Consider the following 115,343-nt stretch of genomic DNA (forward strand, 5'->3'; position numbering starts at 1 on the left):
ATACCCTGTCTCTTTCTTGTGTCTTTTTTAAATGCGCTAAAATCAATTTCCAGTCCACTTAAAAACATTAAAAAGATAAAACCTAATGTTGAAAGAATGTTTAACATTTCATCTTTGTGGACAAGTCCTAAAAATGAGTTTCCTATAATAATTCCCATTAATATTTCAGCTACGACAACAGGTAAAAAAGTGACGTTTAATCGATTAACAATAATCGGTGTAAGAAATGCTGCGACGACGACTATGACCAAAGAAAAAAATCCCATTTCATCCCCCTATGTTAGATATGACATAAATGTTGTTGCAAGGCCAAAATAAATTAACATACTTACAATATCATTGATAGTTGTAATAAACGGTCCGCTTGCGACAGCAGGATCGATATGAATTTTATTCATTAAGATTGGAATCATTGAGCCTACTAACGTACCTACTGTCATGGCAATAGTTAAACTTGCACCTACAATCAGTGCCAAGAAGGGTTGACGATAAATAATGACAATAATTAAGAATAAAATCACTGCACACACAAAACCAGTGATTAACCCACTGCCTGCTTCTTTTAAAGCTATTTTAAGTTTACTTTTTTCTTTAATATCACCATTAGAAATATTACGAACAGACACTGCTAATGATTGCGTTCCTGAATTTCCTGACATCCCACTTATAATAGGGATAAATGCTGCTAATAATGCAACTTGCGACAATGTATCTTCAAAACCACCCAGAATCGTTGCTGTTATCATACCTAAAAATGTTAAAATAATCAGCCACGGTAATCTCTTCAATGCTTTCTTAAATACTGATTGATCAGTAGATTTAGTATCAGAAACCCCTGCTAAACGTGAATAATCTTCATCTGCTTCTTCATTTACGACATCTAAAATATCATCTATTGTGATAATCCCTACTAAATGATGTTGATAGTCGATAACAGGCATGGCAATAAAGTCATAATCTTTCATTTTTTGAGCAACACGTTCTTGATCCTCTTCTACATTTACACTTACAACACGTTGAATCATTACTTCTTCAACATGAGCTTCAATATTTGCTACAATTAAATCTTTCAAAGATAGAACACCTACGAGTTGACCGGCAGTATCAACGACATAAATCACATATATCGTTTCTGCGTCAGGTGCTTGATTTTTAACTAGCATGAGTGCCTCTTTTACAGATGTGCCAATATCCAATGAAATATATTCAGTAGTCATGATACCACCGGCAGTATCTTCTTCATAATGTAATAACTTTTTGATTTTATCTGTGACTCTGTTATCCATCAAAGCTAATAAACTGGCAACTTTTGAGTTAGATAATTCATTTAGAATATCAACTGCGTTATCTGTAGACATATTTTCTAATACTTCACTTGCATAATGTGCATGCATTGAATCAAATAATATTTCATATTCTTTCCCCTCAATATCTAATTGATTAAAAAATCTACTCACTTCTTGAGGCGATAAAAATTCGAATATTCTTTGTCTATTCTGATTCGTTGTATTTTCAAAATATTCACTTTGTTCATATTGATGTAAAGTTAGAAATTCTTTTCTGAATTGATCTATATCATTGCGGTTTAAACTGTCATCTAGTAGTTTTTGATTGTATACTTTATTATGTTGTATGTCAGTTGTTTCTGTATTTAATGACATCAAGTGTACCTCCTAATTTTAATTTACACTTTGATATATTTTTTCTAAGTTTTTATAGTCTAAAATAATCTCGATTTCTTTATTATATATTGGATGTATAAATTTTACTTTATAACACTGTAAAGATTGTGTTTGAATCCGAGGATGAAAACCATCATATAAGTCATCCCCAATAAGTGGATGACCAATGTGCTTAAAATGAACTCTAATTTGGTGTGTTCGTCCAGTATGTAATTTAACTTCACATAAACTTGCACTGTGATGACTACTCAACGTTTTATATTCAGTTTTTGCATATTTACCAGATGGCGTAATACACCGAGTAATAATACTATCTTTGTTTCTACCAATAGGTGCCTCTATCATAGATTGTTCTTTAGTTTTACCGTAACACACACATATATATCGCTTATCTATTTCAAATGTCGACATAAGGTGATGAATATGACCATGTTTAGTAAAGATAACGATGCCCGTCGTATTACGATCTAATCTTGTAACAATATGAGGTACTATATATTGTACTTTATTCGTAGAATGATTTAAATAATACATCACGCGCTCAATTAAACTATCATGAGGATGTTCTCTTGAAGGTGCACAATTTAAATGGACCGGTTTTGAAACGATAATTAAATATGTATCTTCATATAATATTTCAATATGTTTGTTTGAAGGACGAAGATATGTACTTGGAACTTCTTCCGGCAGTTTAACAATAAGATGATCATCTTTTTTCAACATATATCTAACTGTCACAGGTTGCCTATTAATAATTAAAGCGCCATCACGTTTAATGGCGCTAATTGTTTTCTTTGAATAATTATGACGTTGTAAAAATGTCTTAAGCATTTCTTCGCTATGAATATGGTATACAAATTTCATCAATCATCTTCACTTTCAATAAACGAATCATGAACTCTTTTCCAAAAAGGAAATGGTCTAAATCTAGCAAAACGTACTTTTTCATTTGCGACTCTAAATTGAATGTCGCTCACATTTTTATGTTTTAGACTGACATGATCAATTGTTGTTCTAATTGTATTATGATTTACAGGTGTAATCAAACATGTATGATGCTTTGGTAATACTAAGGGTGAACCGACCGTTCTAAATACTCTATTATTAATAGATGCAATTTCAGCAATTTGTATGGCTTCAAGAGAAGGATGAATCAGTGCACCACCTAGTGCTTTATTATAAGCCGTCGACCCAGAAGGCGTGGAAATACATAGACCATCTCCTCTAAATCGTTCAAAATGTTTACCTCTAATTGCGACATCTGCTACTAATGTTGATCCATTTTCAGTTTTCATAGTTGCTTCATTGAGTGCTAGATAGCGTGTTTCATTTTTAGTGTTATTATATTTAACAATAATTTCAAGTAATGGATATTCAATCACTTGAAATTCAGAATGATGAATTTCATCAATCAATTTTTCAACTTCATGAGGTAACCAGTCTGCGTAAAAACCTAAATGACCAGTATGTACTCCAACAAATGCTACATTTGATAACATATGACTATACTGATGAAAAGCTTGCAAAAGTGTTCCATCTCCACCAACAGATATCACTATTTCTGGATTTTCTGTATCCTCTATCATATGAAAAGAATTCATTTGATTCATCATTTTATGTTTAAGCGTGTTTGATTTAGAGTCACCTTTAGATAAAATCGTATAACGCATGTATTGACACCTCATCAGTCATGTTTTTTTGCACGTTTTTGAGTATAATATTTTTGAGCTTCTTGTATTTCCTCTTTAATTTCAGACATCTCTTCATCTAATAAGTAAGCCGCTTCAGCTGCTCTTTCTAGACGATGTTGTATCTCAGCAGGATAATCTCCATCATATTTGTATCTTAATGTATGTTCGATTGTAGCCCAAAAATTCATTGCTAATGTGCGAATTTGAATTTCAGCTAATATCATTTTTTGACCACTTAATGTTTCAATTGGATACTCGATAATTACATGATATGAACGATAACCACTTTGTTTTGTATTGTTAATATAATCTCTTTCTTCGACAACTTTAAAATCTTGACGTTGTCTAAGCATATTAACAACTACATCAATATCATCAACGAATTGACACATCATCCTTAAACCAGCTATGTCGTACATTTCTTCACGTAATCGATCAAAAGGAATTCCCCTTTTATTCGCTTTATCAATGATACTTGTAATAGGCTTTACACGACCAGTTACAAATTCAATGGGTGAGGCGTTTTCTCCAACTTCATATTGCTTACGTAAGCCTTTTAATTTCACCTTTAATTCATCGACAGCTTGTTTATATGGTGTTAAAAATTGCTCCCATTGATTCATATGGTTCCACTCCGTTTCACTTTAGTTCGAAAGTTTCTTCAACTGCTGAAACAAACTCCTTACCATAGTTATTATTTCCTTCAACATTTTCTAGGATATAACTTAACTCATCTTGAAAATGTTCTAATTCTAATTCATCGTTAATAATTACTTTTTTATCTCTATTATTATGTAACATTGACCACGTCTCTTGTACAAAAATCAAATATGAATACGACGAGCCATCATCTAATAAATAAGCAAAACTAAAATTATCACTATCTACAAGCATTTGTCCTACTTCATCTAATCCATCAGTTGGATCTTCTGAGTAGCAATAAATGCTATCATCTTTGATTTTAATTTCATTTACATATATACGCATGCTTGTTCCTCCTTATTATTCCTTATTAGTTTAACATAATTTAACTTTCAAACACACATTTGAGTACCATAGTTCAAGTATGCTCTAAACGATTAAATATTTAGCTCTATATATTTTATTTTTAGTATTGTTATTACTTTAATTTTTTACAAATGTCCGTCATAATGAACTACAATAATATACTAAAGATTGTCTAATGAGGTGTAATTATGAGTACTAATAATGAAATTGAATTTAAGCAATTAATTGATTTCAATACATATAACGCGATTAAAGCTTCTTATTTTAAACAACTCACACCATTCACTCAAATCAATTATTATATTGAAACACCTAGTTTTAAACTACGTGATCATCGTTCTGCTTTAAGAATACGTGTTAAACAAAACATATTTGAAATCACACTAAAAGTACCAGCTAAAGTTGGCTTGATAGAATATAATCATCTAATCGATATGAATCCTCATATTGGACAAACAATTGTCAAATCAACATTACCTAATGATATTCAAAACATTCTTACTGAATTTGATATTGGAGAAAACGAATTAAGTGTTTTAGGTGCATTGACAACTGAAAGACTAGAAGTTGAATTTCAAAATGAACTATTAGTATTAGATAAAAGTCAATACTTTGATAAAACAGACTATGAATTAGAATTTGAAGTCAATGATTATGAAATAGGCTTTGAAAAATTTCAAAATTTATTAAAACAATTTAACTTAGTTCACGAGCCACCTAAAAATAAAGTTCAACGATTTTTTGAATATCAAGCTCAATTATAATAGATATGAAATAAACTTGTGAAAAGTCAAATTACTTTTAAATGTAAAAATTCATGTTATATTAGAAATATATTAATAGAAATGGGTGATACTATGACTACAACACCTTATGATGTAATAGGAGAAAAAGCTTTGTATGAAATGATTGATTATTTCTACTTTCTAGTAGAGAATGATCAAAGAATCAACCATTTATTTCCTGGAGATTTTAAAGAAACAAGTAGAAAGCAAAAGCAATTCTTAACACAATTTCTAGGAGGTCCTGATTTATACACTCAAGAACATGGTCACCCAATGTTAAAAAAGAGACATATGGCATTTAGAATTACTACTTATGAAAGAGATGCATGGTTAGAAAATATGTATAAAGCAATCAATAAAGCTCAATTTCCAGCAGGAGTTGGCGAATACTTGTATGAAAGATTGTGTTTAACTGCTAACCATATGGTGAATTCCTAAATATAATTGAAGGTGAGTTAAACATGGCTGAAGAACTTAAAATTGTAGATAATGCGAGTCGTGAAAGCACTAATCTGTCACCTGTAAATAAAATAGAAATTTATTCATTCTTTGATCCCTTTAATAAAGATTGTTTTAAATTATCCGCAATTATTTCTAAATTAAGAATTGAGTATAATCAATATATTCGAATCAGACATATTTTGAACCCTTCATTAAAGGTTTTGACTAAATGTCAAGCTCAAAGTACTTCAGATTTTGATAATATTGCTTTAGCATATAAAGCTGCTGAATTACAAGGTAGATTAAGAGCGGAACGTTTTATTCATTTAATGCAGAACGAAATTATACCAAAAAACGATATTATCACTGAAGAAATGATTTGTAATTGTATTAAAAATGCTGGTTTAGATTATGATGTTTTCAAAGAAGACTTACAAAAAAATAAACTTACCGAAAGTTTAAAAATAGATTTGCATATTGCAAGAGAAATGGAAATTGAACAAGCGCCTTCACTTGTATTTTTTAGTGAAGATGTGCATGAAGAAGGTTTGAAAGTCGAAGGTCTTTATCCTTACCATATTTATACTTATATTATTAATGAATTAATGGGATGCCCTATCGAAAAAGAATTACCTCCAAATCTCGAAACTTATATTCAATCCAAACAATTAGTAACGATGGAAGAACTGCTTACTATTTATGAGTGGCCGGAAAAGTTACTCGTAAAAGAATTAAAAAAATTAGCTTTACAACAAAAAGTTGAAAAACTAAATTATCCTGACGGCGAATTTTGGCAATCTAAAATGCCTAAGAAATAACAAAGAGCGATCACTTATATGAAGTGTATCGCTCTTTTTATATTAAATTGATTTAATAATTAAGCATAAAAAAACGCCGTGTCTGATTACACGACGCTAAACAAAGGGGATGGGAGAAATTTTTCACTTCAAACAAAGGGGTATGTTTGTTATGTGATTAATTTCATGTATATAATATAACACGCTCAAAACGCCGTTTCAATATTAAACTACATTTCCATCCAAAATGTCACAAATTAGACACATTGAAAACGAATACACTTTTTTTAGTGCTTCATTAATTTTTCAAATGCTTCTAATTTTTGTTCAAAAACTTCACACGCTTGCTCTATAGGTTCTGGTGTAGTCATATCTACACCTGCATTCTTAAGAATCTCAATTGGGTAATTAGAACTACCTTTTTTCAAGAATTCATTTATATATCTTTCAACAGCAGGTTGTCCTTCTGTTAAAATTTGATGACTTAAACTTTGAGCTGCACTGTATCCAGTTGCATATTGGTACACATAATAATTCATATAGAAGTGTGGAATACGAGACCACTCTTTACTAATATGATCATCTGTTTCTACCACATCACCAAAGTATTGTCTATTTAATTTAGCGTACTCTTCATTCATACGAGTTGATGTTAATGGCTCTCCCGCTTCCTCAATTTGATGAATTTTATGTTCAAATTCAGCAAACATAGTTTGACGGAATAATGTTGCTCTGAAACGCTCAAGTTCTTGGTTTAGTAATAATAGACGTCGATCATCATCTAAATGTTTATCCATGTAATCACTTAGTAGAGCTTCATTACATGTTGAAGCAACTTCAGCTACAAAGATAGAATAATCACTAGAGTTTGATGGTTGATTTTTACGACTAAAGTAACTATGTGCAGAATGTCCAAATTCATGCACAAGTGTATATAAATCAGAGATTGTATCAGACCAATTTAATAAAATAAATGGATTAGTTAAATGTGCGCCTGAAGAATAACCACCTGAGCGTTTTCCTTTATTCTCATAAACATCTACCCAACGATGATTTAAACCTTCTTTAACTACATCTAAATATTCTTTTCCCATTGGTTCTAGCGCTTTTAGCATCCATTCTTTAGCTTCGTCATATGGCATTTCAAATTTAACATCTTTAACTAATGGAGTATAAATGTCATACATTTTCAAATCATCAATACCTAAAAGTTCTTTTCTCAATTGAGTGTATTTATGCAACAATGGAAGATATTTATGAACTGTTGCAACTAAATTATCATATACTTCTTCAGGAATATGGTTATTACTTAAAGCGCGTTCACGTGCCGTTTTATAGTTATGCGCACGAGCATTGAAAATATTTTTCTTAACTTCACCAGCTAAAGTTGAGCCTAATGTATTGTTATATGCACCATACGCTTCATATAAGTTGTTATAAGCTGACTGACGTAATTCACGATCATCTGATTCTAAATATTTAATAAATGTACCTTGTGTTAAAGGATGTTTTTTTCCATCTTTATCTACTGCATCTTTAAATTCTAAATCAGCATTACTAAACATGCCATAGACATTTTCTGGAGTTGATAATGCATCTTGCGCTTGGGTTAATAATTTTTCTTTATCAGCATCTAAAATATGTGGACGTTTTTCATTAATTAATTTCAAGTCAAATGCATAACGTTTTAAATCATCGTTACTCTTAATAAAAGATTCTAATTTCTCTTCATCAATTTGCAAAATCTCTGGAACTAAGAAACTCCATGCTGAGCTAATTTTTATGATGAGTTGATGCGCACGAGATTCAAAACCAGTATATTTATCGTTAGATGTATCTTGGTCTTGTTTTAAATGTGCATAAACATACACCTTTTCTAATTGTGTTCCAATCTCATCTTCTAAAGCTAAAGCATTATATAAAGTTTTAGCACTATCTCCTAGATGTCCTTTAAATTGTTCTTCTTTACCTAGGTAACTTTCTACCTCTTTTAATGCTTTTTCAAAAGCTTCATCGCTTTCAAAAATAGTTGTTAAATCCCAAGTTTCATTTGGATATTTTCGTTCTTGCTCTTCTCTAGTAAGTTGTTGACTCATACATGTACCTCCTAAATGAATTAATGTTATAATTTTCTCATTCTTTTATTTATTTTGCACGTTTAAACTCCCACTTACTTGTTGAATATAATCATCTATTAACTTTAAAGTAATTTCTTCTTTATTAATATCCTGTAGATAAAATTGTCTGAATTTCAAATACGACATTAAATAATGCTTGGGAAGGTTATGTTTTAACAACAACTTAAGCTTGAGTTGCCATTGTACTGGATGATTTTCAATAAAAATTTGATACGAAAAAATATAACCTGTATCTCTACATACCTCATCGTCAGTTATTTGTAATTGATACATAGCACTTAAAGACGGTTCTAGCACCGAACGTTTTTTTCTACAATTAAAAATATAACGACTGATATGTCTATTTGACAATTTATAACAATATGACTCATTCTTTTTTTCATTGAATGATAATAATTCAGAAATTTGAATAATTCGTCTATGCGCAATAAATTTTCGGCCACCAATATGTTGTATATTGACATACTTTACTATCAGTTGTTTTTCATGCTCCCAACTATATAACGTTCTATCAATCGGATTAATGAAATAAGCTTGAAACGTGTTCAAGTATAAATAACCCTTACGATATTGTAATTGTTCTATAAGCCAAATAACTGCAACTCCAATTTGTTCAAATCCTCTTGATCGAGATTTAATCTCTTTTATACTTATTCTTGAAAATTGAACTTCTATAGCTACTTTAGCATCCACAAGAATATCAGGATACTGCATAATTTTAGAAAAATAAGGTTCTATTTCAACATTAAAGTGATATTGTTTTAAACGTTGAGCAATAAAAAATTTAACGTAGTAATGTTTTTCTGTTTCATTTTTCATGCATCTTTTTTTAATTTGAGAGACATGGGCAAAATGCGGAATCTTTTTTAACCCTTTTTTTAAAAGAAGTTTTTCTTTGCAATATGGACATCGGTATTCTTCAGTAATGATGGCTTGATGAGCATATACGGTTTCATTATTACGATTAATCGCTACTAACATGCATTCACCTCATACTATTAAACGTTTAAGATGATCCATTTACTTTTAAAAAAGAGAGTAGAAAAGAAATTTATTTTAAATTTCTTCTCTACTCTCGATTAATCGTTATATATTATTCTACTGAATCAGTAAAATAACGACGTACTTGTGAAGTAACATTATGACTCATAATAATTTTAGCGTAATCATTTAAATACACTTCTGTTTTATCACTAGGATAAGCGAATTCAAGTAATTGACTGTAGCTATCATTAATTGTCTCTTGGCTAACAGTACTATCGAAGTGAATTGCATAGTAGTAATGTGAATCACTCATATACAATAAATCTTCAAACTCATCTGTAGATAGATTATGATGATAAGCGTAATGAATGACTTCTTCTAAGTCTTCGAATTTCACAATAATTGTTCTTAAACTAGAACGTTGTTGTGATGGTTTACGTTTAGATTTATGTGCTTGTTTTTGTTGTGCACGTTGTTCAAATAAATCTTCAATACTTTCTTCTTGTTCTAATGTGTTAGCTAGCAATTCATTCACTTGTTCCTCAAATTGCTCATTTGCATGATCATCTGACATGTTCATTGCTTCTTCATTTTTAGATTTAGAGATTGTGACTTCCACACCTTTTTCAAATGCATGTACTTGAATCCAAAGAGGTCCTTCAACCACAAAATCTTCTTCTTCATTAATCTCGTCCATCATTGACCAAAAGAATTCTTCACCACGCTTACGATTTGTCCATAAATCTTCACGACTAAATCCTCTTGCTTCAATATCACCATAAGTGATAAATAATTTCACAGTTGTGTCGTCAACGCGTTCTATTCTCATATCATCTCACTCCTTACAGTCGATGAATAGTAACCATATTGTATTAGAACGTAAGTTAAATTACAATTTATTTGTTTGATTAAATTTCACTATTTTAAATAGGACACTATATCATATTATATTCCCTTTTTTTATTATAAAAAACAGCACTATAGCTAAGCCAGTGCTGTTAAATAATAGGTTTTTAAATTTTAAATATTAGTCGACTAAACGTTGCGCTTCTTGTAATTGGAAAGTACGAACCTTTCTAGGTAAGAAACGTCTGATTTCATCTTCGTTATATCCAACTTGCAAGCGTTTTTCGTCTAAAATAATTGGACGACGTAATAGTCCAGGATTATCTTGAATAATCGTATATAAATCTTGTAGTGGTAAAGAATCAATATCTACGTTTAATTTTTGATAAGTTTTAGAACGAGTTGAAATAATTTCATCTGTTCCATCTTCAGTCATTTTTAAAATTTGTTTAATTTCATCAATTGTTAAATGTTCAGAAAAAATGTTACGCTCCGTATACGGAATATCATGTTCTTGTAACCATGCTTTCGCTTTACGGCAAGATGTGCAACTTGGTGATGTAAATAATGTTACCATACATCTCACTCTCCTATTGAATAAATATTATTCATTATATTAATAATTATACTAATTTGTCTTAAGCTTATATTATAAGTATAATATGTTAACATTAAAATTAAATGAGAAAATCCTAATTTTTCTGAGAAATTTCAAATTTTCTAAAAATTCCTATACAAAATCTAATCTCTCATATATGCCTCTATTATAACATAACTTACAATTTAAAAAAATACTGTTATAATCTAGTTAAAATGAATTATTTTTAAAGAAAGTAGGCATCTATATGGAGACATTATTTTCAGGAATACAGCCAAGTGGGATACCTACATTAGGTAACTATATTGGTGCATTAAAACAATTTGCAGAAGTACAAAACGATTACAACTGTTACTTTTGTATTGTAGACCAACATGCGATTACCGTCCCACAAGATAAAATCAAATTACGTAAACAAATTCGTCAGTTAGCAGCAATTTATTTAGCTTCAGGTATTGATCCAGATAAATCAACATTATTTATTCAATCAGAAGTTCCAGCACATGTTCAAGCCGGTTGGATGTTAACGACTATTTCAAGTGTTGGTGAGCTTGAACGTATGACGCAATATAAAGATAAAGCACAAAAACGTACAGATGGTATTCCAGCTGGTTTATTAACTTATCCACCTTTAATGGCAGCTGATATTGTTATTTATAATACAAATATTGTGCCCGTAGGTGAAGACCAAAAACAACATATGGAACTTACTAGAAATTTAGTAGAACGTTTTAATAGTCGTTATAACGATATATTAGTTAAACCAGAAATTCGCATGCCAAAAGTTGGTGGACGTGTAATGAGTTTACAGGACCCAACAAAGAAAATGAGTAAAAGTGATGATAATCAAAAAAACTTTATCTCATTACTAGACGAACCAAATGTTGCAGCGAAAAAAATTAAAAGTGCTGTAACTGATTCAGATGGTATTATCAAATTTGATAAAGACAATAAACCAGGAATTTCTAATTTATTGACTATTTATTCAAGTTTAACTGATAAATCAATTAAAGATCTTGAAACACAGTATGAGAATGAAGGATATGGAAAGTTCAAAACGGATTTATCAGAAGTTGTTAAAGACTTTTTAGTACATTTCCAAGAAAAATATAGCGAATTTTATAATTCAGATAAATTAGATGACATCTTAGATCAGGGACGTGACAAAGCTCAAAAAGCTTCTTTTAAAACATTGAAAAAAATGGAACGTGCAATGGGCTTAGGACGTAAGAGATAAATCATTATAAAAAAGACCACGAGTATAAGTAAATTACTCGTGGTCTTATTTTAGTTATCTTTCTTTTTTCCTGTTTCACGATCAATTGATTTATCGATATATACATGTTTAAGTGAATAATCTCCACCTATTTGATGATATTCTATACCTTTTACTTGTGGATTTCTTAATGTAGCTGTTCCTTTTTGATAAATTGGAGCTACGGGTGCATCGTTTAAAAATAGCTCTTCAGCTTGTCTCATCGTCGCAAAACGTTCTTTAGGTTTTTGCAATAATTCTCCATTCGCTTTTTCTAATAAATTATCGTACTCTTTACTTCCCCATCCAATATTATTTTGAGCATTGCCAGTAGTCATTGTATCTAAAAATGTAGTTGGATCTGGATAGTCAGGACCCCAACCTGATAATGACATTGAATAATTCATTGATAATTCTGCTTCTACTCTTTGTTTGAATGGTAATTGTTTAATTTTAACTGTTACACCTGGTAAATTAGATTCAATTTGAGATTTAATAAATTCTGCAGAAATTTTTGAATCTGGTGTATCTTCAGTATTTAAAGTAAAAGTGAATTTATCTTTTCCTAAAGCTTTTTTCGCCTTATTCAGATGTTGTTTGGCTTCTTTAGGATTAAATTTTAAAGGTGATTTAACAGTACTTGCATAATCTTTTCCTTCAGGTGTTTTAACAGTATCTCGTGCAGTGAAACCATCAAAAGGTTTAGCACCTGTTCCTAGAACTTCATTAACATAATCTTTTTTATTTACAGATTGTGCGATTGCTAAACGCATATCTTTATTTTTGAACTCTGGTTGCTGTTTTTCATTCATTTTCAAGAAGAAAGTAGATGCTATTAAACGTTTGAATAGACCTGGATTATCTTTATATTTATCGACTTGTTCAGACGTGATACCTGCACTATCTACCGAATTAGTATCATATAGTGATGCCCCAGCTTGAGTATCTTTCAAAATTTTATAATTTACTCTATCTAATTTAACAGACTTTTTATCCCAATAGTTATCATTTTTGGTCAGCACAATTTTATCTTCTACTGCCCATTTACTCACTTTAAACGGACCATTATATACTACTTTTTCAGCAGTTGTTCCATATTTATCACCGTATTTTTTAACTGCTTTTTCATTTTGTGGCATAAATGTACCAAATGCTAGCATTTGTTTAAAATATGGAATAGGTTTAGTAAGATCAATTTTTAATGTGTAATCATCTAAGGCTTTAATACCTAAATCCTTTGGTTTTTTTCCATGTTTACCTAAATTAATATCTTCTGCATTTTTAATATCATACATTATGTATGCATATTCTGAAGCCGTTTTTGGATCTACAGCTTTTCTCCAAGCAAATACAAAATCATGTGCCGTAACTGGATCTCCATTTGACCATTTTGCATTTTTACGTAATTTAATCGTTAATGTTTTTCCATTATTAGATTCTTTTGGATCACCTTTAGCTATTCCTGGAATTGCTTCATCTTTTCCATTTAATGTATATAATCCTTCGAAAACTTGATTATAAATTGTAAAAGAAACGGTATCAGTTGCCAAAACGGTATCCAGAGTATTCATATCTGATGACGTTGCTACTCGATAAGTCTGACCGCTATCATCATATAATCCGCCACTTTTCCCACATGCACTAAGTAGCAAAGTTGTCACGATTAATCCTAAAATCACTTTAAAATTTATCTTTTTCATCTTAATGTTGTCCTCCCTTCCTCAGACTTAATTATGTTGAAGATGAGTTTGATCTTGTTCTTTTAAACGTACTGCTTCTTCATCTGTTACAAAAACGTAATGATTAGGTCTAATTTCTTGCAGTCTACGTTCTGCATTTTTAGATTCATCTTCTTCATACACAATTCGTTTTCTTGTTCTTTCACTATCAGGATCAGGTTGAGGGATAGCAGATAACAGTGATTTAGTATAATCATGTAAAGGATGATAATAAATTTCGTCAGACGTTCCTAATTCTACAATTTTTCCAAAATGCATTACTGCTATACGATCAGAAATATATTTAACCATTGATAAATCATGGGCAATAAATAGGAAAGTAATACCTCGTTCTTTTTGCAATTTCAGCATTAAATTCACTACTTGAGCTTGAATAGACACATCCAATGCAGAAATAGGCTCATCTGCAATAATAAACTCAGGCTCTACAGCTAACGCACGAGCAATTCCTATACGTTGACGTTGTCCACCAGAGAACTCGTGAGGATAACGATTCGCATGTTCCTTACTTAAACCTACTGTTTCTAGCAAATCATATACACGACGTTTACGATCTTTTTTATTACTTGCTAACTTATGAATATCAATACCTTCTGCTACAATATCCATGACCTTTAGACGTGGGTTTAAAGATGCATATGGATCTTGAAAAATCATTTGAATTTTCTTATTGAAATTTAATAACTCTTTTCTTTTAGTAATCTTCTGGATGTCCTGTCCTTCGTAAAGAATTTCACCATCTGTAATATCATTTAGTTTAATAATTGCTTTTCCAGTTGTAGATTTCCCACATCCAGATTCTCCTACTAATCCCAATGTTTCTCCCTTATAAATATTAAATGAAATATTTTCTATTGCTCTAACTTCATTACGTTTGCCTTCATTAAAATACTGCTTCAAATTTTTTATTTCTAATAATACTTTTTTACTCTTCTCCATTGAACGACACCCTTTCTACTCGACGTGGTTTGTCGTAATTATTAGGCATTTGACGTTGTCTCTTTTTCACCATTTCCAGTGGTTCAACTTTTGGGGCGCGTTCGTCTAACAACCATGATTTCACATAATGAGTAGGCGATACTTTAAACCATGGTGGTGCTTCCTTAAAGTCAATGTCTAGTGCATATTGACTACGTCTTGCAAATGCATCACCTTTTGGTGGATGTAATAAATCAGGCGGGGTACCTGGAATTGCAATTAACTCTGTCTCGTTACTTGTCGTTAAATCAGGCATTGAAGATAATAATCCCCATGTATATGGATGTTTTGGATCATAGAAGATTTCATCGACATGTCCAGTCTCAATCATTTGCCCACCATACATAACAGCCACTCTATCAGCCACATTTGCTACTACCCCTAAGTCATGTGTAATAAAAATAATAGATGTTTCAATTTTTTGTTGTAATTCTTTCATTAAATCTAAAATCTGTGCTTGCATTGTTACATCAAGTGCTGTCGTTGGTTCATCTGCAATTAAAATTTTAGGTTCGCATGCCAAGGCAGTTGCAATAACAATTCTTTGACGTTGTCCCCCAGAAAATTGATGGGGATATGCTTTAAATCTTTTTTCTGCATTAGGCAGTCCTACTAAATTTAAAATTTCAAGTGCACGTTTCTTTGCTTCAGATTTACTATAATGACGATGTTTTATTAAAGGTTCCATGACTTGCTTACCAATTTGCATCGTAGGATTTAATGACGTCATAGGGTCTTGAAATATCATAGAAATATCTTTACCACGAAGTTTGTTTAATTCTTTTTCAGATTTAATTGCTAAATCTTCCCCTAAAAAATTAATTGTTCCTTTTTTAATTCTCCCTGTATCACCCTGGAACAATTTTGTAATTGCTTTTGTTGTTACAGATTTGCCAGAACCTGATTCTCCGACAATCGCTAATGTTTCCCCTTTATTTAAAAAGAAATCTACTCCTCTAACCGCTTGCACTTCCCCGGCAGTAATATCAAAGGAAACATGCAAGTTGTTCACTTCTAACACTCTTTCTGACATAGATTTTGCCTCCTTTGTTATTTACGCATTTTTGGATCAAATGCATCGCGTAATCCGTCACTAAATAAGTAAAAGAATAAGATTAATAAACTTAATACTGTAGCTGGAATAAATAATTCATGTGGGTGTATTAACAACATTGCTCGTCCATCATTTACGAGTGAACCAAGTGATGTTTTCGGTGCAGGTACCCCTATACCAATAAAGCTTAAAAATGCTTCGAAGAAAATTGCACTTGGTACAGTAAACATAGATGTTACTACAATGGCACCTAGTGTATTTGGTAAAATATGTTTAAAAATTAATTTAAATTTTGAAGCTCCCAATGTTCTTGAAGCCATTACAAATTCTTGACTTTTTAGTTTTAAAAATTCACCACGCACTACTCTACTCATACCTAACCATCCGGTGATAGACATAGCTAAAATAATCGTCCAAATAGATGGTTCAAATATCAATACAAATAAAATAACAATAATAAGATTAGGAATAGATGCTATAATTTCTAAAATACGTTGCATCACATTGTCAACACGTCCCCCAAAAAATCCTGAAATAGCGCCATAAACGACCCCTATAAAGATATCTAGTGCAGCAGCTACAATGCCAATAAATAATGAAATTTGAGCACCTTTCCATGTTCTAGTCCAAAGATCACGACCTAATTGATCTGTACCAAACCAAAAGTTTTCTTTCACGCCCGCTTCTTTATAAGCGCTCTTACCATCTGCTCCTGTTCCATCAAAAGGTAAAAAGTGTACTTGATCTAGTACTGGAATTTTAGCAGGTAAATTTCGTCTAGTAACATCTTGTTCGGCATAATCATGTTTACTAAATGCTGGTCCTACAAATGCAAGAATGACAATTAAAATGAGTCCAATCAAACCGACAATAGCTAGTTTATTTCTTTTCAACTGTGTCCAAGCATCTTGCCAGAAGTTTTTACTTTCACGTTGTATTTCTGGTTCTTTATTTAAATCGAGTTCCCTAATAACAAAATCCGTCCCAACCGCTCCCTCAGAGGTATGTGACATCGCTGCATTTGAATGATCATCAAATGGTTTATTAAAATTTTCAGGCATTATTTTTTACCTCCTTGTACACGGATTCTTGGATCAATTACACCATAAAGAATATCTACGATAAAAATTGAAACGATAAATAATGTACTAAATAAAATTGTAGTAGCCATAATAACTGAGAAATCATTTGTTGTAATCGATCTAACAAATTGGTCCCCTAAACCGGGTACACCAAAGATATTTTCAATAGTCAGAGTCCCTGTTAAAATACCGGCTAACATTGGAACAATAATTGTAATAATAGGAATTAATGCATTTCTTAATGCATGCCCAAAAAGGACTCTTATCGGCGAGTTACCTTTAGCTCTTGCTAATAATATGTAATCAGAACTTAGTACCTCTATCATTTCAGCTCGAATGTAACGAGCTACTGTGGCCATTACACTTGCTGATAATGCTAAGGAAGGCAACACTGCAGTTGAAAATCCTTCCCATCCTGCCACTGGAAACCATCTTAAACGTACTGCAAAAACGTATTGTAATAGTACTGCTAAGACGAATGAAGGTACTGATACTGCTATAACTGAAATAACAGTAGTTGTATAGTCTACCCAAGTGTTTTGTTTCGTAGCAGCTGCTACGCCTAAAATTAAACCTAAAATCACTCCAATAATCATTGCAGTAATACCCATTTCCATAGAAGGAATCAATCTAGGTCTAATTAATGACCAAACTGGTTGATTATGATATTGGAACGAATAGCCAAAATCCCCAGTTACTACATTTTTTAAATAATGAAGATATTGCACTGCTACTGGATCGTTTAATCCATATTTTTCGTTTAAAATTGCTTTTTGCTCAGCGCTTAATTTAACATCATTAAATGGTGATCCAGGCATCATTTTCATTAAGAAAAATGTAATTGTGATGATAATAAATAACGATAAAACCATATATCCCAAACGTTTTAATATATATCGCGTCATCATATAGTCCCCCTTTACTAAATATTCAAAATTAACATTCCCTTCAAAATTTTCAGAAATATTTATACACATTATATATACTTTTTACATAAAATTGCAATATAATTTTACATTTTCTTAATATAAGTGTAATTTTTATATATATTATTTAAAAGAATATATATTTTAGATTTTATTTATAGTAAGTTTACAGTAAATTAGACTATATAGATAAGAAGGTTGGAGGTATACATGAACAATATTAAAACTTGGTTTATATGGCTCTTTTTGCCACTTATATGTACTTTTTTACTTTGGATGTTCGTAACTCAACATTCCTTTGTCTCATTTGTTGATATCTTATTTTATATATCACTTGTATTATTTATATTGTTATTTTTAATTCTCCTTGTACAAGAAGGTATATTTGATGCTACAAGTTTTGGTTTTAGACGCATGCGTTATCAACTCGCTTCTCGCTCTAAGAAAAAAACTTTAGAGAACGATGACTTTTTCAATCCAAAACAAGTAAAAAAAGAGCATTATACCATTTCAACATGGTTACTACCTGCTCTAATACTATGTGCATTTTACTTCATTTTGACTATTCTTATTTCAATTTTTCTATAAACGTAAAAAAACCATGCATATTATTGCATGGTTTTCTACTCTTAACTTAATTTTTAATCTTTAAACTTTTTAAATACTAATACTGCGTTATGTCCACCGAAACCTAGACTATTACTCATTGCATATTCAATTTCTAAATCTTGTGCTTCATTAGGAACAATATCTAAGTCACATTCTGGATCTGGTGAATCTGCATGAATCGTCGGTGCAACTTTAGAGTCACGAATAGATAATGCAGAGAAAATTGCTTCAATTCCCCCAGTAGCACCTAATAAATGTCCTGTCATCGATTTAGTTGAACTAATTTTTAAGTTTTTAGCTGCATCTCCAAATGTATTTTTAATCGCTTTAATTTCATACAAGTCACCTACTGGCGTACTTGTACCATGTGCATTTAAGTATTGAATATCTTTAGCTTCAATACCTGCATCATCTAAAGCCGCTTGCATTGCACGAGAACCACCTTCGCCTTCAGGTGCTGGTGCAGTAATGTGATAAGCATCTCCAGTTGAACCATATCCTACAATTTCAGCGTAAATTTGTGCGCCACGTGTTTGTGCTGATTCTAATGATTCAATGACTAAGATACCAGCGCCTTCACCCATGATAAATCCATCACGTTCTTCTTGGAAAGGACGACAAGCTGTTTCTTTATCATCGTTTGTTGATAATGCACGACTTGCACTGAATCCTGCAAGTGCCATATGCGTAATAGGTGCTTCAGTACCCCCAGTAATCATAGCATCAGCAGCACCTCTTTGAATGATTTTAAATGCTTCACCGATAGAATTTGTACCTGTGGCGCAAGCAGTAACAGTTGAACCATTAGGTCCTTTTGCACCTAAATCAATTGAAACTTGGCCAGTAGCCATGTCAGGAATAAGCATTGGAACAAAGAAAGGACTAACTCTTCTTGGTCCCTTATTCTTCAGTATTGTATGTGCAACTTCAAATGTTTCCATTCCACCAATACCTGAACCAATCCATACACCGATACGATTAGCATTATCGTCATTGATAGTTAAATTAGCATCTTCTACAGCTTGTCTTGCCGCTACTACTGCATATTGTGTAAAACGATCCATGCGACGCGCATCTTTTTTCGAAATATGATCTTCAATATTAAAGTCTTTTAATTCACCTGCTAAGTGAACGTTATATTCTTCAGTATCAACGCGTGTAATTGTATCAATTCCATTGACACCTTTTAAGGCATTTTCCCAATTTGTTTGGGCATCGTTTCCAATAGGTGATAATGCACCCATGCCTGTAATTACCACTCTTTTGTTTTCAGTCATACATTAAATCCTCCTATTTACCCCATTTGATTACCATAGCGCCCCATGTTAGGCCGCCACCGAAACCTACGAGTACTAAAGTGTCATCATCTTTAATTCTTCCATTTTCTAACTCTTGTTGAATACTTAAAGGAATCGAAGCAGCTGACGTGTTTCCAAAACGGTTAACTGAAACACTCATTTTTTCTCTTTCAATACCCAATCTTTCACGTGCTGATTCCATAATTCTGATATTTGCTTGATGTGGTATAAACATATCAATATTATCAGATTCTAAACCAGCTTTTTCAACTACACGTGTAGACGCTTCGCCCATAATTCTTACAGCGAATTTAAAAACTTCGCGTCCATTCATTACTAGTTTACCAGTCTCTTTATTTAAATATAAGTATTTTCCACCTGACCCATCTGAGCCCATTTCATAGCTAATAATACCTCGTCCTTCTGAGACTTCACCAATTACTACTGCACCTGCACCGTCTCCAAATAATACAGCGGTTGAACGATCAGTTAAGTCAGTGATTTTGGATAATTTATCCGCACCCACTACTAGAATATTTTTATAGTCTCCAGATTGAACATATTGTTTTGCAGTAATCATTGAATACATGAAACCTGAGCATGCAGCAAGTTGATCCATAGTAGGCACTTTACCAGTACCTAATTTTTCTTGTAGTATATTAGCTACAGATGGAAATGGCATATCTCCAGTTGCTGTAGCTACAATAATCATATCTATATCATTCGGTTTAATACCAGCATCTTCAATTGCTTTCTTACTTGCTTCATATGCTAAGTCTGACGTATCTTGATCGTCACGAGACCAACGTCTTTCTTTAATACCAGTCATTTTTGAAATCCATTCATCAGACGTATCTAAAAAACCTTCAAAATAGGCGTTATCGACTACTCTTTCAGGCGCATAAGCACCAAAACCTTTTATACCTACGTTCATGAACGTACACCTTCTCACTTCATTTTTTAATACCAGGTATTAATTTAACATACTTTTTAAATCTAACTCAAGTAGTTAAACTTTCTTAAACGATTTTGTTAAACAGTCACGAGTCAATAACTCATATAAAAATTGGTACAAATTTTTATACATTCTCTACTAATACTATACAAATAATTCACTTTACTTTAAAATGATAATATATATAAATTGGAGGTCATATATATGAAATACCTCGTAACTTTTATTTGGGCGTTAATCTTAACACAAATGGTTAACTTTGTACTTAATAGTTTAAATGGTGGCGGTAGTTTAGATGTGATTAAACCAATTATTATTGCAATCATCATTACCATTGCTATTGCCATTTTAAGTGCTATGATTAAACCTAATGATTTCGCTCGTAAAGGGAATAGAGACGTCTAAATGGTATTGCATTACGTGTTTGGAGTAATATAATGCTCTTAACAAGTTTAATAATAAGAAAAGGCATTGGAAAGCTTTGCTTTCCAATGCCTTTTTATATACTATTCAGCTAAAGGTTTTTGTACATCAAATGTTAATTCTTGACTATCGTTAAGATCAACATTTACTTTTGTACCTTCTGGCATATTTTCTTTAATCATCATACGAGCGAGTGGTGTTTCAATTTGACGTTGTACAAAACGTTTAAGTGGTCTAGCACCAAATTGTGGTTCGTATGCTTCTTCACCTAACCATTTTTTAGCTTCGTCTGATACTTCAATTGAAATACGTTGATCCATTAATCGAATATTTAATTGAGTTAAAATTTTATCTACAATCATACTCATATCATTTATAGATAATGGTTTAAATAATACAATATCATCCATACGGTTTAAGATTTCTGGTTTAAAGAATGCATGTAAACTATCCATAACTGCTTTTTCAGTGCTTTCAGTAATTTCACCAGAATCTTTAACATTTTCTAATAATATTTGTGAACCGATATTACTTGTCATGATAATAATTGTATTTTTGAAATCTACGCTACGACCTTTAGAATCAGTTAAACGCCCTTCATCTAAAATTTGAAGTAACACGTTGAATACATCACTATGCGCTTTTTCAACTTCGTCGAGTAGAATAACTGAATATGGGTTACGTCTTACCGCTTCAGTTAATTGACCACCTTCATCATGGCCTACATAACCAGGAGGCGCACCAATTAATCTAGAAACAGAATGTTTTTCCATATATTCACTCATGTCAATACGAATCATATGTTTTTCAGAATCGAATAGTGATGAAGCGAGTGATTTAGCTAATTCTGTTTTACCTACACCAGTTGGACCTAAGAATAAGAAACTACCTATTGGACGATTAGGATCTTTTATACCTGCACGTGCTCTCACTACAGCATCTGACACAAGATCTACCGCTTTATCTTGCCCTACGACACGTTCATGTAAGATATCACTTAAGTTTAATAATTTTTCTCTTTCTGTTTCGACTAATTTAGAAACTGGAATACCTGTCCATTGGCTTACAATATCTCCAATTTCCTCATCAGAAACAACTTCGCGAATCATGCGTTCATTATCGCCTTGTTCATCATGGAAAGCTTCTTCGTATTCTTTTAATTCTTTTTCTAATTGTGGAATCGTACCATATTGTAATTCTGCCGCTTTTTCATAATTACTTTCTGTTTGCGCATCTTCTAAAGCTTGACGACTACGATCTAATTCAGCACGTTTTTCTTGAACTTTCGCGATTTTTTCTTTTTCTTGTTCTACACGAGATTGTAATGACGTTTGTTTTTCTTTTTCATTTGAAAGTTCTTCTTGTAATTCTTCTAATCGATGTTTACTTGCATTATCTGATTCATTTTTCAATGCACTTTCTTCAATTTCTAATTGCATAACACGGCGATTAACTTGGTCTAATTCAGTTGGATTTGATCCCATTTCTGTTCGGATAGTGGCACATGCTTGGTCGACTAAATCAATTGCTTTATCTGGTAAGAATCGATCAGTAATATAACGATCTGATAATTCTGCTGCTGCTACTAAAGCACGGTCTTGAATACGCACACCATGATAAACTTCATAGCGTTCTTTTAAACCACGTAAGATTGAAATTGTATCTTCTACGTCAGGTTCACTTACACCTACTTTTTGGAATCGACGTTCTAAGGCTGAATCTTTTTCAATATATTCTCGATATTCATTCAATGTTGTAGCACCAATACAATGCAATTCACCACGAGCTAACATTGGTTTTAACATATTACCAGCATCCATTGCACCATCTGTTTTACCAGCACCAACTAACATGTGAATTTCATCAATAAATAGGATAATACGTCCATCTGATTCTTTCACTTCTTTAAGTACTGCTTTAAGACGTTCTTCAAATTCACCTCTAAATTTTGCACCTGCAACTAATGCACTTAAATCTAATTCGAAAATAGTTTTATCTAGCAATGATTCTGGCACATCTTTACGCACAATACGTTGTGCTAATCCTTCTACAATTGCAGTTTTACCTACACCAGGCTCTCCAATTAATACTGGGTTATTTTTAGTTTTACGGCTTAAAATTCGAATGGTATTACGAATTTCTTCATCTCTACCAATAACTGGATCCATTTTGCCTTGGCGAACTTCTTCTACTAAATCTCTACCATATTTCTCTAAAGCTTCATAATTTACTTCTGGATTTTGTGAAGTCACATGATTTCCCCCTCTAACTTTAGTAATAATTTCTTTGACTACTTCTTCTTTATTTCCTACAAATTGTTGTGTTGTTTCATCAATATCCATAGCAGCACGTAAAATATGTTCCATTGAGATATAATCATCTTCATATTCTTTCATATATGACTCAGCTTTATTTAATAATTCGTTTGCTTTTGAGCCAATATATTGTCCATATTGCACATTATCTCCTTGTACTGATGGATAGTGTTTCAATTTTTCACTATACGCTTGATTTAATTGATCAGTGTCTATATTTGCACGTTCTAAAATACTTTTAAACAAGCTTTCGTCTTCTTCTAAAGTTCCTTTTAGTATTGCTTCAATTTCAATATTTTGTAATTCATTTTCTTTACTTAATTCAATTGCTTTTTGCAAAGCTTCTTGTACTTTATAAGTCATTTGATTGATATCCAAATTTATTCACCCCTACTTTTTGTATAAGAGTATGGTCAAATACTTCTTTGTTTGGCTTTGACTTTGACTTTCTTTGACCTTAATTACATTATAGACCTTCTTTGCTAATTAATCAACACTTTTACTCATCTTTTTAACAATTCAATAAATCCTATCATATCAAGCAATTTATTTACGTTTCACTCATTATTTATCATATCACCTTACTATTTAAACATTGTTACCTTAATTTTTTCATAAATATTAAAAAAGGATTAACTTTGTGAGCATCCTCAACTAGTTAATCCTTTTTAATTATTTATTTTTTAGTCATATTTTTTAGTATTTCGTCCGACAATGCTTGTACCCCACTATGTTCTAAGTGCACACCATCAGATGCAAAATATTCAGTATGACCGGCAGAACGTTTATACCAGTCTACTAAAACAACATTTTTATGTCGTTTAGCTGCGTCTGAAAGTTGTTTATTTACATTATCTTGCCAGCTTCTCGGTACCCTTGTATTAACTAAATATATTTTGGCTTTACCAAATTTACTAATAAGTTGGTCAAGCTCATCTTGAGTAAAATCTCCATTTGTACCAAGTTCTAATACAACTTGATTTGATGGTTTATTATAATTAGTATAATTATTTGCAACTATCAAAGCTTCTTGTAAATGGCGACCTACTTTACCATCTATAGTTGCTTTAGGAACTTGAGATTTAAATTCTTCACCAATATCTACCATAACTGAATCGCCAATAAGTAATGGGCTGATATTGGTGTAAACTTTATCTTTATTCTCACTCTTACTTGTTTGTCCATTTAACTTAATATTTTCACCGGGCATCATTTTAACTAAATATTTATCAGCAGTACTTGTATTAAAACTGTTTGCTTTATTTGCAATTTCATCTTTTCCAAATCGATCAAATGCACCCATAAATATTAATAGCAATGGAATCACAGCTATGATAGTAACTATTGTTCTTATAAATTTAGGTCTACGTAATCGGTCAAAAGAAAATGCGCTTAACCCTTCACGTCTAAATGGTGTTTCAATATAACGATAAGATAATTCCGCAAACACCACAGTTAATAGTATATCTAAGATATATACATATATTGGTAATTGACCATCAACAAAATGTATATGTAGAAAACTAATGACGGCGAAATGCCATAAGTATAAACTATATGAACGTTTTCCGATATACACTAACAAAGGATGTCCTAGAAATTTAGCAATCATTGTAGATGGGTGAACGACACTTGCAATAACAAATAATGTCACTAAAGATATCAAATAAAACCCACCATTGTATATCCAATCACTATCGTCGTTAACAGTAAAGAATAAAATAATTAAGATAAGTAGGCTACCTATACCAATTCCATCTATTGCACGACGTAATCGTTGTGGTGGATTAGCTTTTAATTTAAATGGTGGCCAAACAAACGCCAATATGACGCCTAATAATAATGTTTGTAAACGAGTATCTGTACCAAAATAAACACGCGAATATCCCACATTTGGTTGTGATATAATGACCATTTCTAATAAAGAGGCCAATGATACTATCCAAAATATAAGTGTCACATTACGATATTTTTTAATCGTAAGTAATAATATCACTAAAATGAATGGGAAAAATAAATAAAATTGTTCTTCGATAGCAAGAGACCATAAATGTTTAAGAGGCATGAATGAAAATTGTTCAAAATAGTTAACGTCTTTAGCGATATACCACCAATTTGAAACATAAAATAGCGCTGCAATAATATCATGTTTAACTCTAATAATTTGTTGAGGTTCAAATAATAAGGTTGCAATACCTACTGTTATTAATAAAGCTATCACCGCTGGCAGTAGACGTTTTATGCGTCTAATCCAAAATTGTTTAAGATTAATAATTCCTTTTTCTTCATACTCTCTCAAAAGTAAACTTGTAATTAAATATCCTGAAATAACGAAGAAAGTATCTACACCAATAAAACCTCCAGTTAGCCACTTTCTATTCAAATGATATATAACGATGCCTAATACGGCAATTGCTCTTAGACCATCTAAACCAGGCATATAGCGCATTTTTGTTTTATCATGCACGCCCTTTTCTAAATTTTGTTTCATTGTTCACATTCTTTCCCTATTAAATAATAAATTTTCAATAAATTCATTAGATATAAAAGCACTAAAATCAGAATAACAATAAAGTTAATTATAGAAGTTTATATGTATGATTGGTCATTCTATAGTCTATGAATTTAATACACTGTATAATATGATTCTGTGTTTTATACTAAGTTGACTGAAAACTTGATATACAATTAAATAAAATATAAATTCATTTTCATTGATTAATTCTTAATTGTTGAAAATTATACTTTTCCTAAGATATAAGTCTTATGTATTGTAGTATAACCTAGAAGTAAATTCAATTTATATTACAATTGTGTCATTTCTTTTTTACTCATTTAAAAATAAAATTGTCACATTCTTATATATTAAAAAAGAGAGTAGAAGAAAAATTCATCCCCTACTCTCTATTAAATATTGTATCTAGCGCTTCATAATAAATAGCTTCATACATTAATGCTATCGAGCTCGCTTAAATTTATCCAACGCCTAATGCGATTTTTGCATATCTAGACATCATATCTTTATTCCATGGCGGATTCCAAACAATATTAACTTCTGTATCTTGAATCTCTGGAATTTCGGCTAATACTGTCTTAATTTGATCGATGATTTGTGGTCCAAGTGGACAGCCCATAGATGTAAGTGTCATTTCTACAGTACATAATCCTTCATCATCAACGTTTACTTTATATACTAAACCTAAATTAACAATGTCTATACCTAATTCAGGGTCAATTACCATTTCCAAAGCGCCAAGGATACTATCTTTTAATGCTTCTTCCATTAGTATCACCTCTCCATAATTATCTTTACACTAATATATCAAATATCCGACAAAACGCCAATAAAATGCTATGATACAAATAAACTAATATTTATGAACCGTAATGCAAGGAGATATTTATGAAACCTTATTTAATTTGTTTAGATTTAGATGGAACATTATTAAATGATAATAAAGAAATTAGTGATTATACAAAAAAAGTTTTAACTTCTTTACAAAAACAAGGTCATTACTTAATGATTGCAACTGGACGTCCTTATCGTGCAAGCCAAATATATTATCATGAACTTAATATGAATACACCTATTGTTAATTTTAATGGTGCCTACGTTCATCATCCAAAAGCAGATGACTTTGAAACCAAACATGAGGTATTAGATGTAGATATCGCTAGAAGTATTATAGAGGCACTTCAAAAAGCTAATGTTACAAATATTATTGCTGAAGTTAGAGACAGTGTCTTTATCAATAATCATGATCCTCGATTATTTGAAGGTTTTTCAATGGGTAATCCTAAAATTCAAACAGGCAATTTATTAGAAAAACTTGATGAATCTCCAACTTCCATATTAGTGGAAGCTGAAGAAGTGAATATCACACGTATTAAACAAATGTTAACTCGTTTTTATGCTGAAAATATTGAACATCGTCGTTGGGGTGCACCCTTTCCTGTTATTGAAATCGTAAAACGAGGTATTAGTAAAGCTCGTGGCATTGACTATGTTAAATCATATTTAAATATAGATTCTTCTAATATTATTGCATTTGGAGATGAAGATAATGATTTAGAAATGATTAAATATGCTCAATACGGAATTGCTATGGACAATGGTTTAGATGATTTAAAACATATCGCTAATCATATCACTTATTCTAATAACGAAGATGGAATTGGGCGTTACCTAAATGAATTTTTCAAGCTAGAAATACCTTATCAATAATAAAAATGAGAGTACTTAAAGTAAGATTCTAAAGATTATAATTGTATCTTACTTGTTTACTTCTTAGTTATGGAGGATATGTATGACTAAAATTATTATAGTTGGTGCTGTTGCTGGGGGCGCAACATGTGCAAGTCAAATTCGTCGCTTAGATAAAGAAAGTGACATTATCATTTTTGAAAAAGATCGAGATATGAGTTTTGCTAATTGTGGTTTACCTTACTATATTGGACATCTCGTTTCTGATCGTCATCAAATATTGCCTATTACACCAGACGTTTTTAAAGAGAAGAAAAATATTGTAGTTAAAACACATCATGAAGTAATTGGAGTCAACGATCAACAACATGTTGTACGTGTATTGAATCATCAAACAGGCGAAACATTCGATGAAACTTATGACAAATTAATTTTAAGTCCTGGTGCTAGTGCGAATACTCTTGGATTTACCAATGACTTTACTTTCACTCTAAGAAATGCAGAAGATATGGACCAAATTGATCAATATATTACTCGTCATAAAGCTAAACGAGCATTAGTTGTCGGTGCTGGTTACATTTCATTAGAAGTATTAGAAAATCTTTATCAACGTGGTCTTGATGTGACATGGATTCATCGTTCAGATAAAGTCAATAAATTAATGGACCAAGATATGAATGCAGCCATTTTTAGCGAAATTGATCAAAGAAACATTTCATATAGATTAAATGAAGAAATTGAATCAATTCAAGCGCATACTGTTTATTTTAAATCTGGTATACGTGAAGATTTCGATATTATTATTGAAGGGATAGGAACTCATCCTAATTCATCATTTTTACGTTCATCAAATATTCATATAGATAAAAAAGGATTTATTCCTGTTGATGATTGCTTTAAAACAAATATACCTGATATTTATGCTCTAGGTGATGTCATCACCTCACACTATCGCCATGTAAATATGAATGCTCAAGTACCTTTAGCTTGGGGCGCTCATCGTGCAGCAAATATTATAGCAGAACAACTCTCAGGTAATAAAAATATTACATTTAAAGGTTTTCTTGGTTCAAATATTGTAAAATTTTTTGACTACACTTTTGCGAGCGTAGGAATAAAACCTGAAGAATTAAGTCTATTTAATTATGAGATGGTTGAGATTAAGTCTGGTGCACACGCAGAATATTACCCAGGTAATACACCCCTACACTTACGTGTCTATTTTAATAAAGACAATAGACGATTATTACGCGCCGCAGCAGTTGGAAAACAAGGCGCCGATAAACGCATTGATATTTTATCAATGGCTATGATGAATCAACTTACAGTAGATGAATTGGTTGAATTTGAAGTTGCCTATGCGCCTCCTTATAGTCATCCTAAAGATTTAATCAATATGATTGGTTACAAAGCACGCAATATATAAAAAGAATCGTTTGAGTAGACACTCAAACGATTCTTTTTACTTAACTTAAACCGAACATTTTAGATAATGGGCCCCATGGTAAGATAATTCCAAGAGCCATAGTAATAATAATTAAAATAATTGTTGCCCAAAATAAGCCATGACTAGGTGCATGTTTTTTTCTTTTAGCTAATGATACTTCCATTAAAGCAACAACACCTAAGCCACATAACATTTTTAAAGTAAGAAGCATGTGGTTGCCACCCTCACCATGACTCGCTGCCATAAACTCTTCAATTAATTCCCAGAATCCTGAGAATAATGTAAGGAGCATAAAGACTCTAAGCCCCATATGTAATGATTTAAAAGTTGGTGTTGGTCCTTGTGATTTTGAAATGTGTAAAAATGCAATAATGTATAACACAATGGTTAAAACCCAACTCACAATATGCATATGTAACAAGACTTGATTACCTCCAATATTTATAATCACTTTCTTTCAATTATCATAACACATTTTCACTTTTTAAGTATTAAAATTAAAAAAGAAGAGAAGCCTTAGCTTCTCTCGCTTTAAACATAACTAGCATTATTGTTTGGCAATATAAGTTGTCAAAGTACCAATGTTATCAATAGTGACTTTAACTTCATCACCTGATTGTAAGAATTTTGGTGGTTGTAATCCAGCTCCTACACCCGCTGGGGTACCGGTTGCAATGATATCGCCTGGATGTAAAGCAACATATTTAGAAATTTCTTGAATTAAGTCATCAATTTTATTAATCATTTGACTAGTATTTCCATCTTGGCGAATTTCATTATTTACTTTAGTGACAATATTAACATTTTCTGGAGTAGGTAATTCATCTTTAGTAACAATATATGGTCCCATTGGGCAACCACCTGTTAAACTTTTAGATAAGAATGCTTGATCTTGTGCATTTTGAGCAGTGCGGTCTGTAATATCGTTAATAATGGTATAGCCATAAACATAATCTAGTGCTAAGCCTTTAGGAATCTTTTCGCCATGTTTACCGATAACAATACCTAATTCACCTTCGTAATCTAACTGATCTGTAATATCTTTATGATTTGGAATTGTTGCGTTATCACCAGTTAAAGAAGAAGCTGCTTTAGTGAACACATATAAACGTTGCACTTCATGATTTAACTCAGAAGCATGATCTTTATAGTTACGGCCAAAAGCAATAACATTGTTCGGTGGTGTTACAGGAGGTAAAAATTCAATATCATTAAATGAGAATTTATACTGATCTGCTTTTCCACTATTTTCAACAGCTACTACTGCTTTACGTACTTGTTCTTGGAAATCGAGTGTTTGATTTTGTTGTAAACCTTCAAGTAACGTTTGTGGATGGAAGTCTCCTTCACCAAATTCAGCAAAAATTTGTTTTAAATCCCATACAGCGTCTTCACGCTTTACTTTAACGCCATATGATTCAGCGTTATTGTATTTGAATGATAAAAATTTCATTCATTATCAACTCCTCATCTATATCTTATTTCATATTATAACTTTAATTATTAATAAATAACAAATATATATGTCTGAAATTTTAGAAATTTGACGTATCTTTTCTAAAATAAAATAAGATTGATATTATAAACCATCTTCAATGCTCATTTCACCGAATTGGAAGAAATATAAATAGCCGTGCACTCTTTTATTTAGTATTGTTTCTAAGGTGTTTTTGTAATATTTCATTTGAATTTTATACTTATCACGTAATTGTATTCCAATTTCTTGATCCGTCATCCCTCTTCTTCGATTAAAAGCGTCTGTTTTGTAATCTACAAAATAATATTGGTTATCTTTAATAAAAATCAAATCAATCATACCTTGGATAATGGAGACATCTTCATCTAAATCTGGTATTTCATCTACACGTGCTTGGTTAACTACAAATGGTAACTCTCTGTATACTTCATCAGCTTGTGCAATTTTCATATATAAGTCACTACGAATAAATTCCATAATTCTTTCAAATTGGATATCTTTTTTAGCGTCTTCTTCAATAATGTGTTGATCAATTAACATATGAATATAGTCATCTAACTCTGTTTCAGTTAATCGTTGTTCTCTAAATGGAAGATGCTGCATAACGGTATGCATCAATGTACCAATTTCATTAGCTTTACGTTTTCTTTCTTGTCTTAAGAATTTAGGACGTTCATAAGTATAAGCACCAATGCGATATTGTCTTACTCTATCGTAACTTGTTCCATCTTCTTTAGTTTCTAATTGACGTTTTAATTCAGATACAGATTGTTTTGATGGCTTTTGAGTATTTTTTATAAATGGATACTTAAACGTTAATTGATGAATCATTTGTTGTTCGTTTTCTTTATTATTCGGAGCCTCTTCTTCAATATCATTGATAGTTCGATGTAATGTCTCATTTGAATCGCTTATTAAAGATAATTCATCGAAATGAATAATTTTCAAATCTACATATGGTTTCAAACTGTCATCTAATTGATTGATAGATGTCTCAAATTGATAATCAGATGTGATAGATTGAGATAAGTGTTTCGCTAAAATACTATATACCAGATTAAAAGGTCGTTCTACTGATAATCTTTTATGAAGTGCAATGAGTTGATTTGAAATAGGCAAACGTTCATACTTTCTTAACTTTTCTTCTTTATCTACCGTTCCGATTAGAATGAGCTGTTCTTTTGCACGAGTTAATGCCACATACATTAAACGCATCTCTTCAGAAATCAATTCTTTTTCTGTTAATGATTTAACAACTACAGATGAAAGTGATGGATAAGAAATATTGTCTGTTAAATCATAGTACTCCATTCCTAAACCATATTTTTGATTTAATACTAAAGGTTTCCGAATATCTTCTTTATTAAAATTCTTAGAAAGACCAGAATAAATAACATATGGAAACTCTAAACCTTTACTACTATGAATTGTCATCATTCGAACTACATTATCATTAGGTCCTATCACATTTTCTTCACCAAAATCTTTTTTACGCTCTATCAATTCATCGATAAATCTTATAAATTGATAAAGTCCTCTAAACGTAGAATTTTCAAATTCTATTGCTTTATTAAACAATCCAAAAAGATTAGCGCGTCTGCCTTTACCACCAATCAGTCCACTAAAATATTGAATGACATAATGATCATTATAGAACTTATCAATTAACTGATACACAGGATGTGTTTGCCCATAATCTTGATATAAATGTATATCTTCAATAAAACGACGTAATTTATTAACTAATTGTGCGTTAGCTTGATCATATTTTATATAGTGTAAAATTGATTGATAAAAGTAATCATCGTTTGAACTGACTACTCGAATTTCAGCAAGTTCATCTTCAGTAAATTGATAAATAACAGAGCGCATTAACCCAACTAGATAAATATCTTGCAATGGGTTATCAATCGTTCTAAGAAACGATAGTACTAGTCGTACTTCCGTTTGTTCAAAATAACCTTCCTTACTATTAACATGGAACGGAATATTATTATCTTTAAATACTTTTTGCAAACGTCTAGCATTACTCATTCCACGTTCTAAAATAACAATATCTTTATAAGTTGCTTTACGATAGGCATTGTTTTTCGCATCATAAACGAGTTTATTGTCAAGGATATGCTTTACTTGTTCAACTACATAATATGCTTCTTGTTCTTGTCTATCTAAGTCTGTGTCCTCATTTTCAGATTTAATAAGCGCATGTAATTCGAGTGGCATTGCTTTTTCTGGATAATAATGAGCTCCGAAATATAAACGTGCATCGGCATCATAATTAATTTCTCCAACCGCTTCATCCATCATATGATCAAAAAGATAATTAGTCGTTGAAAGTACTTCCTTTCTTGAGCGGAAGTTATTAGATAAGTCAATTCGAAGTCCTGTTTGTTGCCCTTCTTTAGTGAATCGATGATATTTACTCATAAACAATGTAGGATCCGCTTGCCTAAACTTATAAATAGATTGCTTTACATCTCCCACCATAAATAAGTTGCCATCTAATTCATCACCACGTTTGATAGTAGATATAATTGCCTCTTGTACCTGATTGGTATCTTGATATTCATCAATAAGTATTTCTTCAAATTGATGACGATACTCTTTAGCGATAGTAGAAGGCGTCCCGTTTTCATCTGTTAATATTTGTAAGGCAAAATGTTCATAATCTGCAAAATCTAGTACATTTCTACTACGTTTTTTCTTAGCAAAATCATTAATGATATCTTTAATGATTTGAACTAAATATTTTATCCGAGGCGCTAACTGTTTCATATCGTCTTTAAGTTCATCTACTGAACGCATTAAATATTTATTTTTTACATTTTGAATGGTTTCATTATATTCTTTATAGAAAGATTTAATATCTTCAAGTGTCTCTAAATCTTCATTTTCTTTTTTTATTTTTGATGACATTTGTGGAAACTTTTCAGGTGTATGATTAAGAAGTGCATCTCTATTCAAAACACCATCTTCTAATATTCTTTGGCATATCATTTTCTCTCTTTGGACAACTTCTAAATGTTTTTCAACAGCATTACAATGGGATAAAAGATTTTCTGCTTCAAGAAGTGAGTCAAATGCTGCTTTCATATATATTTCTGCTAGTATTTTTAATTCTTTAAGGTAGTCTTGTTGCTTCTCATCATTCTCGTAAGGATCGACTAATGAATCTAACCATTTAAATGGTGAAGGATTAGCTATACTAAAATAATAAAATCGTTTTAAAATTTCTCTAAATCTATCGTCATTTCTATCATTTGATAGTTGTTCGACTAAAGTCAAAAATTCAATATCAGGATCTTCATAATGATGTTCTAGTACTTCATCAATTGATTGCTCTAATAAAAGTACATTTTCAACTTCACTAATCGTTCTAAAATTAGGGTCTAGTTGGATAACATCATAATGTTGTTGAATCACTTTTAAACAAAAACTATGCAGTGTAGAAATTTGAGCTTGATGTATTTTTATACGTTGACTTTTTAAGTGTTCATTCTTAGGATCCTCTAATGAAGCTTGTTGAATACGTTGTTCTACACGATGTTTCATCTCTCTAGCACTTAAGTTCGTAAATGTTACTACAAGTAATTTATCAACATCTACTTCGTCTCTTAAGATTTTTTGAATAATACGTTCAACTAGAACAGCTGTTTTTCCCGAGCCAGCAGCTGCTGCAACTAGTATATCTTGCCCTTTAGCATATATACTGTTCCACTGTGCATCCGTCCATTGTGCATCTTTAGGTTTTACTGGAATATTATTCATTGTCCTCACCGCTTTCTAATTCGACCTCTTGAATTGCTTGAATTGGATTAATCGATTCATCTACATGGCGATAATGTTTACTATCAATAAGACTATCTACGTGACATACTGACTGGAAACTACAAAATTCACATGGTAATTTGTCTTCAAATTTAAGTGGAGCTACTTCTGTGTGACCATCCATAATATTTGAAGCAGTCTCAATAAAATTATTTTTATTGTGTTGAATAAATTTATGAATCGTTGTTTCATCAGCAACTTGGCTTCCCCGTGCACTAATACCTCCATCTTTTTTTAATGTCACGGGTACAATATCTGATTTAGATATCTCGTTAAGTCTTATATCCATAGCATCTATAACTTCAGCATCACTATTGATTAATCCATTTAATTTATATTCTTTTAGAATAGCTTGATTAATATTTTCCTTATTCAATGCCTCTTCAGTTAAATCGCCCCATTTTTCAAATTTCAAACGTTCATCATGAATGTGGAAATATAACAATCCACCTGGTTTAACCTCTGAACTTAAACCAAGCCGCTCTGAATTTTGTAATACGATATCCATATACGTCATCATTTGCATCTGTTTACCATAATAAACTTTTTTCAAATTTAAATTGGCGCTATGATTAGATGATTTATAATCTATAATATTTACAAAACTTGTATTATTTTTTGTATAAGCATCGATACGATCAATTTGTCCACGAATATGAATCGGTATCCCTTGTGTCGTCATTAAGGGATGTGCAATCAACTCTTCTTCCGTTCTTGGTTTCTTTCTAAAAGCAGTTTCAAAACGTTTTGGTCTAAATTTTGTATTCTCATTTTGATAACGAAGTGCCTTTAACGTACTTTCAACAATGACACCTATACGTTTAGATACATAACGATAATATGCATTGGAATCCATTAAATTAAATTGCACTTGTGGTAAGACATGTTGTAGAGCTTCTTCAGTAAGTGCATGGATTTTCTGATTATCCAATTGACTAAATTCTCCATTTACTTTATCCGAAATATATTTTAAAGCATTATGAAAAATATTACCTAAATCAAAACTTTCAAGTTGATATTTGGTACGTTCATTTAGACGAAGGCCGTAAGTAGCATAATGTTGGAATGGGCAATCATTATAACCTTCAAATCGTGAAACACTAGCATTAATAGACGTTCCATATAATGCTTCTGACAATTGTGGTGTGAGTTGAATGGTTTCATTATCATATGTTAAAGCTGTTGATAAATAGTTTATACTGTCATTTAATTCTTCATTTTCACTTATAACTTTATAAGCATCAAGCCACGTATCTGCTACCGCTTCTTCTTCCAACCACGATTTCAATGCTTCAAATAAATGAATTTTAGTTTGATGTGGATGTTCCATTAATGTAAGAGGATAAGCATGATGAAGATAATGAATATTTTTGATATCCAAATTACTGAACAGTGCTTGAATCTGATTTAAAAATGGACTTTTCTCTTTTTCATCTCCTTGCATTCCCATAAGACTATATGAAAAAGTCATTTGTTCACATGCACGTGTCATAGCAATGTAGCATACAAATGCTTCATCCATTTGTAAGATATCAGAGGTTGGACTTAATTCAACACTTCCCCGTTCCTCTAACAAACGTTTTTCTTCATCAGTGATTAAGCTTGAAGATGACAAGGGCTGTGGCATCACTCCATCATTCATCCCAACCATATAAACGTGTTTTTTATTATCAACTTTTGCTAAATCCATAGTCCCTATGCTAACTTGATCCAATGTTTGAGGAATCATTACAAATTCAAGTTGCTCAAGTCCAATGTCAAATACTTCTAAGAATCGATTTAAACTCATTTCTTCTTCTTCAAATACTGTGACTAAATCATCTAATATTTGTATTAATCCATTCCATAATTGGTCAATTTCTTCTGCTTTCTCATGGTCTCCTTTTAAGTCTAGTTCATCACGGTGGGCCATTAAATATTTAGGCAAATCAAAAGCTTCCATTGTTTCATAAAATGCAGTTGCATAATCTCTAACATTTTTAGAGTGAAGCATGGCTTTCTCAAAACGAAGTATTTTATTTACAACATCATCCTTTAAGCGTACGACGTCTTCAAATGCTTCTTTTTCTTCTTCAGTTAATTGATGCGCTTTACGTCCCATTTTTGTAAAATTATCGATATTAAACAATTTATCATCTAACCATTTTTTACCGTAAATACCTCGTTCAATGACAAAGTTTTCTAATAGATCAATTAAGTAACTACTATTTTTAAATTGATTAGATAAAATATTGGTTTTAAATAGTCTCATCATTGGACTAAGTCCCATATTACTTTGGATAACTTCTAATAAAGAACGTATCATTTCCATTATAGGATGATGTGTCATCGATTTTTTAGTATCAATATTATAAGGAATATCATATTGTGGCAAAATAGATTCAAATAGATAGGCATATGTTTCATCTCTATATAAAATTGCAATATCTTGATATCTAAAGTGTTTATCACGTGTATCTTTAATAATACGTCGTGCTATTTCATTAACTTCTTCTCTCATATTCGATGACTCAAGTAAATCAATATAACCATGGGATTGAGTTGGATTAACTTGAAGTGCGTCAAATTGTTGTTCTAATTGTAATAAATCCTTATTTTTGAAACGATATGGTGTTGTAAAATAATGTTCATTTAAAGATATATGTAATTCATTTGCAATTTCTTTTAAGTGAATAAGTACGTCAGAAGGTTTTCTAAACATACTAAAGTGATCTTCATTACCATCTGTAGTTAATAATATAGTAACTTGTTTAGCATTTTGTACTAATGCTTTAATAATTTGATATTCAAGCGTTGAAAAGTTATAAAATCCATCTATATAAATATCAGCATGCTTAATCCACTCAGATTTGTGCATTATTTCAATAAAATAATTAAGACTGTCTTCAGCGGTAATAAATTCTCCATTTAATCGTTCTTCAAAATAATGATAAATAAGCGAAATATCTTCTAGTTTATGTCGGGTTCTTGTTTGTAATTCATTATCTTCTAAAAATAAGTCAAGTTGATGAGGTGTTACAGAATATTTCTTAAAATCTTGGATTTGTTCACTTAATTTTTCACTAAAACCATAATAATCTGCTTGAGATTGATATAATTTCATTTCTGATTTGTGTTGTTGAACGATATTGAATATCATCATTTCAATAGCTGCTTTAGTTAAACGTGTTTCAGTTAATCCTCCGAGTTCTTGAAAGATTCTATAGCTCAAACGCTCAAAATGTAAAACTTCCGTTCTTAAACTCCCATTTAACTCTCGATCATTTACGAAAGATTGCTCCAATTGAAACGTACTTTGGGTAGGTGCAATTAAAATGATAGGATCTCCAAGAGGATTTTCTTTCATTTGTTGTTTAATATTTTTAATCATATGATACGATTTACCGGTACCAGCTCTTCCAAGATATGTATTTAATTCCATTATCTACACGCTCCTTTAAACTCATTTTACCACGGAACATACGTTCTTAAAAAGTAAAGTAGATAAAATAAAAGTAGAATGCGAATTCACCTGAATTGACATTCTACTTTTATTTTAAATTGATATCCTACTTATCTGGATTAAAATTAAATTTAAAATTATTTAATGGCCAAAATCTAAATGATACTTTACCGACGATTTGTTGTTTATCTATTAATCCAAACGCTCTACTATCTTTACTAACTTCACGGTTATCTCCTAATACTAAGTATTTATTTTTAGGAATAACGTTAGAGTTAGGATGAGCATTAAGAAGATCCTTAGTTTCAAAAGATCCTGTAATGTACTCTCCTTGTTTATGTTTTTCATTATAGTCTAAGTAAGGCTCATTTACCTTTTTCTCATTAATATATAGCTGATCTTTTTTATATGTCACACTATCTCCTGGTACGCCTATTACTCTTTTAACATAGTCATCAGATTGATTAGCATGGAAGACAATAACATTTCCTTTTTTTATGTTTCCTACCTTATAACCTAAAATGTTAACCATCACATGTTGCCCATCTTTTAATGTTGGATCCATTGAGTCACCTTTTATTGTATAGGATTTGGCAACAAAAGTGACTACAAGCCATACGAGCAATAAACCTACAGCTATCGCAACAATCCATTCTATTATTTCTTTTTTCAAATATAACACCTCATCTATTTATTAAACTCATAGTTGAATGATCTAAAAGGATAATATCTTAGACATACATTTCCTATAACATCACTTTTTTTAATTAATCCATATCTTCTCGAATCAGTTAATGTATTACTATGATCATTCAACACTAAAAATGAGTCAGGTGGAATAATATCCCCATCAGTATTTTCTAAATCTCGTAATGCGAAATCATTAATATCTCTATTTTTAGCATAATATTTATTCACTTGTCTATCATCTTTATATAATTTACCATGCCTTATTTCTATCGATTCGCCTGCTTTCCCAATAATACGGCTAAAATGAATTTGATTATGATGCCGATACATAATAATATCCCCTTCATTTAATAAATTAAATGTCACTTTCAATTTATTAATCATTATATAATCATTTTTATTTAGAGTGGGGGCCATTTCATTAGTATGAACAATTGCGCTTCTTAGTAAAAAAATTTGAATAAACATCACGAAAATAATTGCTAAAATAATGGATATACTTGTACTTATAATTCGACGCAAAATGTCACTCCTCATGTGTTCCCATAAAATGTTTTTCAACTCTTTTTCCAATAAACCATATGACTATAGTAACAATAATTAAAATAATTGCTCTTATAGGATGAGTTAAAAATGTAGTCACTTCTCTACCCATCACCGCTAAAAATGATATGGAAATAAGCTTTGAAAATAATAAAATAATAAAATAATTCTTCATTTTAATATGAGAAAAACTAGCTACAAAGTTCACTACTGTATTAGGTGTAAATGGAAAACACATTAATATAAAAATAGGAACAAGTCCTTGTTTATCTATAAAATGTGTGAGTTTTTTCACACCTTTTTTTGCTTTAACTCTTTGCATAAAAGATGTATCAACGAATTTCCTACAAAAATAAAATACAGTAAATGTTCCAGCGACGATCCCTAACCAACTAATAATAGTTCCTGTAATAAAACCATAAATATGAACATTTAAGATGACATAGAGAGTTAAAGGAAAAACAGGAATTATAGCTCTTAAATAGAGAATAATAAAACCTGCAAAGTATCCTAATTGTTGTAACACATTAAACCAATGTTCAATTTGATGAAACACTATATCATCAAATCCTTTCTTGAAATTTCATCATTCTCTATTGAGTATAAAATTATTTTACACTCTTTTCTTAAAAAAACTATTAATTCACTAAGAAATCAGTCACAAGTACTAGATAACAGATTTAACATTAGTCATATTAATCTTTTAAAAAAGAATGAGACTGAATTCACAACGAATTCAATCCTTTTCTCTTGACCCCATCTTACGTTAAACAAAAACTTCTTTTTATGAAAGTCTATATGCTAAAAAAGATTGATATAAGTATATATTCAATTGAGTCATTGACTGCCAATATATTAAAAATGCCTAAGACAGCTCATCGTGTCCTAGGCTTTAAATGATTATTTTATTTAAATTTATGTTGATATTATAAACGTTCTTCTAATTCTTTTTTCTTATCCTCATAACCTGGTTTACCAAGTAAAGCAAACATATTTTGTTTATAAGCTTCTACGCCAGGTTGGTTAAATGGATTAACACCTAATTGATAGCCACTCATCGCACAAGCTAATTCAAAGAAGTAAACGACATAACCGAATGTTTCTTCATCTAAACGTGGGATATTCACAACGATATTAGGAACGCCACCATCAGTATGAGCTAATAATGTACCTTCAAATGCTTTTGTATTAACTTCATCGATTGTTTTTCCAGCTAAATAATTTAAGCCATCTAAATCGTCATCATCTTTTTCAATTGTAATATCATGTTTAGGTTGATTTACTTTTACAACAGTTTCAAATAAGAAACGGCGTCCTTCTTGAACATACTGACCTAATGAATGTAAATCAGTAGTATAGTTTGCGCTTGAAGGATAAATACCTTTAAAGTCTTTACCTTCAGATTCACCGTATAACTGTTTCCACCATTCATTAAAGTACTGCATAGATGGTTCGTAGTTAATTAACATCTCAGTTGTATAACCTTTATTATAAAGAACATTTCGAATTGTTGCATATTGATATGCAATATTCTCTTCTAAATTTTCAGATGATAGTTCTTTACGAGCTTTATTTGCTCCATTCATAATTGCTTCAATATCAATACCTGCAGTTGCAATTGGTAATAATCCTACCGCAGTTAATACTGAATAACGACCACCTACATCATCAGGTACAACAAATGTTTCATAACTTTCATTATCTGCTAATTGTTTCAATGCACCTTTTGCTTTATCAGTTGTAGCAAAGATACGTTTTTTTGCTTCATCTTTACCATATTTTTCTTCAACTAATTGTTTAAACAATCTAAATGCTACAGCAGGCTCAGTCGTTGTTCCTGATTTAGAAATCACATTTACTGAAAAGTCTTTATCAGACAAGTAATTCACTAATTCTTGTGTATAACTTGAAGATAAGTGATTTCCTACAAATACAATTTCAGGATATTCTGTATTGTTACGGAAAGATGAAGTAAGCATTTCAATTGCAGCACGTGCACCTAAATATGAACCGCCAATTCCGATAACTACCAATACATCTGAATTCGATTGAATATGTTTCGCTGCTTTTTGAATTCTAGAAAACTCTTCTTTATCATAATCTTCAGGTAAATTTACCCAACCTAAAAAGTCGCTTCCAGCACCCGTACCTTCATGAATCGTTTTATGAATTGTTTTTACAATATCTTTTTGTTGATCAAGTTCATGTTGACCAAAAAATTCTAACGTTTTGCCATAATCTAATTGAATATGAGTCATTTATAGATCCTCCAATGTTTATGAATTAGTTTCATTTTACTAACTTTAAATTATCTATTCAATGAACAAGTTCAATTATTCAAAAAATAGTCTGTTTTTTTTTTAGAATCATTGAATTACTTTACTTTGTAATGAATACACAATTGAAATAGCAATCAACTCTTTAGTTGTAGTAATATTCAATGAATATAGAAATAACAATAGATGATTAATACTATTCCAATTATCTTTATTTTGCATAAATATGTAAAAAAATGGTTTTATTTTCAAAAACAATCTGTTAGTATAGAATTATATTAATTTTCAGAAAAATTTTGAGGTGACAATATGAAAGATAAAATTGTTTTAGCTTATTCAGGTGGATTAGATACTAGTGTAGCTGTTAAATGGCTTATAGATAAAGGGTACGACGTAGTAGCAGTATGTTTAGATGTTGGCGAAGGTAAAGATTTAGATGTTGTTTATTCTAAAGCATTAGACATGGGCGCCGTCGAATGTCATATTATTGATGCAACTAAGGAATTTAGTGAAGATTATGTAAGTTATGCAATAAAAGGAAATTTAATGTATGAAAACAGTTATCCTTTAGTATCTGCGCTTTCAAGACCGTTAATAGCGAAGAAATTAGTAGAAATTGCTGAACAAACAAAGTCAATCGGTATTGCACATGGTTGTACTGGTAAAGGTAATGATCAAGTACGTTTTGAAGTAGCAATTAAAGCACTTAACCCTAATTTGAAAACATTTGCTCCTGTTAGAGAGTGGGGCTGGAGTCGTGAAGAAGAAATCGACTATGCAATCAAACATGGTATTCCTGTAAGTATTAATCATGATTCACCTTATTCAATCGATCAAAATTTATGGGGTCGTGCAAATGAATGTGGTATTTTAGAAGATCCCTATGCTGCTCCACCGAAAGATGCATATGATTTAACTGCTGAATTAGAGGATACACCAGATACACCAGATGAAATTATCTTATCATTTAAAAATGGTGTTCCTGTTCAACTTAACCATAAAGACTATGATTTAGATCAGCTAATTCTAACATTAAATGATTTAGCTGGTAAACATGGTATCGGACGTATCGATCACGTAGAGAATCGTTTAGTTGGTATAAAATCACGTGAAGTATATGAAACGCCAGGTGCTGAAGTTATATTAAAAGCTCATAAAGCTTTAGAAACATTAACATTAACTAAAGATGTGGCGCATTTTAAACCAGTCATTGAAAAACAATTTGCTGAACAAACATATAATGGTTTATGGTTCTCACCTTTAACAGACAGTCTAAAGCAATTCATCGATAGCACTCAACACTATGTTGAAGGAGATGTTAGAGTTAAATTATTTAAAGGTAATGCTATTGTTAATGGTAGAAAATCGCCTTATACACTTTATGATGAAAAGTTAGCAACTTATACTAAAGAAGATGCTTTTGATCAATCAGCTGCAGTCGGCTTTATTGATATTTATGGACTACCAACACAAGTAAATGCTTATTTACATGGAGGTTATAGTAATGAGTAATAAAGCATGGGGAGGTCGTTTTCAACAACAACCTGAAGAGTGGGTAGATGCGTTTAATGCTTCTATTGACTTTGACCAAACGCTTTTAGATGAGGATATTCAAGGTAGTATTGCACATGCAACAATGCTTGCACACCAAAACATTATTTCTGAAGAAGAAAAAAATGCCATCGTAAAAGGTTTGAAAGATATACAGACAGATTTTCATAACCATAATATTGAATTTAAACATGCTTTAGAAGATATACATTTAAATATCGAACACGAACTGATACAACGCATTGGAGATCCAGGTGGCAAGTTACACACAGGTCGTAGCAGAAATGATCAAGTAGCAACAGACTTACATCTCTATGTAAAAAAACAGGTCATTGAGATTCAAGCACTTATTCGTTCATTCCAAGAGTCTATTTTAACTCTAGCAAAATCTCACGTAGAAACGATTATGCCAGGTTATACGCACTTACAACGTGCTCAACCTATTTCTTTCGCTCATCACATCATGACATATTTTTGGATGTTGGAAAGAGACTATACACGTTTTGCAGATAGTTTAAAACGTATTGATATATCTCCTCTTGGCGCTGCAGCATTGAGTGGCACTACACATCCTATCGATAGACATGAAACTCAAGAATTACTTGGTTTTGAATATATTTATGAAAATAGTCTTGATGCAGTGAGTGATCGTGATTACATTATTGAAACATTGCATAATATATCATTAACAATGACTCACCTATCACGTTTTGCAGAAGAAATTATTTTTTGGTCTACGGATGAAGCGAAATTTATTACACTATCTGATGCATTTTCTACTGGTTCATCTATTATGCCTCAAAAGAAAAATCCAGATATGGCTGAACTCATTCGTGGTAAAGTTGGACGTACGACAGGACATTTAATGAGTATGCTTGTCACATTGAAAGGCTTGCCTCTTGCATATAATAAAGACTTACAAGAGGATAAAGAAGGTTTATTTGATTCTGTTCGTACAATTAAAGGTTCTTTACGTATTTTTGAGGGCATGCTTAATACGTTAACGGTTAATACAAATCGTTTAAATGAAACAGTGCATCAAGATTTCTCTAACGCAACAGAACTTGCAGATTATTTAGTAGATAAAAATGTACCGTTTAGAACAGCACATGAAATTGTAGGAAAAATTGTCTTTGAATGTATTCAACAAGGCATCTATTTATTAGATGTACCATTTGAACGTTATCAAGAATTAAATGATAAAATCGAAGAAGATGTATATGATTACTTAAAACCAGAAAATTGTTTAAATAGAAGAAAAAGTTATGGTTCTACAGGCCAAGATGCTGTGCGTCATCAATTGAACGTTGCAGAAAATATTTTAAAACAATAATGAATACTATTATTAAATGACTATGAAATCGAATAAATAAAGATTCTAATAAAGCATCTATTTGAGGATTAACTCTAAATCGCTTAATCGTTTTATAAGAAGGGGTTTGATTTTGTGAAGATCACATCATTTGTGAGAATAAGTACTGAAGTTTCCTTTCGTAGAGTCAGTTAAGTCATGTTAGAATTTTTATACATAAGGTACTTCGTTAATTTAGTTTAGTGTTGTTTATTAAATTATACGAAAGTGCCTTATTTTTTTAAATATTTCACTGTAAAATTACATATACATACAAAGTAATTGGGCGAGACTCATTTTTAATTTAATTTAATTATTTTAACTTTCTCTATATTTATTGTTAATAAATTAATAGTTTTGCTAAAATTTTGAAAAAATTATTCTAAAAACTTCTTCTCTTTGCTAAAGTTTTAATGTATTTTTAAATTGAATTGAGAGAATGAGTTTTTTTGAAGGTTTCTAAAAAAGCAATGATATCTAGTTTAGCAATAGCCACTATCGGTTTAGTAACATTATATAACCCAGTAGAAGCAAATAATAATCATAACAACCATAGCAATGCTTCTAATTCTGCTGCAGCACATCAACAGTTTAATCAATCACAAAATAAATATACGTCAGTAGCGATTAGTAAACATCGTAATCAAGATCATTCGAATTGGATGACCAACTTAACTGGCGAACGTTTTACGACTATCGCTCATAGAGGTGCAAGTGGCTATGTGCCGGAACATACGTTTCATGCATATGATAAAAGTCATAATGAGTTAGGGGCGTCGTATATTGAATTAGACTTACAACGTACGAAAGATGGACAACTTGTAGCAATGCATGACGAAACCGTTGATCGTACAACAAACGGTACAGGTCGTGTCGAAGACTATACACTCGCACAACTTAAACAACTAGATGCTGGGTCATGGTTTAACAATGCTCACCCTGAATATGCGAAACCAGAATATAAAAATGCTAAAGTCCCTACTCTAGATGAAATTTTATCTCGATACGGTACAAAGGCTAATTATTATATTGAAACTAAAAATCCTAATGTATATCCAGGTATGGAAGAACAACTACTTGAAACGTTAAAAAAACATCACATGTTAACTGGTAACTCTTTAAATCATGGACATATATTAATTCAATCTTTCTCAGAAGAAAGTTTACAAAAAATGCACCAATTAGATTCAAGCGTACCATTGATTCAATTACTTGATAAAAATGAATTGCAACAACAAAGTGAAGCGGATTTAAAACATATTCGCTCATATGCTATAGGTGTCGGCCCAGATTATACTAGTTTAAACGCTGAAAACACTAAGCATTTAAAAGATTTAGGTTTCCTAATTCATCCTTATACAGTAGATAAAACTACAGATATGCAACGTTTAAACCAATATGGTGTTGACGGTCTATTTACAAATTTTGCTGATAAATATAAAGCTACCATTCCAAACGAGTAATTTTATTAATTAAAAACCTCTCAATGACGAGTAATATATTTCTCATCATTGAGAGGTTCATTTTTAATAGTTATATTTACGCCCATCCACGATAACGTGCTGCTTCAGCGGTCCGTTTAATTCCTACGATATAAGCTGCCAATCTCATATCAATTTTTCTATTTTGTGCTAATTCATAAATAGTATCAAAAGCCTCGATTAATTTTTCCCGTAATTTTTCATTTACTTCATCTTCTGACCAGTAATAACCTTGGTTATTTTGTACCCATTCAAAATAAGATACTGTCACGCCACCTGCACTTGCTAATACATCTGGTACAAGTAAAATATCACGTTCAGTTAAAATACGTGTAGCTTCTGGAGTAGTTGGTCCATTTGCCGCTTCCACAACAATATCAGCTTTAATATCGTGTGCATTATCTTCTGTGATTTGATTTGAAATTGCAGCCGGTACTAAAATATCACAATCAAGTTCGAATAATTCTTTATTTGAAATTGTATCTTCAAATAAGTTAGTTACAGTACCAAAGCTATCACGACGATCTAGTAAGTAATCGATATCTAAGCCATTAGGATCATGTAATGCACCATACGCGTCTGAAATTCCAACTACTTTAGCGCCCATATCATTTAAAAATTTAGCTAAGAAACTTCCAGCGTTCCCAAAGCCTTGAATCACAATACGTGACCCTTTAATTTCTTTTCCTCTACGCTTAGCAGCTTGTTCAATAGCAATCACTACGCCAAGAGCAGTAGAACGATCACGTCCTTGTGAGCCACCTAAGACAATTGGCTTACCAGTAATAAAACCTGGAGAATTAAACTTATCTAAAGCACTATATTCATCCATCATCCAAGCCATAATTTGAGAATTTGTAAACACATCTGGAGCAGGAATATCTTTAGTTGGTCCTACAAATTGAGAAATCGCACGTACATATCCTCGTGATAAACGTTCTACTTCATGAATACTCATTTGACGTGGATCACATACAATACCACCTTTACCTCCACCATAAGGTAAGTTGACAATGCCACATTTTAAGGTCATCCACATTGATAAAGCTTTGACTTCTTCTTCATCTACATCAGGATGGAAACGAACGCCACCTTTAGTAGGTCCTACAGCGTCATTATGTTGTGCGCGATATCCAGTAAATGTTTTAACTGTACCATCGTCCATACGTACTGGAATACGTACTTGCAAGAATCTTAATGGTTCTTTAATTAAATCATACATACCATCATCAAATCCCAATTTATGCAATGCTTCTTTAATGATGTTTTGTGTAGAAGTCACTAAATTATTATTCTCAGTCATAATCACTTTCGCCTCTTTTTTTCACAAATGTTTTCGCTTTCATAAGTATTGTAACACGCCTATACTTTTTAAAGAAATTAAATCATGCCCTATTACGTCTATTTACTCAAATACACTTCTAATTCGATTTAATGCTTCATCTATTTCTTCTTTAGTAATAATCAAAGGTGGTGCAAAACGAATTACTGTATCATGGGTTTCTTTACATATTAAACCTTTTTCTTTCAACGCTTCACAAAATGGTCTTGCACTTTCGTGTAATTCCATACCAATGAATAACCCGCGTCCACGAACTTCTTTAATTGCAGGGTGATTAATCTTTTGTAATTCTGTTTTAAAATATTCACCTAGTTCATTTGAATGTTCTGGTAAATTTTCATCAATAATGACATCTAAAGCCGCAATTGACACTGCACAAGCAAGCGGATTGCCACCAAAAGTAGAACCATGAGAACCAGGTGTAAATACATCAAGCACCTCATTATCTGCTAATACAACTGAAATTGGTAAGACGCCTCCACCAAGTGCTTTCCCCAAAATATATACATCTGGCTTAACATTATCCCAATCACATGCAAATAATTTTCCAGTTCGTCCTAATCCAGCTTGAATTTCATCAGCGATAAACAAAATATTATGTTCATCACATAAATCTCTAATGGTTTTCAAATAACCTTCTGGAGGAATATTAATACCTGCTTCGCCTTGAATAGGTTCAACTAAAACAGCTGCTGTATTTTCATTAATTGCTTCTTTTAATTGTGCTTCATTACCAAAGTCAACTTTACGAAAACCCTCTAGTAAAGGACCATATCCACGTTGATACTCAGCTTCGGATGATAAAGACACAGGGGCCATTGTACGACCATGGAAGTTCCCATTAAATGCAATAATCTCAGCTTGATTTGGTTCAATACCTTTAACGTCATAGGCCCAACGACGCGCAGCTTTTAATGCTGTTTCAACTGCTTCAGCACCTGTATTCATTGGTAGTGCTTTATCTTTACCAGCTAATTTACAAATTTTTTCGTACCATTCCCCTAAGTTATCACTATGAAAAGCACGAGAGACAAGTGTCACTCTATCAGCTTGATGTTTTAATGCTTGAATAATTTTTGGATGACGATGACCTTGGTTAACTGCTGAATATGCCGATAACATATCTATATATTTATTACCTTCTGGATCAGTAACCCAAATTCCCTCTGCTTCTGAAACAACAATTGGTAGCGGCACATAGTTATGAGCACCGTAATGGTTTGTTAGTTCAATAATTTTTTCAGATTTAGTCATAATATCTCCCCTTTGCTTATTGTTATATTAAAACTAATCACTATATTTACTGGCTTTCGAAACTCTATTTTAAAATATTAAATTCTCTCTAACTCCATAAATGAAAGCCCTTACAAACATAATGACATATCCCCTTGACATTTTACAAGTAAATTATTTCTATTATCTAAAATTTTGATATAAACTTTTTTCTCTTAATAAAAAAAGGTAGTAGACAAAATTCATAATGAATTCTGTCTCACTACCAAACTATTTCATATTTTATTAATTATTTATCTTTACGAGGTAACGGATAAAATCCTTTATTAAATTGTTCCCATAAATTTGGTGGTAACGCATGTTTATCTTCACGATTTGGATCAAAGTATGAGATGATTTCCTCTTCTTTACCCTCTTCAATTTTATTGACAAAGTTATAATCTAGAAGAATGCCACGACCTAATGCTACGAGTTCAATACCTGTCGATTCTACTGCATCTAAAGCATCATCAGCACTAAATACAGAACCTATACCAATAACTGGTATACGTCCATCTACCCATTGATGGATAAGTTTTAGACGTTCTTCTCCTTCATATTTACCCTCACGTGTTTGTGAATGAATATCCATAATTGAAATATGAACATAATCAATCGCTTTTTTCGTAATTGTTTTAATTAATTTTTCTGTGTGTTCCATTGAAATACCAGGCGATTCTGCTTCTTCTGGTGATAATCTATAACCTACAATAAAATCTTTATTTGCATAAGTTTCCTTAACTTTTAATACTTCATCAATCACTGCAAGTGGGAATTTTAAATGGTCTCCCCATTCATCTTCACGACGATTATAGTATGGAGAGAAGAATTGATGAATTAAGTAATGGTTCGCTCCATGTATTTCTACGCCGTCAAACCCAGCTTCAATGGCACGGCGTGTAGCTTCACCGAAATCTTTAATTGTTTGTTCGATTTCTTCAGTAGTGATTTCTCTCGCATGATGTTCCTGTTGTTGACCAAAACTTTTCATTGAAACGGGACTTGGTGCCACAACATCTCCATTAGGAGTCAATTCAGGTAAAGCTTGTGCACCACCATGATGAATTTGGACTAATGCTTTTGCGCCATTTTTCTTCATTGCTGTCGCTAAGCGTTTTAAACCTTGGATATCTGAATCGTGTGCGACAGAGGGTTGGCCTGGGAAGGCTTTACCAATATCATTTACATTACTTGCAGCATTAATTGCAAGACCTACATCTTTGGCACGTTTCTCAATGTAAGAAATTTCGACATCTGAAATGGTACCATCATCATTTGATGATGTATGTGTTAAAGGTGCAAGTACAAAGCGATTTCTTAATGATACACCGTTTGGTAATGTAACAGTTTCAAATAATTTTTTATATTTATTATTCATAAGTAATTCCTTTCTAAATCTTTTAGTTTTTTTATTTTCAAACTATAACATGAACATTTTTACGTCTCTACTTTTATGCTTATATGCATTAATCATCTTTTTATATTTAACAATATATTGACATAATAAAAAACGTTACTTAAAAAAGTAACGTTTTGGCGTGTTGACAGTCATTCAATTATTATTACGAATTGCACGTTTAGACTGCTTAATCCAGACCGGTAGGCGTTCTTCAAGCGTTTGAAACCCATACTTTTCTGTCTCTCTAATTTCATCTAATACAGACTGTTTTTCTTTTTTTCGTTCATAATTCTTAAAGTAATCATTATCTTTAAGTGACAAATTAAGCTTTCCTTCATCGTCTATAGAAAGAATTTTAGCTTTTACAATTTGACCTTCTGATAGAAATTTTTTTAGATTATGGACATAATCATCCATAATCTCTGAAATATGGATAAGTCCTTCAGTATGGTCAGGGGTCTCAACAAAAGCGCCATACGGTTGAATTCCAGTCACACGCACTTTAATATGCTGACCTTCTTTATAGTGAGTATTCAACTTGATAACCCCTTATTTCGTTTTTCTTAACATATTAATAATAGCATAAATCCCATACTTGGACTAACGATAAACTAATAAAAAATTAATTTCTTTAGAAATTTATATTTCTTCTTCGTAAATTTACATTAAAAAGTTCGTTTTTAATAAAAAAAGTGAGCGTAAATGTCTTATTTAAAACAGTTTACGCTCACTTTTTTATTTAATGATATTTCATTGACGAATTAAGCTTTTTGGTCTTCTACATCAATAGATTCAATAACAACATCATGTACAGGCTTATCTTGTGCCCCTACTTTAGTATTTGCAATATCTTCTAATGTAGTTTCACCGTCGATTAATTGACCAAACACAGTATGTTTTTGATCTAACCAAGGTGTTCCACCTTTGTCTGCATAAGCTTTAGCAATTGGTTCAGGCCAACCGCCATCAACAAGCTGATTAAGCATTGTATCTGGTACTTCTTTCATTTGAACGACAAAGAATTGTGAACCATTTGTATTTGGACCGGCATTTGCCATTGAAAGTGCACCGTATAAATTAAATGCTTTTAATGAAAACTCATCCTCAAATGAACCTCCATAAATACTTTCTCCTCCCATACCAGTAGCAGTAGGGTCTCCACCTTGAATCATAAAATCATTAATGACACGATGGAATGTAATGCCGTCATAATATCCATTTTTTGCATGTGTCACAAAATTTTCAACTGTTTTTGGAGCAATCTCAGGAAACAGCTTAAATGTCATATCTCCTTTATTTGTATGCATAATTACTTTAATTTCATTATCTTGTATTTCTTTATTTAGCTGTGGATAGTTAGTCATTTAAATTCTCCATTCATGTTATGATGATATAGATACATATTAACATATTTGAAAGGAAGTAATATAGCATGTTATATCGATTCTCTCACAAAACAGGTACTTATGGTGTAACGATTAAAGAAGATAGCGATCATCAAGTTTTAGTACAAATTGAACAAGTCATTAAACATCCTAAACAAGGAGATTTACATCATCCTGGTGAAACTAAAGGTGTTTTTTTTCATGAAAGACGTGCTTTAAGCCATTATGAAAAACGTTATGCAACACGTTCACAATTGAGAGATTTTAATGTAGAAGAGATGAAATATGAAGATTCTTTACAACAAGCGATTACTAAAATGGAAAACGAATTAAAACAACAACACACAGAATACGCAAAATTGGCATTAGACAATTTAAACAGTCTAAAAAAAGACTATTCTATCCAATATAAACAAAATTTTTTCTAGTCCATTTTACGTCTTTCTTCCTATTTAACAAGATAAGTAAAATTGCTGACTTTACATCTTTTCACAGTTTTTCAGAATAAATTGATTCATGTATAATAAAATTTATAACAATTTTTGAAGGAGGAAAATATAGTGAGTTTGATACATATTGCGGTACTTTTACCGTTAATATTCGCACTCATTATTCCAATCCTTTATCGTTTCTTTAAAAAGATTCATTTAGGGTGGTTTGTATTACCTGTTCCTGTTGTCTTATTTATTTATTTTTTAACTTATATTTCAACTACTCAGTCAGGTAATACAGTAATAAAAACTTTCAATTGGATGCCACATATTGGTATGAATTTTGATATTTATCTTGATGGCTTAAGTATACTCTTTAGTTTGCTTATAACTGGCATTGGAAGTTTAGTAGTTCTTTATTCAATCGGTTATTTAGATAAATCTGAACGATTAGGGAATTTTTACTGTTATTTATTACTGTTTATGGGTGCAATGTTAGGCGTCGTCCTCTCAGATAACGTCATTATCTTATATCTATTCTGGGAATTAACTTCATTCTCAAGTTTTTTACTCATTTCTTTTTGGAGAGAAAAGAAAGCTTCTATATATGGAGCACAAAAGTCACTGATTATTACTGTATTTGGAGGACTTAGTTTACTTGGTGGATTAATCTTAATTTCACTTGCAGGACAATCATTAAGTCTACATTATTTAATCCATCATGTATCTCAAATACAAGACAGTTCTTTCTTTACACTTGCAATGGTTTTAATTATGTTAGCAGCTTTCACAAAATCTGCACAAGTGCCATTTTACATTTGGTTACCTGATGCAATGGAGGCACCTACTCCTGTCAGTGCATATTTACATTCAGCCACGATGGTTAAAGCAGGGTTATATCTTGTTGCACGTTTAACCCCATTATTCGCGGTATCAGAAGGATGGATATGGACTATTACTTTAGTAGGCTTAATCACACTATTTTGGGCTTCATTAAATGCAACGAAACAACAAGATTTGAAAGGTATTCTAGCGTTTTCTACAGTTTCACAATTGGGAATGATTATGTCTATGCTAGGTATTGGAGCTATAAGTTATCATTTTGAAGGTAGTGAAAGTCAATTATATATCGCTGGTTTTATAGCAGCTGCTTTCCACTTAATTAACCATGCTACCTTTAAGGGCGCATTATTTATGATTACAGGTGCCATTGATCATGTGACAGGCACACGTGATGTAAAAAAATTGGGCGGTTTACTTACTATCATGCCAATTTCTTTTACTCTTACTGTAATTACAGCATTAAGTATGGCAGGTGTGCCACCATTTAATGGTTTCTTATCAAAAGAAAAATTCTTAGAGGCTATGATAGAAGCTACACACGCATCTCTATTTAGTTTAAATACTCTAGGTATTATTTTTCCAATTTTAGCGATTGTAGGTAGTATATTTACATTTGTATATTCAATTAAATTCGTACTACATGTATTCTTTGGTAAATATCATTCTGATTTATTACCTAAGAAAGCACATGAAGCATCATTATTAATGTTAATTTCACCAGCAATTCTAGCAACGCTAGTTGTTGTTTTTGGACTATTCCCTGGACTATTAACACATTCTATAATCGAACCAGCTACTAAAGCCATAAGTGGAATGTCAACAGTACATGCAGAATTCCATATGTTCCATGGTATTACTCCTGCGTTCATCTCTACTTTAACGATTTGGATTGTAGGTATTATCTTATTATTTACGTTCAATTACTGGATTCGTTTATTAAAAGCACAACCAGACAACTTAAAATTAAATTATTGGTATGATACTACTGGCAAATGGTTACCAAATCATTCCGCTTCTCTAACTAATTATTATGTTAATGGGTATGTACGTGACAGTTTAGTCTTTATTTTTGGTACATTAATTGTGTTAACACTTATCACATTAGTGAGTGTACCGTTTAGCTTTAATTTTAAAAATATAAATACAATTCACATCTATGAAATGATTATTATCATAATACTTACTATCTCAGCGTTCTTAGTTGTTACAGCAACATCTCGTTTATTTAGTATTATTATGCTTAGTGTTGTTGGCTATGCAGTATCGGTTTTATTTGTTTTCTTTAAGGCACCTGATTTAGCTTTAACACAATTTGTTGTTGAGTCTATCTCAACGGGTCTATTTCTATTATGTTTCTATCACTTGCCTAACTTAAATCGCTATAATGAAAAAACATCATTTAAATTAACGAATGCTATCATCTCTATTGGTGTTGGTTTGGCAGTGACAATGTTAGGTCTTATCGCTTATGGTAATAGACATTTTTCTTCTATCGGAGAGTATTACAAAGCACATGTTTATGACTTAGCACATGGTAAAAATATGGTTAACGTTATTCTCGTAGACTTCCGTGGTATGGATACCTTATTTGAATCTTCTGTATTAGGTATTGCAGGTCTTGCAGTTTACACGATGATTAAATTACGAAGTAAACGTAACAAAACAAGTGAGGTGGAAAGTAATGAATAGACAAAATAACAATTTAATGTTTCAGTATTCAGCTGTAATTATTGCTTTCTTAATTGCTCTTTTTGGTATTACTTTATTTTTAGCAGGACATTACACACCAGGTGGAGGATTTGTTGGTGGATTGCTTCTATCAACCGCTTTAACCATTATTATGATTGCATTTGATATAAAAACGATGCGTAAAATCTTTCCTTGGGATTTTAAAATCTTAATTGGTATTGGTTTATTATTCTGTGTAAGTACGCCTATAGCAAGTTGGTTTTACGGAAAAAGTTTCTTTACACATACAGAATTTAATATTCCATTACCACTTCTACACCCTGTTCATATGAATACACCAATGTTCTTCGACTTTGGCGTTATGTGTGCAGTAATTGGTACAGTAATGACTATTATTATAACGATTGGAGAGAACGAATAGTGGAAATTATTATGATTATTGTATGTGGCATACTTACATCAATCAGTGTCTATCTCGTTTTATCTAAAAGTTTAATACGTATTATTATGGGAACTACGCTGATTACACATGCATCAAATTTATTTTTAATTACTATGGGAGGATTGAAACATGGTGAAATGCCAATATATGAAAAAGATATTCATCACTATGTAGATCCAATCCCTCATGCATTAATACTTACTGCAATTGTTATTGCATTTGCAACTACTGCTTTTTTCTTAGTCTTAGCTTTTAGAACGTATAAAGAATTAGGCACAGACAACATAGAACAAATGAAAGGAGTGCCTAGTGATGATAGCAACTAATATGGTTGTTCTTACATTAGTTATACCAATTATTACCGCTATTATTCTTATCTTTTTAGGACAACGCTATCCATTAAAGCGTGCGGTTACATTGATAGGTTTAGTTTTAACTTTGATTGTAGCGATGGTTAATTTAATTAATGTTAGTAAATTTGGTCCTCTTAAAGTAGAATTAGGTTCTTGGCCAGCCCCATATGGTATTATCTTTTTATTAGATACGTTAGGGGCAATGTTGATTGTAACGAGTATTATCATTACTCTGCTCATTACGATCTATTCTTTTTCAACTGCCGGAATCGATAGAGAGCGTTATTATTTTCATTTTTCAATCGTCTTTATGTTAGTGGGTATTATTGGTGCTTTCACTACTGGAGATATTTTTAACCTTTTCGTATTTTTTGAAGTCTTTTTAATGTCATCTTATGCATTGCTTGTATTAGGTGGCACACGTATTCAACTTCAAGAAACAGTAAAATATTTACTGATTAATGTTGTAACATCGACATTTTTCGTTATTGCTGTTGGTATCTTATATTCAATTGTCGGCACTTTAAATATGGCTGACATTAGCGTAAAACTTAATGAATTATCTCATTCACATCAAGGATTATTAAGTATTGTCTTTATTTTGTTCATCTTTGTGTTTGCAACTAAAGCTGGTGTCTTTCCATTATATGTTTGGTTACCTGGATCATACTATGCGCCACCTTTTGCTATCATTGCATTCTTCGGTGCTTTATTAACTAAAGTTGGCGTCTATGCTATTTTAAGAACACTTAGTCTTTTCTTCCATAACACAATGAGTTTTTCTCACTATACTATTTTATTCTTAGCCCTATTAACGATTATATTTGGATCCATTGGTGCCATTGCTTATTATGATATTAAAAAAATTATTTTATATAATATTATGATTGCAGTAGGTGTTATACTCGTTGGTGTTGCTATGATGAGTAAATTAGGAATTATGGGTGCTATATATTACACCATTCACGATATGTTAGTTAAGACTGCACTTTTCTTAATTATTGGTGTCATGTATCAAATTACCAAAACATCAAATCTTAAGTCATTTGGTGGTTTAATTAAGACATATCCTATACTTGGTTGGTCTTTCTTTATTGCAGCTTTAAGCTTGGCTGGTATTCCCCCATTTAGTGGATTTTATGGAAAATACTTTATTGTAAAAGCCGCTTTTGAAAAAGGATTTTATATCAGTGCAATTATCGTATTACTTTCAAGTTTAATCGTACTCTATTCTGTGATTCGTATTTTCCTACATGGTTTCTTTGGTGAACCTAAGGGATATAAAATGAATAACAAAGTAAATGTAAAACAAGCTACAATCGTTTCAGTCATTGCCGTTGTCATTACTGTACTATTTGGTTTATCTGCTGATGCACTTTATCCATTTATATCAGAAGCTGCTAAATCTTTCTATGATCCTAATGTTTATATTAAAAGTGTATTAGGAGGTAGATACTAATGGCTCTTCAATTTGTGTTAAATATTATATTAGCTATTATATGGATGTTTTTAAGTGGCAGTTATACATTTAATAACTTTTTACTAGGATTTTTAATAGGAATTGGGCTTGTTTACTTATTTAAAAAAGTATTGCCTGGTAGTTTTTATTTAAAAAGAGTTTATAAAGTCATTAAATTGATTGTTGTCTTTTTTATAGAATTAATGAAAGCCAATATTGATGTATCCAAAATTGTGTTACAGCCAAGACTTAAAAATCAACCTGGCTTCTTTATTTATCACACAGATTTAAAACATGATTGGCAAATTGTTTTATTATCTAATTTAATCACTTTAACACCAGGAACTGTCGTTTTAGGTATTAGTGATGATAGAACTAAAATATACATTCACTCAATTGATTTTAGTACGAAAGAAGAAGAAGTTGAAAGTATTAAATCATCACTTGAAAAAGTAGTGAGAGAGGTGGGCGAAGCTTAATGGTAAAAACAATTATTATTATTGCTTTAATTGTCGTAGCATTATCGATGCTAGCAATGTTTATTCGTATTATTAAAGGTCCCACTTTACCTGATCGCGTCCTTGCATTAGACGCTATTGGCTTACAATTGATGGCGTGTGTTGCATTATATAGTGTGTTTATCGGCTCACAATACTTACTTGTAGTTATTTTACTTATTGGTATTTTAGCTTTCTTAGGTACAGCAGTATTCTCTAAATTTATAGATAAAGGTAAGGTGATTGAACGTGATAGCAAAAATCGTCATTAGTTTAGCCATCATTTTCATTATCTTAGGTGCATTGATCAGTGCAATTACTGCTATTGGTATTATTCGTTTAAAAGATGTCTATTCACGCGGTCATGCTGCAGGTAAATCTGCAACATTAGGTGCTATATTTTTATTATTTGGAACGTTTTTATATTTTATTGGAACAGAAGGATACGCCAATATGCAACTGATATTCGGCATTATTTTCATTTTAATTACTGGCCCTCTTTCTAGTCATTTAATGATGAAAGCATCATATAATAATAAAACGCCTTATACTAAAGATACAAAAATTGATGAACTTAAAGATGAATTTAATAATAAAAAAATATAATTTGATAAAAATCGAGGTACTTTCTTAAAGTGCTTCGATTTTTTGTTTTGAAAAAGATAGTTTTATGTTATTATAAATCGTAATAATTACGTTTTAAAGGAGTTTTATTATGCATTGGACTATTATTGGTGGCGGTATACAAGGAACCACTATAGCAATTAAGTTACGTGAAGCAGGAATATCCATCCAAAATCTTACAATTATCGATCCTCATGATTCTTTATGCGAACAATTTCATAAATACACAAATAGAATTGATATGCCTTACTTACGTTCACCTATTGTACATCATATTCATCCTGACCCATTTCATTTAAAAAAATTTGCAAAAATGAATCAGTATATTAATCCAACTTTTGGTCGTTATCAAAGACCTCAAACAGAGATGTTTATGGATCACACATATGCTCAAATACATAACTATCATCTAAATCAATGTCATATTCAAAGTTATGTTCAACGCATTGAAAAAAAACAAAGAAAATGGAGTATTACAACAAGTCATCATTCTGTCATTCAAACTGATTGTGTTGTTTTAGCACAAGGCTGTCATAATGAGCCTTTTATCCCTTTCGCATTTACTCAAGCTAAAGATGTATGTCATATATTTAGTAACCATTTTAATTCTCAATTATTTTCACAATCATCTCATGTCATTGGAAGTGGTATTTCAGCTGCTCATTTAACATTAAAGCTTTTAAAATTAGATAAAAATAAAATCGTTCATTTATGGATGAATAAAAATATAGATATTCAACATTTTGATGCCGATCCTGGTTGGCTAGGTCCTAAAAAAATGAAGGCCTTTTTAAATCATTCTTCCCATGAAGAGAAACTTCAAACAGTGTTAAAAGAAAGACATAAAGGTTCAATGCCTCGTGAGTTATATTTACGCTTAAAGAAATATGTTCAAAATAAAAGACTTATCATCCATAAAGAAGAGATTAAGGACTTAAAATCGCATCAAATTGTTACTGAAAATTTAAATATCCCATATGACTACATTCTTTTAGCAACTGGATTTAAGTCTTCAATTTTGCAGCAACCCATGATACAATCTCTAATTCAAAATGCTAACGCCCCCCTCCTATCTTGTGGATTTCCAAACATCACACATGAATTAGAATGGTTACCTCATTTATTTGTTGCTGGTGGACTAGCTGATTTAGAACTTGGTCCATTTGCTAGAAATATCATGGGAGGTAAAGAAGCAGCTCAAAGAATTTATAGCGTATTTCAAAGAATAGATCACCATAGAGAAGTATCATAAATATAAAATACTAGCCCGTAGATGAATATTTTCTACGGGCTAGTATTTTATAATTTGTTATTTTAATGGTTTAATCCCTATTGTACCTCTCATGATACTAATTAATTTATCTTGCTCACTTTTAATTTCAATATTCCATACTTGTGTCGTATGACCTTTATGAATAATAGAAGCGGTAGCAATCACGCGTCCCTCTTTTACTGAGTGAATATGATTGGCATTCATTTCTAAACCTAATGGGATAAAGTGTTTCGTATCAATTAAACGAGCAGCGCCTAATGAACAAGCTGTTTCACCTAATGCAATACTTGCACCACCATGTAGATAGCCAAAGGGTTGTTTAACCTTATCAGTGACTGGCATAGAAATTACAACTATTCCCTCATCTACTGTTTCGATTTTCATATCAAATGTTTCAAGTAAATTAGACATGTTGTCACCTCTTTTTTTCTATAATACCATTGCAGCTATTGTACCAAAAATCATCAATGGAACATTATAGAAAAGGAAGTTAGGTATACATGTATCTCTAATGTGATCATGTTGACCATCTACATTAAGACCTGCTGTGGGTCCAAGTGTTGAATCACTTGCTGGTGAACCAGAATCTCCAAGTGCAGCAGCTGTTCCTACTAAAGCAATTAATGCCATATTATCTAAACCAAGAGATGAACCTAGTGGTATAAATAAAGCTGCAATAATTGGAATCGTAGCAAAAGATGATCCAATGCCTAACGTAACAATAAGGCCGACAATATACATTGCAATAATAGTAATTAACTTATGTCCATTTGTAATCTCAGTTAAACTAGAAACTAATTTTTCAATATCACCAGTAGCATTCATGACACCGGCAAAACCGTTAGCTGATAAAATAACGACACCAATAAATGACATTATTTTTATTCCTTCTACAAATTGGCTATCTAATTCATTCCATTTATAAATACCAGAAATAAAGAATATCAGCACTCCTGCTAATGCTCCAAAAATCATTGAATCCGTAAATGTTTGAACTAAGAAAGTAGCGAAAATAGCAACAATCGTAATAACTAATACATATGGCCGAATTTCTGCTACTTTTTCTCCATTATCTTTCAATCTCTCTTGCTTATATTCACGTGGTTTACGATAAACAAACAATCCAATAACTAAACCGACAATATAACCAAGTGAAGGAATTAACATTGCTTTCCAAATCATATTAAATTCGATAGGATGATGCGCTTTTTGAAATCCGCTTTGTATAATTTGGTGGAAAATCTGTCCAAAGCCATAAGGTAGTAAAACATATGGCCAACATAAACCAAATCCTATAACTAAACCAATTAATCGTCTATCAATTTTCAGATCGTTAAATAGACTAAGTAATGGTGGAATTACAATTGGTATAAATGCAATATGTACTGGAATTAAGTTCTGACTCATAATACTCATTGCTAGTAATACTAAAATAATAATCACTTTTACTTTAATCCTTGATAAGCGACTATTCTCAGTATGAATCGCACGAATAATTTTATTTACTAAATAATCTGTGATGCCACTATACGATATCAGTGCTGCAAAGCCCCCTAATAAAGCGTAACTTAATGCCACTTCCGAACCATCTACAATATTTTTACCGAATACACTAATTACTTTGTTTAAACTCATGCCAGATATTAGACCACCTACAAGTGAACTAATAAATAAACTAATGATAACATTCAGCCTTAAGAGACATAATATAATCATTAATATTACAGCAATAACTACAGCATTAAACATTATACTCACATCCTTTATTACTCTACCGAACTAAAGTGTATAATTATGTGATTAATAATATCAAGTAGTCAGGCGGTTGTCAACGCCTAATATAATAGTATTTTAAAAATGTTTTAAAAAAATAAACGTCTAAGGTATCAATTTACCTCAGACATTTATCTATTTTGTCTCAAAATGAATGTATATTCATTTCTAATATCTATTCTATTTTGATTGTCGTAACCAATTCACTATGGTCATTATCATGCTTCCTGTCGGACCTTTAGGACCTTTATAGTTATCTTTATTAATCGTCGCAGGACCTGCAATATCAAAATGAATATGTGGCGTTTGCCCACTAAAATGCGTAACGAAAGCTGCAGCAAATAAGGCTTTACCTTGTCCATTTGTATGATTCACTAAATCAGCGACATCTGTATTACGAATCAATTGTTGTTCAGTTTGAGTAATAGGCAATTCAAAAGCGAATTCATCAACTTCTCTAGCACTTTCTAAAATGTGTTTCATATCTTCATCTGCATTCGAACTAAATAAAGCCGCCTTATCTTCTCCTAATGCCGCTATAGCAGCACCTGTAAGAGTAGCAAAATCACATATTAAACGTGGTTGAAATTGATTTGCATAAAATACGCCGTCTCCTAAAACTAAACGACCTTCAGCATCGCTATTTAAAACTTCTACTGTTTCACCATTTAAGGCAGTATATACATCATCTGGTTTCATAGCCTGTTGACTAATCATATTTTCTGCAGAGACAATGACACCTACAATATTTACTGGTAAAGATAATTTAGACGCAGCATCAATCATTCCTACAACATTAGCAGCACCACACATATCAAATTTCATTGTTTGCATCCCCATTTTAGATTTGATGCTATAACCACCAGAATCATATGTAATCCCTTTCCCAACTAATGCAATAGGCGCTTCATTTTTATCTGTTCCATGATACGTTAAAGTAATAACAACAGGAGGGTGAGTGGATCCTTTACCTACAGCATGTAGTAAACCAAAACCTTCTGATAACAATGTGTCATTATTTTTAATATCTACTGAAACAGAAGACGATTTAAAGTGATGTGCTACTTTATTTGCAAAGTATTCTGGAGTAAGTATATTGGGAGGCATATTACTAAAGTCACGTGCTATATTCACCGATTCACCAATTAAATATCCTGCTTTTATATTTTTTATATCCTCATCACTATTAGATGATTCTATATATAATTCCAGTTGATATGGTGTGGATTTGTTAGATTTATAGTTGTTAAATTCATAAATCGATTGTCTACTTTGTAATCCAAAAATCTCTGCAATACTTGTTTTGTCAATTTGTTTTGAATTAAATGTCTCAAAAAGAACATTGGCTTCTGTAACACGTTCTTTTTTTAGATATTGAAAAAGTGTACCAAACACTTTTAAAAATGAAGCATAAGATAATGTTTTCAAATTTCCTAGTCCAACCGTAATTAAACGTTTAGGTTCATTATTTATGTATAAAATAGTCGAAGATGTTTTTCCTAATTGACTACTTACAATATGACGATGTCGGTCATTTTCAATAGTTTGTGTAAGGTCACTATTTTGATACGTGATCTTTCCAATTTGATTAAGATGATCGGGTACTCCTAGAATAATAACGTCGGTCATTTTATTCGAATCATAATTAAAATGTATCATATAACTCTCCTTTAAAATAAAGGAGTGAGATATTGAAATCTATTTTGCTTCACAGATTTCTGTCTCACTCCTTAATGATTAAATATTTAATTTATTAACTTAGAATTTACCTTTTTTAAATGCTAAGCCAACGCCACCCATTTTGAATACAGCACGTGTATCAATCACTTTTTTCATGAACGCAGCTTTTTTACCAGTAATGTCTCTACCAAACACATGACCTACACCATCATGTGAACCTAAAGAACAAACTGTACCACGATCAATATATTCGAAATCAGTTGTAGCTTGGCCATTTAAGATATTTTCAATATTTTTAGCAACATGCGCACCTTGTTGCATAGCAATTTGAGCAGTTGTTGGTAATGGACGTTCCTCACCTGCTGGGATAAACGCAGAAACATCACCAATAACGAAGATATCATCATGACCATCGATTGTTAAATCTTGTTTAGTTACGATACGACCACGTTTTACACCTTCGAATGATTCTTCCATAAGTTGACTACCGCGAACTCCAGCAGCCCACACTGCAGTATTGGCTTCAAGTTGTTGTTCTTGATCATTTGTTTTGACTTTGAAACCTTTTTCATTACAAGCAACGATTGGCGTACCAATTTTAAATTCAACGCCACGTTCTTCTAAATAATTTACTACATAATTTACAAGATTTTCTGAGAACATTGGTAAAATTTTAGGCATAGCTTCAACACATGTAATTCTAACTTTATTTTGATCTACGCCATATTTATTACATAATTCAGGAATTCTATCTGTTAATTCACCTAAGAATTCAATACCTGTAAATCCAGCGCCACCTACTAAAATTGCTAAATCATTTTCATCTTTCTCTTTTGATGCAGCGTAGTTAGCAAATTTATCTTCAATATGACGAGATAATTCGCGAGCAGTATGAATATTTTCAATTTGGAATGCATGTTCTTTCATTCCGTTAATACCGAATGTTTCACTCTCAAATCCTAAAGCAACAACTAAAATATCATATTCAAAAATACCGTGAGTAGTTTCTACTTTTTTAGCATTTCTATCAATTTTAGTTACTTCTGCATTAATGAAGTTGACTTTATTTTTGTCAATTACACTTTCAATTGGATAAATTAAATCTTCATAATTTAACGTACCAGCTGACGCTTCGTGTAACCAAGTTGCTTCATAATGATATTTGTTTTTGTTAACTAAAGTGATTTCTGCTTCATTTGCAGATATTTCTTTTTGTAATTTAGTAACTGCTTGTAAACCTGCATATCCTGCGCCTAATACAAGTACTTTTTTACGATTTTGTGCCATTTCATTCACCTAAGCTTTCGTATTTTTTCTTAAATGTAGATAAAGGCTACAAGTTTCAGAACATGTTGAAACATAGCATTTTTATAATACAATAGTATTGTAAAAATACTAATTGTTTCGAAAAACTTTGAACTTAACCTATTTGTTCATCCCCATTTATAGTCTTAGTCAACACTTTTATATCCATTTTGTAAACATTTATTCACAAAAAAGACAAAATTTAATCCACTTCCAATTTTATAGTTTTTATATTATATTTTCAAGCAACAACAGAACGATTATTTAAATTTATTATTACTATATTGTATTAACTTAAGAATATGAAACTTAACAATTTTCAGGATGTCCAGCTACTTTTGCTGTTCTAAAAGAACTGCCGCATCCGCATGATGCAATTGCATTTGGATTGTCGATTTGGAATCCACCACCCATTAGTGATTGTTTAAAATCAATTTTAGTGCCATTCAGTACGGGAGCATCATCTTTATCTACTAAAACTTTTAATCCATAATATTCTAATACTTCATCATTTGATCCTGGAGCTTCTTCTGCAGACATACCATATGTTAAACCTGTACATCCGCCACCATTCACTTTAATTTTTAAATAACCGTTTTCCATATGATTACTTTTCAACATGTCTTTTACTTCATAAGCTGCTGCTTCAGTAAGTGTTACTGTTGGCATTTCTAATCACTCCTATAATAAGTTTGTAAAATCATTTTCTTCTATGTGTTTATAAATATTGTTTAACAAATCTTCAGGTGTATCCCCTTCTACGACTTCTCCATCTACCAATGCATATAACCCAGAAGAACATAAACCACAATTATTGAGACATCCATATTCTAACACATCTACTTCAGGATCACTTTCAAGTTTATCGTAAACGTAGTCTCCGCCTTTGGCCATATTCGATATACAGAATTCGACTAATGGAAACATACTTCACCTTCTTTTTAATTTAATTACATTATTATAACAAATCTCTTTATATGTTGCATTGCTATGGTTTTTAACTATTTGTATTTTGCAATAACATTTTACATTCATTTGTCGTTATTATTAAAAACATATATAATAAAATTATATTAATCTTTCATTTATTTGTTAGGGGACAATAAATGAAAAATAAGCGTTAAAATAGGCCGAATCACTTAATATTGAACCTATACTTTATTTATACAATCTGAAATTATAAAGGTCTGACATTCATAATACATAGCCAATTGATTTTAATGTAAAGGGGTAACATAATATGAAAAATTTAGTTCTACTTGGTGGAGGATATGGTAATATGCGTATTATGTCGCGCATTCTTCCAGATGTTCTTCCTCAAGAATACACATTAACTCTTATAGATCGAATGCCGTTTCATGGTTTAAAACCTGAATTCTATGCACTCGCTGCAGGCACAAAATCTGATAGTGATGTGCGAATGAATTTTCCTAATTCACATCGTGTAAATACAATTTATGGAGAAATAAGTGATATTGACTTAGATAACCAAATTGTTTCGGTAGGACAAACTAAAGTAGATTATAATGAGTTGATTATCGGACTAGGTTGTGAAGATAAATATCATAATGTTCCAGGAGCTAAAGAATACACTCATAGCATTCAAACGCTCTCTAAAGCCCGTGAAACGTTTCATAGTATTAGCGAGCTACCTAAAGGAGCGCGTGTTGGAATTGTAGGAGCTGGCTTGAGTGGTATTGAATTAGCAAGTGAACTACGTGAAAGTCGCACAGATTTAGAAATTATTTTATATGATCGTGGACCTCGTATATTAAGAAATTTTCCAGAAAAATTAAGTAATTATATTGCGAAGTGGTTCCGCGAAAATAATGTAAACGTAGTTCCTAATTCATTGATTGATAAAGTTGAGCAAGGAACAATTTATAATGGTGGTACACCAGAATCTGTTGATATTGTAGTATGGACAGCAGGTATTCAACCCGTTGAAATTGTAAGGAAACTGCCTATTGATACTAATAAAAGTGGTCAAGTTATCGTTAATCAATATCATCAAGTACCGACTTATAAAAATGTTTACGTAGTTGGAGATTGCGCAGCTTTACCACATGCGCCAAGTGCTCAATTAGCAGAAGTACAGGGTGATCAAATTGCCGATGTACTAAAAAAACAATGGAATCATGAACCACTTCCTGAAAAAATGCCTGAATTAAAAGTTCAAGGTTTCTTAGGTTCTCTAGGAGAGAAAAAAGGGTTTGCCTATATTATGGATCGTACAGTTACAGGACGTCTAGCGCATATATTAAAATCAGGTGTTTTATGGCTATATAAATATCATAATGGATAAATACAACTGGGAAGCAGGACAGAATTTAATTTCAATTCATCATCTCAAGCTTCCCCTCATTTTTATAAAAAATCGAATACTCCACTTTGCATTAATTATTTATAATATATTGATCTATAAAATGAGTCACTTTTTTTGACTGAATATAACCGTCAGCCACATATTCATCGTTCATTGTAATAAGCGGGTAAAACAACTCATCATTTTCAATTTGCTCAATATATTGTTGATCATGATCACTTAAATTTTCAGTTTCTTTTTGAAAATCGATATATGTATATTCGAAATGAATATTAGGATATTTTCTTTCTAATAATGGTTTTAGCCACTCATACGTATTTTTAGAAGTTGGTGCATTGACACAACTAGCACACACTACATCCGCACCGTAAACAACAACACTTACTTTTGTCATATATTAATCCCCCGTTTAGTTTTATAGATTTTTCTTTCTTTATCTATTATAATAAATTAATAATAAGTTTATGAAGTATTTTACTTGAAAGGAGACATATCTCATGCCTACTGAGAATGCAACAATGTTTGATCAAGTAGCCGAAGTTATTGAACGTTTACGTCCGTTTTTATTACGTGACGGAGGAGATTGTACATTAGTCGATGTAGAAGATGGCATCGTAAAATTACAATTACATGGTGCGTGTGGAACATGCCCAAGCTCAACTATTACATTAAAAGCAGGTATAGAACGTGCTTTACACGAAGAAGTACCAGGCGTTATAGAAGTAGAACAAGTTTTCTAACGATATAAATTAAAGACACCCTACATTCAGTATTTAATCAGAATAGGGTGTCTTTTTTCATTTATCATTTAGAATGAGCTTGATAATCATTCATATGTTTTTCAATTTGACGATCCATGTATACCCAACCTTTCCAACCTACATGTACTACATCACTTAATACATATTTTTCATAGTCTTTATTTGACATATCATACACTTTGCCACCATGTCCGACAACAGTTTTATGTATTTTTTTATAGACAGGTTCACGTGTTGAACGGTGAATACCTAAATGATCGTACCATTTACCATTTACTGGAAGAATAACATATTGTACATCAGCACCTGCTTGATGCATTGTATCTACTAATAAAGATAAATCCTTAAACTCTGGTGAATTCATTTTAAATTCATATTGGCGACGATTCATTGGTTTTTTATGCATTAGTTGTTTCCAATATCCGTTACGGATACCATAACCATTAGAAGTAGAATGTTTTTCACCAAGTTGCACTGCTTTATTACTCATGTTTTTCCAAGAATCATTGGGTGATGTAAGTGAGTGCACATGAGTTAATGGTGATTTATCTAATGAAAAGTATGTTTTTATTGCCTCAATTTTAAGAAGTTGACTTTCTTTAAACTTAGAAATATAACGACCTTTTGGGTTGCTTGGATCTTTTACTAATTCTTTTAAATATTCCTTATTAGGAACACTTCTAAATTTTAATAATCGTTTAGCATAGCGTTGTTTTAACTCTGAAGGCATATCCTTTTGTTGAAATATCTGATTGATTTGATTTGGTGTCGTACGTGCAGCCATATCCATATCATTAACGCCATGTGTACTAAACCATTGTGGTGAAATGATAAATGTCATCTTTTTACCTTTAAGTTGATCATATTGACCCGCTAATTCAATAGCATTAATTAAATCTGTATTACCACCCGTACCAACTAAGAATACAGGCTTTGTATTTTTTCGATGATGCATTGCTATCGCAGGATTAAACGGGTCACGTTTATTTAACTCACTTGAACCATAAAGTGGATAATATTTATCATTACTAAATAATTGATTTTGAATGAGCGTACCTTTAAGTACTTGATCAGTTAGTGACATTCTATTATCAGCAAGTGTCTTATTGTTAACGAGACCAGTAAACCAACTCGCAGGCATTAATACAAAAGCTAAAAATATGATTCCACTAATAAGAATTGGTAAAAATGGTTTGAATTTCATCGTAATTCTTCTAAAGCTTCAACAATTTTATTAGGAGTTGCCCATTCATCGCGATCAAAATCCATAATTGATACTTCAATTCCTAATCTATTTTGAATTTCTAATAATAATCCAACTGTTTGAAATGAATCAATAATTCCTTCTTCAAAAATCTCAACATCTGGGTTTTCTTTAACTACGTCATTTTCTGCTACATCAGCTAATACATCTAAAACTTGTTCTCTAAATTCCATCATTTATTTCTCCCTTTAAATTAATTTTCCTGAGAATATTAAGAATCCAAATGCTACAAAATGGAATGTGATAATAACACTTAATGCTGTAGTAAAACCATTTTGAAAGCGAGGTGGATATTTCTTTCTCCAACGTTCATAATATCCATATCCGATAAACATTAAACCATGATAAATACCATAAACAATATAAAATACTTCTAATCCGTGCCATACACCCATAATAAAGAAATTTAAGAAGAAGGCAAAATTTGACATTGCAAATTGATTCTTCATTAATTTTTTACGAGACATATAGAACAATGTTCTCATATAAACACAGTCTCTAAACCAGAATGATAATGACATATGCCATCGATTCCAGAAATCTTTAATATTACGTGCTTTAAATGGCTGTTTAAAATTTGGTGGTGTATTAATGCCATATAGATAACTCACTGCTATTGCAAATAAACTATAACCTGCAAAGTCAAAAAATAAGTAAAAGCTATAGGCATACATATATAACCATTTATGAGTAAAACCATGTAAATGCATTAATAATGGCATAATTGCATATACATTAATTAAATGAGCAATAATATATTTATATAAGAAGCCCATCATAATCATATGAATCGCTTTAACTACCATACCTCTGTATTGCTCACCAGTTGGTATTTTTTTATCGTCTTTGACAAAACGTTTATAACGGTCGATGGGTCCTGAAGATACTGTTGGAAAGAATGAAATAAATTGAATCAATTTCCCAACTTTAATCTCTTTAATAGAACCATCTCTAATTTCCATTATAAGTTGTACACTTTTAAAAGTAACATATGAGATTCCTAAGAATCCGACAAATTCAATTAACTTATGTTCATGGAAATGTATTTGATGTCCACCTAACCATGAACTTTGTAATATTTTAACAAGTGCTAAAGGTAAAATAGATAAAATCATAACAATTAAAAATTTAATAAAAGTATTATTTTTTTGTCGTGATTTGTAATACCACATGATTAACAGCACTTGCCATATTAAATAAATTACAAAACTGATTAATTGAACACTTAAATATTTCTGTCCAAATAAATTGTATTTATCTGAAGAGAAAATAATCACAATCATAATCACTGTACTTATCCCATTGTATACATAGCTTCGCTTACCTAAAAATCCGAGTATGATGACTGGTAAAAGAACGATAAATGCGACTAAGAAGAAGGTAAACGTACCATAAGGAATCATGCGTCGATATCCTCTGCAACTTGTTTACGATCAAGTTTTCCATTTGATGTTAATGGAAGTTGTTCCATCCAAACGAATTTTCTCGGAATCATATATTCAGGTAAGCGAGATTTCAATTCGTTTTTAATGTTTCTGGTCATCTCTAAGTCATTATCCACTTTTTTAGTAGGTACAATAGCACCTACAAGATAAACAACTTTTCCATTTTTATAAATTGGCACAACAACAGTTTCTCTAACGTATTTTGAGTGTCTTAGTTGTGTTTCAATTTCTTCTAGTTCCATGCGATAACCGTTTAACTTTATTTGAAAATCGATACGTCCTTGGATAAACCAATAACCATCTTTTTCAATAGCTTTATCACCCGTGTGATAAATGCGAACGCCATTATCAAACTTAAATACTGCTTCGGTTTTTTCTTTGTTTTTTAGATATCCTAAACTCACACTTGTTCCTTTAATAACAAGTTCACCTTCATCAGTTGTTGATAGTGTAGTATTCGGTCTTGCTACACCTACTGGAAGTGGATTATAACGTTCTAAAATCTCGGGTGTGATTTTTACACCAGTAACTGCAACTGTCGCTTCCGTTGGTCCATATGTGTTATAAACAATTGCATTTGGATATCTATCAACAAGTGCTTTAGCTGTTCTATGCGGTAAAATTTCTCCACAAAAGAAGAAATGATTTAAACTTGGATAATCTTTTTCATTAAGGTTAGGAAGTAATAAACACATTTCTATAAATGATGGTGTTGATACCCAAGCATTAATTGGCGTTTGAACAAGCATTTCATTTAATAACTTCGGTTTTTTTATCATATCTTTATCTACTAAGTTAAGTGTTCCACCAGATGTTAAACATGGATAAATTGCCATTACAGATAAATCAAATGAAAATGGTGCTTGGTTCAACCACTCCTGATGATTATCTGTTTCATTTAATGAGACCATCCATTCTGCAAACTCTATTAAACTCGCATACTCAATTTGCACACCTTTAGGCTCACCTGTAGAACCAGAAGTGAATATAGTATAAACAACATCTGTTTTATCCATTTGACTATCAAAAACAATAGGATAATCAGAATGTTTAATATCTTCGATTGTAAGTTCTTTCCTTGGTTGATTCACACTTGAATCAGTTGTATTTAAAATAAATGTTGGATCTACTTTATTCATAATCATTTCTACACGTTCTATTGGAACTGACGTATCAATTGGGACATAGCCACATCCTGCTTTGATTGCTCCTATCATTCCAACTACCATATATGGTGACATATGACCATAGATGATTAATGGTTTATTTGTATCTTGCAAATAATGTGCTAGCTTACTAGATTCTTCTATAAGTTGACGATACGTTAACTCATCTGATTTATGTCTAATAGCTACTCGATCTGGATTTTTTTGTCCAATATCATTAATTAAATTTATAATATCTGTCATCCTTTGACTCCTTACTAGAATTCGTTATATATAAAGTTATTATGTGTATCGCCTGAACCATATATAAGATACAAAGCTATAAAAATTGCTAAGTATAGAATAGTCAGTAGATATGGTTTTGCTTTTTCATAAAAAACACTTATTTTTTTAGTTTCTTTCAATTGAATATTGCACCTCACAAACATTGCTATTTATTTTGAAGAACAATTCTACTTATTTTATATTTAGTAAAGTTATCTTACTATCAAGAAATATTATATCGCACTTTTATTTTTACACTTTATTATATAAAAATATTAATTATATATCAAATTTATTTTATATAATAATTAGTGAGTGTTAAATATGTATCTATCTTATCCGATATGTCCTTATTCTTATCTTTGATATTCTATATATTAGTACTAATGGTTACATATCACAATTACACAGAGCATAACAAAACTGTTAGATATAAAAACTTCTTATTACTCATATCATCAATTTAAGTAATAAGAAGTTATCATAGAAATTATTTTTATTAATTAGTATTACTTTCTAATTCAGCTATAGCCACATTCAAATCTTTAAATGAATAGGTTGGCTTTGGTTGTTTAGTTTGAATTTCTTCATAAGATGTTACACCTGTTTGTACATGTACCGTATCCATCCCCACATTAATACCAGACATGATATCTGTATCATACAAATCTCCCACCATAGCCACTTCAGACTTATCTAGTTTCAAGATATCTAAAGCAATTTGCATGATTATGGTTTCTGGTTTACCAATAAATTGTGGCTGTTGTCCAGTAGATACACTAACCACACTTGTAATAGCTCCATTTCCAGGTAAGAAGCCTCTTTCTTTAGGAATTGAGACATCTGGATTCGTAGAGATAAATTTTGCGCCTTTACGTACTGCTAAAGTAGCTATTGCAAGTTTTTCATATGTGACTGCTTCATCTAAACCGATAACTACGTAATCTACATTCTCATCTTCTTTTACGGTTAAACCTGCATCGGTTAATGCTGTTCTTAAACCATTACCTCCTAGCATATACACACTAGCTTGACTATTTTCTTCTGCAATGTAATTTGCCGTAGCTAGAGCAGAAGTAACTACTTCGTCTGGTTTAGCGTCAATCTTCATTTCTTTTAACTTTTCTGTTACTTCTTCAGGCGTCTTAGTAGAGTTATTAGTAACATATAAATGAGGAATATCGTTTTTGTTCAAATAATCGATAAATTGAGCAGCACCATCAATTTCTGCTGTACCCATATACATTGTTCCATCTAAATCGATTAAATAACCTTTATAATTTTTCATTATGAATAATCTCCTTTTCCAAAAGCGGTAATTGGCACATTTTCTTTTTTTAGAAATTGAGTAACTTCTTTCACAAATTGTCGATAATACGGTATTGAGGTGTCAAATAATGGTACAAGTGTTTCAACTTCTAATTCTGTATAATGATGTGCAAACTGTTTTCTGATTTCAACTGTATCATTAATATGGTTTTGTGTATCTTTGGAAATCACCCCTTCAAGTTCTAAAATATCAATAACATCTTTATAGTTACCAGGATCTCTCAAAATAAAAGCGTCAATAATCATATTTCCAATATCTACTGATGATTCAATTAACATTTGCGCAATACGTTCAAATGCATAATGATTTGATTTATTTGTTTCATAATCCTTAATAAGCTGATTTAAATATTTTATTTTAAGTGCTAATTTATCTTTATCTACAAAATACATATCGGTCACCTCTTATTATTATTATCATATCATAGTTTTGCATCATGCATCATTTGTCGTTATACTAATTTCACATATTAAAAATAAAGGAGCATGACTGATATGATAGATATGTTTCTGTACGATGATGAGGAACAATCGCAAGCACAATTTGTAGGATTTGTAGGTGAACATAGTCGCTATGATTTAATGCTTATTCAGACCGATCGTCATTACGGCAAAACACTGGTATTAAATCTTCAAACTAATAAATTTGGCATCATAGGCACAGACGATATTGAAGAAGAAGGATATATTGCTCATATATTAGGTGTCTCTCAAGAAGAAAGCGAAGAAATCATTGAATATCTAAATCAAGTTATTCAATAAATGAAAGGTCAAAACAATGTATATTTTGTGAATATCATTGTTTTGACCTTTCATTATTTATTATTCTTTTTTTCAGTAGATTGTGTAGTTTGTATTGTTGGTTTTATTTTCACATCATGCAATTTATCTTCTACTTCATCTACACTAGTTAATTCTAATCGTTCATTCTCATTAATATGTCTCACTATAAAATATGGACAACCAAAATTACAATATTCCAAAATATAATCTTGGATGGTTGAAAAACGTTTTGAAATTTCAGCTTTTTTATTTGAATCTTTATAAAATCCTTTTAAACGTAATTGATCATAACCAAAATCTCCAACTACAAAATCATATTTATCAAGTATATCTGAATATCTTGAAGCAAATAATTCTTCATCAAAGCATTCTCTATAATCTTCAATTAATTCAAAATACTGTTGATTAACTCTAATCATAATAAGTCACCTTTAATTATAATTATAATAAAAACTTAGATTGCCTATTTTAAAGAAAAAGAGCAATCTAAGTTTTAGCATCTACCTATTAATAAACATTCTTAATTGACTTTATGTACTCATATCATTGTTTCATAAGATAATATGACTTCATTATGTGATATCGCTTAAAAGAAAGTTTATTTTAAATTTTTGGGTTAATATTATTTTTGTTGTAACTGTTCTTCTCCAAGACGGTGTTTTTCTTTTGCCGCTTCATTTACTTGTTCATCAGCATGATAAGAACTTCGTACCATTGGACCAGCTTCACAATGTTTAAATCCTTTTTCCATTGCAATTTTTCTTAATTTACCAAATTCTAATGGAGTATAGTATTTTTCAACTTTTAAGTGTTTACGTGATGGTTGTAAATACTGACCAATTGTTAAAATATCAACATCATTTGCACGTAAGTCATCCATTGTTTCATAAATTTCTTCCAATGTTTCACCTAAACCTACCATTAAACTTGATTTAGTTGGAATATCAGGTTGTAACTCTTTAGAACGACGTAAGAATTCTAATGTTCTGTCGTAAGTCGCACGCGCACGAACTCTTGGAGTTAAGCGTCGTACTGTTTCAATGTTATGGTTTAAAATATCTGGTCTTGAAGCCATTAGTGTTTCAAGTGCTTCATAATCCCCACCCATATCTGACGGTAAAATTTCAATTGTCGTATATGGATTACGTTCACGTACTTTACGAACTGTTTCTGCATATACATTAGACCCTGCATCTCTTAAATCATCACGTGCAACAGCTGTGATAACAACATGTTTAAGATTCATTAGTTCTACAGACTCTGCAACACGTTCTGGTTCATTTAAATCTAGTTCATTAGGTAAGCCAGTTTTTACTGCACAGAAACGACAAGCTCTTGTACATACCGCACCTAAAATCATAAATGTAGCCGTACGTCTAGCTCCCCAACATTCATGTATATTTGGACATTTTGCTTCTTCACAAACTGTATGTAAATTTTTCTCACGCATCATTTTCTTGAGGCCGATGTAGTTTTCATTAGTGTTTAGCTTTATTTTCAACCAATCTGGTTTACGTAAAATCTCTTCATTTTTAGTAGCCATAACAACACATACCCTCCTGTTTAATCTATCTTCAACTATTATAACGAAATTTACATTAAATTAAAATGTAATAACTTATAAAATTAAGACATAACTATGAACATTTGTGTACTAAGAAGAATGATGCATTTGAATTAATTTTTCTTTAAAGATATCTCTTAAAAATTCCGGCATTAAATAATCAATCGATGTTCCTTTTAATAATGGGAAATATCTTCCAAATGTATACATATCTACAGTTCCTAATATATAGGTACGGTTATCTTCTATTTCTTGTCCATCTACAAAGAAGCGATGTTCTGATTGAATAAATCCACATTTATATAATATATAACCACCAAAAATATCGCCTCTAAATCCTAACCCTTGGACATGTTCATACATATATTCTTGCTTTTGACTTTTTAAGATTACCTTTTTCAATTCAGAACCTTTCAAACGTACACGAACTAAGTTGATTGGATGAGGTAACATAGTATGGATATCGTATTCAGTAAGTTGATCGCCCTCGATACTATTAACGATTAATCCAGCATTAATAATTGTACAATCTGCATTTGTAAACTCATACACACTTTCTGCAAGTAAATAAGTCGTTTTTGTAATCACATTTGTTTTACTAGATAAAGAAACTGGCTTATTAATAATCGCCTTATTCATCAAATCTTTTCCTTCTTCATCAAAATGTGTTTTAACGACTGGTAATGTGTCTACTGGATGTAATGTAGCTTCTTTAGTAATTACTGTTTTATTTTCAATCGTTAAATTCACTTCTCCAAGATAATATCCATATTTCCCTGCTGCTGCCATAAGTACACCATTATTGACTTCACCATGATTAAAATGATGATGTGTGTGGCTTCCTAGTATTACGTCTATCTCTGGGATTTCTTGACATAATTTTTCATCAAAAAAGACACCTACATGACTCATAACTATTAATACATCGTATTGTCCTTTGCGTTGTTCAATTTCGTCTTTGATGGCTTCTAATGGGTCTGTCACAATCCAATCAAGTGCTCGATAGAATGGCGTGAAAGGTGCCGTGGCTGCTACAAATAAAAAGCGCACATCCTCTATTTCTTTTATATAAGATGTGGCAATATGACGAGGTAAGTGGCCATCTTCGTCTAAAACATTAGCACATATGACTTTAAATTGTGCATCATTGTAAAGATTGTTTAATGCTTCATGAGAAATAGTCATTCCTTCATTATTCCCAATTGTAGCAATATCACAATGAGCCTCATTTAAAAGTTCAACATTCTTTTTGCCCATAGTTGCTTCTGTTACTGGTGTAGATAAATCAACATGATCACCAATATCTAAATAAAGTGAAGGGTGTTGAAGTTCAGGTCGGTGTTCAGCCATGTACGTCATAATACGTGCATATTCATTAAGGTGGCTATGAATGTCATTTGTATGAAAAATTGTAAGCTTCACTTAAATTCCTCCTGTTTTTTTATAGAAACGATTTAATAATTAGATATACACCCATAATTAACATTACTGTGCGTAATAATAATACTACTGTTTCTGATTTAATCGAGTGATTTATTTTTACTCCAATTTGAGCGCCAATATAACTAGAAATGATTAGAATAATTGAATATGACCAAGCAACATGACCTTGAATAATATGACCAATTGAACTCATTACACTTGAAAAGAAAATCATCATCATGCTTGTCCCTACTGCTACATGAGGTGGAAATCTAAATACTATAAGCATTAAAGGAGTCATCAACGCTCCACCACCAATCCCAAATAAACCTGTAAGTACACCTATAAATAATGTAGCAAAGAAAGCAAACATAGGTGGAACGCTATAATGATATGTCATCCCTTTAGCATCGATGTATGTTTTACGATACTTTTCCTTATCGAATATTTTAAATGGTTTAATTTTATGTCTAATCATCAATAAAATAGATACACAGATCATAAAAATACCAAAGTATAAATTAAACGAATTTAATGTTAAATATCTGCTTAAAAATGAACCAATAAGTGAACCGGGTAATAATCCAAATAAAAATATAGAGCCATTTTTAATATCTACTTGCTTTGTTTTCAAATAACCAACAGATGAAGAAAGTCCAGTTACAATAAGAATAACCGATGACGTACCAATTGCAACCTGAGTAGTGATGCCGTGTAACAGATGATGGTTTACTCCTAAATACACTAAAGTAGGTACGATAATTATACCGCCACCAATACCTACTAAAGAACCTAATACTGCAGATAATAATCCAATTAAAACTAATAAAATCATTGTTAAAAACATTATAATTCGCCTCTTAGAAAAATTTTAATTGCTGAGGTGCTAAGCCTGTATACTCTATATCTAAAATATCTTGATAGGTTTTAGCATTTTGAGCTGCATGACCACCAGAATTATTATTAAAAATGACATAGACCTTTTTAGCTTTTTGTTCTAATATTTGAACTTTATTCGCTAAATCTTTTAATTCATTTTCATTATAATTATATAAATATCTAACATCTCGCCACTCTTGATCTGTCATATCTTTTTTAGTCCAACCATGCTGATTTCTACCATGATAACGCACAAAAGCAGTACTAGAAGTTATACGATTGACTAACGGTATAGACCCATCTTTAATTTGTGGTTCATCTACGACCGCATGAATAATTTGATGTTCGGTTAAAAACATTAAAGTTTGTTCTTTAAATTGGGAATTAAACCAAGATTGATGTCTAAATTCTACACACATGGGGATATCTTCTAGCTGTTGTCGAACATACAAAATATAATTTATATTTTGAGCTGTACAATCAAACCAAGGTGGAAATTGCACAAGTACCATTGCTAATTTATGATGTGCAATCAGTGGTTCAAGCATGTGTCTAAATTGTTTAAATAGTTCAGATCGTGAATCAGCATAAGTTTTATAATCTGAGTGAAGCGTCAATGCTTGATGAATCTTAACGATAAACTGAAACTTATCTGGTGTTTCATTGATCCATTTCAATATATTACGTTCAGGTTGGATAGCATAATATGAGGCATCAAGTTCAACAACAGGAAAATGACTCGCATACGTACGTAATTTATCTGTTTGTCTTTCAAGATCTTCATATAAAGAATAATGATCTCCCCATCCAGTTAGACCGATATTAATCATTTTTATCACCAGATATATGATACCACATTCAAAATTAATATATCACTTGTTGTATACTAACTTTACATTTTCTTATTACTTTAAAATCGTCACTATAACACCCTAAGTGCGCGTTAATAACTGATTAATTTGTAAAAATAATTAATCTATTAAATCATTCACTTTTGATTAGTAGCTAACCGGGGATCCACTCCAATTATGGGTAAATTCACTATCTCCATTTGTAACTACTTGTCTTCTAATAGATTGTATTAACTGATTTTGAACTGGATAAGATGGAATATCGCCCTCATAATTAATCATTACTTGAACAAATTGACTACTACTTCGGGCATACTTACCACTTCTGAATCCGTATTACCTACTATATTGGCTTGAATAATTGGTTATTTAATAGTTCAGTCAAACAATGATCACACTATTGCATTATAAACATCAATATTTGACTTATCACCTGTTCTATATATATTAAATGTTTACTTCTTTTTAATATACTTGAAAAACAAAAGAACTAGAATGTTAAACATTCTAGTTCTTTTAACTATTAGCTTAAGCTATATCTTAAATTATCCAATTGAACCTTCCATTTCAAATTTAATAAGACGGTTCATTTCTACAGCATACTCCATTGGTAATTCTTTAGTAAATGGTTCGATGAATCCCATAACAATCATCTCTGTTGCTTCTTCTTCAGAAATCCCTCTACTCATTAGATAGAATAATTGTTCTTCAGATACTTTAGAAACTTTCGCTTCATGTTCTAATGAAATATTATCATTAAATACTTCATTATATGGAATTGTGTCTGAAGTTGATTCGTTATCTAGAATTAATGTATCGCATTCGATATTTGAACGCGCACCTTTAGCTTTGCGTCCAAAGTGAACGATACCGCGATAGATTACTTTACCACCGTTTTTAGAAATTGATTTAGATACGATAGTTGAAGATGTATTTGGGGCTTTATGAATCATTTTAGCACCTGCATCTTGAACTTGACCTTTACCCGCAAATGCGATGGATAATGTACTACCTTTCGCACCTTCACCTAATAATACACAGTTAGGGTATTTCATTGTTAACTTAGAACCTAAGTTACCGTCAACCCATTCCATATTACCATTTTCATGAACAAACGTACGTTTAGTAACTAAGTTATACACATTGTTAGCCCAGTTTTGGATAGTAGTATAACGAACATGTGCATCTTTATGAACAATAATTTCAACTACTGCTGAGTGTAATGAACTTGTAGTATATACTGGTGCAGTACAACCCTCAACATAGTTTACTGAAGCCCCTTCATCAGCAATAATTAATGTACGTTCGAATTGACCCATATTTTCTGAGTTAATTCGGAAGTACGCTTGTAATGGTGTATCTAATTTAACGTTTTTAGGTACATAGATGAATGAACCACCTGACCATACTGCTGAATTTAATGCTGCGAATTTATTATCAGCTGCTGGAACAACAGAAGCAAAGTATTCTTTAAATAAGTCTTCATTTTCACGTAAAGCACTGTCTGTATCTTTAAAGATTATCCCTTTTTCTTCTAATTCTTTTTCCATATTATGATATACAACTTCTGATTCATATTGTGCAGAAACACCAGCTAAATATTTTTGTTCTGCTTCTGGTATACCTAATTTATCAAATGTACGTTTAATTTCTTCAGGTACTTCATCCCAAGAACGTTCAGTATGCTCTGAAGGCTTAACATAATAAGTAATGTCATCAAAATTCAACTCTGATAAATCGCCACCCCATTGAGGCATTGGGATTTTATAGAATAGTTTTAAAGCTTTTAATCGGAAATTAAGCATCCATTCTGGTTCTTCTTTCATCTTAGAAATTTCTCTAACAATATTTTCTGTTAGACCACGTTCTGATCTGAAAATGGAAACATCCTCATCATGGAAACCATATTTATAATCTCCAACATCAGGTGCTTTTTTAGCCATTTCAATCACTCCTTAAATATATTTAAAACGATATGCGCATCATTTATCTTTCACTACTATCTATAGTCATTGTAACAACATGCAAACTATATAAAAAGAAATATGTGTAAAATGTCACAGCACCATAGTGCTTAGAATAACATTTATTACCTATTCGTATTTTATTCTTCAGTTGTACCTTCTGCTTTACCTTCTTTTTGCACTGTACCTTTTTCTAAAGCTTTCCACGCTAACGTTGCACATTTAATACGTGCTGGGAATTGAGAAACGCCTTGTAATGCTTCTACATCTCCCATATCTTCAGTGATGTTATAATCTTCACCTAACATCATTTTAGTAAATTCTTGACTCATTTGCATTGCTTCACCTAATGAATGACCTTTAACTGCTTCAGTCATCATCGATGCACTTGACATTGAAATTGAGCAACCTTCACCTTCGAATTTCGCCTCTTGAATGATACCATCTTCGATATCAAATGTTAGTCTAATGCGATCACCACAAGTAGGATTATTCATATCTACTGTCATTGATCCATTATCTAAAACGCCTTTATTACGAGGATTCTTATAATGATCCATAATTACAGATCTATAAAGTTGATCTAAATTATTAAAACTCATATGAGAAAAACTCCTTCGTTTGTTTCAATGCTTCTACTAATTGGTCAACATCTTCTTTAGTATTATAAATATAAAAACTTGCTCTTGCAGTAGATGATACATTTAACCATTTCATTAATGGTTGCGCACAGTGATGTCCAGCTCTAACAGCGACACCTTCAGTATCTACTGCTGTAGCAACATCATGTGGATGAATATCAGCTAAATTAAAAGTGATCACACCTGCACGTCTTTCTTTAGGGGGACCATATATTTCTAATCCTTCAATTGAAGATAATTGCTCATATGCATATTCTGTTAATTCTTTTTCATGCTGATGAATGGCATCAAAGCCTATATTTTCGATATAACGAATAGCTTCAGCCAATCCAATAGCTTGAGCAATAATCGGTGTACCAGCTTCAAATTTAGTAGGTAAGTCAGCCCATGTTGCATCGTACTTACTTACAAAATCAATCATGTCCCCACCATACTCAACAGGTTCCATGTTTTGAAGTAGTTCACGTTTTCCATATAATACACCAATACCAGTCGGTCCTAACATTTTGTGACCGCTAAAGCTAAAGAAATCAACATCTAAATCTTGAACATCGATATCCATATGAGGTGCAGATTGTGCTCCATCAACACTAATAATAGCACCGTGTTCATGCGCAATCTTAGCAATTGCTTTTATATCATTAATGGTACCTAAGACATTAGACACATGAGTAATAGCTACAATCTTAGTATTGTCATTAATTGTCGATTTGACATCTTCGATTCTTAGTTCACCATCATCAGTCATAGGAATAAATTTTAAAGTAGCTTTTTTTCGTTTAGCTAGCTGTTGCCAAGGCACAATATTAGCATGATGTTCCATCTCTGTCACAACGATTTCGTCGCCTTCGTTAATATTAGCGTCTCCATAACTATGTGCAACAATATTAATTGAAGCAGTCGTACCTCTAGTAAAAATAATTTCTTCAAAATATTTAGCATTAATGAAACGTCGTACTGTCTCACGAGCACTTTCATATCCATCTGTTGCTAAAGAACCTAGAGTATGCACACCACGATGCACATTAGAATTGTAACGTTTATAATAATCATCTAATACATTTAATACTTGCACTGGTGTTTGACTTGTTGCTGTTGAATCAAGATAAGCTAATCGTTTTCCATTAACTTTTTGATTTAGTATAGGAAAGTCTTCAATAATTTCTTGTATGTTTAATGAAGTTTCGGCCACTACCTTCACGACCTTTCTTTTATTGAAAATCTCAATGACCTATTTATTTACTTTAAGTTCGATGACTTCTCGTAATTGACGTTTCACATCTTCAATTGGTAATTCACGGACAACTGGATCTAAGAAACCATGAATAACAAGACGTTCTGCTTCTTTTTGAGAAATACCACGGCTCATTAAGTAGTAAAGTTGTTCTGGGTCAACACGACCAACCGAAGCTGCATGACCTGCTTCAACATCATCTTCATCGATAAGTAGAATAGGGTTCGCATCTCCGCGAGCATGCTCTGAAAGCATTAACACACGAGATTCTTGATTTGCGATAGATTTTGTACCGCCATGCTTAATATATCCAATACCGTTAAATACAGATGAAGCATTTTCACGCATTACACCATGTTTTAAGATATAACCATTTGTTTCCTTACCATATTGAACGATTTTAGATGTTAAGTTAATTTTTTGATCACCAGTACCAACAATGACTGATTTTAGTTCACTTGTTGAACGATCACCAATTAAGTTAGTAGTATTATCAATAATTTGGCTTCCCTCATTCATTAAACCTAAAGCCCAATTAATTGATGCATCTGCTGCCGTCACACCACGACGGATAATGTGACCTGTAAATCCTTTATCTAGATAGTCAACTGAACCATAAGTAATGTTTGAATTTGCTCCTGCAATCACTTCAGAAATAATATTGACTTGATTACCTTCACCACTTGCAGTTGAAAGGTAATTCTCAACATATGTTACTTCAGCACTTTCTTCCGTTACAATAATGGCATGATTAAATAAACTTGCATTCTCATTGTCATGTAATACTACATATTGAATAGGGTCTTCAACTACTACATTTTTAGGGACATATACAAATACGCCACCATTCAATAATGCTGTATGCAAAGCAGTTAATCGATGTTCATCTACTGTAACTGCATCTTTCATTAAATATTTTTCTACTAATTCACTATGATCTTGTAGCGCTTTTGATAAACCTTCAATAATAACATTATTATGATTTGCTTGTTCTGATACTTGTGTGAAAGCTAAATCATTATTATGTTGAATAATTAAATTTTTAGAATTTTCTATATCAATAATATTTTTAACTGATTCAGGAAGTTCTGATACATCATTATATGATTTACTTTCTACATGATGTTGTTTAAATGCATCGAAATCCCATTTTCTTAGTTTTGTTTTATCTGGTTTAGGCATTTCTAAAGTTTCTGTTAATTTCAAAGCTTTTTGACGTAGTTCAGTCATCCAAGAAGGTTCATTTTGTGCTTTAGAATAATCAACAAGTTGTGCTTCAGAAATATTTAAAGTTTCTGTTGTCATAATGCTTTTTCCTCCTACTTGATGAAAAATTTTAGTAACTGAATTGATATATAAACTGTTTATTTCCACATTTTAAAATCAATCAGTTCTTTTTATGAATAGTTTTTATATTATTTAATGACCTATTCAGTTGCACCAAATTCTTCTTTAACCCATTCATAACCTTCTTCTTCAAGACGTTTAGCTAATTCTGGACCGCCTGATTTTACAACTTTACCGCCATACATAACATGTACTTTATCAGGAGTAATATAGTTTAATAAACGTTGATAGTGTGTAATCATTAATGCACCGAAATCTTCACCACGCATTTCATTGATTCCTTTAGAAACGACTTTTAATGCATCAATATCTAAACCTGAGTCAATTTCATCTAAAATCGCAAATTTAGGTTCTAACATCATTAATTGTAAGATTTCATTACGTTTTTTCTCCCCACCTGAGAAACCTTCATTTAAATAACGTTGCGCCATATCTTTATCAATATCTAAGAAATCCATTTGTTTATCTAATTTTTTAATAAATTGCATTAAGTTAATTTCTTGACCTTCTTCACGTTTTGCATTAATCGCTGAACGCATAAAGTCTGCATTTGTTACACCAGTAATTTCTGATGGATATTGCATTGCTAAGAAAAGACCTGCTTTTGCTCTTTCGTCAACCTCTAATTCTAAAATATTTACGCCATCAAGTAATACTTCACCTTGAGTGACTTCATAACTTGGGTGACCCATAATTGCAGAAGATAATGTTGATTTACCTGTACCATTAGGTCCCATGATTGCGTGAACTTCACCAGTATTAATTGTTAAATTAACACCTTTTAAAATTTCTTTATCTTCAATAGACACATGTAAGTCTTTAATTTCCAATGTTGATGACATTTATATTCCCTCCATAAAATATAAAGTTTTCTTAACTAGTTTATAGTAATTTTAATTTATAGTCAAAAAGACTTCTAACACTTTAATACACTTAATTATAACGTAAATAGTCCCCAATATAAACTTATTAAAATGACAAAAAAGATTATATTTTCGTCAAAATTGTTTCGAAATGACTTCAATTTTCAAGTGCGACTGATAATCAAAAGGTATCTGTTCTCAATAGGCATCTATATATTAACGATGATTGACTACTTAATATTTCAATGTAAGTTAAAAATTTGGTAGTATTCGTATTAACTTAATAAAGAAAGGAGACCTTTATGACATTCAAATGGAAAAATATTTTAAAAGGATTTGCGATGGGAACTTCAGATTTAGTTCCAGGAATTAGTGGAGGTACCATTGCTTTACTTTTAGGAATATATGATGGTTTTATTTCATCCATTAGTGGATTATTTTCTAAACGATTTTGGCCAAGTCTAAAATTTTTACTTCCTATATTAATAGGAATGATTTTAGCGATTGGTGTACTTAGTAATTTAATTCATTACCTACTCGATCATCATCACGTAATAACGATGTTCTTTTTTACTGGTTTAATTATAGGCATTGTCCCTTACTTATTAAAAACTTCAGATTTTAAAAAAACATTTACAACTAAACACTATGGATTATTAATTTTAGGAATCATAGTTATAGTGACATTAACGTTATTAAATCCTAGCACACAGCAATCAAGTTTAACACTTCAATTATCTTTTAGTCTTATTATTAAATATTTTATAGCAGGTGTTTGTGCTTCTAGTGCAATGCTACTTCCAGGTATCTCTGGCTCATTTATGCTACTTGTATTCGGTGCATATGGAACAATAATGTTAGCTATTGCTAATTTAGCTAAATTTAACTTTACCGGTCTGCCTATATTAATAGTAGTTGGTTTAGGTATTTTATGTGGATTTCTATTTTCAAGCCGTATTATAAAATACTTTTTAACCCACCACTTTATTGGAACATTTGCCTTAATTACTGGTTTTGTTATTGGTTCAATTTATGCTGTATTCCCAGGAATTCCTAAATCACCAGTAGAATGGATTGTTTCGATTATTTCTTTAGTAATAGGATATATAGTAAGTTATTCATTAGGACTGATTACGTCTAACAATGATACTCAGACATAATATTCTAAAATAAACAAAAAACGCATGTGTTTAACACATGCGTTCTCTTCTAGTTAAAACGACTTATTTATCGCCTTTTAATTTATCAATAACATCATTTGCTTTATCTTTAACGTTATCAACCACTTCTTTAGCTTTACCTGAAGCTTTGTCGCCTTGACCTTCTTTTTCTAAATCTTTATTATCAGTTGCATTACCAACTGTTTCTTTAATGTTACCTTTAGCTTGTTCAAATTTATCTTCTGCCATTTTAAATTCCTCCTTGTTGAACATTTCATTCTTAAATGATTTTTGTAATATTAATATACCCAATACATATCCTGTATAAACATAAATTCTGTTGTTTTTTATATTTTCTGTCTAATTAAAATAATTGTTATAATAACATTGTTCAATTTACTTATCCAATTGGAGATGATAACTATGACATTTGTTAATTTTACTGCTATGACAGAAAAAGGTTTAAATAAAAAGGTTAATGCATTCTTAGAAGAACATCCATATATAGAAATTGTTAAATTTGAATATGCGATGGGTCAAGGTGGTATCGGCGTTGGAATACTATATCAAGACGATTCAAGTTTATAATATAAATGACTGCAATAAATGTATTGATATAAAATAAAAAAACGGTTCACATATTTCTTTGTGAACCGTTTTTTACTGCATATTATTCATTATTTTGCAGGTACAACTGCACCTTTGTATTTTTCATTGATGAAATCACGAATGTCTTTAGATTGTAATACTTCAACTAAAGCTTTAATTTTTTCATCATCTTTATGATCTTTACGAACTGCAATTAGGTTTGCATAAGGGTTATTATTAGGTTTTTCAACTACAATTGAATCTTTTTGTGGACTTAAGCCTTGATCAATAGCATAGTTTGAATTAATAATAGCTGCATCTACATCTTGATTTTGATAGATTTTCGGAAGGTATTCAGCTGATTGTTTGTTATTGAATTTAATATCTTTTTTGTTTTCAGTAATATCTTCAAATTTAGCGTCTTCAATTTTTACGCCTTTTTTAATTTTAATTAAGCCTTCATCAACGAAGAATTTTAAGAAACGACCTTGTTCAGCTGGGTTATTTGAAACATAAACTGTCGCACCTTTAGGAAGGTCTTTTAAACTTTTGTATTTTTTAGAATAAACAGCCATTGGTTCTAAATGAACTTTACCTGCATCTTCAATTTTGTATCCTTTTTCTTTACTTTCAGTTTTTAAATAAGGAACGTGTTGGAAGTAGTTAGCATCAAGTTCACCTTTATCTAACAACTTATTAGGTGTAGTGTAATCATTGATTGTTTTAATTTCTAAATCATAACCCTTTTTCTCAAGAAGTGGTTTTGCTTTTTCTAAGATTTCAGCGTGTGGTGCTGGTGAGGCACCTACAACGATTTTTTTATCTTTTTCGTCTCCACCTTTACCACAAGCAACTAATACAACTGTCAGTGTAAGTACTAATACTAAACTTAAAAGTTTTTTCATTTAATCTGTCCTCTTTTCTATTATCGTTTATCAATTTTATTTGTAAGCCAATCCCCGATGAATTGGATTATAAATACAATAATTAAAATAAATACGGTTGACACTAGAATGACGTCGTTTTGGTTACGTGTAAAACCAGTTAAGTAAGCTAAGTTACCTAAACCACCTGCACCAATAACGCCTGCAATAGCAGTTGAACCAACTAAAGCGATAGCAGTTACTGTAATACCTGAAACAAGTGCTGGCATTGCTTCTGGAAGCAATACTTTTCGAACGACTGTCCAAGTATTCGCACCCATAGACCATGCTGCTTCAATAACGCCTTTATCGATTTCTTTAAATGCGATTTCAACTAATCTTGCGTAGAACGGTGCAGCGCCAATGATTAATGCTGGAAGTGCTCCCGTCGGTCCACTAATTGTACCTAATAATACACTTGTGAACGGAATTAATAACAAAATTAAAATAATAAATGGAATTGCACGGAACAAGTTAACTATAAATGAAACTACCGTATAGAAAATTTTAGCTCCAGGTGCGTCACTTTTAGCTGATAAGAAAAGCAGCACACCTAAGATTAAGCCAAAGATAAAAGCAAAAATGGTTGACACTATAGTCATATAAAGTGTTTCATATATTGCTTGCCAAACTTCAGGCCATTGCACGTTAGGCATAGTAATCATTTCATGGAAGATATCACCATATGATTTATCCATGTTTAATCACCTCCACATTTACGTGTTGTTTATGTAACTCAGTTACAAATGTATTAAATCCATCTTCACTAATATGTGGAATGTGTACAATTAAAAATCCAATTGAACCTGTACGTGTATTTTTAATATTTGCTTCCAAAATATTTAATTCAATATTCTGCGTTCGCGTAATATCAGATACAACAGGTTGTGTTGTATTATTACCGTTGAAATTCAACCTTACAATATAAGCGTCTTTGTTCAATGGTTCTAGATGTTTAATTGAATCTTCAAAATCGTCGTCTAAATCGTCTTTCACGAATCGTTTTGTCACCTCATGTTGAGGATTTTCAAATACTTCATCAACATTACCTTGCTCAATAACACGTCCATTTTCCATCACTGCAACTGCATCACATATGCGTCTAATCACTTGCATTTCATGTGTAATAATCACAATCGTTAGATTTCTTTCTTCTTTTATTTTTAACAGTAAATCTAAAATTTCATCCGTTGTTTGTGGATCTAGCGCACTTGTAGCCTCGTCACATAATAAGACATTCGGATCATTCGCTAATGCACGAGCAATCCCAACTCTTTGTTTTTGACCACCCGATAATTCTGAAGGATAAGCTTTTTCACGGCCTTTTAAACCGACCAACTCTACAAGTTCTAAAGCTCTTTTTTTTGCTTCTGTACGAGCTACTCCAGCTATTTCTAGTGGGAACATAATATTACTAATGACAGTACGTGACCATAATAAATTAAAATGTTGGAAAATCATACTTACTTTTTGTCGTTTTTTTCTCAAATCTGATTTAGAAAGTTTGTTAATATTGTCTCCATCTATAACGATATCCCCTGAAGTCGGCTCTTCTAGATTATTAAACATTCGAATTAACGTACTTTTACCAGCACCAGAGAACCCAATCACTCCAAAAATTGAGCCTGATTCTATATTCAAATCAACGTGATCTACTGCTAGTACATCTTTGTTCTTTGTGTGATAGCGTTTAACAACTTGATTTAACTCAATCACGTTAAATGCCTCCCTTAAATTCCTTATGTAATTAAAAAATGCTTTCCCACCTAGAGAGATGAGAAAGCATTTAAAATTATCTTTCTCTCATCTTCTAAAGTCTTAAACTTTATGTGAATTGGCACCATTTCCATTATAGACGGTTGCCGGGCTTCGTAGGGCACATCCCTCCACCTCTCTCGATAAGAGTTTTCGCACTATTTAATTAATTTATATCCTATCACTGTACTAATAATTCGTCAATCATTTTTTTAACTTTTCTAACAAATATGGCACGGATTGAAATGCATAGATTCTATCTACTTCTTTATCCTTATCCATAATTAACAGTACAGGTACAGACATAATTTTATATTCTTCACTAAAATACTTATGGAAATTTAAATCAATTTTTTTAAGTGGTAATTGTTCGATATCATTTGCAATATCTAGCATGCGCTCTGAAATCTTACATGTTCCACACATAGGAGTATATCCAAATATTAAATGTTTATCTTTATCAAAGTGTTCTTTGATGTCTTCGATTTTAATAGAATTATTCATTCACGAGTACTAACCTTTCAGAACTTAAATTAGGTATAAGTTTTTTCTCTTTTTTTACGTTAAATCCATATTTACTCAATACATGAGCAAGATAATTTTTAGGACAACGCGCGACTTCACAATATGTTTTATCTACATAGATATGTTCACTTTCACTTAAATAACGTTTAAACCATTTTCTAATTTTTTCGCCTTCATCATCTGAATCGGCAAGAATATAGACCTGTTTTCCATATAATGTTTCTATCATATCGTCTAGTTTGTCGATACTCATTGTACCATGTGTACAAATAATATTTACAGGTTCAGCTATGACTTGTTGCACTTTCTTCTTATCAGATTTACCTTCCACAATGATAACTTTATTTAAAATTGCCATGTTCATCCACCTTCTAAGTCGATATTAAACAATCATTTACTTTTTCACGTTATTGATGAATATAAACACAATTTACAGATAATTAATATAATATATAAAAAACTCCTAGATTCAATATCAAGGAGTTTTTTAAAATTATTCGCCAATCATTTCAGAATATTGTTCAGCTGATAGCAATTCATCTAATTGACTTTCATCATTTAATTCAACTTTTACCATCCACGCTTTTTCATAAGGTGATTCATTAACAAATTCTGGACTATCTTCTAATTCGTCATTTGTTTCAACAATTTTACCAGAGACAGGTGCATACAATTCAGATACTGTCTTTACTGATTCAACACTACCAAATGTATCCCCTTCATTAATTTCTTCATCGACATCTGGTAATTCGACAAATACGATGTCTCCTAATTCGCCTTGCGCGTATTCAGTAATACCAATTGTTGCCGTATTTCCTTCAACTTTAACCCATTCATGTTCCTTAGAATATTTGAATTCGCTCGGTACTGCCACGAAAATCCCCTCCTAAAAATAATTACAATTTAATGATGCCATACCGTAAGTTTTCATTCAACTATTAATATTAAAAGTTGTGATTATACTTTCTATAACCATACATCTTTATATTGTTCTTCATTAAAACCTAATGTAACTTTTTCACCTGAAACCGCTAGCGGACGTTTTACCAACATTCCATCTGAGGCTAAGAGTTCTAATTTTTCATCATTAGATAATTCTTTTAATTTATCTTTCAAACCAAGTTCTCTATATTTCACACCATGTGTATTAAAGAATTTATTTATTTCCACTTCTGATTTAACTACTAACTCTTTGAATTCTTGTTTTGTAGGTGTGTGTTGCACAATATCTATAGACTCATAACTCACTCCATGCTCATCTAAAAATCGAGCAGCTTTTTTACAAGTTGTGCATTTTGGATATTGATAAAATTTAATCATTCAGTATTATCCTCCTATTTAAACTTATTATAAATATATCAAATTATTTAAATAAACGCTCTACTTTTTAAGCTTTATTTTTTTCTAAATATTAGTAATTAGTTATAATATATAAAACAAGCTAAAAGGAGTGTAAAGTATGAAAAATATTACTACTACTGAAGAATTTAATTCAGTTATTCAAAGTGAACAACCTGTAATTGTAAAATTTGAAGCTGGTTGGTGTCCTGATTGTAAAGCAATGGATATGTGGATTGATCCAATCGTTGACAAGTATAACGACTATAAATGGTATTCTGTAAATCGTGATGAATTAGAAGATGTAGCATCAGACAATGAAGTCATGGGTATCCCAAGTTTACTTATATTTGAAAATGGTCAAAAACAAGCTCATTTGCATTCTGCTAATGCAAAATCACCTGAACAAGTTGAATCATTCTTAAAAGAAACATTTAATAAATAATTAAAGAACCACACTCGTTATTTTGAGTGTGGTTTCTTTAGTATTCTGAGATTAAATGTTTATTTTTACGTTTTGCTTTAGGTGGTACCTCTTCTAAATCAGTAAGATACAATAAACCTGCAATAGCTTCATCTTTAGCAATACCAAACGCTTTTCTTACTTTTGGTTCAAAGATGTACAATGGCGTTTTCCAACATGTACCAATACCTTTTTCATAAAGTAATAACATTAGATTCTGAGTGTATGCACCCATCGCAAAAAAGTTTTCGCGATTTTGTCGTTGTCGTGGGTCAGTTTTAAGTACTAAAACTAACATACCTCCTAAATTTGTCACCGCGTTATAATGATCTTCTTGTTTTTCTGGACTATTTGGAAAGGCAAAACGTGTAATATCTCTACTCATATCTCCTAATCTATCTTTAGAAACATGAATAACTCTCCACGGTTCTCTCATACCATGATTAGGAGCGTCAGTAGCTTGTTCTATGGCTTTAAATACATCTTCATCATTAATCACCATATCATGTTTAAATTTCTTTATACTTCTTCTTAAAGAAATTACTTCTTGTAATTCCACAATTATCGCTCCTCTATATTGATAACTATTATCAATTATACGCGGATATCGATGACATTTCAATGTATACTACATGCTTTCGTAAAATAATAATTGTTTTTTTAGTTCTTTAACATGAATCTGCCCTGGTGCTTGAGGTTCACCTAAGCAACCATATGACACTGTACCCCCAAAAACACCTTGAGCAGTTCGGCTCACTAATCCTAAATGAGACATAGATATTCCAATAACTTGTTGAGAAATCGCTTTAGATGTATAAGCTACTGCTTCTAATAGCATTGCTACGTCCTGTTTTTCCTTAGGCATTACTGCAATTTTTACATACTCAGGATTTAATTTTTGCATTTTATAATATGTGAATTTTAATTCTTCTAACGGTGGCGTTTCTAAAAAATTATGATAGGACACAATTATTTGTTTCTGATGACGATGTGCATTTTCTATAATACGCTTATGCGTCTCAACCTCAATATTTGACTCCCATTCTATATCTATCATTTGACATTCATCTATTGAGGAAATTGTTTCAATTAACTGTAAATATTCTTTATTAGTTAACTGACCTTTTCCACCTTGAGAAATTGTGCGATATGTCACCAATATTTTGAAATGATTCTTTATTTCATTTAGAAGTGAAAGGTTTTTCATTAAAAGTTCGTGATGATGACTCTCCCACTGATCTATACGCAACTCAATGATATCTATATATGCATGATTATCATTGATACTATTTAACGTTTCATTATCTATTATATCTTGAGGTGCTATGGTTGCAGCTACCTTTACTTCTGCCATATAATCCCTTCTTTTCTTGCCATTTACAATTTTATATTATTTTAAACTATTTATGTCACACTCGCCAATGTTTAAAATTCTTTTTAATTTTTACAGATCATGATTTAAAACTTTTTAGTTGGGTATATAATAATTGTATTCGAATTTAGGAGGTAATAATAATGGCAGTTCAATATGAAACTAAAGCAACAAACGTTGGTGGACGTAAAGGACACGTACACACAGACGATAATGCAATAAATGTAGATGTATTACCACCACAACAAGCAGATGGAAACGCAACTAACCCTGAACAATTATTCGCAGCTGGCTATGCTTCATGCTTCAATGGTGCATATGACCTTATTTTAAAACAAAACAAAGTTCGCGGAGCAGAACCTGAGGTAACTTTAACTGTACGCTTAGAAGATGATCCAAATGCTGAAAGTCCAAAATTAAGCGTATCTATTGATGCAAAAGTTAAAAATGTATTATCTCAAGAAGACGCTGAAAAATATCTACAAGATGCTCACGAATTCTGTCCATATTCAAAAGCAACTCGTGGCAACATCGATGTAGATTTAAATGTTCAAGTTGTTGACTAATTAGCATTACTCTTTAAAATCAAAATTTTATAATTTTAAAAAACCCTGAGACACCTCATTATGTCTCAGGATTTTTTTATGTGTTGATAGATAAAGACTGAATTAAAAAGAGCTGATATCAAGTTATTTCAATAGTAGTATGAAAGTTAACATAATGACTTTCAATAAGAACATTTACGTCCTTGGGGATGTATTGCTAGAATTGAACGACAAATTCAAATTGAATTCCGTTCCACTCCATTTCATTTCCTATCTAACAATTAAGTTTGAAGATATCGATGTATGATAGATAATATTCTAACATCTATGTATTCTCACACTTTTTGTATAATTTTTAAAAATAGGCTATTCTATGGATATAGTTATTAATTAAACTTTATAAAATTTTTATAATTCAATTAATTTGTATAAATAGATTTTTAAATGCTAATAATAATTTGAGGTGAGTATAATGTCAGAAGTTAGAATTCTTACTAACAACGATTTAAATCAATATATTACTTTAATATCAAATGATTCACATACTTATTCATGGGATAAACTTTATTTTCAACATGTGTCTCCAAATTACTTAAAACACATTCTATCTAAAGAAGAAGAGTATTGTAATATTTTTGGCAATTTTAAAAATGAAAAACTTGTGGCTGGTGTTACATTGCGACAACTCAAACAAGTGGGCACACAACATAAAGCAATGTTAGAAAATCTCTTTTTAAAAGACAAAAAAGACGAGATTACTTTGCAAAATTTAATCTGTGAAGTGATTAATTATGCAAAGTCTCGTCATATTGAAAAACTAATGACTTGTATTACCTCAAATCATATTGGTGCAAAGATTTTTTTCACTGCACTTGGTTTTGAAACTTTAGGGATTGAAAAAAACTCATTTAAAGTAGATGATACTTATTTTGATGTTCATTGGCTACTCTATGATATTAAATAGTCAGGATAATGATTTTACTTATTGGCATCATCGATTGTAGGATCCACCATATCGAGAAATTCAAACTTTCCATGTGTATAAATAAATTTTAAAATACAACAATTTCCAATGATATATTGATTTGCCATATCATCACCTATCCATTTTCTTAAAAAAACCTGAATGGATGTACCATGGCTTACCGCTAAGAATGTTTTTCCATTAGAGGACTCTAATAAATTACTTAATGTCGTAACGATACGATGTTCAACTTCATGTTTCGTTTCTCCTCCGAAAGAGCGTAGTCTAGTTCCAAAAATGTCGTGTTTATCCCAAACTGCATCCAATAATTGAACACTATCCCCTTCAAATAGTCCAAAACTCCATTCTTTTAATCCTTTATTACGTTGATATGCTTGTTCAGGTAAAACATTTTCTAACGTATCACATGCCCGTTCCGAACTAGATGAATATGCTTCGTCAAAAGTAATATGATTATGTTTAAAGTAATGACCTGCTTGCTTCGCTTGAGATATTCCTAATTCAGTAAGTGGAGAATCACTTGCACCTTGTACTTTCCCTCTTAAATTAAACATAGTTTGTCCATGTCTCATTAAATAGAGTATTTTACTCATTACATTCACCTCAATATATTTTTTAAATAATATAGGCAACTTTCTTTTACACCACTTTATAATCCATACATAGTATATCTTAATTTTTTTATACTTAAAAATAAATAAAGGTAAAAAATTAATTAATACACGTTTGGTTCTCATTGTGATGGGTATAATGAATTATAAGTTTTACAAATAAAGGAGCGTTCATTGTGAATGATCATCATCAATACAATTATGTCAATCCTAATAAGCTCTCATTAGATTGGGAATGTTTTGTAATAAGTAAATCAGAAATGTTACTTGATGGAGTTCCTAGTGAACTTATTCATTCGTGGTTAGATAGAGAAATTATAGAACCTTTTTCAATTAGAGATAATGAATTAAACTTTAAAACTAAAGATATATGGAATGCGTTAAAGCAACAAAATTGGTACTATCCTAATTCAAATTAATTTATAGAGACTCATTGCTCGATTAGCGCTTTCAATTAGTTGGTGATCAACGTAATTTGACATCACATATGCTCTAATTTCTTTATTATTGCGTTCGTTTTTGGGAAATTTATGATCATTTACAATGTAGTTTGCTAAACTTCCTAGTGGTGTATCATCATTAATAAATCCAATAACAAAATCATAAAATGTCATTTTTTTCCTCCTCACATTACAACATTTCAGTATCTCCTATCATCTTATTGTTTCTAAATGAATGATGTTTATTTATATATAATCACATCAGTAAGTTATATTTTTTATAAGAGTTGTAATGTTTTAATTGATTTTATTAAAATAATTAAAACACTTTATTTCTAATTATTCACTAAAAACATTCTATGCGAATATTAATTTTCTGTAAATGTGACGATTTTTCGAATTTTTATACTCTTTTATTTACTTTTTTGATTTCCCCTTTTAATTGATACGTTTATTAGTTAATCATACATATTTATGACTGCCGATGAGTACATTTTAGTTTAATCGCCAGTTTTTTTATGTAAATTTACGAAGTCATTCTTTTAATAAGAATTAAAGTTTTACCTTTCTTTTAAAGAAGTGATATGATGATAAAAAAGACATCATTGTTATAGAGGTGACACTACCTATGAATATTAATAAATTATTTTGGATTAATATTATGATTACCCTTTTATTTCTAGGTTTTAACATTATTGTCACCTATTTTCCTAAGTTAGATGATTATTTCTGGCTCATACCTGGTTTAATCATATGTGGCCTCACTATTTCATTCAGTTTAATTGCCGCTATCTTGGATAAAAACCTTATAAGCGAAATAATTTTTTTAACTAATCTAATCATTTTTTTATATTATATATATCCACTGATATATAACTTTTTTTAATTAAAATGTGGGAGGTTTACAAATGAGTACACATTTAACGATTTTACTTTGGCTGGGTATTATATTTGTTGTTGCTGCTTCAATTATATTAGGGTTATTGCTAAAATCTAAAAAAGAAGAACGTAAAGAATCATATTTAGGCTTTACAGTCATCTTCTATATTTTTGGTTTTGCTTTACTGATATATATACTATTATTTGGTATTTTATAAATAGGGTTTAAAAGAACAAAATACGATTTTATTTTGTTCTTTTTTATATGTTTCTCTATAAAACGATTAAGGAGATATAAATTGAAGATTATTCAATTGAAACGTATTATATTTGTGATTTTCATTTTATTACTATTTTTCGCGTTCTCTTCTCATACTTATGCATCTATAAGTTCCACTTCTTCATCTTCAGAAAAAGGAAATGATTTCAAATTACAACCTGGTGATATTATTCTTACAAAAGGTCCGGTATTATTTGGTTTCTTTGGACATTCAAGTATTGCTTTAGATCATGATACAGTTTTACAAATTGAAGGACCCGGCGATAAGCCTATTATTGAATCTTTCGAATCATTTAAACAGCGATTTGGCGTTAAAAAAAATGATTGGATTAAAATATATCGTTGTGAGTATCCTAATGCAGGTCAAAAAGCAGCTAATTGGGCAAAAGCTCATTATAAAAATAGTGATAAAACTTATTTAGTTACACTTAATTTAAAAAGTGAACGCTTTACTTATTGTACTAAAATTATCTATCAAGCATACAAATATGGTGTAAGTAAAGATACGATAAATGATCATGGTTTACTAATTATCTCTCCATATGCTTTAGTTGATAATTTTAATAATGACTATCGTCTTAAGCTAGTAAAAAAATACTAATAGTTAAAGAATATGGCGTTACACTATACTTTTCTATACTAAGAAATGATATATAAAGGAACAACTTATTTTTATGAAAAACAAAAAATTACATTATCGATTCTTTTATTATATGTTTTTAACTCTTATTATTATATTATTTATTCTTCTCTTTCTTTACTTTTATAAACATTTTGAGTTAAAACAACATCAATCCTTAGATTACTATGCTAACTTTAATGATTTAAAACAACATACAACAAAAAATAAAGATTGGAAAATAATCACAAAACACCGTAAGCACAGCGATACCTTAATTACAGCTATTCATGGTGGAAGTATTGAACCTGGAACCACTGAACTCGCTCGCCGTATTTCAAATATTGGTCAATATAATTTTTATTCATTTGAAGGTCTACGTTCAGATAATAATGCTCAACTACATATTACTTCTACTGTTTTTGATGAACCTCAATTATTAGATATGCTCAACCATTCGTCAAAAACAATATCTATTCACGGATATGCAGGCGATGAACCCATTGTTTACGTAGGTGGTAAAGATAAAAAATTAGTTCAAACATTACGTCATTCATTAACTCATCATGGATTTACAGTACAAAAAACGCCTAAAGGAATTGAGGCCCTTTCCTATAATAATATTATTAATAGAGATAAAAAAGATACAGGAGTGCAACTGGAATTGACGACCCGCCAGCGAGCTTTGTTTTTTAAACATAATAAATTAGATAAAAATAATAGACGATATTCAAAAAATTATACGAGAACATTTTATAAATTTGCCGAAGCAGTAGATCAAGGTATTAAAAAAGCGCAATAAATGTAATATCGTTTTTTTAGTTTTTTAATTAAATTAATTTGGGTATATATAAGTAATGAGTTTAGGAGGCGTTTCTATGGACGAGTTAACTAAAGAACAAAAATATACAGTAGCAAAATTTTATAAGCTATATATGGAACGTTCAAATAGTGGACAAACAGAGGAAGAAGCAAATAATTTTAAAGATAGTATTACAGCTCAAGATGATTATTTTTGCGATAGAAAATATAGTGATTTCTTAGAAAATTGCAAAGTTCTTATTGATCATGGCTATCTAGATGGAAATATTATGTCTGATAGAATTGATAATATTAAAGTTACAAATAAAGCTTTTACTGAAATTGAACAAAGCTTTAATTAAGAATATCTAATTTTTTCAAGTTATTTCTATTCAAGAATATTTGCTTAAAAGTCTTAAATAAATATATTTATTTAATTATGAATATAACTTTTAAAGCCTGCACATATGTATTGAGTATGTTTCAGGCTTTTTATTTTTAATAGAGGTGAGTTTACATGAATCATTGGAAAATTAATAATATGACGAATAGAAATCTACTTATACAACAAAACGAAAATGATGTATCTATAGTTGAACCTTTAAATAACAGTTCATTTAAAATTCTATCAGAGTTTAAACTGAATACACCCTCTCTTCCTATTAATACATATGATGAACATTTATATGTTTCAATCAATTTTAAAAATGAAGAAATTAATATTTACAATAAATCGAATGAATAACACTATTATATTAATAATTTTATCAACTAAATTGTTTTAAAAAAATAATAAAATGTTAAATAAATATTAATATTTATTATGTAATATTTATGGTGAAATTTGATTGACATATTATAATGATGGAGGTCAGTTATGGATAAAATTATATTCTATCTAGGCATTACTTTATTTTTAATCGCTTGTATAGTCATTATTTTTGGTATTATTGCTATTTTTAAAAATAAAAATTACTTAAAAATGCTTGCTATGGCTATTATTATTATCTTATTAAGTATGCTTGCACTGGGTATTCATAAAGTCATTGAGAGTAATAATCCCTCTAAAAGTGACATCACTCCTATAAAAAAAGAAAAGCCTAAAGATAATAAAACAAATAAAGAAAATAACAATAAAAAAGAAAATAATTCTAAGAAAAATAATAAGGATACATCACATGAGTCTATTCAGGATACTCCTTCCACTCAAGAAAACACACCCGCCACAGAAGAAAATTCAATTCAGTCATCAGAATCACCAACTACACAACAATCAATACAACAAGAAAACCCAACTACTGAACAAAATAATGCGACTACAAATAATCAAAATTCTACACAACGACAGCAAGAACCTTCAACACAACAACAAGACACATCTCAATATCAGACGAATTCAGCAAATAATGATTCAAAACAAATTCATTCTACTCACAACCAGAATAGTCAAAATAGTACTCAATATAATCATACAAATGAATCTAATACAACAAAAGACAACACTAATAATGTAAATCAAAATAGCACATTAAATACAACTCAAAATACACAAAGTAATAATACGAATAATAATATAAACCAAATAAACAATTAATAATAAAAAAGGTAGAGCTTTGAGGCTCTATCTTTTATTTTTGACATCATTTTAAAATTTATAAATATTTATTGAATATTACATTTAATATGCCATACTAAAATATGATACGACTTAAAACAAAGGGATGAGACAATGAAAAAATTAGCCTTACTAACGCTTTCAAGCTTTCTAATATTAGGTGCATGTAGTCATAGTAATGATACAGTCAAAGATGTAAACGAAAGTGCACATAAAAAGAATAATCCAAAAGCACACAAATCCAAAGGCAATTCTGAACGCATAGATAGTAAAAAAATAAATAAAAACTAAAAATAAGGAGTAGAAGCGCTCTTACTATCCATCGCTTCTACTCCTATTTAATTATCATTCTTCGTATTGTTTAAAGTAATCTTCGTCTAAATGGTTAAGATGAATATTTTCAATTTGTAGTGTAACATGTTCTAAATTATATTTTTCTTTCAACAATTCAGAAACTTTATTAACCGTTGAATACGGCCATTTAGTATATTCATCACTTAAAACAACATGAGCACTCAATGAACTATGGTTTGTAGTGATGCTCCATAAATGAAACTCATGCACATCTATAACGCCTTCAACGCTTTTCATTGCATTAATAATTTCATCTGAATCATATCCATCTGGAATACGCTCCATTAATACTTTCCAAGCATTTTTAATTATTTTATAACCACCATTTAAAATGATAAGAGAAATGATGATACTAATGATTGGATCAATAATTGCCCATCCAGTAAAATGAATAAGTACTACTGCTACGATAACGCCAATTGAATTTAATAAATCTCCGAAAAAATGCCATAATGCACTTTGAATATTGACATTATCTTCTTTTCTTAAAGATCTAAATAAAATAAGTGTTAAAATGATATTTATAATAAGACCTAATACAGCTACAAATATCATAATACCACTTGCTACCGGTTCAGGATGTATGATTCTCAAAATGCCTTCGTACATAATACTTAACGAAATAACAATTAATGCTAAACCATTTAAGAAAGCTACAATAATTTCTAATCTTAAAAATCCATACGTATAATGTTTCGTTGGAGGCTTACTTGCAAAATAAATAGCAAGCATAGACAATCCTAGTGCCAAAACATCACTTAACATATGGAATGAATCTGATAATAAAGCAAGTGAATTAGCATATAATCCACCTACAAACTCTACAATTGTAAAAATCAGCGTAATAATCAAAGAAGACCAAAGCGTTGCTTTTGAACTACTTTGAAATTTCCTATGTTCTACATGATGAAAATATTTTGATTGATTGTTCATTACTTCTCTCCAAACAATTAAATTATAAACTATTTTCTTTAAAACTACCCTAATATATATTAAAAAAACCTGCAACCAATAAGGTTACAAGCTATAAGATGGAGGCGGCGGGATTCGAACCCGCGTCCAGAGGTCCTGATACAAATCTTTCTACGTGTGTAGTCTATTGATTCATTTCGCATATTGGTAAGCAACAGACAACCAACAATATGCTAGTTTGATTAAATTTCATCTAAACAGACTTCAAACGGCAGTGTTTAGCATATCCTATTAGGGTTGAATCGCGTTAACAGCACATAGGAAATGCTGTTAGGCGATGCAGAGCGCTATTACGCAGCTACTGCTAAATTATTGTTTGATTTGTCAGTTATATTTAACCGAATGTGTTGATGACGGAGACAACCCTCCGACACGCTTAATAAGCTCGGGGGACCCCTGTCGAATCCAAAAACGCCCCCGCAATATCATAAAATATAAGATACAGTTTAATTTAAACAACTTTACTTATCATAACAAATAGAGCCCGATTAAGCAACAATTATGCTTAATAACGGGCTTTCATTGCACGATCAACGTCTCGTTTCATTGCTTTATCTTTCAATGCTTGACGTTTATCATGCAGTTTTTTACCACGAGCTATGCCTAATAAAACTTTACATTGTCCATGTTTTAAATACAATTTTAAAGGAATAATCGAATATCCAATTTCTCTTGTACGTTCGCCTAGTTTGATAATCTCTTTTTTATGCAATAACAACTTTCTTGACCGTAATGGATCATGATTAAAACGATTTCCTTCTTCGTATGGAGCAATATGCATATTATTAATGTACATTTCTCCACGCTTCACTTGTGCATAACTATCTTTTAAGTTCGCACTACCACGTCGAATCGATTTAATTTCTGTACCTTGAAGCACAATGCCTGCTTCAATGGTATCTTCAATATTATAATCATGTCTTGCTTTACGGTTTTCAGCCAACGTACCTGGTGATTTTGTTTTTTTCTTGGCCATTAATGTATGTCACCTCTTTGCTGATTATTTTTTCTTACGACGCGCTTTTTTCTTAATATGTTTATCTTTATAAAAAGGTTTATGCTTAGTTGAGCTTTGTTTATCAAGTTGACGTTGATTTTTACCCTTACGTTGTTTACGCTTTTTCTTTTTGTTTTTTTGATGATTGTCTTTAGATTTATCTAAAGATTTACCACGTGTTTTAGCTTGAATCGTTTTTCCACGAGCAGGACGCTGTGATTTATCCTTTTTAGGTAATGGCATGCCAACAATTTGAAAATCTATCATGCGTTCATCTACGTCTACATGAGTAACTTTAACTGTTACCTCATCACCAATTCTAAACACTTTAGCATGTCGTTCACCTATCAATGCCATTTGTCGTTCATCAAATTGATAATAATCATCTGTCATATTAGAAATATGAACCATACCTTCTATCGTATTTGGTAATTCAATGAACATACCAAAATTGGCAACAGAGCTTACAATACCTTCAAATTCATCGCCAATATGTTGAATCATATACTCTGCTTTCTTCAACTCATCTGTATCTCTTTCTGCTTCAATTGCACGACGTTCACGTTGAGATGTATGTTCTGCTAATTCTGGTAATGTTTCTTCCCATTGATGCATCTCTTTATGATTCATAGAGTGATCGACAAGATACTTACGAATTAAGCGATGGACAGTTAAATCTGGATAACGACGAATCGGAGAAGTAAAATGTGTATAATATTCTGCTGACAAGCCAAAATGACCTAAATTCGTATCATCATAATGTGCTTGTTGCATTGAACGTAACATCATTGTTGAAATAACCATTTGCTCAGAACGACCTTCAACTTCTTCTTGGATAGATTGTAATGTTGAAGGATGAATATCTTCGCCTGTGCCTTTAACCATAATACCAAAATTAGTAATAAAGTCGAAGAACTGGCGTAATCGATCTGATTTTGGTTGTTCATGAACACGATAAATAAATGGCACTTCTAATTTGTTAAAATGTTCAGCAACTGTTTCATTGGCTGCTAACATAAATGATTCAATTAAACGCTCTCCTTCACCACGTTCTCGCAATATTACATCTGTAGGTAGGCCTTCTTGATTGACCAATACTTTAGCTTCATTAATATCAAAATCAATTTCACCACGACGTTTACGCATACGGACAAGTCGATTAGATAAATCTTGTGCCAAATCTAACATTGGAACAATTTCACTGTATTGTTGACGCACTTCTGTATTTTTTTCGGTAATAATTTGATTCACTGCATCATACGTCATACGATAGTTTGAATGAATAACACTATCAAATATGTCATGATTCACCACTTCGCCACGCTCATTTATTTCCATACGACAACTTAATGTTAAACGATCTACTTCAGGATTTAATGAACAGATACCATTACTTAAACGGTGTGGAATCATTGGAATAACACGGTCTACTAAATATACACTCGTTGCTCTATCATAAGCTTCTTTATCTAGCGCAGAGCCTTCTTTTACGTAATAACTTACGTCTGCAATACTTACTGTCAATTCCGTATGTCCATTATCTAGACGTTTAACGCTAATTGCATCGTCTAAATCTTTAGCATCTGCACCATCTATTGTAATTGTAAGATCGTTTCTTAAATCTCTTCGTCCTTTAATTTCTTCGGGTTTTATTTCTTCAGGGACTGATTCCGCTTCTTTTAATACCTCATCAGGAAATTCAATCTCAATTCCATGCTGATATATAATTGAAAGAATATCTACTCCTGGATCATTTTTATGACCTAGAATAGCAGAAACATGTCCTTCTGGATTATCTGTGCCATCAGCATATTTTGTGATTTGGACAAGTACTTTATGACCATCTACGGCTCCAAGACTCTGTCCTTTAGGTATAAATATATCTTGCATAATACGTTTATCATCAGGAATGACAAAACCAAAATGTTTTGCTTCACTATACGTACCTACCACTTGTGTGACAGAATGTTTTTCTATAGATTTTACTTCACCTTCAACTTTTCCACGATGCTCTCCTCTGGATTTTTGTAATTCAACTATTACTGTATCTCCATCTAAAGCACGGTTAATCTTTGTTGGTGGAATAAAAATATCTTCAAATTCTTCGTTTTCTGGGCGTAAAAAAGCAAAGCCTTTTTTATTTTGACTTAAAGTACCTCTTATTAATTTTGAACTTAAATTCTTATTTGATGCTTTACGTTGATAGCGATCTGTCTTTGTTCGCTCTACCAATCCTACTTGTTCAAGTTCAACGAGCACCTTTATTAATTCTCTAAATGAGTCGGCACTACTAAGACCTAAAGCATCTTGAAAGTCTGATACAGACATCGGTTCATAATCAGGTTGTTTTACAATTTCTTCAATGGATTGCTTTAAATTCATCATGCCCCTCCTTTCTTTAATCAATTATTTTTATGATTTATTCAGACCAGTCTAATCCTTCTAAAAACTCATATACATCTTCAAACACTTGTTCTTTTTCTTTATCAATTGTAATGACATGTCCTGAATTTGCATACCATTTAATTTGTTTTTCATCTGAATCTACATTTTCATATATATAATTTGCTGACTGAGGATCAATCATTTCATCTTTTTCAGCTTGAACTACTAAAATAGGATCTAAAACTTCATCTACATCATTACGCACACCACTTAACGTATCACTAAGTTCTTTGAGTGTTTCAGTAGGATGAAAATCTTCCATTTCTTTATCAATCGTTGCTTGGTCTTTACCTTCATATTTTTTAAAATTACGTGCATATTCTAAAAAACCTTCATAGATTGTACCTTCTGTTTTTACTTCGGCAGGTGCACACATTGTTATGATACCTTTTACAGGACGGTTTAAACTTAACTTCAATGCAAATACACCGCCTAATGACAATCCAGCTACCGCTATATCTTCATAACCTTGTTCTACAAGATAATCATAGCCATCAAGTACATCTTTAAACCATACATATGGACTAGATTTTAATATCTCTTCTGGTGGCGCAGCATGCCCTTCATACTGTGGTGCATAGGAAGTATAACCCTTTTTTTGTAAAAATCTACCAAGTTGTCTTACATCAGATGAATTACCGGTGAATCCATGTAAGAGTAAGACTGCTCTTTTACCTTCTTGGAAAAAGAAAGGTTGAGGTAACTTAATTTGCATTTTTTATCCCTCTCTAACAAAAATTATAATATGATTACTTTTTTATTTTGTACTAATAGATTGTATTCATTATATAATCAATCTATTTTATTCCCTTAATAGCTTAAAAATATGCATTGATGATCATATTAAAATAATGATTTCATTATAAAATGTGTTAACTCTATTATAAATAAAAAAGCCCGACATTGATATCGTCGGACCTTATAAACCAAAATAACTTATTCCAATCATTATTAAAAAGAAAATGATGGCTAACACAATTGTTAATCTATGCAAGAATAAATCGACGCCACGTTGTTTTTGCTTACCAAATAACTGTTCAGCGCCCCCACTAATCGCACCCGAAAGTCCATTACTTTTACTTTCTTGGAGTAATACAACAGTAATTAATGCAATACAATCAATAATTAATAAGACCATAAATAATGTATGCATGAAAATTGTCCTCCGTTCATTATATACGTTCCGAATTATAACATATTCTTAATATAGTTATCAAATACTATCGATTAAATGTACTTTTACGTACAATTGAAATAATTAACATATATATTGCTAATATTGTTGAACCAATCACGACGATTAAAATAGGTAAAATAAATAAAATAGATTTTGTTTCAATAATAGCATTTAACACCATCGTTAAGTTGACAAGTGTAAATAATACATTTGATACATATACGGCAAACATAAACCACCAAAGATATTTATGTCGATTCCATAAAGCAATTACTCCAGCTAAATATGCGAGAATATACATAATACCTGTATATCTAAAACTATTTAAAATGTTATCTACTGCACTGCTTGATGCTTCTTGATGTGCTAGTGTTAACAGTGTTTTAGCAGTGTGAGCATCTAAAGCAATAAAATTATGGATAATTAATAATATACAAAATACAAGCGAACTATATCCAATCCATTGACCGGCAATACGTTCTCTTTTATTTGACTGATTAAGTTGTTGATCCATCTTCAATTCTCCTTCTTTCAATTACAGGATTATTATATCAGTTTCATCAATGAAGTTAAATCTTACACTTCGAGGCTATTATTTAAAATTTTATATTAAAAAAAGCCTGTCATAGTCTCAACTCTATGACAGGCAAACGCGTGAACTCTATTAATTTTAGTATGTCACTAAAATTATTTATCTAAATTGTAGAAAGATTTAATTCCGTCAAATTTTGCTGTTTCAAATAATTCATCTTCAATACGTAGTAATTGATTATATTTCGCAATACGATCTGTTCTTGATAATGAACCAGTTTTAATTTGACCAGCATTTGTTGCTACTGCGATATCAGCAATTGTTGTATCTTCAGTTTCACCAGAACGGTGAGATACTACCGCAGTGTAACCAGCTTTTTGAGCCATTTCAATAGCATCAAATGTTTCAGTTAATGTACCAATTTGGTTTACTTTGATTAAGATTGAGTTACCAATACCTTGTTCAATACCTCTAGAAAGAATTTCAGTATTAGTTACGAATAAATCGTCACCTACTAATTGAACTTTGTCACCGATACGATCAGTTAATTGTTTCCAACCGTCCCAGTCATTTTCATCCATACCATCTTCAATTGTAATGATTGGATATTTACTAATTAATTCTTCTAAGTAGTCAACTTGTTCAGCTGCACTACGTTTCGCACCATGTTCACCTTCGAATTTAGTGTAGTCATATACACCATTTTCATAGAATTCAGATGACGCACAGTCAAATCCTAAGAATACATCTTCGCCTGGTTTGTAACCAGCTTTTTCAATCGCTTTAATGATTGTTTCAACTGCATCTTCAGTACCGTCAAATCTTGGAGCAAAACCACCTTCGTCACCTACAGCAGTTTCTAATCCGCGTTCACTTAAAATTGATTTTAAGTTATGGAAAATTTCAGCACCCCAACGTAATGCTTCTTTAAATGACTCAGCACCAGTTGGTAAAATCATGAATTCTTGGAATGCAATTGGTGCATCTGAGTGAGAACCACCGTTAACAATATTCATCATTGGCACTGGTAATTGTTTACCGTTAAATCCACCGAAATATTTGTATAATGGTTGACCTAATAAGTCAGCAGCTGCACGTGCAACGGCAATAGACACACCTAAAATAGCGTTTGCACCTAATTTACCTTTGTTAGGTGTTCCGTCTAATTGAATCATCATTTTATCAATTGATACTTGATCTAAAACTGAAAATTCACCTTCAACGATTTCTGGAGCGATAATTTCGTTTACATTTTCAACAGCTTTTGTAACACCTTTACCGCTATAACGTGATTTATCTCCATCACGTAATTCAACTGCTTCGTGTTCACCAGTAGAAGCACCTGAAGGTACTAAAGCACGACCAAAAGCACCACTTTCAGTTAATACTTCAACTTCAACTGTTGGGTTACCACGTGAGTCTAATACTTCGCGAGCATAAACATCTGTAATAATTGGCATAATAAATAATCTCCTTTAAATTTAGATTCCTTAATTATTATAACTATTTTTTGTTATTTAATAAAATATTTATACTAAGATGACTTAATATTAAAGAATAATATTAAATCATCTTAGTATTTACAACTTTACTAATGCTTAATTAAAGATTCACCTGTCATGTCTGACGGTTGTTCAACATTTAATAAGTCTAGTAATGTAGGTGCTAAGTCACCTAAACGACCAGTTTCACGTAATGTTACATCTTCTTTAGTAACAATTACTGGAACTGGGTTTGTAGTATGAGTAGTCATAGGTTGATCATCATCAGTTAAAACTTGATCTGAGTTACCATGGTCAGCTGTAATTATTGCATAGCCATTCATATCTAAAATTTTATCAACCACTTCACCTAAACATTCATCTACTGCTTCAATTGCTTTGATTGTTGGTTCAAGCATACCACTATGACCTACCATGTCAGGGTTAGCAAAGTTTAAAATAATTAAATCTAAATCACCTTTGTCTAACTCTTCTAACAATGTATCTTTAACTTCGTATGCACTCATTTCAGGTTTTAAATCATACGTAGCAACTTTAGGTGAATCGATTAAGCGACGACGTTCACCTTCAAATTCTTCATTACGTCCACCACTCATGAAATAAGTAACATGTGGGTATTTTTCAGTTTCTGCAATACGTAATTGTTTTAAATTATTATTTTGAGCAACTTCACCAATTGTATTAGTTAAATCAACTTTTTCAAATACGACTTCTGCATCAACATTATCATTATATTTAGTAAATGTTGCATAGAATAAATCATTTACACGCTCAACTTTAAAGCCGTCAAATGCTTTATTTGTAAATATTTCAGATAATTGTGCTGCTCTATCAGGACGGAAATTGAAGAAGATAACAGCATCACCATCTTGAACACCTTCATTTTGTCCTTCAATTATGAAAGGTTCAACAAATTCGTCTGTAACGTCATTTTCATAATTCGCTTCTACACCTTCTTTAGCGCTCGCATAAGAAGGTCCTTCGAAATTGCGAATAGCATTATAAGCTTTTTCTTCACGATCCCAACGTTTATCACGATCCATAGCGTAATAACGACCTGAAATCGATGCAAATTGACCTACACCAAGTTCTTTAAATTTAGCTTCTGTTTCTTCAATATATTTAATTGCTGATTTTTGATCTACATCACGACCATCTAAAAATGCATGTACATACACTTTATCTAAACCTTTTTGTCTAGCAAGTTCTAATAATGCAAATAAATGTTTGTAATGACTGTGAACACCGCCATCTGAAAGTAAACCAAATACATGTAATGCTGAATCGTGATCTTTAACGTGTTGAGCTGCTTTACCTAACACTTCATTTTCGTAGAAATCACCATCTTCAATGGATTTATTAATACGAGTTAAACTTTGATAGACAATACGACCTGCACCTATATTCATATGACCTACTTCAGAGTTACCCATTTGACCTTCGGGAAGGCCAACATCTAAACCACTTGCTTCAATTTGAGTCGTAGGATATGTGTTGTAATAACGATCGAAATTGGGTTTATGCGCTTGTTTTACTGCATTACCATGTTCACTTTCACGGTTAGCAAAACCGTCTAAAATAATTAATGCTGTTGGTTGTTTAGCCATAATTATTTAGCACCTTCTAACAATTGTACAAAATCATCTACTTTAAGTGATGCGCCACCAACTAATGCACCATCGATATCTGATTGAGCCATATATTCTTTAACATTATTTGGTTTCACACTACCACCATATTGAATACGAGTCGCATCAGCTACATCTTGACTAGACACGTCTGCTACTGTTTTACGTACTTGTGCACACATTTCATTTGCATCTTCTGAAGTAGCTGATTTACCAGTACCGATTGCCCAAATTGGTTCGTAAGCAATGACAACTTCTTTAAGTTGATCTTCTGACAAGCCTTTTACTGCTTCTTTTACTTGGTTGCTTACTACTTGGTTAGCTTTGCCATTTTCTCTTTCTTCATCTGTTTCACCAACACAAATAATTGGTGTCATTCCATGATTAAATACTGCATGTGCTTTTTTATTTACATCTTCATCTGTTTCATGGAATAATTCACGACGTTCTGAATGTCCAATAACGACATATTTAACACCTAAATCAGCTAATGCCACTGGAGAAGTTTCTCCTGTATATGCACCATTATCTTCAAAATAAGTGTTTTGAGCACCAATTTTTAATCCTTTTGCTTTGCCATCATTCACTAGAGAGATTAATGCATCTAATTGAATTGTTGGCGCACAAATTACTGATTCAACTTCCTTTTCATCAGGTAATGTAGGTAAATTGTTTACAAAGTCTTTAGCTTCTTGAACTGTTTTATTCATTTTCCAGTTACCAGCTATGATTGGTTTTCTCATTATTGACACTCCTATTATTAATAAATTTAAAATTAATTATAAATATTTACGTTCTTTTATTGTTTTCCCATGAAAATCATAAAAGAAACATTTTTATTATTTAAATAAATATTATTTATCGTTAATTGCTTTGATACCAGGTAATTCTTTACCTTCAAGGTATTCTAATGAAGCACCGCCACCAGTTGAAATATGAGTGAAATCCTCTTCAAATCCTAGTGAAATTGCAGCCGCTGCTGAATCACCGCCACCGATAATTGTGATTGCATCTTCTAAGTTAGCAATTGCTTTACATACACCAATTGTACCTTTAGCAAAATTACTAAATTCAAATACACCCATAGGTCCGTTCCATACTACTGTATGAGCACCTTGTAATTCTTTAGTAAATAACTCTATTGTTTTTGGTCCAATATCCATTGCTTCTTGATCACTTGGAATTTCATCAATAGATACTTCAGTGATTTTAGCATCGTTTGAAAATTCTTTAGCTACTTTACAATCAACAGGTAATACAATTTGATCGCCATTTTTTTCTAAAAGTTCTTTAGCAAAGTCAATTTTATCTTCTTCTAATAAAGATAGACCAATTTCTTTACCTTGTGCTTTTAAAAATGTATATGCCATACCGCCACCAATAATGATTTTATCAGCGATATTCACTAAATTTTTAATAACACCAATTTTGTCAGATACTTTAGCACCACCTAAAATAGCCACAACTGGTTTATGCGGGTCATTTACCACACCACCAATAAATTTAATTTCTTTTTCCATTAGGTAACCTGCAGCTGTTTCTAGATGAGTAGAAATACCAACATTTGAAGCATGTTCACGGTGTGCAGTACCAAATGCATCATTTACAAACACATCACCTAATGATGCCCAATACTTACCTAATTCAGGATCATTTTTAGATTCTTTTTTACCGTCTAAATCTTCAAAACGAGTATTTTCAACTAATAATACATCGCCTTCATTTAAATTTTTAATTGCAGATTCTAATTTTTCACCGCGTGTTTCTGGAACAAACACAACTTCTTTGCCTAATTTTTCAGTTAATGAATCTGCTACTGGTTTTAAAGTTAACTCTTTTTTATCACTTTCTTCTTTAACTTTACCTAAGTGAGAGAATAATACCAATTTACCGCCTTGTTCTAAAATATATTTAATTGTTGGTAAGGCTTGAACAATACGGTTATCATTTGTAATTTCACCATTTTTTAAAGGTACGTTAAAGTCAGCACGTTCAAGTACAACTTTTCCTTTTAAGTCTAAATCAGAAACAATTTTTTTTGCCATTATAATTTCCTCCTTTAAATAGGAATTATTAATATAAAAATAAGCGGAGAAGCGTTAGTGCTCCCCGCTTACTCATAAGCTAACTTAATTCAACATTTTATATAAGTGTACTGAGCACAAGTTTTATTAAACTAGGCTACGAAATTATTTAGTTAATTCAGCTAAATATTCTAAAGTACGTACTAATTGAGAAGTATAAGACATTTCGTTGTCATACCAAGCAGCTACTTTAACTAATTGTTTGTCGCCAACTGAGATGACACGAGTTTGAGTTGCATCGAATAATGAACCAAAGTTCATACCAACAATATCTGATGATACGATTTCATCTTCAGTGTAACCGAATGATTCGTCAGCAGCATTTTTCATTGCTTTGTTAACATCTTCAACTGTTACTTCTTTTTCTAATACAACTGTTACTTCAGTTAATGAACCAGTAGCTACTGGTACACGTTGTGCTCCACCATCTAATTTACCATCGATTTCAGGAATTACTTTACCGATAGCTTTAGCTGCACCTGTTGAGTTAGGTACGATGTTTTGTGCTGCTGCACGTGCACGACGTTTGTCACCTTTTCTGTGTGGACCATCTTGAGTCATTTGGTCACCAGTGTAAGCATGGATAGTTGTCATTAAACCTTCAACAATACCAAATTCATCATTTAAAACTTTAGCAACTGGTGCTAATGAGTTTGTAGTACATGAAGCACCTGATACTACTGTTTCAGATCCATCTAAGTCTTTGTGGTTTGTGTTAAATACGATAGTTTTAACATCACCTTTGGCTGGAGCAGAAATTAATACTTTTTTAGCTCCTGCATTAATGTGTGCTTCAGCTTTTTCTTTTTCTGTATAGAAACCAGTACATTCTAATACTACGTCGATATCTAAATCGCCCCATGGTAATTTACTTGCATCTGGTTCTTCAAAAGATTTAACTTCTTTACCATTTACACGGAAACCACCTTCAACTACTTCTACGTCTCCGTTAAAGCGACCTTGCATAGTGTCATATTTTAATAAATGAGCTAACATTTCGTCGTCTGTTAAGTCGTTTACTGCAACTACTTCAATACCTTCTACGTCTTGAATTCTTCTGAATGCTAAACGACCAATTCTACCAAAACCATTAATTGCTACTTTTACTGCCATTATAATGGCCTCCTTTAAAATGATATTTAAAAAGTTAAATAACTTTTTATTCCTTATTTAATATTACTTTAGCTGCTGCTTCATCAGTAATTAATATTGTATTTTTTGGGGCAATACTGAGATATGCTTTGATAGCTTCTCCCTTAGACATGCCACCAGCAACAGCATATATAAAATCTTTGCTTTCTAAATCTTCAAGTTGTAATCCAATAGTTTTTACTTTTTGAACTACATGACCTTGAGCGTCAAAATAATATCCGAAAGCTTCTCCAACGGCTTGATGATGTTGAAGTCTTTCAATCACCTCATCAGATGATTGTCTACGGTGCGCCATCTTCAGCGCATCACCAATACCGTGTATTGTTATATTTGCTTGTTTAATCTTTTCTAATGTATGCACAACTGATGGTTCCATCAGTAATGTATTATATGTTGATTCGCTAACATTATCTGGTACATATAGCGTGGTATAATAACCACCACTTTGTTGTGCCATACTTGCTGCAATTGTATTTGCTTGATAAACCATATTTTCACCAAGACCACCACGTGCAGGAACAAAAAACACATTAAATGGTAATAAATGCATTGCTCGGCTAACATTAGCCATTGTTGATCCACCTGTCACTGATACAATTGCATCTTCATACAATATATCTTCTAGTAAATGACCTGCTTGTCTCCCCATCTCAGACTTAACTTCTTCATGCATGTCAGCATTTCCAGGTATGACATATACTTCTTTAATTCCAAAGTTGGACTTAATATGTTTAGCATAATGATTATCATCTTTATATACTTTAAAGTAATCACTTAATTGATTAAGTACTTTTGTACCTTCTTCAGTGATTTCCATACCAGTTGATTTTACTTGTATAAGATTTTGCTTTTTTAATATGTCTGTTTCTGTTCTTAAGACTCTTTCTGTAATATCCATATGTTCGCTTAAACTTCTACGCCCAACAGGTTCATTATTTGAAATTGTCGTTAAGATAGAGAAACGTCGATACATTTTATCAACTAAGTCAGGAACCAACTTTTGTTGTAGTTTAATCAGGTCTTTCACTACTACCTTCCTCCTATTTTTCTCAAAAGGTAATCGAGAGTTAGAGGGGGTTTGACTTTTTTTGTCCCAGGTGGGACAAAATTCAACCTCTTTACAATTGCAATACTACTATTGTCGTTATAAAAAAGCAAGTGAAAACCTTTATTATTTTAAATAATCTGTTAAATATTTAAAATAGGGTATAGTAAATGCAATAGAGTTAACCTTATAGGTTTTTCAAAAATGATGAATTATAATTTAAACATTAACTAGATAGGAGGAATCACTTTGAAATATAAAGACAATAAGGATGTAGAAGTTTTAGATCCTTCTGATAATAGATATAAAGATGATGACTATTTTAAAAGAGAACAAGAATATCGAGATATTTCTGAACATCACAATACAATACGATATCACTATGGTTGTGGTTGTCCTTTTGGTTGTTTCTCTTCTATTTTTATATCGATTGTTCTTTCAATTATCTTAACATTCTTGCTTAACTGGATATTTTAAAAAAACCTAGAGATACACACATGGTAAAATGTGTATATACCTAGGTCTTTTTTTATTCTTCGTTTGAAGATCTTTGAGATTGTTGGGTATTACTTTTTGATTCTGAAGTAGTTGAACTAGATGATTGTGTTTTAGGTTCGGTAGTAGATGGTTGCATCGTTGATTTTTGTGTTTGGGATGATTGATTTGTATTAGCTCGTTCTTGTGTAGTAGTTGTGTCATTGTTACTTGACTTATGTTGTGATGTTTCAGTTGAAGCATTAGAACGAGAAGATTGACTTGACTGAGTGTTTTTAGTTGATTTATCTGTTTCTTCTTGCGTTGCTTTTTCTTGAGTTGGTGCGTTTTCTTTTTGTTGAGTACTTTGAATTTGATTTGTATTAGGTTGTTTTGTAGATGTTTCTTTAGAAGATTGCTGCGTTTGTGCTGTTTTACCTTGATTAGTAGGTTGTACTTTTATTGAATTATTTTGCTCATTAGAATAGTTATCAGTTACATTTGGATTTTTTACGTTATCTAATTTATTTTCTTTACTATTATTTGTATTGTTTTCACTTGTTGTATTTTCTTGCGTACTTTCTTCATTCTTTTTATTACTTTTAGTATCTTTATCTTTCTTATCTTTATGTTCTTCCGTTGACTGATTATTTAAACGTTCATTGACTCTGTTTGAATTATCCACAAAAGCAAAAACTGCAAACACCAATCCACCAAGTAATAGAAGCACAATAAGTGTACTAATTATTTTAGAAATACCACTCATCTTTTTCTTTTCATGTGCTTCATAGTCTTTAAGATTTCTATTTTTTTTTGACATGGACTCCCTCACTTCTTAATTATCTATTCATCCTTTAATATAGCAATCTATTTTACATTATTTCCTTTTAAAAAAATATTAAAAATACTTAAGTACATATATAAATGGAATACTCATTCAATTATATATGATAACATCATATATAAATAACTACACTATCAATATAATGTAAATTTTGGAGTGACAAAATGAAAAAAGATACTTTTGACACATTATTCAAACATCATTCAAGCAATAAAATTAAATCTATGATGTTAAGTAATGATGATTTTGATGAAAGTAAAAACTCAAAATTTGATATATTTATTGGCATTTTAATTCCTATAATCATATTATTCTTAATCTTATTTATAAAGTAATATAATAGAAACTTGAAAGAGAAGAGAATAGAAAGAAATTAAAATGACTTTTGTTTTGTAAATTAGTATATTAAAAGTATAAACATACTTTTTAAATATTCTACTATTCTCTATAGCAAAGCTATACTTATATTATAGCTAAATTTAGGTAATTTAATGACCGTATTTTCTAAAGTTAATGACATAATCTTGAATGCTTTTTGAGCATCTTTCTCTACATTGTCATTAAAAAATTTATTTTCTTTATAAAAAATGAGGTGTTAGTAAATGAAACAATTTTTAATTACTGGTGGAACTGGAATGGTAGGTAGTCATTTAGTAAATGAAATTAAAAAAAGAGAGGCTCATATTACAATTTTAACTCGTAGTGATAAACAAAGTGATGAGTCTAAGATAACGTATGTTAACTGGTCTAAAAAAGGATGGGAAAATCAAGTACCAGATATTGATGTAGTCATTAATTTAGCAGGAGCTACATTAAATAAACGTTGGACATCCTCTTACAAACAAACGATTATGACAAGTCGTATTCAATCGACTGAATCTTTAGTTCATTTATTTGAGCAACGTCAACATAAACCTGAAGTGCTTTTTAATGCAAGTGCTATGGGTTATTATCCTCCAAGTTTACATCGAACTTATACAGAACAATATCAAACACTTCCTTTTGATTTCCTGTCAGATGTCGTTTATCAATGGGAACGATTTGCTCGTCGTTTCGAAAATTTTGGTACACGTGTTATATTGGGAAGATTTAGTATGATTTTGTCTTCTGAAGGTGGCGCACTTCAAACGATGAAACTACCATATAAATTCTACGTAGGCGGCAAATTAGGTTCTGGCCGTCAATGGTATTCTTGGATTCACATAGATGACTTAGTGCGTGCGATTTTATTTACAATTGACGAATCAAATGCAAAAGGTCCATTTAATATGGCTTCTCCAATTCCTGAACGTCAAAATTTATTTGGTTATACACTTGGACGTACGATGCATAAACCACATGAAACGTGGGTGCCATCATTAATTATGCGTGCTGTACTAGGAGAAATGTCGACAGTAGTTCTCGATACTCAAAAAGTCTTACCTAATAAATTAGAAGCATTAGGGTTTAATTTTAGATATAATAATTTAAAAGT

At 31.4% G+C, this 115,343-nt stretch carries 122 protein-coding genes, 1 other RNA gene and 1 riboswitch (2 of these 124 running past the window's edge); of the genes, 40 read left to right on the top strand and 83 right to left on the bottom strand.

The window, feature by feature from the left end:
• The 6 genes in view from NST64_RS08805 to NST64_RS08830 are tightly spaced (at most 18 nt apart) and all read right to left on the bottom strand, a layout consistent with a single transcriptional unit that may run on beyond the window.
• Positions 1-266 carry the 5' portion of a monovalent cation:proton antiporter family protein gene (locus NST64_RS08805; RefSeq protein ID WP_002448029.1) on the bottom strand. 1,579 nt of this gene lie to the left of the window's left edge, so only the first 266 of its 1,845 coding nucleotides appear in the window; it begins with the start codon at positions 264-266; its stop codon lies off the left edge, out of view.
• Between the two features lie 9 nt (positions 267-275).
• Complete coding sequence (gene mgtE / locus NST64_RS08810) at positions 276-1,661, bottom strand: magnesium transporter (protein ID WP_002455527.1); 1,386 nt, start codon at positions 1,659-1,661, stop codon at positions 276-278.
• 18 nt (positions 1,662-1,679) lie between these two features.
• Entirely contained in the window at positions 1,680-2,546 is an 867-nt protein-coding gene (locus NST64_RS08815; protein ID WP_002455528.1) for an RluA family pseudouridine synthase, read from the bottom strand.
• On the bottom strand, positions 2,546-3,352 hold the full coding sequence (locus NST64_RS08820; protein WP_002448059.1) for an NAD kinase: 807 nt from the start codon (positions 3,350-3,352) through the stop codon (positions 2,546-2,548). Before NST64_RS08820 ends, NST64_RS08815 begins: the two co-directional genes overlap by 1 nt.
• 14 nt (positions 3,353-3,366) lie before the next feature.
• Positions 3,367-3,996 (bottom strand): GTP pyrophosphokinase, encoded by a 630-nt coding sequence (locus NST64_RS08825; RefSeq protein ID WP_002448222.1) that lies wholly within the window; start codon positions 3,994-3,996, stop codon positions 3,367-3,369.
• A 16-nt stretch (positions 3,997-4,012) separates the two neighbouring features.
• Positions 4,013-4,360: a UPF0738 family protein gene (locus NST64_RS08830; RefSeq protein ID WP_002448177.1), complete on the bottom strand. Its 348-nt coding sequence runs from the start codon at positions 4,358-4,360 to the stop codon at positions 4,013-4,015.
• A gap of 209 nt (positions 4,361-4,569) precedes the next feature.
• Here NST64_RS08830 and NST64_RS08835 point away from each other — a divergent pair, with 209 nt between their 5' ends.
• The 3 genes from NST64_RS08835 (at position 4,570) to yjbH (ending at position 6,425) form a co-directional block, all read left to right on the top strand.
• Positions 4,570-5,145, top strand: a complete 576-nt coding sequence (locus NST64_RS08835; protein WP_002448184.1) for a CYTH domain-containing protein — start codon at positions 4,570-4,572, stop codon at positions 5,143-5,145.
• Between the two features lie 93 nt (positions 5,146-5,238).
• Positions 5,239-5,604, top strand: a complete 366-nt coding sequence (locus NST64_RS08840) for a truncated hemoglobin YjbI (RefSeq protein WP_002448104.1) — start codon at positions 5,239-5,241, stop codon at positions 5,602-5,604.
• Between the two features lie 23 nt (positions 5,605-5,627).
• Positions 5,628-6,425: a protease adaptor protein YjbH gene (gene yjbH, locus NST64_RS08845; RefSeq protein WP_002448109.1), complete on the top strand. Its 798-nt coding sequence runs from the start codon at positions 5,628-5,630 to the stop codon at positions 6,423-6,425.
• Positions 6,426-6,691: 266 nt separating this feature from the next.
• Here the strand turns inward: yjbH and pepF are convergent, their stop codons facing one another.
• The 4 genes from pepF to spxA form a co-directional block, all read right to left on the bottom strand.
• Positions 6,692-8,500 (bottom strand): oligoendopeptidase F, encoded by a 1,809-nt coding sequence (pepF, locus tag NST64_RS08850; protein WP_002448233.1) that lies wholly within the window; start codon positions 8,498-8,500, stop codon positions 6,692-6,694.
• A 45-nt stretch (positions 8,501-8,545) separates the two neighbouring features.
• Positions 8,546-9,523, bottom strand: a complete 978-nt coding sequence (locus NST64_RS08855; RefSeq protein ID WP_049418718.1) for a competence protein CoiA — start codon at positions 9,521-9,523, stop codon at positions 8,546-8,548.
• A 112-nt stretch (positions 9,524-9,635) separates the two neighbouring features.
• The gene (mecA, locus tag NST64_RS08860; RefSeq protein ID WP_002455531.1) at positions 9,636-10,355 is read right to left on the bottom strand and encodes an adaptor protein MecA; all 720 of its coding nucleotides are present in this window, start codon (positions 10,353-10,355) and stop codon (positions 9,636-9,638) included.
• Between the two features lie 198 nt (positions 10,356-10,553).
• A complete protein-coding gene (spxA, locus tag NST64_RS08865) occupies positions 10,554-10,949 on the bottom strand; it encodes a transcriptional regulator SpxA (RefSeq protein WP_002448146.1) in 396 nt (131 codons plus the stop codon).
• Positions 10,950-11,217: 268 nt separating this feature from the next.
• Here spxA and trpS point away from each other — a divergent pair, with 268 nt between their 5' ends.
• Positions 11,218-12,207, top strand: a complete 990-nt coding sequence (trpS, locus tag NST64_RS08870; protein ID WP_002448051.1) for a tryptophan--tRNA ligase — start codon at positions 11,218-11,220, stop codon at positions 12,205-12,207.
• 50 nt (positions 12,208-12,257) lie between these two features.
• Here the strand turns inward: trpS and NST64_RS08875 are convergent, their stop codons facing one another.
• Genes NST64_RS08875 through opp3b form a run of 5 tightly spaced genes read right to left on the bottom strand, consistent with a single transcriptional unit; the run spans position 12,258 to position 17,983 of the window.
• Entirely contained in the window at positions 12,258-13,925 is a 1,668-nt protein-coding gene (locus NST64_RS08875; protein ID WP_107632201.1) for a peptide ABC transporter substrate-binding protein, read from the bottom strand.
• A gap of 27 nt (positions 13,926-13,952) precedes the next feature.
• Positions 13,953-14,903 (bottom strand): ABC transporter ATP-binding protein, encoded by a 951-nt coding sequence (locus NST64_RS08880; RefSeq protein ID WP_002448126.1) that lies wholly within the window; start codon positions 14,901-14,903, stop codon positions 13,953-13,955.
• On the bottom strand, positions 14,890-15,975 hold the full coding sequence (locus NST64_RS08885; protein ID WP_002448182.1) for an ABC transporter ATP-binding protein: 1,086 nt from the start codon (positions 15,973-15,975) through the stop codon (positions 14,890-14,892). The genes NST64_RS08880 and NST64_RS08885 overlap by 14 nt, the downstream gene beginning before the upstream one ends.
• Positions 15,976-15,992: 17 nt before the next feature.
• Positions 15,993-17,057, bottom strand: a complete 1,065-nt coding sequence (opp3C, locus tag NST64_RS08890) for an oligopeptide ABC transporter permease (protein WP_002448155.1) — start codon at positions 17,055-17,057, stop codon at positions 15,993-15,995.
• Positions 17,057-17,983: an oligopeptide ABC transporter permease gene (opp3b, locus tag NST64_RS08895; protein ID WP_107632200.1), complete on the bottom strand. Its 927-nt coding sequence runs from the start codon at positions 17,981-17,983 to the stop codon at positions 17,057-17,059. Before opp3b ends, opp3C begins: the two co-directional genes overlap by 1 nt.
• Positions 17,984-18,214: 231 nt before the next feature.
• Here opp3b and NST64_RS08900 point away from each other — a divergent pair, with 231 nt between their 5' ends.
• On the top strand, positions 18,215-18,592 hold the full coding sequence (locus tag NST64_RS08900) for a DUF3899 domain-containing protein (RefSeq protein WP_049418716.1): 378 nt from the start codon (positions 18,215-18,217) through the stop codon (positions 18,590-18,592).
• Between the two features lie 53 nt (positions 18,593-18,645).
• On the opposite strand, the gene fabF is transcribed toward NST64_RS08900, so the two are convergent.
• On the bottom strand, positions 18,646-19,890 hold the full coding sequence (gene fabF, locus NST64_RS08905; RefSeq protein WP_049418714.1) for a beta-ketoacyl-ACP synthase II: 1,245 nt from the start codon (positions 19,888-19,890) through the stop codon (positions 18,646-18,648).
• 13 nt (positions 19,891-19,903) lie between these two features.
• Positions 19,904-20,845 carry a beta-ketoacyl-ACP synthase III gene (locus tag NST64_RS08910; RefSeq protein ID WP_002455533.1) on the bottom strand — a complete coding sequence of 314 codons (942 nt, stop codon included), beginning with the start codon at positions 20,843-20,845 and terminating at the stop codon, positions 19,904-19,906.
• A gap of 225 nt (positions 20,846-21,070) precedes the next feature.
• Here NST64_RS08910 and NST64_RS08915 point away from each other — a divergent pair, with 225 nt between their 5' ends.
• On the top strand, positions 21,071-21,271 hold the full coding sequence (locus NST64_RS08915) for a DUF2929 family protein (protein ID WP_002448243.1): 201 nt from the start codon (positions 21,071-21,073) through the stop codon (positions 21,269-21,271).
• 101 nt (positions 21,272-21,372) lie between these two features.
• Here the strand turns inward: NST64_RS08915 and clpB are convergent, their stop codons facing one another.
• The 3 genes from clpB to NST64_RS08930 form a co-directional block, all read right to left on the bottom strand.
• Positions 21,373-23,982 (bottom strand): ATP-dependent chaperone ClpB, encoded by a 2,610-nt coding sequence (gene clpB, locus NST64_RS08920; RefSeq protein WP_002448161.1) that lies wholly within the window; start codon positions 23,980-23,982, stop codon positions 21,373-21,375.
• Between the two features lie 298 nt (positions 23,983-24,280).
• Complete coding sequence (locus NST64_RS08925; RefSeq protein ID WP_049418711.1) at positions 24,281-26,095, bottom strand: acyltransferase family protein; 1,815 nt, start codon at positions 26,093-26,095, stop codon at positions 24,281-24,283.
• Between the two features lie 484 nt (positions 26,096-26,579).
• Positions 26,580-26,888, bottom strand: a complete 309-nt coding sequence (locus tag NST64_RS08930; RefSeq protein WP_002448080.1) for a metal-sulfur cluster assembly factor — start codon at positions 26,886-26,888, stop codon at positions 26,580-26,582.
• Positions 26,889-27,007: 119 nt separating this feature from the next.
• On the opposite strand from NST64_RS08930, the gene NST64_RS08935 reads away from it, so the two are divergent.
• A complete protein-coding gene (locus tag NST64_RS08935) occupies positions 27,008-27,829 on the top strand; it encodes a Cof-type HAD-IIB family hydrolase (protein ID WP_002455535.1) in 822 nt (273 codons plus the stop codon).
• 82 nt (positions 27,830-27,911) lie between these two features.
• Positions 27,912-29,234, top strand: coding sequence for a CoA-disulfide reductase (locus tag NST64_RS08940; RefSeq protein ID WP_002488331.1), 1,323 nt, complete (start codon positions 27,912-27,914; stop codon positions 29,232-29,234).
• A 40-nt stretch (positions 29,235-29,274) separates the two neighbouring features.
• Here NST64_RS08940 and NST64_RS08945 read toward each other — a convergent pair whose 3' ends face one another.
• From NST64_RS08945 to NST64_RS08980, 8 genes are all read right to left on the bottom strand, one after another.
• Positions 29,275-29,676 carry a YisL family protein gene (locus tag NST64_RS08945; protein WP_002448252.1) on the bottom strand — a complete coding sequence of 134 codons (402 nt, stop codon included), beginning with the start codon at positions 29,674-29,676 and terminating at the stop codon, positions 29,275-29,277.
• Between the two features lie 126 nt (positions 29,677-29,802).
• Positions 29,803-30,708, bottom strand: a complete 906-nt coding sequence (locus tag NST64_RS08950; RefSeq protein WP_049418709.1) for a fumarylacetoacetate hydrolase family protein — start codon at positions 30,706-30,708, stop codon at positions 29,803-29,805.
• Positions 30,709-30,834: 126 nt separating this feature from the next.
• Positions 30,835-34,500 carry a helicase-exonuclease AddAB subunit AddA gene (gene addA, locus NST64_RS08955; RefSeq protein ID WP_049418707.1) on the bottom strand — a complete coding sequence of 1,222 codons (3,666 nt, stop codon included), beginning with the start codon at positions 34,498-34,500 and terminating at the stop codon, positions 30,835-30,837.
• Positions 34,493-37,981 (bottom strand): helicase-exonuclease AddAB subunit AddB, encoded by a 3,489-nt coding sequence (gene addB, locus NST64_RS08960; RefSeq protein ID WP_002488354.1) that lies wholly within the window; start codon positions 37,979-37,981, stop codon positions 34,493-34,495. Before addB ends, addA begins: the two co-directional genes overlap by 8 nt.
• Before the next feature lie 127 nt (positions 37,982-38,108).
• Positions 38,109-38,675, bottom strand: coding sequence for a signal peptidase I (gene lepB, locus NST64_RS08965; RefSeq protein WP_049418705.1), 567 nt, complete (start codon positions 38,673-38,675; stop codon positions 38,109-38,111).
• Positions 38,676-38,689: 14 nt separating this feature from the next.
• Positions 38,690-39,214: a signal peptidase I gene (gene lepB, locus NST64_RS08970; protein ID WP_002448253.1), complete on the bottom strand. Its 525-nt coding sequence runs from the start codon at positions 39,212-39,214 to the stop codon at positions 38,690-38,692.
• 4 nt (positions 39,215-39,218) lie between these two features.
• A complete protein-coding gene (locus NST64_RS08975) occupies positions 39,219-39,794 on the bottom strand; it encodes a TVP38/TMEM64 family protein (protein ID WP_037555865.1) in 576 nt (191 codons plus the stop codon).
• Between the two features lie 367 nt (positions 39,795-40,161).
• Positions 40,162-41,493, bottom strand: coding sequence for a glucose-6-phosphate isomerase (locus tag NST64_RS08980; RefSeq protein ID WP_002448167.1), 1,332 nt, complete (start codon positions 41,491-41,493; stop codon positions 40,162-40,164).
• A gap of 327 nt (positions 41,494-41,820) precedes the next feature.
• Between NST64_RS08980 and NST64_RS08985 the strand changes: the two genes are divergently transcribed.
• The 3 genes from NST64_RS08985 (at position 41,821) to NST64_RS08995 (ending at position 45,876) form a co-directional block, all read left to right on the top strand.
• Positions 41,821-43,023: an argininosuccinate synthase gene (locus tag NST64_RS08985; protein WP_002455539.1), complete on the top strand. Its 1,203-nt coding sequence runs from the start codon at positions 41,821-41,823 to the stop codon at positions 43,021-43,023.
• On the top strand, positions 43,016-44,395 hold the full coding sequence (argH, locus tag NST64_RS08990) for an argininosuccinate lyase (RefSeq protein WP_049418703.1): 1,380 nt from the start codon (positions 43,016-43,018) through the stop codon (positions 44,393-44,395). Before NST64_RS08985 ends, argH begins: the two co-directional genes overlap by 8 nt.
• 467 nt (positions 44,396-44,862) lie before the next feature.
• On the top strand, positions 44,863-45,876 hold the full coding sequence (locus NST64_RS08995; protein WP_002488352.1) for a glycerophosphodiester phosphodiesterase: 1,014 nt from the start codon (positions 44,863-44,865) through the stop codon (positions 45,874-45,876).
• 76 nt (positions 45,877-45,952) lie between these two features.
• Here NST64_RS08995 and NST64_RS09000 read toward each other — a convergent pair whose 3' ends face one another.
• The 5 genes from NST64_RS09000 to NST64_RS09020 form a co-directional block, all read right to left on the bottom strand.
• Positions 45,953-47,197, bottom strand: a complete 1,245-nt coding sequence (locus NST64_RS09000) for a Glu/Leu/Phe/Val family dehydrogenase (RefSeq protein ID WP_002488318.1) — start codon at positions 47,195-47,197, stop codon at positions 45,953-45,955.
• A gap of 102 nt (positions 47,198-47,299) precedes the next feature.
• Positions 47,300-48,490 carry an ornithine--oxo-acid transaminase gene (locus NST64_RS09005; protein ID WP_002488339.1) on the bottom strand — a complete coding sequence of 397 codons (1,191 nt, stop codon included), beginning with the start codon at positions 48,488-48,490 and terminating at the stop codon, positions 47,300-47,302.
• Between the two features lie 268 nt (positions 48,491-48,758).
• A complete protein-coding gene (locus NST64_RS09010; protein ID WP_002488325.1) occupies positions 48,759-49,886 on the bottom strand; it encodes an NADH-dependent flavin oxidoreductase in 1,128 nt (375 codons plus the stop codon).
• Positions 49,887-50,060: 174 nt separating this feature from the next.
• Positions 50,061-50,444 carry a S1 domain-containing post-transcriptional regulator Ygs gene (ygs, locus tag NST64_RS09015; protein ID WP_002448094.1) on the bottom strand — a complete coding sequence of 128 codons (384 nt, stop codon included), beginning with the start codon at positions 50,442-50,444 and terminating at the stop codon, positions 50,061-50,063.
• Positions 50,445-50,668: 224 nt separating this feature from the next.
• The gene (locus NST64_RS09020) at positions 50,669-51,271 is read right to left on the bottom strand and encodes a peptidylprolyl isomerase (RefSeq protein ID WP_002448216.1); all 603 of its coding nucleotides are present in this window, start codon (positions 51,269-51,271) and stop codon (positions 50,669-50,671) included.
• 68 nt (positions 51,272-51,339) lie between these two features.
• Between NST64_RS09020 and kapB the strand changes: the two genes are divergently transcribed.
• The 9 genes from kapB to NST64_RS09065 all read left to right on the top strand — a co-directional run bounded on the left by kapB (position 51,340) and on the right by NST64_RS09065 (position 58,882).
• Complete coding sequence (gene kapB, locus NST64_RS09025) at positions 51,340-51,720, top strand: sporulation phosphorelay system protein KapB (protein WP_049418701.1); 381 nt, start codon at positions 51,340-51,342, stop codon at positions 51,718-51,720.
• Positions 51,721-51,852: 132 nt separating this feature from the next.
• A complete protein-coding gene (locus NST64_RS09030; protein ID WP_002448157.1) occupies positions 51,853-54,255 on the top strand; it encodes a Na+/H+ antiporter subunit A in 2,403 nt (800 codons plus the stop codon).
• Positions 54,248-54,676, top strand: a complete 429-nt coding sequence (locus NST64_RS09035; RefSeq protein WP_049418698.1) for a Na(+)/H(+) antiporter subunit B — start codon at positions 54,248-54,250, stop codon at positions 54,674-54,676. The genes NST64_RS09030 and NST64_RS09035 overlap by 8 nt, the downstream gene beginning before the upstream one ends.
• Entirely contained in the window at positions 54,676-55,023 is a 348-nt protein-coding gene (mnhC1, locus tag NST64_RS09040) for a Na+/H+ antiporter Mnh1 subunit C (protein WP_002448250.1), read from the top strand. The genes NST64_RS09035 and mnhC1 overlap by 1 nt, the downstream gene beginning before the upstream one ends.
• Positions 55,010-56,509, top strand: a complete 1,500-nt coding sequence (locus tag NST64_RS09045) for a Na+/H+ antiporter subunit D (RefSeq protein ID WP_002448100.1) — start codon at positions 55,010-55,012, stop codon at positions 56,507-56,509. The genes mnhC1 and NST64_RS09045 overlap by 14 nt, the downstream gene beginning before the upstream one ends.
• Complete coding sequence (locus tag NST64_RS09050; protein WP_002448220.1) at positions 56,509-56,988, top strand: Na+/H+ antiporter subunit E; 480 nt, start codon at positions 56,509-56,511, stop codon at positions 56,986-56,988. The genes NST64_RS09045 and NST64_RS09050 overlap by 1 nt, the downstream gene beginning before the upstream one ends.
• Positions 56,988-57,278, top strand: a complete 291-nt coding sequence (locus NST64_RS09055; RefSeq protein WP_049418696.1) for a Na(+)/H(+) antiporter subunit F1 — start codon at positions 56,988-56,990, stop codon at positions 57,276-57,278. The genes NST64_RS09050 and NST64_RS09055 overlap by 1 nt, the downstream gene beginning before the upstream one ends.
• Positions 57,256-57,612 (top strand): Na+/H+ antiporter subunit G1, encoded by a 357-nt coding sequence (locus NST64_RS09060; protein ID WP_002448137.1) that lies wholly within the window; start codon positions 57,256-57,258, stop codon positions 57,610-57,612. Before NST64_RS09055 ends, NST64_RS09060 begins: the two co-directional genes overlap by 23 nt.
• Positions 57,613-57,721: 109 nt before the next feature.
• Complete coding sequence (locus tag NST64_RS09065; protein WP_002448163.1) at positions 57,722-58,882, top strand: NAD(P)-binding domain-containing protein; 1,161 nt, start codon at positions 57,722-57,724, stop codon at positions 58,880-58,882.
• 57 nt (positions 58,883-58,939) lie between these two features.
• Here the strand turns inward: NST64_RS09065 and NST64_RS09070 are convergent, their stop codons facing one another.
• The 6 genes from NST64_RS09070 to NST64_RS09095 all read right to left on the bottom strand — a co-directional run bounded on the left by NST64_RS09070 (position 58,940) and on the right by NST64_RS09095 (position 64,588).
• A complete protein-coding gene (locus tag NST64_RS09070; RefSeq protein ID WP_002448041.1) occupies positions 58,940-59,314 on the bottom strand; it encodes a PaaI family thioesterase in 375 nt (124 codons plus the stop codon).
• A gap of 18 nt (positions 59,315-59,332) precedes the next feature.
• Positions 59,333-60,652 (bottom strand): Na+/H+ antiporter family protein, encoded by a 1,320-nt coding sequence (locus tag NST64_RS09075; protein ID WP_002448171.1) that lies wholly within the window; start codon positions 60,650-60,652, stop codon positions 59,333-59,335.
• Between the two features lie 204 nt (positions 60,653-60,856).
• Complete coding sequence (locus tag NST64_RS09080) at positions 60,857-62,335, bottom strand: M17 family metallopeptidase (RefSeq protein ID WP_002455554.1); 1,479 nt, start codon at positions 62,333-62,335, stop codon at positions 60,857-60,859.
• Positions 62,336-62,434: 99 nt separating this feature from the next.
• Positions 62,435-63,643, bottom strand: a complete 1,209-nt coding sequence (locus tag NST64_RS09085; protein ID WP_002455555.1) for an NAD(P)/FAD-dependent oxidoreductase — start codon at positions 63,641-63,643, stop codon at positions 62,435-62,437.
• Positions 63,644-63,970: 327 nt separating this feature from the next.
• A complete protein-coding gene (locus tag NST64_RS09090; RefSeq protein WP_002448110.1) occupies positions 63,971-64,330 on the bottom strand; it encodes a HesB/IscA family protein in 360 nt (119 codons plus the stop codon).
• A gap of 12 nt (positions 64,331-64,342) precedes the next feature.
• A complete protein-coding gene (locus NST64_RS09095; protein ID WP_002448156.1) occupies positions 64,343-64,588 on the bottom strand; it encodes a YuzB family protein in 246 nt (81 codons plus the stop codon).
• Positions 64,589-64,901: 313 nt separating this feature from the next.
• Between NST64_RS09095 and NST64_RS09100 the strand changes: the two genes are divergently transcribed.
• Entirely contained in the window at positions 64,902-65,966 is a 1,065-nt protein-coding gene (locus NST64_RS09100) for an NAD(P)/FAD-dependent oxidoreductase (protein WP_049418693.1), read from the top strand.
• A gap of 91 nt (positions 65,967-66,057) precedes the next feature.
• On the opposite strand, the gene NST64_RS09105 is transcribed toward NST64_RS09100, so the two are convergent.
• Positions 66,058-66,381: a YuzD family protein gene (locus NST64_RS09105; protein ID WP_002448149.1), complete on the bottom strand. Its 324-nt coding sequence runs from the start codon at positions 66,379-66,381 to the stop codon at positions 66,058-66,060.
• Positions 66,382-66,484: 103 nt separating this feature from the next.
• Between NST64_RS09105 and NST64_RS09110 the strand changes: the two genes are divergently transcribed.
• Positions 66,485-66,727, top strand: coding sequence for a NifU family protein (locus tag NST64_RS09110; protein WP_002433501.1), 243 nt, complete (start codon positions 66,485-66,487; stop codon positions 66,725-66,727).
• 64 nt (positions 66,728-66,791) lie between these two features.
• Here the strand turns inward: NST64_RS09110 and dltD are convergent, their stop codons facing one another.
• From dltD to NST64_RS09145, 7 genes are all read right to left on the bottom strand, one after another.
• Positions 66,792-67,952 (bottom strand): D-alanyl-lipoteichoic acid biosynthesis protein DltD, encoded by a 1,161-nt coding sequence (gene dltD, locus NST64_RS09115; protein WP_049418691.1) that lies wholly within the window; start codon positions 67,950-67,952, stop codon positions 66,792-66,794.
• A complete protein-coding gene (gene dltC / locus NST64_RS09120) occupies positions 67,949-68,185 on the bottom strand; it encodes a D-alanine--poly(phosphoribitol) ligase subunit 2 (protein ID WP_002448193.1) in 237 nt (78 codons plus the stop codon). The genes dltD and dltC overlap by 4 nt, the downstream gene beginning before the upstream one ends.
• A 15-nt stretch (positions 68,186-68,200) precedes the next feature.
• On the bottom strand, positions 68,201-69,415 hold the full coding sequence (gene dltB / locus NST64_RS09125) for a D-alanyl-lipoteichoic acid biosynthesis protein DltB (RefSeq protein WP_049418690.1): 1,215 nt from the start codon (positions 69,413-69,415) through the stop codon (positions 68,201-68,203).
• Positions 69,412-70,866 carry a D-alanine--poly(phosphoribitol) ligase subunit DltA gene (dltA, locus tag NST64_RS09130; protein ID WP_017175866.1) on the bottom strand — a complete coding sequence of 485 codons (1,455 nt, stop codon included), beginning with the start codon at positions 70,864-70,866 and terminating at the stop codon, positions 69,412-69,414. Before dltA ends, dltB begins: the two co-directional genes overlap by 4 nt.
• Positions 70,867-70,880: 14 nt before the next feature.
• The gene (locus tag NST64_RS09135; RefSeq protein WP_227944882.1) at positions 70,881-71,051 is read right to left on the bottom strand and encodes a teichoic acid D-Ala incorporation-associated protein DltX; all 171 of its coding nucleotides are present in this window, start codon (positions 71,049-71,051) and stop codon (positions 70,881-70,883) included.
• 335 nt (positions 71,052-71,386) lie between these two features.
• A complete protein-coding gene (locus NST64_RS09140) occupies positions 71,387-72,175 on the bottom strand; it encodes a TIGR01457 family HAD-type hydrolase (RefSeq protein ID WP_002448132.1) in 789 nt (262 codons plus the stop codon).
• A complete protein-coding gene (locus NST64_RS09145; protein WP_002448033.1) occupies positions 72,175-72,609 on the bottom strand; it encodes a DUF86 domain-containing protein in 435 nt (144 codons plus the stop codon). Before NST64_RS09145 ends, NST64_RS09140 begins: the two co-directional genes overlap by 1 nt.
• Before the next feature lie 102 nt (positions 72,610-72,711).
• Here NST64_RS09145 and NST64_RS09150 point away from each other — a divergent pair, with 102 nt between their 5' ends.
• The gene (locus NST64_RS09150) at positions 72,712-72,978 is read left to right on the top strand and encodes a DUF3055 domain-containing protein (RefSeq protein ID WP_002448201.1); all 267 of its coding nucleotides are present in this window, start codon (positions 72,712-72,714) and stop codon (positions 72,976-72,978) included.
• Between the two features lie 53 nt (positions 72,979-73,031).
• On the opposite strand, the gene NST64_RS09155 is transcribed toward NST64_RS09150, so the two are convergent.
• The 10 genes from NST64_RS09155 to sufC form a co-directional block, all read right to left on the bottom strand.
• Complete coding sequence (locus NST64_RS09155; RefSeq protein ID WP_002455560.1) at positions 73,032-73,418, bottom strand: YutD family protein; 387 nt, start codon at positions 73,416-73,418, stop codon at positions 73,032-73,034.
• Between the two features lie 203 nt (positions 73,419-73,621).
• Positions 73,622-74,542 (bottom strand): lipoyl synthase, encoded by a 921-nt coding sequence (gene lipA / locus NST64_RS09160; protein WP_002448197.1) that lies wholly within the window; start codon positions 74,540-74,542, stop codon positions 73,622-73,624.
• A gap of 111 nt (positions 74,543-74,653) precedes the next feature.
• Positions 74,654-75,985: a bifunctional metallophosphatase/5'-nucleotidase gene (locus tag NST64_RS09165; RefSeq protein WP_049418683.1), complete on the bottom strand. Its 1,332-nt coding sequence runs from the start codon at positions 75,983-75,985 to the stop codon at positions 74,654-74,656.
• Between the two features lie 19 nt (positions 75,986-76,004).
• On the bottom strand, positions 76,005-76,832 hold the full coding sequence (locus tag NST64_RS09170; protein WP_049418681.1) for a sulfite exporter TauE/SafE family protein: 828 nt from the start codon (positions 76,830-76,832) through the stop codon (positions 76,005-76,007).
• A gap of 13 nt (positions 76,833-76,845) precedes the next feature.
• On the bottom strand, positions 76,846-77,694 hold the full coding sequence (locus NST64_RS09175) for a DUF72 domain-containing protein (RefSeq protein WP_002448225.1): 849 nt from the start codon (positions 77,692-77,694) through the stop codon (positions 76,846-76,848).
• Positions 77,695-78,260: 566 nt separating this feature from the next.
• A complete protein-coding gene (gene sufB / locus NST64_RS09180) occupies positions 78,261-79,658 on the bottom strand; it encodes a Fe-S cluster assembly protein SufB (protein WP_002448087.1) in 1,398 nt (465 codons plus the stop codon).
• Positions 79,659-79,819: 161 nt separating this feature from the next.
• The gene (sufU, locus tag NST64_RS09185; RefSeq protein WP_002448166.1) at positions 79,820-80,281 is read right to left on the bottom strand and encodes a Fe-S cluster assembly sulfur transfer protein SufU; all 462 of its coding nucleotides are present in this window, start codon (positions 80,279-80,281) and stop codon (positions 79,820-79,822) included.
• Positions 80,271-81,521 (bottom strand): cysteine desulfurase, encoded by a 1,251-nt coding sequence (locus NST64_RS09190; protein WP_172457916.1) that lies wholly within the window; start codon positions 81,519-81,521, stop codon positions 80,271-80,273. Before NST64_RS09190 ends, sufU begins: the two co-directional genes overlap by 11 nt.
• Positions 81,522-81,551: 30 nt before the next feature.
• Complete coding sequence (gene sufD, locus NST64_RS09195; protein ID WP_002448151.1) at positions 81,552-82,859, bottom strand: Fe-S cluster assembly protein SufD; 1,308 nt, start codon at positions 82,857-82,859, stop codon at positions 81,552-81,554.
• A 122-nt stretch (positions 82,860-82,981) separates the two neighbouring features.
• Positions 82,982-83,743 carry a Fe-S cluster assembly ATPase SufC gene (gene sufC / locus NST64_RS09200; RefSeq protein WP_002448050.1) on the bottom strand — a complete coding sequence of 254 codons (762 nt, stop codon included), beginning with the start codon at positions 83,741-83,743 and terminating at the stop codon, positions 82,982-82,984.
• Between the two features lie 323 nt (positions 83,744-84,066).
• Here sufC and NST64_RS09205 point away from each other — a divergent pair, with 323 nt between their 5' ends.
• Positions 84,067-84,924, top strand: a complete 858-nt coding sequence (locus NST64_RS09205; RefSeq protein WP_002448183.1) for a DUF368 domain-containing protein — start codon at positions 84,067-84,069, stop codon at positions 84,922-84,924.
• Positions 84,925-84,987: 63 nt separating this feature from the next.
• Here the strand turns inward: NST64_RS09205 and NST64_RS09210 are convergent, their stop codons facing one another.
• A complete protein-coding gene (locus tag NST64_RS09210) occupies positions 84,988-85,173 on the bottom strand; it encodes a CsbD family protein (RefSeq protein ID WP_002448111.1) in 186 nt (61 codons plus the stop codon).
• A 174-nt stretch (positions 85,174-85,347) separates the two neighbouring features.
• Here NST64_RS09210 and NST64_RS09215 point away from each other — a divergent pair, with 174 nt between their 5' ends.
• Positions 85,348-85,512, top strand: coding sequence for a hypothetical protein (locus NST64_RS09215; RefSeq protein ID WP_002448129.1), 165 nt, complete (start codon positions 85,348-85,350; stop codon positions 85,510-85,512).
• A gap of 89 nt (positions 85,513-85,601) precedes the next feature.
• Here NST64_RS09215 and NST64_RS09220 read toward each other — a convergent pair whose 3' ends face one another.
• The 7 genes from NST64_RS09220 to NST64_RS09250 form a co-directional block, all read right to left on the bottom strand.
• Entirely contained in the window at positions 85,602-86,417 is an 816-nt protein-coding gene (locus tag NST64_RS09220) for a MetQ/NlpA family ABC transporter substrate-binding protein (protein ID WP_002448060.1), read from the bottom strand.
• 20 nt (positions 86,418-86,437) lie between these two features.
• Complete coding sequence (locus NST64_RS09225) at positions 86,438-87,133, bottom strand: methionine ABC transporter permease (RefSeq protein WP_002448101.1); 696 nt, start codon at positions 87,131-87,133, stop codon at positions 86,438-86,440.
• Positions 87,126-88,151, bottom strand: coding sequence for a methionine ABC transporter ATP-binding protein (locus NST64_RS09230; RefSeq protein ID WP_049418678.1), 1,026 nt, complete (start codon positions 88,149-88,151; stop codon positions 87,126-87,128). The genes NST64_RS09225 and NST64_RS09230 overlap by 8 nt, the downstream gene beginning before the upstream one ends.
• Positions 88,152-88,235: 84 nt before the next feature.
• Positions 88,236-88,340: riboswitch (SAM riboswitch) on the bottom strand.
• Between the two features lie 54 nt (positions 88,341-88,394).
• Positions 88,395-88,694 carry a thioredoxin family protein gene (locus NST64_RS09235; protein ID WP_002448091.1) on the bottom strand — a complete coding sequence of 100 codons (300 nt, stop codon included), beginning with the start codon at positions 88,692-88,694 and terminating at the stop codon, positions 88,395-88,397.
• The gene (locus tag NST64_RS09240) at positions 88,687-89,073 is read right to left on the bottom strand and encodes a toprim domain-containing protein (protein WP_002448075.1); all 387 of its coding nucleotides are present in this window, start codon (positions 89,071-89,073) and stop codon (positions 88,687-88,689) included. Before NST64_RS09240 ends, NST64_RS09235 begins: the two co-directional genes overlap by 8 nt.
• A gap of 135 nt (positions 89,074-89,208) precedes the next feature.
• Complete coding sequence (gene gcvH, locus NST64_RS09245) at positions 89,209-89,589, bottom strand: glycine cleavage system protein GcvH (protein ID WP_049418676.1); 381 nt, start codon at positions 89,587-89,589, stop codon at positions 89,209-89,211.
• A gap of 92 nt (positions 89,590-89,681) precedes the next feature.
• The gene (locus tag NST64_RS09250) at positions 89,682-90,035 is read right to left on the bottom strand and encodes an arsenate reductase family protein (RefSeq protein ID WP_002455565.1); all 354 of its coding nucleotides are present in this window, start codon (positions 90,033-90,035) and stop codon (positions 89,682-89,684) included.
• A 139-nt stretch (positions 90,036-90,174) separates the two neighbouring features.
• On the opposite strand from NST64_RS09250, the gene NST64_RS09255 reads away from it, so the two are divergent.
• Positions 90,175-90,498, top strand: a complete 324-nt coding sequence (locus tag NST64_RS09255; protein WP_002448188.1) for a thioredoxin family protein — start codon at positions 90,175-90,177, stop codon at positions 90,496-90,498.
• Between the two features lie 37 nt (positions 90,499-90,535).
• Here NST64_RS09255 and NST64_RS09260 read toward each other — a convergent pair whose 3' ends face one another.
• Positions 90,536-91,075 carry a nitroreductase family protein gene (locus NST64_RS09260; RefSeq protein WP_002448165.1) on the bottom strand — a complete coding sequence of 180 codons (540 nt, stop codon included), beginning with the start codon at positions 91,073-91,075 and terminating at the stop codon, positions 90,536-90,538.
• Positions 91,076-91,144: 69 nt separating this feature from the next.
• Complete coding sequence (aroD, locus tag NST64_RS09265) at positions 91,145-91,870, bottom strand: type I 3-dehydroquinate dehydratase (RefSeq protein WP_049418674.1); 726 nt, start codon at positions 91,868-91,870, stop codon at positions 91,145-91,147.
• A gap of 161 nt (positions 91,871-92,031) precedes the next feature.
• Between aroD and NST64_RS09270 the strand changes: the two genes are divergently transcribed.
• Both NST64_RS09270 and NST64_RS09275 read left to right on the top strand, forming a co-directional pair.
• Positions 92,032-92,454, top strand: coding sequence for an organic hydroperoxide resistance protein (locus tag NST64_RS09270; protein WP_002448074.1), 423 nt, complete (start codon positions 92,032-92,034; stop codon positions 92,452-92,454).
• A 451-nt stretch (positions 92,455-92,905) separates the two neighbouring features.
• Positions 92,906-93,397 (top strand): GNAT family N-acetyltransferase, encoded by a 492-nt coding sequence (locus NST64_RS09275; RefSeq protein WP_002448223.1) that lies wholly within the window; start codon positions 92,906-92,908, stop codon positions 93,395-93,397.
• A 14-nt stretch (positions 93,398-93,411) separates the two neighbouring features.
• On the opposite strand, the gene NST64_RS09280 is transcribed toward NST64_RS09275, so the two are convergent.
• Complete coding sequence (locus NST64_RS09280) at positions 93,412-94,011, bottom strand: histidine phosphatase family protein (protein ID WP_107632357.1); 600 nt, start codon at positions 94,009-94,011, stop codon at positions 93,412-93,414.
• A gap of 194 nt (positions 94,012-94,205) precedes the next feature.
• Here NST64_RS09280 and NST64_RS09285 point away from each other — a divergent pair, with 194 nt between their 5' ends.
• Positions 94,206-94,448 (top strand): hypothetical protein, encoded by a 243-nt coding sequence (locus NST64_RS09285; protein WP_002448133.1) that lies wholly within the window; start codon positions 94,206-94,208, stop codon positions 94,446-94,448.
• Here the strand turns inward: NST64_RS09285 and NST64_RS09290 are convergent.
• Positions 94,440-94,643, bottom strand: coding sequence for a sterile alpha motif-like domain-containing protein (locus NST64_RS09290; protein WP_002448195.1), 204 nt, complete (start codon positions 94,641-94,643; stop codon positions 94,440-94,442). The genes NST64_RS09285 and NST64_RS09290 overlap by 9 nt on opposite strands.
• A gap of 454 nt (positions 94,644-95,097) precedes the next feature.
• On the opposite strand from NST64_RS09290, the gene tsaA reads away from it, so the two are divergent.
• From tsaA to NST64_RS09330, 8 genes are all read left to right on the top strand, one after another.
• On the top strand, positions 95,098-95,355 hold the full coding sequence (gene tsaA, locus NST64_RS09295; protein WP_002455569.1) for a type II toxin-antitoxin system antitoxin TsaA: 258 nt from the start codon (positions 95,098-95,100) through the stop codon (positions 95,353-95,355).
• Positions 95,356-95,377: 22 nt separating this feature from the next.
• A complete protein-coding gene (gene tsaT / locus NST64_RS09300; protein ID WP_002448257.1) occupies positions 95,378-95,566 on the top strand; it encodes a type II toxin-antitoxin system toxin TsaT in 189 nt (62 codons plus the stop codon).
• A gap of 96 nt (positions 95,567-95,662) precedes the next feature.
• Positions 95,663-96,229 carry a lipoprotein N-acylation protein LnsA gene (gene lnsA / locus NST64_RS09305; RefSeq protein ID WP_369962964.1) on the top strand — a complete coding sequence of 189 codons (567 nt, stop codon included), beginning with the start codon at positions 95,663-95,665 and terminating at the stop codon, positions 96,227-96,229.
• A gap of 73 nt (positions 96,230-96,302) precedes the next feature.
• Positions 96,303-97,049 (top strand): poly-gamma-glutamate hydrolase family protein, encoded by a 747-nt coding sequence (locus NST64_RS09310; RefSeq protein ID WP_002448118.1) that lies wholly within the window; start codon positions 96,303-96,305, stop codon positions 97,047-97,049.
• 76 nt (positions 97,050-97,125) lie between these two features.
• A complete protein-coding gene (locus NST64_RS09315) occupies positions 97,126-97,410 on the top strand; it encodes a hypothetical protein (protein ID WP_002448116.1) in 285 nt (94 codons plus the stop codon).
• 155 nt (positions 97,411-97,565) lie between these two features.
• A complete protein-coding gene (locus NST64_RS09320) occupies positions 97,566-97,793 on the top strand; it encodes a hypothetical protein (RefSeq protein ID WP_002455571.1) in 228 nt (75 codons plus the stop codon).
• Positions 97,794-97,925: 132 nt separating this feature from the next.
• Entirely contained in the window at positions 97,926-98,642 is a 717-nt protein-coding gene (locus NST64_RS09325) for a hypothetical protein (protein ID WP_049418672.1), read from the top strand.
• Positions 98,643-98,777: 135 nt separating this feature from the next.
• A complete protein-coding gene (locus NST64_RS09330; RefSeq protein WP_002455572.1) occupies positions 98,778-98,954 on the top strand; it encodes a hypothetical protein in 177 nt (58 codons plus the stop codon).
• A 54-nt stretch (positions 98,955-99,008) separates the two neighbouring features.
• On the opposite strand, the gene NST64_RS09335 is transcribed toward NST64_RS09330, so the two are convergent.
• The 13 genes from NST64_RS09335 to NST64_RS09395 all read right to left on the bottom strand — a co-directional run bounded on the left by NST64_RS09335 (position 99,009) and on the right by NST64_RS09395 (position 112,533).
• Entirely contained in the window at positions 99,009-99,950 is a 942-nt protein-coding gene (locus NST64_RS09335) for a cation diffusion facilitator family transporter (RefSeq protein ID WP_049418670.1), read from the bottom strand.
• 96 nt (positions 99,951-100,046) lie between these two features.
• Positions 100,047-100,408: a transfer-messenger RNA gene (gene ssrA, locus NST64_RS09340) on the bottom strand.
• Positions 100,409-100,494: 86 nt separating this feature from the next.
• The gene (smpB, locus tag NST64_RS09345; protein WP_002448235.1) at positions 100,495-100,965 is read right to left on the bottom strand and encodes an SsrA-binding protein SmpB; all 471 of its coding nucleotides are present in this window, start codon (positions 100,963-100,965) and stop codon (positions 100,495-100,497) included.
• Between the two features lie 24 nt (positions 100,966-100,989).
• Positions 100,990-103,368: a ribonuclease R gene (gene rnr, locus NST64_RS09350; protein WP_049418669.1), complete on the bottom strand. Its 2,379-nt coding sequence runs from the start codon at positions 103,366-103,368 to the stop codon at positions 100,990-100,992.
• 37 nt (positions 103,369-103,405) lie between these two features.
• Positions 103,406-104,146, bottom strand: a complete 741-nt coding sequence (locus NST64_RS09355) for an alpha/beta hydrolase (RefSeq protein WP_049418667.1) — start codon at positions 104,144-104,146, stop codon at positions 103,406-103,408.
• A 204-nt stretch (positions 104,147-104,350) separates the two neighbouring features.
• Positions 104,351-104,584: a preprotein translocase subunit SecG gene (gene secG / locus NST64_RS09360; protein ID WP_002448159.1), complete on the bottom strand. Its 234-nt coding sequence runs from the start codon at positions 104,582-104,584 to the stop codon at positions 104,351-104,353.
• A gap of 67 nt (positions 104,585-104,651) precedes the next feature.
• Complete coding sequence (locus NST64_RS09365; RefSeq protein WP_049418665.1) at positions 104,652-105,122, bottom strand: hypothetical protein; 471 nt, start codon at positions 105,120-105,122, stop codon at positions 104,652-104,654.
• Between the two features lie 173 nt (positions 105,123-105,295).
• Positions 105,296-106,600: a surface-displayed alpha-enolase gene (eno, locus tag NST64_RS09370; RefSeq protein ID WP_002448208.1), complete on the bottom strand. Its 1,305-nt coding sequence runs from the start codon at positions 106,598-106,600 to the stop codon at positions 105,296-105,298.
• Positions 106,601-106,731: 131 nt separating this feature from the next.
• Positions 106,732-108,249, bottom strand: a complete 1,518-nt coding sequence (gpmI, locus tag NST64_RS09375; RefSeq protein ID WP_049418664.1) for a 2,3-bisphosphoglycerate-independent phosphoglycerate mutase — start codon at positions 108,247-108,249, stop codon at positions 106,732-106,734.
• 2 nt (positions 108,250-108,251) lie between these two features.
• Complete coding sequence (gene tpiA / locus NST64_RS09380) at positions 108,252-109,013, bottom strand: triose-phosphate isomerase (protein ID WP_049432213.1); 762 nt, start codon at positions 109,011-109,013, stop codon at positions 108,252-108,254.
• 111 nt (positions 109,014-109,124) lie between these two features.
• Positions 109,125-110,315 carry a phosphoglycerate kinase gene (locus tag NST64_RS09385; RefSeq protein WP_002455603.1) on the bottom strand — a complete coding sequence of 397 codons (1,191 nt, stop codon included), beginning with the start codon at positions 110,313-110,315 and terminating at the stop codon, positions 109,125-109,127.
• 144 nt (positions 110,316-110,459) lie between these two features.
• Positions 110,460-111,467 carry a type I glyceraldehyde-3-phosphate dehydrogenase gene (gap, locus tag NST64_RS09390; protein ID WP_002448134.1) on the bottom strand — a complete coding sequence of 336 codons (1,008 nt, stop codon included), beginning with the start codon at positions 111,465-111,467 and terminating at the stop codon, positions 110,460-110,462.
• Positions 111,468-111,513: 46 nt separating this feature from the next.
• Positions 111,514-112,533, bottom strand: a complete 1,020-nt coding sequence (locus NST64_RS09395) for a sugar-binding transcriptional regulator (RefSeq protein WP_049418659.1) — start codon at positions 112,531-112,533, stop codon at positions 111,514-111,516.
• Between the two features lie 267 nt (positions 112,534-112,800).
• On the opposite strand from NST64_RS09395, the gene NST64_RS09400 reads away from it, so the two are divergent.
• Positions 112,801-113,028 carry a hypothetical protein gene (locus NST64_RS09400; protein ID WP_002448224.1) on the top strand — a complete coding sequence of 76 codons (228 nt, stop codon included), beginning with the start codon at positions 112,801-112,803 and terminating at the stop codon, positions 113,026-113,028.
• 52 nt (positions 113,029-113,080) lie between these two features.
• Here the strand turns inward: NST64_RS09400 and NST64_RS09405 are convergent, their stop codons facing one another.
• Positions 113,081-113,845, bottom strand: coding sequence for a DUF4887 domain-containing protein (locus tag NST64_RS09405; protein WP_049418658.1), 765 nt, complete (start codon positions 113,843-113,845; stop codon positions 113,081-113,083).
• Positions 113,846-114,033: 188 nt separating this feature from the next.
• Here NST64_RS09405 and NST64_RS09410 point away from each other — a divergent pair, with 188 nt between their 5' ends.
• Together NST64_RS09410 and NST64_RS09415 are read left to right on the top strand one after the other, a co-directional pair.
• Entirely contained in the window at positions 114,034-114,204 is a 171-nt protein-coding gene (locus tag NST64_RS09410; protein ID WP_185956581.1) for a hypothetical protein, read from the top strand.
• Between the two features lie 267 nt (positions 114,205-114,471).
• Positions 114,472-115,343, top strand: partial view of a TIGR01777 family oxidoreductase gene (locus NST64_RS09415; RefSeq protein ID WP_049418656.1) — the 5' portion only. Its footprint extends 28 nt past the window's final position; the window shows 872 of its 900 coding nt (coding positions 1-872); the start codon lies at positions 114,472-114,474; its stop codon lies off the right edge, out of view.

Origin of the sequence: Staphylococcus sp. FSL W8-1268, assembly GCF_038003965.1 — a bacterium.
GTDB classification, from domain to species: Bacteria; Bacillota; Bacilli; order Staphylococcales; family Staphylococcaceae; genus Staphylococcus; species Staphylococcus hominis.

Excerpts from the sequence above, each read along its gene's own strand:
- NST64_RS09280 (WP_107632357.1), bottom strand. The coding sequence starts at position 94,011 with ATGAGTAAAATACTCTATTTAATGAGACATGGACAAACTATGTTTAAT.
- NST64_RS09005 (WP_002488339.1), bottom strand. The coding sequence starts at position 48,490 with ATGACTAAATCTGAAAAAATTATTGAACTAACAAACCATTACGGTGCT.
- NST64_RS09065 (WP_002448163.1), top strand. The coding sequence starts at position 57,722 with ATGCATTGGACTATTATTGGTGGCGGTATACAAGGAACCACTATAGCA.
- dltC (WP_002448193.1), bottom strand. The coding sequence starts at position 68,185 with ATGGAATTTAGAGAACAAGTTTTAGATGTATTAGCTGATGTAGCAGAA.
- NST64_RS09045 (WP_002448100.1), top strand. The coding sequence starts at position 55,010 with ATGATAGCAACTAATATGGTTGTTCTTACATTAGTTATACCAATTATT.
- NST64_RS09175 (WP_002448225.1), bottom strand. The coding sequence starts at position 77,694 with ATGATTAATATCGGTCTAACTGGATGGGGAGATCATTATTCTTTATAT.
- NST64_RS08935 (WP_002455535.1), top strand. The coding sequence starts at position 27,008 with ATGAAACCTTATTTAATTTGTTTAGATTTAGATGGAACATTATTAAAT.
- sufU (WP_002448166.1), bottom strand. The coding sequence starts at position 80,281 with ATGAGTTTTAATAATTTAGATCAACTTTATAGATCTGTAATTATGGAT.
- NST64_RS09075 (WP_002448171.1), bottom strand. The coding sequence starts at position 60,652 with ATGTTTAATGCTGTAGTTATTGCTGTAATATTAATGATTATATTATGT.
- NST64_RS09235 (WP_002448091.1), bottom strand. The coding sequence starts at position 88,694 with ATGAATAATTCTATTAAAATCGAAGACATCAAAGAACACTTTGATAAA.
- NST64_RS09070 (WP_002448041.1), bottom strand. The coding sequence starts at position 59,314 with ATGTCTAATTTACTTGAAACATTTGATATGAAAATCGAAACAGTAGAT.
- NST64_RS09085 (WP_002455555.1), bottom strand. The coding sequence starts at position 63,643 with ATGGCACAAAATCGTAAAAAAGTACTTGTATTAGGCGCAGGATATGCA.
- NST64_RS09220 (WP_002448060.1), bottom strand. The coding sequence starts at position 86,417 with ATGAAAAAACTTTTAAGTTTAGTATTAGTACTTACACTGACAGTTGTA.
- tsaA (WP_002455569.1), top strand. The coding sequence starts at position 95,098 with ATGAATATTAATAAATTATTTTGGATTAATATTATGATTACCCTTTTA.
- fabF (WP_049418714.1), bottom strand. The coding sequence starts at position 19,890 with ATGACTGAAAACAAAAGAGTGGTAATTACAGGCATGGGTGCATTATCA.
- NST64_RS09010 (WP_002488325.1), bottom strand. The coding sequence starts at position 49,886 with ATGAATAATAAATATAAAAAATTATTTGAAACTGTTACATTACCAAAC.
- NST64_RS08980 (WP_002448167.1), bottom strand. The coding sequence starts at position 41,493 with ATGACTCATATTCAATTAGATTATGGCAAAACGTTAGAATTTTTTGGT.
- NST64_RS09035 (WP_049418698.1), top strand. The coding sequence starts at position 54,248 with ATGAATAGACAAAATAACAATTTAATGTTTCAGTATTCAGCTGTAATT.
- NST64_RS09145 (WP_002448033.1), bottom strand. The coding sequence starts at position 72,609 with ATGTATTTTGTAGATAAAGATAAATTAGCACTTAAAATAAAATATTTA.
- NST64_RS09290 (WP_002448195.1), bottom strand. The coding sequence starts at position 94,643 with ATGACATTTTATGATTTTGTTATTGGATTTATTAATGATGATACACCA.
- tsaT (WP_002448257.1), top strand. The coding sequence starts at position 95,378 with ATGAGTACACATTTAACGATTTTACTTTGGCTGGGTATTATATTTGTT.
- pepF (WP_002448233.1), bottom strand. The coding sequence starts at position 8,500 with ATGAGTCAACAACTTACTAGAGAAGAGCAAGAACGAAAATATCCAAAT.
- NST64_RS09170 (WP_049418681.1), bottom strand. The coding sequence starts at position 76,832 with ATGTTTTTAACAATGATTTTATTAGTTTTAATTGGATTATTATCTGCA.
- NST64_RS09095 (WP_002448156.1), bottom strand. The coding sequence starts at position 64,588 with ATGTTTCCATTAGTCGAATTCTGTATATCGAATATGGCCAAAGGCGGA.
- NST64_RS08950 (WP_049418709.1), bottom strand. The coding sequence starts at position 30,708 with ATGAAATTTTTATCATTCAAATACAATAACGCTGAATCATATGGCGTT.
- spxA (WP_002448146.1), bottom strand. The coding sequence starts at position 10,949 with ATGGTAACATTATTTACATCACCAAGTTGCACATCTTGCCGTAAAGCG.
- NST64_RS09405 (WP_049418658.1), bottom strand. The coding sequence starts at position 113,845 with ATGTCAAAAAAAAATAGAAATCTTAAAGACTATGAAGCACATGAAAAG.
- NST64_RS08900 (WP_049418716.1), top strand. The coding sequence starts at position 18,215 with ATGAACAATATTAAAACTTGGTTTATATGGCTCTTTTTGCCACTTATA.
- mecA (WP_002455531.1), bottom strand. The coding sequence starts at position 10,355 with ATGAGAATAGAACGCGTTGACGACACAACTGTGAAATTATTTATCACT.
- NST64_RS09105 (WP_002448149.1), bottom strand. The coding sequence starts at position 66,381 with ATGACAAAAGTAAGTGTTGTTGTTTACGGTGCGGATGTAGTGTGTGCT.
- NST64_RS09055 (WP_049418696.1), top strand. The coding sequence starts at position 56,988 with ATGGTAAAAACAATTATTATTATTGCTTTAATTGTCGTAGCATTATCG.
- NST64_RS09410 (WP_185956581.1), top strand. The coding sequence starts at position 114,034 with ATGAAAAAAGATACTTTTGACACATTATTCAAACATCATTCAAGCAAT.
- NST64_RS08855 (WP_049418718.1), bottom strand. The coding sequence starts at position 9,523 with ATGTTAGTAGCGATTAATCGTAATAATGAAACCGTATATGCTCATCAA.
- NST64_RS09315 (WP_002448116.1), top strand. The coding sequence starts at position 97,126 with ATGGACGAGTTAACTAAAGAACAAAAATATACAGTAGCAAAATTTTAT.
- secG (WP_002448159.1), bottom strand. The coding sequence starts at position 104,584 with ATGCATACATTATTTATGGTCTTATTAATTATTGATTGTATTGCATTA.
- addA (WP_049418707.1), bottom strand. The coding sequence starts at position 34,500 with ATGAATAATATTCCAGTAAAACCTAAAGATGCACAATGGACGGATGCA.
- sufB (WP_002448087.1), bottom strand. The coding sequence starts at position 79,658 with ATGGCTAAAAAAGCACCTGATGTTGGAGATTATAAATATGGTTTCCAT.
- NST64_RS08830 (WP_002448177.1), bottom strand. The coding sequence starts at position 4,360 with ATGCGTATATATGTAAATGAAATTAAAATCAAAGATGATAGCATTTAT.
- NST64_RS09050 (WP_002448220.1), top strand. The coding sequence starts at position 56,509 with ATGGCTCTTCAATTTGTGTTAAATATTATATTAGCTATTATATGGATG.
- NST64_RS08835 (WP_002448184.1), top strand. The coding sequence starts at position 4,570 with ATGAGTACTAATAATGAAATTGAATTTAAGCAATTAATTGATTTCAAT.
- kapB (WP_049418701.1), top strand. The coding sequence starts at position 51,340 with ATGTTATATCGATTCTCTCACAAAACAGGTACTTATGGTGTAACGATT.
- NST64_RS08915 (WP_002448243.1), top strand. The coding sequence starts at position 21,071 with ATGAAATACCTCGTAACTTTTATTTGGGCGTTAATCTTAACACAAATG.
- NST64_RS09270 (WP_002448074.1), top strand. The coding sequence starts at position 92,032 with ATGGCAGTTCAATATGAAACTAAAGCAACAAACGTTGGTGGACGTAAA.
- NST64_RS09365 (WP_049418665.1), bottom strand. The coding sequence starts at position 105,122 with ATGGATCAACAACTTAATCAGTCAAATAAAAGAGAACGTATTGCCGGT.
- NST64_RS09140 (WP_002448132.1), bottom strand. The coding sequence starts at position 72,175 with ATGAAAAATTATAAAGGTTATTTAATCGATTTAGATGGAACAATGTAT.
- sufD (WP_002448151.1), bottom strand. The coding sequence starts at position 82,859 with ATGACAACAGAAACTTTAAATATTTCTGAAGCACAACTTGTTGATTAT.
- NST64_RS09000 (WP_002488318.1), bottom strand. The coding sequence starts at position 47,197 with ATGACTGAGAATAATAATTTAGTGACTTCTACACAAAACATCATTAAA.
- NST64_RS08815 (WP_002455528.1), bottom strand. The coding sequence starts at position 2,546 with ATGAAATTTGTATACCATATTCATAGCGAAGAAATGCTTAAGACATTT.
- NST64_RS09310 (WP_002448118.1), top strand. The coding sequence starts at position 96,303 with ATGAAAAACAAAAAATTACATTATCGATTCTTTTATTATATGTTTTTA.
- gap (WP_002448134.1), bottom strand. The coding sequence starts at position 111,467 with ATGGCAGTAAAAGTAGCAATTAATGGTTTTGGTAGAATTGGTCGTTTA.
- addB (WP_002488354.1), bottom strand. The coding sequence starts at position 37,981 with ATGGAATTAAATACATATCTTGGAAGAGCTGGTACCGGTAAATCGTAT.
- dltA (WP_017175866.1), bottom strand. The coding sequence starts at position 70,866 with ATGACAGATATTATAAATTTAATTAATGATATTGGACAAAAAAATCCA.
- NST64_RS09250 (WP_002455565.1), bottom strand. The coding sequence starts at position 90,035 with ATGATTAAATTTTATCAATATCCAAAATGCACAACTTGTAAAAAAGCT.
- trpS (WP_002448051.1), top strand. The coding sequence starts at position 11,218 with ATGGAGACATTATTTTCAGGAATACAGCCAAGTGGGATACCTACATTA.
- opp3C (WP_002448155.1), bottom strand. The coding sequence starts at position 17,057 with ATGCCTGAAAATTTTAATAAACCATTTGATGATCATTCAAATGCAGCG.
- NST64_RS09330 (WP_002455572.1), top strand. The coding sequence starts at position 98,778 with ATGAAAAAATTAGCCTTACTAACGCTTTCAAGCTTTCTAATATTAGGT.
- NST64_RS09335 (WP_049418670.1), bottom strand. The coding sequence starts at position 99,950 with ATGAACAATCAATCAAAATATTTTCATCATGTAGAACATAGGAAATTT.
- NST64_RS09320 (WP_002455571.1), top strand. The coding sequence starts at position 97,566 with ATGAATCATTGGAAAATTAATAATATGACGAATAGAAATCTACTTATA.
- NST64_RS09215 (WP_002448129.1), top strand. The coding sequence starts at position 85,348 with ATGACATTTGTTAATTTTACTGCTATGACAGAAAAAGGTTTAAATAAA.
- dltB (WP_049418690.1), bottom strand. The coding sequence starts at position 69,415 with ATGATTCCTTATGGTACGTTTACCTTCTTCTTAGTCGCATTTATCGTT.
- argH (WP_049418703.1), top strand. The coding sequence starts at position 43,016 with ATGAGTAATAAAGCATGGGGAGGTCGTTTTCAACAACAACCTGAAGAG.
- NST64_RS09150 (WP_002448201.1), top strand. The coding sequence starts at position 72,712 with ATGATAGATATGTTTCTGTACGATGATGAGGAACAATCGCAAGCACAA.
- mgtE (WP_002455527.1), bottom strand. The coding sequence starts at position 1,661 with ATGTCATTAAATACAGAAACAACTGACATACAACATAATAAAGTATAC.
- tpiA (WP_049432213.1), bottom strand. The coding sequence starts at position 109,013 with ATGAGAAAACCAATCATAGCTGGTAACTGGAAAATGAATAAAACAGTT.
- NST64_RS08880 (WP_002448126.1), bottom strand. The coding sequence starts at position 14,903 with ATGGAGAAGAGTAAAAAAGTATTATTAGAAATAAAAAATTTGAAGCAG.
- NST64_RS09385 (WP_002455603.1), bottom strand. The coding sequence starts at position 110,315 with ATGGCAAAAAAAATTGTTTCTGATTTAGACTTAAAAGGAAAAGTTGTA.
- smpB (WP_002448235.1), bottom strand. The coding sequence starts at position 100,965 with ATGGCCAAGAAAAAAACAAAATCACCAGGTACGTTGGCTGAAAACCGT.
- NST64_RS09325 (WP_049418672.1), top strand. The coding sequence starts at position 97,926 with ATGGATAAAATTATATTCTATCTAGGCATTACTTTATTTTTAATCGCT.
- NST64_RS09080 (WP_002455554.1), bottom strand. The coding sequence starts at position 62,335 with ATGATACATTTTAATTATGATTCGAATAAAATGACCGACGTTATTATT.
- NST64_RS09020 (WP_002448216.1), bottom strand. The coding sequence starts at position 51,271 with ATGACTAACTATCCACAGCTAAATAAAGAAATACAAGATAATGAAATT.
- opp3b (WP_107632200.1), bottom strand. The coding sequence starts at position 17,983 with ATGACGCGATATATATTAAAACGTTTGGGATATATGGTTTTATCGTTA.
- NST64_RS09090 (WP_002448110.1), bottom strand. The coding sequence starts at position 64,330 with ATGCCAACAGTAACACTTACTGAAGCAGCAGCTTATGAAGTAAAAGAC.
- gpmI (WP_049418664.1), bottom strand. The coding sequence starts at position 108,249 with ATGGCTAAACAACCAACAGCATTAATTATTTTAGACGGTTTTGCTAAC.
- NST64_RS08885 (WP_002448182.1), bottom strand. The coding sequence starts at position 15,975 with ATGTCAGAAAGAGTGTTAGAAGTGAACAACTTGCATGTTTCCTTTGAT.
- NST64_RS08940 (WP_002488331.1), top strand. The coding sequence starts at position 27,912 with ATGACTAAAATTATTATAGTTGGTGCTGTTGCTGGGGGCGCAACATGT.
- NST64_RS09135 (WP_227944882.1), bottom strand. The coding sequence starts at position 71,051 with ATGTTTGTGAGGTGCAATATTCAATTGAAAGAAACTAAAAAAATAAGT.
- NST64_RS09100 (WP_049418693.1), top strand. The coding sequence starts at position 64,902 with ATGAAAAATTTAGTTCTACTTGGTGGAGGATATGGTAATATGCGTATT.
- NST64_RS08985 (WP_002455539.1), top strand. The coding sequence starts at position 41,821 with ATGAAAGATAAAATTGTTTTAGCTTATTCAGGTGGATTAGATACTAGT.
- NST64_RS09240 (WP_002448075.1), bottom strand. The coding sequence starts at position 89,073 with ATGGCAATTTTAAATAAAGTTATCATTGTGGAAGGTAAATCTGATAAG.
- eno (WP_002448208.1), bottom strand. The coding sequence starts at position 106,600 with ATGCCAATTATTACAGATGTTTATGCTCGCGAAGTATTAGACTCACGT.
- NST64_RS09205 (WP_002448183.1), top strand. The coding sequence starts at position 84,067 with ATGACATTCAAATGGAAAAATATTTTAAAAGGATTTGCGATGGGAACT.
- lipA (WP_002448197.1), bottom strand. The coding sequence starts at position 74,542 with ATGGCTACTAAAAATGAAGAGATTTTACGTAAACCAGATTGGTTGAAA.
- yjbH (WP_002448109.1), top strand. The coding sequence starts at position 5,628 with ATGGCTGAAGAACTTAAAATTGTAGATAATGCGAGTCGTGAAAGCACT.
- NST64_RS08825 (WP_002448222.1), bottom strand. The coding sequence starts at position 3,996 with ATGAATCAATGGGAGCAATTTTTAACACCATATAAACAAGCTGTCGAT.
- NST64_RS09225 (WP_002448101.1), bottom strand. The coding sequence starts at position 87,133 with ATGGATAAATCATATGGTGATATCTTCCATGAAATGATTACTATGCCT.
- rnr (WP_049418669.1), bottom strand. The coding sequence starts at position 103,368 with ATGAATTTAAAGCAATCCATTGAAGAAATTGTAAAACAACCTGATTAT.
- sufC (WP_002448050.1), bottom strand. The coding sequence starts at position 83,743 with ATGTCATCAACATTGGAAATTAAAGACTTACATGTGTCTATTGAAGAT.
- NST64_RS08875 (WP_107632201.1), bottom strand. The coding sequence starts at position 13,925 with ATGAAAAAGATAAATTTTAAAGTGATTTTAGGATTAATCGTGACAACT.
- NST64_RS09355 (WP_049418667.1), bottom strand. The coding sequence starts at position 104,146 with ATGCAAATTAAGTTACCTCAACCTTTCTTTTTCCAAGAAGGTAAAAGA.
- NST64_RS09210 (WP_002448111.1), bottom strand. The coding sequence starts at position 85,173 with ATGGCAGAAGATAAATTTGAACAAGCTAAAGGTAACATTAAAGAAACA.
- NST64_RS08910 (WP_002455533.1), bottom strand. The coding sequence starts at position 20,845 with ATGAACGTAGGTATAAAAGGTTTTGGTGCTTATGCGCCTGAAAGAGTA.
- NST64_RS09155 (WP_002455560.1), bottom strand. The coding sequence starts at position 73,418 with ATGATTAGAGTTAATCAACAGTATTTTGAATTAATTGAAGATTATAGA.
- NST64_RS08840 (WP_002448104.1), top strand. The coding sequence starts at position 5,239 with ATGACTACAACACCTTATGATGTAATAGGAGAAAAAGCTTTGTATGAA.
- NST64_RS08930 (WP_002448080.1), bottom strand. The coding sequence starts at position 26,888 with ATGGAAGAAGCATTAAAAGATAGTATCCTTGGCGCTTTGGAAATGGTA.
- NST64_RS09255 (WP_002448188.1), top strand. The coding sequence starts at position 90,175 with ATGAAAAATATTACTACTACTGAAGAATTTAATTCAGTTATTCAAAGT.
- NST64_RS08820 (WP_002448059.1), bottom strand. The coding sequence starts at position 3,352 with ATGCGTTATACGATTTTATCTAAAGGTGACTCTAAATCAAACACGCTT.
- NST64_RS08925 (WP_049418711.1), bottom strand. The coding sequence starts at position 26,095 with ATGAAACAAAATTTAGAAAAGGGCGTGCATGATAAAACAAAAATGCGC.
- NST64_RS09110 (WP_002433501.1), top strand. The coding sequence starts at position 66,485 with ATGCCTACTGAGAATGCAACAATGTTTGATCAAGTAGCCGAAGTTATT.
- dltD (WP_049418691.1), bottom strand. The coding sequence starts at position 67,952 with ATGAAATTCAAACCATTTTTACCAATTCTTATTAGTGGAATCATATTT.
- aroD (WP_049418674.1), bottom strand. The coding sequence starts at position 91,870 with ATGGCAGAAGTAAAGGTAGCTGCAACCATAGCACCTCAAGATATAATA.
- NST64_RS09275 (WP_002448223.1), top strand. The coding sequence starts at position 92,906 with ATGTCAGAAGTTAGAATTCTTACTAACAACGATTTAAATCAATATATT.